This window comes from Caballeronia sp. KNU42 (assembly GCF_053760385.1).
Window position 1 is genome coordinate 2,182,598 of the sequence record NZ_CM132388.1, and the last position, 113,680, is coordinate 2,296,277.

Genomic DNA, 113,680 nt, shown 5'->3' on the forward strand with positions numbered 1-113,680 from the left:
CGAGCTCATTTTCCCGAACGGCGCTCGGAGAATATACATGGTAGTGCTTAGCACCCTCGATCTGGAAAAAGTGATTGATTTCCGGATCGAAATGGAACGGGGTGGTCGAGGCGGCGGCGCTGACGAAGATGGCCGATTCCCGCCGTACGATCTTTTCACCATTGAGACCGCCGCGCAGTTCGATCACTTTTTCGAACATCTGGTCCAACAGTTCCTTAAAAGCTGGGTCGTAATTCTCGGGCCGCTTCAAAAGCAAGCGCATCGGCCCTGAGGAAAACTGAGCAAACGCCTGATCCGGCGTCAGCGGCTTCGCTTTGACATCAAAGAACCTGGTTCCCGGCGTGGGCGCCGAATTGGAGACGTAGTAATCCTCAGGTTTCTCACCATACTTCTTCGCCAACTCCGCTAGTGCCTCCGGCTGGAACATCGGCAACTGGTGCAGATAGTGCCTGAAACTGAACGGCGTAGTGTTGAACGCGGTCTTGTAGACAGCTTGATCAATGGTCAGCAGAGCATCAGCAGAAGGTGTCATGGTTGGAAATCCAAACTGGGTGAGACAACGTGGCAAACGCAGCATGAACCGATGTTTATGGCCAGTCAGGTCAGCGCCTGACTAGCCGCCTAACCGCAATCAACGGTGCTTTCAATCTGTTCACTGGCGTGTGGACGACTTCCGAAAAGCTTGTTGGATTGCGGTGTTCCATCGTCGACATGAGCTTCCACTTCAAGCCGTCGCGCAATGGCGAAACCCCTGGCGGCAAGGGCTTTAGACCCATCCTGCGCAGAAAGTAGTTAGCCTGATAAACCCTTGCACGTTTCTCGAGAGACTTCATGCAGTAGTTAATGCTGATACTCACCGAGATGTTGTCGCCGTTCTTTACCCAGTGGGGCGCTAATGACGGGTGATGCACTACCTCGCCCGGGCCGAGCCGAAAGACAGTACCGCGATCCTGCATTTGCTGGCGATAGAGCACAGCATCGAAGTTGCCGCTGTAGTAATTTTCGACCTCCTCATCCGGCACCAACTCGCGATCGGTCGCAGGGAAAAGACATACGTCCTTCGAGCCCTGCACCTGGAAGAGGAAGTTGGTTTCGTGATCGAGATGAAAAGGCGTTGCGATATTCGGCGAGGAGAGCACGAGTGTCATCGTTACCCAGGTCATGTCCTCGCGCAGCGGAAAGTCAGACAAACTTTCAAGCTCGGATGTAATGACATCTAGAACTTGAGCATACTCGGCGTCATACACCTGCACCCGAACCAGCTTGATCCATGTGCCGTTTTCACCAAGATGGGAAACCGTCTCATCCAGCCGTTCCCTCTCCTGCACGGCGCTCAGTTTTGCAACTGTAGAGCCATAACCGAACTTCGTCCCTATAGAGCCATTCTTGAAGTTAAGCGCACAGTAATTACCATTGTCCTCAATCATCCGTTTGGCGAGTTCAACGATTCTAGGGATCTCGAATAATCCGCTCCGATGCAACGTATGATTGAATTTGAAAGGATGTAGATTAAAATTGTTTTTGAATTCTTCCCCGCAAGCCTGAAGAATTTTGTCCTCTGAAGGTAAATGGCGTGATGCACTATCCAACGCAGTATCATCGGTAGGCACAAACATGATGCACCTTCGTGTATTTGAGGACCTTGCTTCTAGGCTACTATTCTGCTTGTCGGCCACATGTGCGTTGACGAACATCCGCATCCATTTCGGCCCTCCTCTCCACTCGAATATTCGTTATAGTTTACAGTTTTGCTTCAATTAGATAACGTGCCGGCGGCGGGTTGCGCTTCTGGGCGCGAAGAAAAGGATGTGGGCAATGACGACGCTGATCGCGCGCTTGCATTAAAGCTCGGTTGCAGAAAGTCGATGACCTCGGCATCTGTAATCGGTTGGAAATGCAATCCAAATGCTGCATTCAGGGAAGCCACAAGGTGCTGCGCCCAGAGGGTATTCCAGACTACCCCGGCATGACCGTCAGAAAGAACAGCGTTGTGCGGATCGTCGCCCGATGTATTGGTAATTTCCCAGCCCGATGACAGATGAACCGTCTTGTAAAGCGGGCGGCCTTGGTCGTCACGCGTGCCCCACAGGCTGCTGAACCAGGCGCGATCATCAAGAAAGGCAACACGGCGATTCGATGCCGCCAGCTTGCGCAAGCCATTGTCGAATAGATCCATGCCGGCGTTGATATTCGCTATCTCTTTGGCGGATTGCCAACTGTCGAAGTTGACCGACCAATCCGCATTGCTGAGCACGCCCACAAGCGCGATATACGTATCCGGATGCTGCCTGCGGATCAGGGCGACTGCCTCGCCGATTTCACCCATACAGGCGTCGATCAACGCCCTGGGATGCGGCGCAGCCGGGTCCCGGGACAACTCGTCCAGGACGTCGTGCCCGCCGACATCGTTGACACCGATCCGGATCAGCACAATGCCGTCTCGCCAGGCTTGTGGCTCTGTGTTCATCAAGTCAACGAGACGGACCGCCTGACGCAGCGGATGTCCCATCAATTGGCTGCAGGAAGCGCCGCTGACGGCAAAATTGTAGCGGTAGTCGTCCTTGGGAGGCGTCCGGGCGAGCAAACCGAAAGCTTCGTCGAAATAGGCGCGATACCTGCCGGTTCCCCAGGCTCCCCATTCGCCGGAGTCGATCTGGTTGCCCCTCAGTCGAGCCAGGACCTCGGTCCACTGCCAGGTGGTCGCGCGATAGGGTCCTCCTCGCAAGCTTGGATCTGCCAACATCAGGCTGTCATGGAACGACTGACTGTCGGAATCCCCGAGCACAGCAAATCGTACGCTGCCAGCCGGCGCGGCCGACCCGGTTGCGACTGCGGCGGGCGCGCGGCGGAACGGGTAAGGCAAGGCCAGCTTGACAAAAATCAGGCCGGCTATGGTCAGTGCACCGCAAACCGCAACCACCAACATTTTACGAAAACGGGACATAGCCCTGCCACCCTATCCAATGAGATCCGACATGTACGGTGTGCCTATCTGGCGCCGCTACCTGGACCCCAGATTCTCAACAACGGCCTTAGCGACTCCGCCAGCGCCATATCCTGGCTTCTAATGGTGAATCGACAGGTGCCGGCCACACAGGCCGGTTTCACGCTCACATATGCTCTTTCATAAAGCAAGTGTAGGGCTTCGTTTTTGCTGGAATCAAGGCGACGGTTCGCGCGAGAGACTTTCTGCAAGATGTAAAGCGTTGTTATGGCAGGCATATGAAGCGCTTTACGTGCGCGCTCCCTCACAATTTTGCTGACTCTGGCCTTCATCCGGTAAATACAGGAAATGCGCTTTTAAGCGGATGTTTCCAGCTGGGCGCACCACGTAAAAAAACCCGCGTCGTTGCCGACGCGGGTTTTTTTCTTTGGGTGTTCGCCGGGCTCCCGAAGAAGCCCGCGTCGCCCTGTAATTCAGGCAAGGCCCGAAATTACATGTCCATGCCCATACCGCCCATGCCGCCGGGCATACCGCCGCCCATCGGAGCATCGTCCTTCGGCAGTTCGGACACAGCGCAGTCGGTCGTCAGCAGCAGACCTGCCACCGATGCCGCGTTTTGCAGTGCCGTACGCGTCACCTTGGTCGGGTCCACGACACCGGCTTCCACCAGGTCGACGTACTCGCCCGTTTGCGCGTTGTAGCCGAAGTTGCCCGTACCTGCTGCAACTGCTGCCACCACGACGCTGGCTTCTTCGCCGCCGTTCGTGACGATCTGGCGAAGCGGCTCTTCCATCGCGCGCAGCACGATCTTGATGCCGGCGTCCTGATCTGCGTTGTCGCCCTTCAGGTCCTTCAGTGCCAGACGAGCGCGGATCAGCGCAACGCCGCCGCCGGCCACGATGCCTTCTTCCACAGCTGCGCGCGTTGCGTGCAGTGCGTCTTCAACACGTGCCTTCTTTTCCTTCATTTCGACTTCGGTCGCAGCACCAACCTTGATCACTGCAACGCCGCCAGCCAGCTTGGCGACACGTTCCTGCAGCTTTTCACGGTCGTAGTCCGACGTCGCTTCTTCGATTTGCGTGCGCACTTGCTTGACACGCGCTTCGATGTTCGATGCTTCGCCAGCGCCGTCGATGATCGTGGTGTTTTCCTTCGCCACTTCGATGCGCTTAGCCGAACCCAGCTCAGCCAGCGTAGCCTTTTCCAGCGTCAGGCCGGTTTCTTCCGCGATAACTTGACCGCCGGTCAGGATCGCGATGTCTTCCAGCATGGCCTTACGACGATCGCCAAAGCCCGGAGCCTTCACAGCAACGGTCTTCAGGATGCCGCGGATGTTGTTCACAACCAGCGTAGCCAGAGCTTCGCCTTCGACATCTTCAGCGATGATCAGCAGCGGACGGCCAGCCTTCGCAACTTGTTCCAGGATCGGGAGCAGGTCACGAATGTTCGACACCTTCTTGTCGTGCAGCAGCACGAACGGGTTTTCGAGGATCGCGGTTTGCTTTTCCGGCGTGTTGATGAAATACGGCGACAGGTAGCCGCGGTCGAATTGCATACCTTCAACCACGTCCAGCTCGTCTTCCAGCGACTTGCCGTCTTCAACCGTGATCACGCCTTCCTTGCCGACCTTGTCCATTGCTTCAGCAATACGGTCACCAATCGACGAATCGCTGTTAGCCGAAATCGCGCCAACTTGAGCGATTTCCTTGTTCGTCGTGCAAGGCTTGCTGATCTTGCGCAGTTCTTCGATAGCAGCGGTCACTGCCTTGTCGATGCCGCGCTTCAGGTCCATCGGGTTCATGCCCGATGCAACGTACTTCATGCCTTCGCGGACGATCGACTGGGCCAGAACCGTAGCTGTCGTCGTGCCGTCGCCGGCGTTGTCGCTGGTGCGGGAAGCAACTTCCTTCACCATTTGCGCGCCCATGTTCTGGAGCTTGTCTTTCAGTTCGATTTCTTTAGCGACCGAAACACCGTCCTTCGTGACCGTCGGGCCGCCGAAGCTGCGTTCCAGAACCACGTTGCGACCCTTCGGGCCCAGCGTGACCTTGACCGCGTTGGCCAGGATGTTCACGCCTTCAACCATCTTTGCACGGGCGATATCGCCAAATACGACTTCTTTAGCTGCCATATTCAAACTCCTTGATTCGTTTCAGTTTTCTGGCTTTCATGAGGCCAGGCGAGAACCGCTTGAGCGGTTCGATCGTCCGGCCGGAAAAGCCAAATGGGCGTGAATTTACTTGACCAGAACGGCCATGATGTCTTCTTCGCGCATCACGAGCAGTTCATTGCCGTCGACCTTGACGGTCTGACCAGCGTACTTACCGAACAGCACGCGGTCGCCCACTTTGACGTCGAGGGCGTTTTGCGTACCCTTGTCATCGCGCTTGCCCGGGCCGACTGCCAGGATTTCGCCTTGATCCGGCTTTTCAGCTGCGGCGTCGGGGATGATGAGGCCCGAGGCAGTCTTGGTTTCCTGATCCAGACGTTTGACGATGACGCGATCGTGCAAAGGACGAAGGTTCATACACACTCCTCTCTAACTGAGACTATAAAAACGCGGGAAACCCGTCCGGCGGCTCACAGAACCACCGGCCGGAAAACTGTTAGCACTCTCGTGCGACGAGTGCCAAGTATATGGCACACCGCTCGGTAAATTCAAGAAGGGATATCGGCGAGGGACGAGAAATATGTGTCGAGCCGTGACAGGCCTCGGATCTGGGGCTGCGCGCTGGAGACGGGAAGGCGCCGATCCGGCAGCTCCATGTCCTGGAAAACAATGACTTGCCGGCAAGACTAACTAGGTAATTACCCTCATTTGGCCGATATGCGGATACTGAGGAAGATTGTCGAGCAATGACCTGGAGCGCAGTTGGATAGTGCATTTCGGACAATTGGCGTAAAAGACGCCTGAGCATCGCCGGTCGGGGATGAACGTCACGGAAGCCGCATTGGGAAATACGGCGGCATAACTCCATCGAACAACGAACGCTGCACTTTGCGACAGACGCCAAGAGGAACCGCGATCTCTCCTTGAATAGGAATGTCCTAACGAGAGCCTGATATTTTGATTTTACTTAGTTTTGCTACACATTCTCCCTGCTCAGTCGCCGCACTCGACCGTAATTGTGTTTAAACACTGAATCAAATTTATTGACGAAATGCGATACCCGTGACGATCCGAACAGCGTCTCTCGGGTGACTAATCTGATTCACCGTCAACTATCAGAAAACGCTCAGCCAAATCGCTCCTCGGCGGCGATTAGTACTGCCCGGTGATTGGTTAGACGATATTCGGATCTTGAGCGCCTTGCGGCTTAAAACAGCCCTTTTAGCCGCTAAAAAACACATCGATTTAGCCGAATTGTCATCATGCTGCCTCTTTTGTCTTCGTTGTGAGGGGAATGAATCGGCGCTCTCGCATTTCCGTGTGGCAACGCACGTTCTGGGTTTTCGGCGGAAGGTATAAACATAGCCATGGACTCACCAAAGAGAGATGCAAATGAAAGTGCTGATGGAGAAACGCGCCATGTCGAGACATCTTATGCCCGCCAGTATTCCGGCAGCCCACAGTCGTGAATTATCCGTGTCTCGCGGAGATAGCTTGCCCGACTCAACAACCTGCCTGGATGCAGGCTCACCGGACGCATCTCTCGATGTGTCAGCTAGCCAAGGGTTTCAATCTGACGAATCAATCGCTCGCGGCATGGCTTTGTCGCTTACGACAAGGAACGTCGTCAAGCGGACGATAGATATTGTCGGCGCTTCATCCTTGCTGATTGCCATGTCTCCTATCCTGCTCGTCATGGGCGCCATTGTGATGAGCGACGGAGGCCGCCCTGTCTTCGGTCACCTTCGGGTAGGCCGCAACGGCCGAAAATTCCGGTGTTTAAAGTTCCGCTCCATGGTCACCGGCGCGGACGTAGTCCTCAAGCACCTTTTGGCAACCGATCCGAAAGCGCGCGAGGAATGGGAGCGGGATTTCAAGCTCAAGAACGATATCCGGATAACACCGATCGGCCGGTTGCTACGCCGCACCAGTCTCGATGAACTTCCTCAACTCTGGAACGTGCTCCGCGGCGACATGAGCCTCGTTGGTCCGCGGCCGATAGTTGATGAGGAGTTGGCAAGATATGGCGCCGACGTGCACTATTATCTCGAGACCAAACCGGGCATGACAGGCTTGTGGCAGGTCAGCGGAAGAAATGATGTTGACTATGCGACAAGGGTTTCGCTTGATGTTTCTTACGCCAAGGAATGTTCGCTTTCGCTCGACATATTAATTTTGCTGAAAACGTTCAAAGTCATCTTCAAGAGAGACGGGGCGTATTGAATATTGACCAATCCTGCACGTAGCAGGTCGCGTGATTTGGCAAACAGGATGCCACCTCGAAAGCTCGCGGTGGCATCGGGTACGATGAAGAAACAGGTGGGACCGGGGCTCGCAGAACCTGGATCGCGATAGGCGCCTCGAGTTCGCTTGATAAATGAGGCGCGAGTCACCGGAGTCCATAGTGGCCCTGCAGGGGTCAAGCCGCAACCAGGCTGATGGTATGGACTCCCGCCTCCTCCAGGGCGCACACTTTCCGAACCACGTTCGGGAAATTCTTGATGCGCTCGCTAACCACCGGTCTTGATATTGCGAAAAACGTTTCGCACGTTCAAGGCGTTGATCGCAGCGACGCAACGATCTACAGCGCAAGCTCTGTCGAACTGACGCAATGACGTTCTTCTCCAATGTGGAGCCGGACCGGGTGGTATCGAGGCTTGTCATGGTTCTCGCTTCTGAACCGTGAATTTACCTCGTTATGCCACGCCGTCCGTTTGCTATCGATACATTGGCGACCTGCGCTGCGGTATCGCAGACAAGCATTCACACTGTATCGATCAGGAATGCCGAACAGCAGTCGCTGCAGTCAGCTCACGGTATGCGGGAGCGGTTCATTCAAGAGCAGACAGCGAAATCGAATCAGATTGAAACCACGGTTGCAGAAGATGATTTCATCTTTCCCGCGGACCTTATACAGCTACGGTTGGCAATCGTCGCTAGTCAACAGCTCCGATGTACGCATCACACGCTTACTCAGACGCTTCGGATCGATACCTCGAACAGCTAACGGTCCTACAGCAATGGCTCGACGAACTTAATATCGAGACTGCGCGCGAACATCCATGATGGCTATCCGAAGCAGTATCTGAAGCTGGCCAGCCGCATACAAGCCTTTGCTGCGAGTTATCAGGACGCGCTCGCCGATCCGGCGTCGAAAGATCCTGTCGTGCGCAACGCCGCCCAGTCACCACCACTAAAGCCGCGACACGCCATGCGTAGATCTGCTAGTCGTGCTCTGCGGCGCACTGCTTGTAGCGGTCGGCATACATAGCGAGTCGTCGTTGATCAGGCATTCGAATTCGGGTGAGTTCGCTTGCTTGAGAACGAATGGTTGATAAGACGCCGTCGACTTACAAAGCTGACAGATACAGGGTTTCAAGCCAAATGGCATTACTCGGACGGAGCGTTTTGCGAGGCATCGCAAACGTTGTATGAGACCTCGCGCACCTTCGCAGCACAACTAGCCCCAGTCGCGTGGCGCAGCGCACAGAACGCCGCCCCCATCCTGTCATTCTTAGCGCACATCGTGTCCTGCCAACGTGCGAGCGCGATACAGAAACGCGTTTCATACAGGAGATAATATGAGCACTACTTATAAATCAAGTTTGAGAACCGCTCTCAAGGTGAGCTGCATCGTTCTCGCCAGCGCTATACCAGGACTGGTAAACGCGCAGGCCGGAGCTCTGCCGCTTGCCGGAGCGCCCATTTCCCCCTGCTACACCATGCCGTCGAGCGATTGCGGACCTGTTGCACCCACGGCCGTCGCAAAAGTTGCTGCGTTGAGCACTAACGGCGCCAACGAAGAATATGGCTCCGATTCGAACGGGACCTCAAGCGTCGGTGCGGGTTTGGTCGTTTCCGCAAATGGAGGCGGATCCTCTGGCAGCACGTCGAGTGGTAGTGGCGCGGGCAAAGGCGGCAGTTCGGGAACCAGCTCCGGCTCTTCAGGTAGCAGCTCGGGTGCTGGAGGCACCGGCGCGGCTGGCAGCAACTCAAGTGGAGGAAGCGGGGGCACCGGCGGTGGAGTCGGCAACTCAAATGGTGGCAGTGTAGGGTCGGGCGGTAGTACGGGCGGTAGTACGGGCGGTAGTACGGGCGGTAGCACCGGTGGCAGCACAGGCGGTAACACAGGCGGCAGCACAGGCGGTAACACAGGCGGTAACACAGGCGGCAACACGGGCGGCAGCACGGGTGGTGATACGGGCGGTGATACAGGAAGCGGCTCGGGCCACGGGCATGGTCATGGTCATGGCCACGGCGATGGCCACGGCGATGGTCATGGCGACGGTCATGGCGATGGCCACGGTGATGGTCATGGCGACGGTCATGGCGATGGCCACGGCGATGGTCATGGCGATGGCCACGGCGACGGTCACGGCGATGGCCACGGCGACGGTCATGGCGATGGCCACGGCGATGGTCATGGCGATGGTCATGGCGATGGCCACGGTGATGGTCATGGCGATGGCCACGGTGATGGTCATGGCGACGGTCATGGCGACGGTCACGGCGATGGCCACGGTGATGGTCATGGCGATGGCCACGGCGACGGTCATGGCGATGGCCACGGCGACGGTCATGGCGACGGTCATGGCGATGGCCACGGTGATGGTCATGGCGACGGTCATGGCGTTGGCAAGGGCGACGGTCACGGCGACGGTCATGGCGACGGTCATGGCGATGGCCACGGTGATGGTCATGGCGACGGTCATGGCGTTGGCAAGGGCGACGGTCACGGCGATAGCCACGGTGATGGTCATGGTGATGGTCATGGTGATGGTCACGGTGATGGTCACGGTGATGGTCACGGCGTTGGCAAGGGCGATGGCCACGGTGATGGTCATGGCGACGGTCATGGCGACGGTCACGGCGATGGCCACGGCGATGGCCACGGCGACGGTCATGGCGAAGGCCACGGCGACGGTCACGGCGTTGGCAAGGGCGACGGTCATGGCGATGGCCACGGTGATGGTCATGGCGATGGCCACGGTGATGGTCATGGCGATGGCCACGGTGATGGTCATGGCGACGGTCATGGCGAAGGCCACGGCGACGGTCATGGCGAAGGCCACGGCGACGGTCATGGCGTTGGCCACGGCGACGGTCATGGCGACGGTCATGGCGATGGCCACGGTGATGGTCATGGCGATGGCCACGGCGACGGTCACGGCGTTGGCAAGGGCGATGGTCATGGTGATGGTCATGGCGATGGCCACGGCGATGGTCATGGCGATGGCCACGGCGTCGGACATGGCGATGGTCACGGCGGTGGCAACGGCAACGGCGGGGGCAGTGGTCACGGCGGCGGTCACGGCGGCGGCAACGGCGGCGGCAACGGCGGTGGCAACGGCGGCGGTAACGGCGGCGGTAACGGTGGCGGAAACGGTGGCGGAAACGGTGGCGGAAACGGTGGCGGAAACGGTGGCGGAAACGGTGGCGGAAACGGCGGCGGCAAAGGCGGTGGCAACGGCGGCGGAAACGGCGGCGGAAACGGCGGCGGAAACGGCGGCGGCAAAGGCGGCGGAAACGGCGGTGGAAACGGCGGCGGTTACGGCAGCGGTCACGGTGGCGGAAACGGCGGTGGCAACGGCGGTGGCGGTGGCGGTGGCGGCAACGGCGGTGGTGGCGGCGGTCACTGAAGCAGGTAGCGCTTTGCGCGAACGAGGGGACACGGCGACGACTACCGCCGTGTCCTCCCGGACCACGTTAAGTTGTTACCCTGCGGCCAGTCGACCCGCATCGCGATTGCGTTATTTCGCTGGTGCTCGTCGACGGGAGATAGTCACCCCGGTGCACGTTGCTGCGAGGCACGTGGCACGTGCACTGATTGACTGCCCCGCCGCTAAGTATTTTGCGACGCTGCAGCAGGGGTATCTCAGGCCACGGATTCTGACTTCGGGCGTTACCGCGCCAGAGGTTTGGGTCTCACCGTTACGCCCGTTCCAGGTATATGCGCATCGATCAGGACGACCGATGTGCTTTTTGGATCACGTAGTGCAGTGTGTCCGTCGTGCGTGCACCAATGCACCCGTTGCGCGAATGTCTTGGGCACAACTCCCGGCACGCAGCGCAACGCTGCGATGGCTTTAACTGGCGCCTGAACTCGACGCCGCGACAGTTGTCACCAGAACGTGCGCGGTGCAGCAATCCTTTGCCTCGGTTCCCAAAACACTCTTCCATCGTTACCCTAACTAAAAATATAGTTAGCCATGACGATGATGCCGGATGCCCATTCTCCTGCTGGCTGTGTATCGATTCGTCAAAGGCGACGAGCGGGCACATGTGGCTCCAACAAGAGCCATGCTCTGAAATTCCTCCGTATATTGACGGGCGCGGCGGCGTCCAGTTTGTTCATCGCAACCCACTCTGGAAGCTGACTGCATCCGATCTCGCGTGAATTTCGTTCCCGGAGACGGCGCACCATTTGGCAGACGAGACAAGGCGCGACGCAGGCCAAGCCAAACGTAGAATCTTGTCTAGCCCAGACCAGCCGCTCTCAGCGTTCGTTCTGAGGACGAAAAGGAAGAGGAATACGAACACGAATCCGCGCGAGAGCGCAGCGTTGTCATGACGTTGGGCGACTTCTCGCGACGCCTAAGCGGCGACTGCAAGGAAAAGACGGCAGCGGATTCAACTCGAAGCCTGTCCGGGAAGGCTTGTGAGGTAAGCTATGTCGCCGTGGCGCGCCGGAGTATCGGAGTAGGTCAGGGAACCAGGCAATAAGCTGTGTCTGATCGAATGCACTTGTGTTGGTCTGCGCTACCACCATTTTCCGATATTCAACCGATAAGGAGAGTACTAGATGTTCAGCTTTTTCACGCACGCCGCATGCTTTTTTGTCGGTGTGCTCATCGGCGTCTTTGTGTGCGCTTTATGCGTGGCCCGAGCCAGGACGCCGGGCGACGACAGGTAAGTCGGCGCCGCAAAATTCAGCACGCGAACCAAGACGAAGCTGTCGTTGCTGCAGGGAACAACGAGGGGGCATGCTCCAAGGATTAGAACGCAGCAACAAAGAGAGCGGCTCGCATCGAGGCACGCACCATCCACACAGCCATGCAGAAAAAAAATGCCGCTAGCAGCGTCAGGCGAACAATCGCACGCAGCAGCCGGCGCGATCCTGACCGATAGCCCAAGCGTTTAGAACCACGCGGGTACAACACCGTTTGCCGCACGTCACCGCGTTTGCTCCTCGAGCTTGCCGGGACTTTGCTTCACCTGACCGATGATCGGTTCAACAGCCCGGCGTCGCTTCTATCACCGCTGCGGAATTGGCTGGCGCTTTATGTTTCACGCGGGAAATCAACTGCAAATAGATCGACTGCAAACCCGGCGACAAAGCGAACGAGTCTAACGAACCTCCTTCCCGGAAAGGTTCGAAGTCAGAGAACTCAAAGAATCAAGGTTGCTCGCCCGATCCAAGCACGTGCTCGCACCAAGAGTGCTTGAACATCAAATACCTCAGACAATTAGAGCAAGGCGGGACCTATCGGCGTTCTGACGCGCTTCGGGACATTTGGACAAGCGCTCTCGTGAGCGTGATACCGGCATGCAATATCCCGGTAATTTCCTGCTTTTTACGTTCACTCGCCCGGCACACTACAATCTAGCTCGCCGATGTCCTTCGTTTCATCCTGCCGACTGTCATGCACACCCTGTTTGCCCGCCCGATTTCCCGTCTTTCGCTCGCCCTGCCCCTGCTGATCCTCGCCGCGTGTGGCGGCAAAGCAGCGCCCACGCCCAGCTACCAGGCGGAAATGTTCTCGACGGGGGCCAGTCCGTTCGCCCGCAACTACGACGCCACCAGCCAGGAAACCTGCGAAGCTTCACGCCGGGCGTTGCTGAGCCAGGGTTACATGACGACGATGACGCAGCCCGATACCATCGACGCCACGAAGAACTTCCAGCCGTCGGCCGATACGCACGTGGTGGTGTCGTTTCATGTGGTCTGCACGGCGGGCGAGAACGCCACCAACACGAGCATCGCGTACGTGAACGCCGTGCAGGACGGCTATACGCTGAAGAAAAGCGACACGTCGGCGAGCGTGGGATTGAGCGTGCTCGGCTCGCTCTCGCTGCCGATCCGCTCGAACAGCGATTCGATGGTGAAGATTTCCAGCGAAACCGTCCCGGCAGGCAAGTTCTACGAGCGCTTTTTTAGCCTGGTCGACCATTATCTGAAAACCGTGCCGCGCAGTTCGCCCATTCCCGGCGAGAGCGTCAGCAGCCAGGCGCTCGCGCCGTCGCTGATTCTGAACTCGCCGGACCTCACGCCAATACCTATCGTCGTGCAGACGCCGGCCGCGAGTTCGGCCGCTCGCGCAGAGTTGAGCACCGGTGCCGCTAATGCCGCACGAGCGGCGAGTGCTGTTTCAGCCGCCAGCGCCACGTCGGTGACAGCGGCTACGCCGGCTTCCGCGCCGGCGGCCGCGTCGGCGACCACGCCTTAAGCGCTTCCAGCCGGTGCATTCATGCTGTAGCGAATGGCGCACCGGCCGCTGCCAAACAATCAATCGAATATCGCACCGGGCGGCGCCCCAACGGCCGCCGATTCAGCGACCGTGCCTCGACCAATAGAACATCGCACCCGTCCGATACCCTCGCCGGCCAGCCTTTGACCGGCAAGATCAAGACTTCCCTCAATTCGGCACATTCACCCCGCCACCGCCGAACGTGATCGCGTTCGCCCCGGGCGACGCGGAAATCGCCGGCAAGTTGTTCACCGATAAAGCCGGCGCCGCCCCCGCCGTACCGCCCCGCGGCACCGTGTGCACGACCTGCGACGGCGGCAAAGGCGCCCCGCTCTTCAAATGCGCCCACATCAGGTTCAGTGCCTGAAGGTTGTAGTACTGCAGCGGCACGAAGCGGTTATCGAAGCCCGCGACGCTCAGGAACGCATCGAAATGCTGGCCGTTCGTCACCTCGTAAAACGACAGATTGCTTGCATTGCCCTCGGCCAGCTTGTTCATCGCGGCGTACGGGCGCGACGCGTGGTTGATCGGCACGAGCGTGTCCGAACGCCCCTGCACGATAATCGCCGGCTTCCCGTGCAGATTGGCATTCACCCGGATCGCATTGACGCTCGCGGTCATCCGCGCGTCGCCGTTGGTCCACAAACCACGCAGACAAAACGCGCCGAAGAAACTGGCGTCGGCGGTAGCGAAGCGATGGTCCGCCGCGCCCGAATTCCCCGCGTTATAGACAAGGTTGATGCCATTGGTCGGCGGCACGCCATTGCCATTGCCGAACACGGTCAGCATCGGAGAAACCGCCGGGCTGACTCCGGCTGCACCTGTCACGGCATTGGTCGTGCCAAAACTGAAGTTGCAGAGGTTATCGGCGACGCTCGACTGCGTGTACGCATTGGCATACGTCACGGCGACCGCGGGTACGGCCTGCGAATCCCACATCGGCGCCTGCAGGAAGTCGGAGTCCGTCTGATAACCGGCCTGATGCAGCAGGGCAAGGGCATTGGTGGCCTGGCTCGCGACGTCGCCCCCGGAAACTACGCCGTTCACCGCCAGCGACGCGCAGCGCGCCGCCCGGATCGACGCGGTCGTGGCCAAAGGCAACGTCGACAGATACGGCGCGCCCACCGCGGCCGGCGCCAGCGCTGCGCAAGGCTGCAGCAAGTTGGCGAGCGTCATGTAATCGGCGAGCGGCCGGCCGAACGACGCCACCGCCAGGCCGCCCTGCCTCACCGACACCTGCGAAGGCACGTTCAGGTTGATCTGCGGCTCGCCCACGACCACCGCCGTGATCCATCCCTGCGTGTCCTGCTCGGCGGCCGCGAGCGACGCGCCGCCGCCATTGCTCACCGAGGCCGCGATGGTCGTCACATCGCCACGCTTATAGCGGATCTGGCGCGTGCTGCCGTTGAGTGTTCCGTAGCTGTCGTTGAGCGCCCAATACGCGAACTGGATCGCCTGCAGCGTATTCGCACCCCAGTTTTTCTCCGGATTCTGCTGCGAGTGGGCGTGCTTGAACGCGTAGCGATTCGGGAATTGCGCGTTGAACGCGGCAAGATTCGAGCTCCCGAGGTTCGCCGTGAACACGCTGGTCTTGCCGGCAGCAACGGCGTTGAGGACCGTACCGTCGATAAGCGTAATCGTGTTCGTCGCCAGTTCGTGCGCGCCGTTGCCCGTGCCTTTATCGGTGTAAGCGACTGCGCAGCCGCGTTTCAAGCCCCATTCCCCCGCCGCCGATATCGCCCCGTACACGCCGCGCGACCCGGACGAAGTGGCCGTGACGATGCACGGCTGGTCGGGATTGAAACTCGCCGGGATCTGCACGAGCAGACTTACGTTAAGCGTGCCGCTGCCGTCGTCGGCGAATGCCAGATATTCCTTGCCGGCGATCATCCCCTCGCCGAGGGTGTCGTTGCCGTTCAGGTCGACATTCGGCCCCCAGAAGCGCCCGTAGCCGCCATTGGCGGACATATCGACGAGCGCGCGGTAGTTCGAGTAGATCGCGAGACGGCGTAAATCAGCGGCGCTTGGTGCGGCTGAGTTGGAAATGGCCGGTGGCGTTGCCGATGCGAGTCCGTCCTTGCCCAGCCCCGCGGTCAGCAGGTCGTCGGTCGTGCCGTCGTAGGTTTGCGTGCGAACGCCGCCCGAGATGAAGTTCGGGAGCGCATTGTTCTGAGAACCATTACCGTTGTTGTTGTTCCCGTCATCGTCGCCGTGACAGGCCGCCAGGCCGAACGCCGCCATTGCCAGGGCAAGCGCCGCGGCTCCCGGAAATCGTTTCATCGTCGCTCTCCAGTACGTTGTTTTTATCCGGCGTACTTCTTTCGATCCGATGCAAACAGGCAACCCGCTCCTGCTCTCAACCAGGAAGCTCGAGCCCATAAGGCATAACGGGTTCCGGTGCGAAGCACCGGAACCCGTTATTTAAACCACTGGACAAAACCACGTCGCACGCTGCAAAAACACTGCAACGACGCGCCGCAGTCCAGGGCTCAGGGAAATATCAGCCTCCACCACCGTTCGGCTGAGCCAGCGTCAGCTTGTTCGACACGGAGACCACGCCGCTCACGCCCTTCGCCACTTCCTCGGCCTTCGGAATCTGAGCGCCGTCCGGCACCGTGCCCGTCAGCACAACTGCACCGCCACGCGCGCGTACGAAGATGTTCGACACGTCGATGCCCTGTGCCTTGCTCAATGCACGACGCACATCGAGGCCGAGCTTGCGGTTGACCTTCTTGGTGGTCTTGGCCGACGTCGCTGCGTCCGTCGCGGCTGTGGCATCACTTGATTGAGCATAGGCGCTCGACGCCACTGCGACGCACACCACGACGCTCAGCGCCTTCAACATATCGACTACTTTCATGACTTCTCCTTTTGTTTCGCTTTAACTTCGCAAAGTGTTGCTCTAGTGCTTCTTTTGGACCGCATCAACCCAGCGGCTCGGCTACGACATCTTGCGGTCTGTGTACCACCGACGAGCAAACAATCGACGCACATGCGATACAAACAGACCGGCGATGCTGGCGACACGGTGTTGCGAGAGACTGGCGAAAAACAAATGTCCGGCTGTTCTTATGCGAGTGTCAACATTACCGCTGGCACGAGGACAAAAACAAGAACAACGCAAAGACAAAAGCTGCTGCACATCGTACGACGCGGCCGGTTCTGCTCGGAGCAACGCTCCGAATGCCGGTTTGGCGGCGCGGATGCTGGTTATACGGCGGCGAACGTCAATTTAATCCAGCCTTGCGAGAAGCGCAAAGCATTTAACACGATGAAGTGCACACTCGAGCGTACTTATCCATATTGTCATGCCGCCTTAGGGCCTGCCCGTGATCCAACGGCACGGGCGATCCTGTACCATCGGCGAAAATTGCAACAGGGCGCGCGCACTGAATGTAACAGCAGACGTTTGAATGTATTAGCACAGGCATATTTCACTGCTGCGACTGAATAAAAGGCTTAACCCATCGAATAGGAGATATTTAGCCATCGCTGCTTTGTATAGTGAATGAGTGGATACGAGGGTTTTCCCTTTCCCGCTTCTCGTTTATACACACTCATAGCCGTTTATAAATCCGCTGCTTTTACGGTTTTGCGTCAACGCAGGTGCCCGCTCCATCGAACCCGACAATGACCCAAACTCCCGGCCAAGAACCTCCCGCTCAGGAACCCCCGAAGAAACTCCGCACCCGGCGCATCGCTCCGACCATGGCGCGTTTCGTCGCGATCTCGTGGCGCGACCTCGCGATATCGTTCGGACCCATCCTGCTGATCAGCGCCGCCGCGATCTATCTCGCCGTGCGGCTGATCCAGCCCGCGCCGCCGAGTACGCTGACGATGTCGGCGGGAACCAAGGGCAGTTCGTTCTGGAACGACGCGCAGCAGTACAAGAAGATCCTTGGGCGCAACGGCGTCACGTTGAACGTGCTGGAGTCGCAGGGTTCGCTCGATAACCTGCAAAAGCTCGAAGATCCGAAGGTGAACGTCGATGTCGGTTTCGTGCAGGGCGGCATGTCGGCGCCGGGCGCGCAGGACAAGCACGAAAACCTGGTCTCGCTCGGCAGCGTTGCGTATGTGCCACTGGCGGTGTTTTATCGTGGTCCGCTGCTGACACGGCTTTCAGAACTGAAGGGTAAGCGGCTCGCCATCAGTACCGAAGGCAGCGGCACGCGCGCGCTCGCGCTGGCGGTGCTGAAGGCGAATGGCATCGAGCCGGGCGGTGACACGGAATTGCTGCCGCTGAGCGGCGACGCCGCGGCCAGCGCGCTGATGGACGGGAGTATCGACGCCGCGTTTCTCACCGGCGATTCCGCGCAGCCGCCGACCATGGGCAAGCTGTTTCGCACGCCCGGCATCCATTTCTTCGATTTCACCCAGGCCGACGCCTACGCGCGGCGCTTTCCGTACCTGAAGGTGATCCTCTTGCCGATGGGCGCCCTCGATCTGGCGAAGAACGTGCCGCCGCACCCCATCCACCTGATTGCGCCCACAGCCGAGCTGATCGCCCGCGACGGCCTGCATCCGGCGCTGTCCGACCTGTTGATCGAAGCCGCGAAGGAGGTGCACGGGCGCGCGAACCTCCTGCAGACGGCCAACGAATTCCCCGCGCCGCTGCAGCACGAGTTCCATATCAGCGACGACGCCGAGCGTTACTACAAGTCGGGTAAAAGCTTCCTGTACCGGACGCTGCCGTTCTGGATCGCGAGTCTTGCCGATCGCGTGATCGTGTTGCTGGTGCCGATCATCGTGGTGCTGATTCCGGGTTTGCGGCTCGTGCCGGGGCTGTACCGGTGGCGGGTGAAATCGCGGATCTACAAGATCTACGGCGCGCTGATCGGCATTGAACGCGAGGCCATGAGCGACCCCGAACCGGCCCAGCGCGAGGCGCTGATCGAGCGGGTGGATGGCATCGAAAATGCGGTGAACCAGATGAAGATGCCGCTCGCCTACGCCGACCAGTTCTACGTGCTGCGCGAGCATATTGGCTTTGTGCGGCAGCGGCTGACCATCGCCCAGGCCGCCGCACTCGATGCTCAGGCAGACAGCGTTCAGCACACCACGTAATATCGAAAGAAGCAGCAACGGTAGCCGGTTCGACGGCTGCCGCGACGAGCAACGCACCAGGGAGATTCATATGAGCGCCTCGCCTTCCATCGATCCGCGCCAGCCGTACTTTTTTTTCGATTTCAACTCTCCCTTTTCGTACCTGCTGCTCGAACAGCACGAAAAGTGGCCGAACATGCCGTTCGAGATCCTGCCTATCGACTATCTAAAGCTCCTCAAGCACTGGGGCCAGCCGATGCCGGGCAACATTCCGCCAAAGCGTGTGTTTATCTATCGATACGCGCTCTTTCGCGCCGAACAGCTCGGTATTCCGTTCAAGATGCCGCCGTCGCATCCGTTCAATTCCAGCAAGGCGCTGCGCCTCGCTGTGGCGGCGGGCGGGGAAATTGGCTGCATCCGCGAGATTTTCCGCTTCATCTGGAAGGAAGGCCGCGATCCGTCGACCGAGCAAGGATTCGATGACCTGTGTCGCCACGTGGGCCTGCCCGACGGCGCAAAGATGATCGAGCTGGAGGAGGTCGAGGCGAAGTTGAAGGCCAATGTCGAGCGCGCGGTGGAACTCGGCGTGTTCGGCGTGCCGACGTTCGTGGTGAACCAGCAATTGTTCTGGGGCGAAGACACCCTTCCGATGGTGCTCTACGTCGCCCGTTCGCCGAACTGGCTTGAGGGCGCAGAAGTGCAGCGGATCAGCAATTTGCCGCGGACCGCGCCGGCCGTGTGAAGCGGCGCATAGCGAGGTTCGGCAGGGTCGGGCCGCGCCGGCTAACAGGCGAGCCCCTGCCCTATGCCATGCATAGCATTCACGCTATGGCGTGCGGGTTCGGCCGGGCTTAACGTAGCGCAGTAGTGCATTTTCGATCGGACGTGCGCAACGCCCGATCGTCCCGTGACGAATTGATGTGCATCACGCTGCGCATCATCCAGCCCCAAGGGTCCGCCCGAAGACCGCGCTCCATGACCGATCCAATCGATCCCGCCGATTACGCCAGCTCCGCCGCCGATTCCCTCGACATCTGGCTGATCCGCGTGCTGCAAACGCTGCTGACCGAGCGCAGCGTCACCCAGGCCGCGCTGCAACTGGGGCAAACGCAACCCGCCATCAGCACGGCGCTGCGGCGGCTGCGCGAACTGCTGCACGATCCCATTCTCGTGCGCGGCAAGCAGGGCATGGTGCCGACGGAGTACGGCGCGTCGCTGCTGCCGGCCGTGCAGCGCACGCTGCGCGAGGTCGAGTTCGTCGCCACACCGCATGGCGCCTTCGATCCCGCCACGTCACGGCGCACGTTCCGGGTCGCCGCGCCTGATTACCTGAACGACTTCTTCATGCCGACGCTGATTCGCGCGTTCCGCGTAGCGGCGCCGAACGCACGGCTGGAGATTGAGTCGCTGACGCCGACGCTCGATCACGAACGCGCGCTCGATGAAGGTGATCTCGATCTGGTTATCGGCAACTGGGAGAATCCCGAGCCACGTTTTGTGCGCCGCGATCTCTTCACCGACAGCTTCGTGTGCCTCATGCGCCGAGGCCATCCGCTCGCACGCGAACCGCTGACAACGGCACGCTATGCGCACGCGGCGCATCTCGCGCCCACCACCTACAGCGGCGCGAAGCGTCATCCCATCGATATAGGCTTGGCGGGTGCGGGTATCCGGCGACGCATTGTCACGACCATTCCGTACTTCGGTCTCGTGCCGCAAGTGCTGCTGCAATCCGACCTGATCTTCACCGCCACGCGGCGCTTCGCGCTGCATTACGCCGCGCTGTTGCCGCTCGTGGTCATGGAATCGCCGATCGAGTTTCCGCCGATCGAAAGTTACCTGATGTCTTTGCCCGAGGTTAGCAGGCCCACCGACCTGGCCTGGTTGCAGGCGCTGATGGCCGATGTCTCCCTGGAGTTGACCGGGCAGCCCGCGGCCGAAGAAAACCGGTAAGAGTTTCCCGCTCGCCTGCTTTATGCCAGATGGCTGTTGTCGAGATGCATATTCTTCATGCACATCTCAAAATTGCGCAAACCTTCCGAAAGCCCTTTCCCAACAAGCCTTTGCGCTATTCAGCGGGTCCTGAAAACGCGTCCGGCGTGCTACATGTGCGCTCAACCTATGGGAGAATCACGCTTCTTCAGTGATATCAACCCCGCACTTACCCCAATGTCCACCGAAGCCCCGTTGTCCCGACGCGCCGATCTCGCCATTACCGGGCGGATCGTCTCGGTCGTCACGTTCACGTTCATTTGTTACCTGACCATCGGTGTCCCGCTCGCGGTGCTGCCGGGGTTCGTGCATACGGATCTCGCCTACGGATCGGTGATGGCAGGCGTGGCGATCAGCGTCCAGTACTTCGCAACGCTCGCCTCGCGGCCGCTCGCCGGGCGCACGGCGGACACTATCGGACCGAAACAGACGGTGTTGTACGGGCTGACCGCCTGTGCGATCAGCGGCGTGCTGCTGTTGAGCGCTGCGCTTGCGTCGCAGTGGCATTCGGTGAGCCTGGGGCTCTTGATCGTCGGCCGTCTTGTGCTTGGCTTCGGCGAAAGCTGGGTCGGCACCGGTGCGATCACGTGGGGTATTGGACGGGTTGGAACCGGCAGCAGCGGACGCGTGATTTCGTGGAACGGCATTGCCACGTATGGCGCGCTCGCTATCGGCGCTCCGCTTGGCGTGGCGATGGAACGCTCGCTCGGATTTGCGTCGCTGGGCGTGCTCGTGATTGCGCTCGGCGGCCTGGGGTATTGGCTTGCCACGCGCATGGCGGCTGTACCGATCGTGCATGGCGAGCGCATGTCGTATCGCAGCGTGTTCTTTCGCGTGCTGCCGCACGGCATGGGCCTCGCGTTAGGGTCGGCGGGATTTGGTTCGATCGCCACGTTCATCACGCTGTTTTATGCTGCGCACAACTGGCCCGATGCAGCGCTTTCGCTGACCGTGTTCGGCACGATGTTTGTCGGCTCGCGGCTCTTGTTTGCCAACACGATCAAGGTCTTTGGCGGCTTTCGCGTGGCTATCGTGTCGTTTGCGTTTGAGTGCGTCGGGTTGCTGATGCTCTGGCTTGCCGCTGATCCGGCCTTTGCGCTTGCCGGCGCTGCGCTGACCGGGTTTGGCTTCGCGTTGATCTTTCCGGCGCTTGGCGTGGAAGCGGTCGGGCTTGTGCCGCCAGCCAGTCGCGGCGCGGCATTGTCGGCGTATTCGGTGTTTTTGGATCTGTCGCTGGGCGTGACGGGGCCGCTGGCCGGGTATGTCGCGGGGGAGTTTGGGTTCAGCTCGGTGTATCTGTTTGCCGCGGTGGCGTCGGCGGCGGGGGTCGCGTTAACCGTCGCGATGTATATGCGCACAGGGCGCGGGGTGGGTGGGGCGGCGACGGCTTAGGCGGTTGTGGGTCGGGTTTCCAGGGTTCTGCGGTAGCGGTCGGAGTCAATGCCGGGGTGCCAGGTTCCTGCGGTAGCGGTCTGAGTCAGTGCCGGGTTGCTGCTTTCCGGGTTAGTGGTCTGCGTGAGTGAGCTATTCTCTTTATCACTATTAGCCACTGCGCGTGGCGGCGCGTCATTTCTTTGTCCAAAGCGACAAAGAAACGAAGCAAAGAAAACGCTTTCAAAACGCGGGCTCGTAAGTTGACCTAGCGTGCACTTTCTACGTTTTTGGCACCCCAAAAGCACGGTGCTCGCAAGAGCCACGGATGTGTGAAACCCTCCTTCTCCGAACACGGATACCCACACGCTTCGCCACCAGTGACTGAACCTGCCCAAGGGACACTCCGCGCTATCCGCGAAAAACCATCCTCCGAATTTGTACGCATGCCGAACCACGTCGCCAACCCACCTCGAAACGAGGTGCTCGGATAGATGAGGCCCCACCAGCAAAAATAACCGGGTCGATCATCCCGACCAAGCAGCTAACCCATGAAGACCTGAAGCGGTAAATACGCGCGATGCCGTGCGGGTTTCCTTGGCGCTCGTGCTTGCCCGAGAGCGTACGGGGCGAAGCGTGTGCGTGTAAGAATTCGCGAGAAGGAGGGGTTCAAACATCCGTCGCTCTGGCGAGCACCGTGCTTTTGGGGTGCCAAAAACGTGGAGGCTGCACGCTGGGTCAACTTACGAGCCCTCGTTTTGAAAGCGCTTTCTTTGCTTCGTTTCTTTGTCGCTTTGGACAAAGAAATGACGCGCCGCCACGCGCAGTGGCTAATAGTGATAAAGAAATGAGTTCACTCACGCAGACCACCAACCTTAAAAGCAGCAACCCGGCAATGAACCCGACCGCTACCGCAGGAACCTGGCACCCCGGCATAGACTCCAACCGCTAGTCCCAGAACCCCAAACCCGTCCACCGGCGCGAGCGAAAACACCATGTCCGACTTCCTCTCCCGTCACTTCCTCAGCATGGCCTATAACAACGCGTGGTCGAACCATCGGCTATTGAAGGCGTGCGCTTCGCTGACCCAGGCGGATTTCGTCGCGCATCGAACGAGCTTCTTCCCGTCGATCAAGGCAACGCTCAACCACAACCTGACCGTCGACTGGTTTTACATCGATGCGCTCGAACGCGAGCAGCGCCAAGAGCTGCCCCATCCACAAATCATGTCCTTCTTCGATCCGGAAGAACCCTTCGATACCTGCGCCGACCTGCAGCGCGAGCAACGGCTGGCAGACCGGCGGCTTATCGACTACTGCGCTCAACTCACCGACAACACCCTCGAGCGCCACGTGACCCTCCTCCGCCCGCGCGCAAAACAGCAGGAAACACGCACGCGGCTGCTGGCACACCTGTTCGAGCACCAGATTCATCATCGCGGGCAAGTGCATGCGATGCTCGCCGGCACATCGGTCGAACCGCCACAACTGGACGAATTTTTCTGCGATATCGACGCCGCCCTGCGCGCCGCCGACCTCGCCGAAATGGGCTTGAACGAAGCGATTGTCTGGGGATAAACGAAGGGCTTATCTCCCTCTGTCCACGGGTGCCGCTTCTCATTCAGTCCCCGTCACCCCGCTGCTTGTCTTAGAATCTGCCCTTGGTCCCCACTTCCAGCGCTCTATGAACACGACATCGGAGGACCGCTGGCGCGACTTGCGCCCGGACCCGGACAGTGACACCCCGCTTTATCTCCAGCTCGCCCGCAAGCTCGGCAACGCGATCCACGACAACCGCTGGAACGCGGGCGAAGCGCTGCCCTCGGAGCGCGTGTTGTCGGAGGCGCTCGGGGTATCGCGGATTACATCGCGTAAAGCGATCGCGTTGCTCGTCGAACAAGGGCTGATCCGGCGCACCCAAGGCGCCGGTTCGTTCATCACGCCGCGCTATGAAGACCCGCTGTCGCGGCTGTCGAGCTTCAGCGAAATGCTGCGTCGACGCGGTTTTACCCCCGGTTCGAAGTGGCTCTCACGCGTGATCGAGCCCGCGAATCGCGATGAAGTGATCCAGCTCGGGTTATCGCCAGCGGCGGCCGTGACACGCTTGCGCCGCTTGCGCACGGCCGACGGCATTGTGATGGCCGTTGAGAACTCCACCTTTCCGGCGGCGCTGATTCCCGACCCGCTCGCCGTTGGCGATTCGCTTTACAGCTTTCTGGAGCAGCGCAACCTGTCGATCGTGCGCGCCCTGCAGCATTTCCGCGCGGTGAATGCGACCGATGAAATCGCCGCGCAAATGGGCATCGCGCCGCACGACGCGCTGCTGCTGATCACGCGCGTGGGTTATACGGCCGACCAGCGCCCGATCGAACTCACCGATACCTACTGCCGCAACGATTACTACGACTTCGTCGCGGAACTGCGCAAGTAGTTACCACCAAGCCGGCTGATGGGTGCCAATAGGCACCGGCGGCGAACCCCAGTACGGTGGCGTCAGCGACATGCGCTCAGGCGGCTGCGTACACGTCAGCGTGCCAAACGGCGAGGCGATGGTTTGCAGCATGTCGCGGACATCGTCGAGTTGGGGATCGGGCACGTTCTGGCCATCGTCGACCAGACCCATCGATTGCAGCCAGCGTCCGGTGCGCGCCAGCGCCACGCGCACATGCCAGCTTCCGCCTTCGGTGGCGCGTCGTTGCAACGCGATCATCGCCCCGAATGCTGCGAGATAACCGGTGGCGTGATCCAGTGCCTGGCAGGGCAAGTGGCGAGGTTGCGTCTGACCAGCCGCTTGCGCTTCCGTCCAGGCGATCCCGCTCGCCGATTGCACGAGGCTGTCGAAACCGCGCCGTTGCGACCAGGGCCCTTTGTGCCCATACGCCGATATCGTCACGTACACGATGCCCGGTCGCAGTCGCGCGGCTTCTTCGGGTCCAAATCCGTGCGCGGCAAGCGCGCCCGGGCGATAGCCTTGCAGGAAGATATCGGCATCTTTCAATAATGCACGCAGCGATTCGCGGCCGCTTTCATCGCGAAGATCGAGCGTCGCCGAGCGTTTGCCGCGACCGTTGTCGATCACCAGCGGCGGAATGTTCGGCAGATGCGGACCGTTGATGAGCAGGACATCGGCGCCATGTTCGGCGAGCGTTCGCCCTGCAACCGGACCCGCGATGATGCGGCTCAGATCCAGCACGCGGACGTCGGACAAGGGCCGTTGCGGTTCACCCTGGCCTATTGTTTCCGGCGACGCATCGTCGAGCTTGACGATCTCCAGCAGCGGTATTTCGCCAATCGCCTGAGCCTGCGGCAGGCGCGCCCATTCTTCCGGCGTGCGGATCAGCGCGGCGCACAGGCCGGCATCGGCGAGCGCATCGTCGAGACTTGCGCCGTCCCAATTGCGGATGGCCTGCGTGACCCCGGCGTGATCGTTGGTGCATCCCAGCAGCTTGATCACTCCATCCCGATGATGCTTGAAGTTCGTATGAAGCTGGATCCAGCGGCCGTCACGCGTCTCGTAGAAACCCATCAGCGGATCGCGCAGCTCCGGCGGGTTGTCCGCGCCGATGCGCAAATAGCGCTCGCTGCGGAACGCGATCGCGGCGCGGCGGGTGTAGATGTGCACGTCCTGCGGCCGCCCCGTGCGATGCCTGTAGCACTCCGCCGCCGCTAACGCCGACGCGCCCACGCTCGCCGCCGCCAACGCACTGACCCGATACACCGACGGCAGTATCCTTTCGTCGCCGCTGACCGTGAGATGTTCAAGCGCTTCTGGATCGCCCTGCGCCAGACGCCAGAGTTCTTCGACAACTTTCATCGCCATGCTCCTTGTACACCGCCACGGGTTCACTCTCGATTGCTATGGACCGCCGGCGCTCCAATCAGTTTCAGGAACGTTTCAAGCGGCCCGCCGATTGCTGCACACATCCGCGCGCAATCATGACTCACATCCACGTAAAATCACGGCACTCCCTCCGCCGGCTCCTTTCATGCCCGACACAATCCGCTCGACCGTTGCCCCCACACCCTCGCCTCAATCGCTCACCATCATGTTGTGGCTGGTCGCCACGGGGTTCTTCATGCAGACCCTCGACTCGACCATCGTCAATACAGCCCTGCCGGCCATGGCGAAAAGCCTCGGTGAAGCGCCCCTTCGCATGCAAGGCGTGGTCATTGCGTATTCGTTGACCATGGCCACCGTCATTCCGTTTTCCGGGTGGCTGGCCGACAAACTCGGCACACGTCACGTCTTTTTCAGCGCGATCCTGATCTTCACCATCGGCTCATTGCTTTGCGCGAATGCCCATTCACTCATGCAGCTCGTTGTTTATCGCGTGGTGCAAGGGGTGGGAGGTGCAATGCTGCTGCCTGTCGGACGCCTCGCGTTGCTGCGCGTGGTGCCAGCCGAACGTTACCTCAGCGCCATGTCATTTGTTGCAATTCCGGGATTGATCGGGCCGCTTATCGGGCCGACGCTCGGCGGCTGGATCGTGCAGATTGCATCGTGGCACTGGATCTTCCTGATCAACGTGCCGGTGGGCGTGATCGGTTGTATTGCCACGCGGCTCTTCATGACCGATAGCCGCAACCCGTCCACCGCGCCCTTCGATCTTGCCGGTTATCTGCTGCTCGCGGTCGGCATGGTCGCGCTGACCATCTCACTCGATGGCCTCGCCGATCTCGGCCTTCAGCACGCCATCGTGCTCGTGTTGCTCGTGCTGAGCATGGCGTGTTTTGTCGCTTACGGGCTGCACGCCGTGCGCGTTGCGCAGCCGATCTTCTCGCTCGATCTCTTCAAGATTCATACGTTCAGCGTCGGCTTGCTCGGCAACCTGTTCGCGCGCATAGGCAGTGGCGCGATGCCGTATCTGCTGCCGCTGCTGTTGCAGATCAGCCTCGGTTATTCGCCTTTTGAAGCCGGTCTCATGATGCTGCCCGTGGCCGCCGCGGGAATGGCGTCGAAGCGGATTGTGACGAGCCTGATCATGAAGCGCGGGTATCGCCAGGTACTGATGGTCAACACGGTGCTGGTCGGGCTCACGATGGCCAGTTTCTCACTCACCAGCGCCGGTCAGCCGCTTTGGCTGCGGCTTGTGCAACTGGCGTTCTTCGGCGGCGTCAACTCCATCCAGTTCACCGCGATGAACACGCTCACGCTGAAAGACCTCGGAACCGGTGGCGCCAGCAGCGGCAATAGTTTGTTTTCGCTCGTGCAGATGTTGTCGATGAGTCTCGGCGTGACTATCGCCGGGGCGGTGCTTGCGACTTTTACCGGGATTCTGCCGAAGGTTACCGAGACGAATTCGTTGCCGGCCTTTCATGCCACGTTCCTTTGTGTGGGCGTTATTACGGCTGCGTCGGCGTGGATTTTTGCGCAGCTTGGGCCGGAGATTCGTGCTGTGAATACGAAGAAGACTGATCCGTCGGAAGCGCATTAGCGGTGGGATTTTGCTCGCGCCGGTGGACGGGGGTTTGGTGGGTTTGAAGTGGCTGGCCGGTTCCGGGGTTAGCGGTCGGGGTTAGCGGTCGGGGTTCGTGCCGGGGTTGCCAGGTTCCTGCGTTAGCGGTCGGGGTCTATGCCGGGTTGCTGCTGCTTGGCTTGGCGGTCTGCGTGAGTGAGCTATTTTCTTTATCACTATTAGCCACTGCGCGTGGCGGCGCGTCATTTCTTTGTCCAAAGCGACAAAGAAACGAAGCAAAGAAAACGCTTTCAAAACGCGGGCTCGTAAGTTGACCTAGCGTGCACTTTCTACGTTTTTGGCACCCCAAAAGCACGGTGCTCGCAAGAGCCACGGATGTGTGAAACCCTCCTTCTCCGAACACGGATACCCACACGCTTCGCCACCAGTGACTGAACCTGCCACAGGTGCACCCCGCGCTATCCGCGAAAAACTATCCTCCGAATTTGTACGCACGCCGAACCACGTCGCCAACCCGCCTCGAAACAAGGTCCTCGGATAGATGAGGCCCTAACGTCAAAAAATAATCGCATCGATCATGCCGATCCAGCAGCTAACCCACGAAGACCTGAAGCGGTAAATACGCGTGGGGCCGTGCGGGTTTCATGGCACACGTGCTTGCCCGAGAGCGTACGGGGCGAAGCGTGTGCGTGTAAGAATTCGCGAGAAGGAGGGGTTCAAACATCCGTCGCTCTGGCGAGCACCGTGCTTTTGGGGTGCCAAAAACGTGGAGGCTGCACGCTAGGTCAACTTATGAGCCCGCGTTTTGAAAGCGCTTTCTTTGCTTCGTTTCTTTGTCGCTTTGGACAAAGAAATGACGCGCCGCCACGCGCAGTGGCTAATAGTGATAAAGAAATGAGCCAACTCACGCAGACCACTAACCCAGAAAGCAGCAACCCGGCACTGACCCCGACCGCTACCGCAAGAACCTGGCAACCTGAGCACTAACCCCAACCGCTAACCCGGAAACCACCAAAACCCGTCCACCGGCGCGAGCGAAAACACCATCGCGAATCATCTCTGCGTGCGCACCGCACTACAAAAGTGCATAAGGCCTCGCCCTTCCTCTGCGATAAAAACCAAGGCCGCCGCCCCGCCCCGGCCAGCACCGGTTTCAGCGGGAATATCTCAATTGTCCGGCAAATGCGCATATTTCTTGCTCTTCAGGGGACGGGCCTATCCTGTAAACTAGCGCTTCCCCGATGTTTACTCCCACACGAGCCGCGTTCGAACGCCTGCCAAAACCACCATGAGCATGGTTGATCTCGACCCTCCCCGCTTTCAGCCACCTCGTCCCGTTGCCGGCGACGACGGTTCGCGGCGCACTGTCCTGTACGGCGAATACACGGTGTTCAGCGTTTTCCAACCCGTGTTCTCCGTGTCCCATCGGCGCGCGATCGGTTATCACGCGTCGCTGCGGGCCCGCGACGATTCCGAACAGCAAGTGCCATCGCATGAAGTCTTCACGCAGGCAGCCAGGCGCGGCGATCTGCTCGAACTCGGCCGGCTGGCCGAATCACTGCATCTGGGCAACTTTTTTTCCTTCGATAGCGACGACGAATGGCTGTTCCTCAGCCTCCATCCCGCCGCATTGATGGACACGAGCTACGGCGACGCACTGCTGGCATCGCTGAAAAACATCGGACTGCCGCCGCAGCGCGTCGTGCTGGAAGTGCCCGAGCAAGCGGGCGGCGAGACCACGCGCTTCGCCGAGATCATCGATTCATTGCGCAAGTCGGGCTTTCTCATCGCGCTGGACGGCTTCGGCGTGAAGCATTCGAATATCGACCGCGTGTGGCATCTGCGGCCCGATATCGTGACGCTCGACCGCTGCATACTTCAGCAGGCGAGCGAACATTCGCATATCGAGCGTGTCTTGCCGGGCCTCGTTTCCCTGCTGCACGAATCCGGTCAACTGGTGTTGATGGGCGGCCTGAGCACCGAACGCGACGCGCTGATCGCGCTCGAATGCAACGTAGATTTCGTGCAGGGCGCGTATTTCGCGGGTCCGAGCGTGGAAGCGGTGAGACCGCAAGCCGCGCAAGGCGTGCTGGACGCGTTATCCGCCGCGTCCCGCGAACGCGTGGCCGCACGTGAACGTACACAGTCGGCGCGGCTCGCGCCGTATGTGGGTGCGCTGGAAACGGCGGCGGCGCGTCTGATCGAAGGCGAAACGCTCGCCAATGCGACCCGCACGCTGTTGCAGCTTCACGAGACGGCGCGATGCTTCCTGCTCGATTCATCGGGGCGGCAGATCGGCGATAACGTCTTGCCCGTCACGCGGGCATCGCAACGCGCGAAGCGTTTCCGGCCGTTGTTGCATTCGGAAGGCGCGAGCTGGGAACGGCGGCCGTATTTCATCGAAGCGTTGCGCACGCCGGACCGCGTTCATCTGACGGCGCCCTATCTGTCGATCAACGAGGCGCACCTGTGCGTGACGGCGTCCATCGCAGCGCATACGCCGCGCGGCTTGCAGGTCCTCTGCGTCGATATCAACTGGGACGTGACATCGCAACGGCGTTAAGAGACACGCGCGGTCTCAAACGGCACACCTGCGGGCGCGTCAGCGCAGCCTTCACGGTGCGCGCCATGTCTCCTATCTGAAACGGCTTCCCGAGCGCCGCGTACCCCTCTTCGCGGTCCTTCGATACATCTCCGTGCGCATATCCCGTCGCCAGGATCACCGGCAGTTGCGGATACCGGGCGAGATATCGCGTGAGATAAGATAAGCCGTCGACGCTGCAGGCAAAACCGCCCTCCATGAGTTCGAGATCACCAGGTGTCAAACGCCGCGTGCTGCTGGCTGCGTTGCTGGCATGTCTTGGATCGCCGGCATTCGGCACGGACACCATCGAAACCGCGCAACCGTCCACGCTGGTCAGCGATGTCCATACCTTCGTCGTCGCGGAAGACGGCTCCCTGACAGAAGACGACGAAACCACCTTGCGCGCGAATACGCCGGCGGGCGTCGGCGAAATCGCGCAACGCTACATCTGGTTCGACAAATCGACCTCGACCATCGAGATCACTGACGCCTACTCGCTCGGCTCCGACGGCATCAAACACATCGTGGCGCCCGATCAGATCCGCGAAATCCAGGAGCCGCGTTCAGCAGGCGCCCCCACGTTCGAGGACTCTCGCCTGAAAGCGGTGGTCTTTCCAGGCGTGAGCACGGGATCCATCGTGCATCTGCGGTTTCATAAGACCCAGTCGAAGCCTGTCATCGCCGGGCAATTCGATTATTTCGTCGAGCCCAGTCGCGGCCCGGTGCAAGAGCAGCGCTTGATCTTCGACTTGCCCGCCGACAAACCGCTCTATGCCGACGCGCGCGGCTACGTAGCCGTGCCGCCGGTGACCCAGGGCGGCCGCACGCGCTACGAATTCGACTACAGCCGGGCTTATTACGACCGTGTGGAGGCGGGCTCGGTCGGATATGCGCAGTACGGCGACCGGCTGATGGTGTCGACATTTCCGGACTACCGAAGTTTTGCCGCGAGCTACCGGGACGGGACCGTCGATCCGAGCGCGAACGATCCGGCAGTACTTACCCTCGCGCAGTCGCTCACACGCGACGAGACCGATCCACGCGCCAAAGCGGCCACGCTCTACGACTGGGTGCGCCACAACATCCGCTACGTGTCGCTGTTCCTGGGGCAAAGTCCTGCGATCCCCCACCGGGCCGCCGATATCCTCGCCAACCGCTATGGCGACTGCAAGGACTATGTCGCGCTCTACGGTGCGTTGCTGGCTGCAGTGGGTATCGAGAACGAGCCGGCCTTGATCAGCCTCGGCTCGGTCTATACGCTGCCTTCCGTGCCGGGCTATGGCGGCAGTGCGATCAATCATGTCATCACGTGGATGCCGGGGCTGGGCATGTATGCCGACTCGACGGCCCTGAGCATCGAGTTCGGCTATCTGCCGCTCGCGGACATGGACCGGCCTACGCTGCTGGTCAACGATGGCACGCTGTCCCGCACGCCCGCTACCGAGCCGCTGTCGCGCACGGCGCGCTTGCAGATCGACGTGGCGCCCGACGGCTCGGCCACGTTCGGCGATCAGGTCGAAGACGCCGGATGGAGCACCGGGCCCGAGCGTTCGAATCTGCTCCACGCGACTGCCGAGCGCCGCAAGCAGATCGCCGATACCCGCCTTCGGGCGACCGGCCTGCGCGGTGTCGCGACGCTTGCCGCCACCGACCTGGACGCAAGCAACGGCCCGCTGACGACCACCATCAATGGAACACTCGACAATGTCGTGTGGACCACGGGCACGACCGCCCTGCCCGCGCTCACCAGCCTGTCGGGCGGGATTGCCACGCAGGTCGAGAACCTGCTCGCCGAGCGCGTGCGGACGCAGCCGTTCATGTGCACCGGCGGCGCATTCGATGAAGTCACGCAAGTCACCCTGCCGAAAACGGTTCGCGTCACCGACGTCCCAACCGACGCCAGTTTCACGAACGCGTTCTTCGATTATTCATCGCGTTATGTCTTCGATCCCGCGACGAACCTGTTTCAGGCAGAGCGCCATTTCAAGGCGAACTTTGGCAAGCAGGTTTGCACGCCAGCGGATTTCATCGCCATGCAACCGGTGTTGAAGCGGATCGAACGGGACGCGGACGCCCAGATCATCGTGAAGGCGGTGGGGCCGTAATGAAGTGGGAGCGCGTTCGAGCGGCGCGTAAATTTTCGTAATCGGGGCCTGCGTGCCTGTAACCGGAATGTCGGGCGAGGCGGCTATGCTGCGAAACCCGCATTGATGGAACATCCCGATGCGCACAGCCAGGCCATGATGACCCAAGAACCCGACGACACACCCGCGCGACCGTCTGCATCGACAGATCCATCGGTTCATCGCACGCTTGCTGATGCATGCAGAAACGCCGGCGATGAACTCGGCGCGCTCGCCCATCTGATCGCAGCGCATACCCTCAATGCGTATGCAACCGGTTCGCCGGACGCGCGCACGAACGGCCTGTGCGACGTCGCCACGGGCTATTTCATGAAGGGCGATCACGCAACCGCCGCGCAGTGGTACGCGCTCGTGCTGACGCTCGATCCGAATGTCGCGGTCGCGTGCCAGAACCTTGCCGCTATTTATGCCGACGAGGGAAGCACCGCCCTTGCGGAGGTTTATCGCGAGCGCGCTTATGGAATCCAGCGGGTTTTCGTCGAGGAGACTGCCGGCTGGACTCGCTCCGTCCTGATTCTTTGCGCGGGTAAGAGCACGGGAAATGTGCCCTTCGAGGCGTTGTTGCCGGGCGCCAGGAATCGTCGAATCAAGTACGCAATCGATTACGCGGCCGACGACGAAGACGCTCAGCTTCCCGCCTTCGATCTCGTCTTCAACGCAATCGGTGATCCGGATATTGCTACGCCGCTTGAAGGCAGGCTCGAGCGTTTCGAGGCGCGGTGTTCGCGTCCGTTGCTCAACCCGAAGTCGGCGATCTCGCCGACTTCGCGGCACAGGTTGCCCGCGCTGCTTGATGGTCTTGATGACGTGCAGACCGCGCCGTGCGTGCGATACGAAGTACAAAGCGTTGGCGCACTCGCTTCGCTGCTCGCCGATCACGCCGTCACGTTTCCGCTGCTGGCCCGGCCCGTTGCCGCTCATGGCGGCGACGGCCTGGTTCTGTGCGACACAATGGAAACACTTGAAAGCCGGTTATCGATGCAAGCAGGCGCCCAGTACCTGACGGCGTTTCGCGATTGCCAATCAGCCGATGGCTTCTACCGCAAGTACCGCGTGATCTACGTCGATCGCCGGCCGCTTCCTTATCATCTTGTGATCTCGCCGCACTGGATCGCGCATTATTTTTCCGCCGATATGGAACGCCACGCCTGGAAGCTCGACGAGGAACGGCGCTTCCTGCAAGACCCGCGTGCCGCACTCGGCGAGCGTGCGATGGACGCCATTGAGGCTATCGGCGAGCGGTTGGACCTGGACTATGGCGGCATCGATTTCACACTTCTGCCTGACGGTCAGGTCTTCGTGTTCGAAGCCAACGCGACCATGCTCGCTCACTACGAGCGCGATAACGGCGTGCTCGCTCACAAAAACCCCCATGTGCAAGATATCGTCGATGCGTTCGAGCAAATGCTCGCGCGCCGGACGGCGGGCTGAATGAACAAGACCATGAATTTTTCCGGCGGACCGGGCGCGTTGCCAGCGTCGGTGTTGCGCGAGACGAGCGTTGCCATCGACAGGTTGCCGGAGACAGGTCTGTCGGTGCTGGGAATGAGCCATCGATCCGAGTGGTTCCGCAGCGTACTCGATGAAGCCGAGCGCAACCTGCGTGTGCTGCTCGATATCCCCGACAACTACCATGTGCTGTTCATGCAGGGCGGCAGCAGCCTGCAATTCTCCATGCTGCCGATGAATTTCCTGCGCAGCAGCGGCAAGCATGCCGAGTACATTGTGTCGGGCTACTGGAGCGCCAAGGCGCCGGTCGAAGCGCTGCACGAAGGGCCGACGAGTGTGGTGTGGGACGGCAGCACGGAGGGGTATCGCCGCTTGCCGGCGCCGGACGAACTGCATCTTTCACCGGACGCGGCCTACCTGCATTACGTGTCGAACGAGACGGTCGAAGGGCTGGAATTTACGGACATTCCGGGACTGCACGACGTGCCGCTGGTTTGCGACATGTCATCGAATCTGCTGGCTGCGCCGCTCGATATCAGCCGTTACGCGATGATCTATGCACACGCGCAGAAGAACCTCGGGCCGGCCGGCGTCACCGTGGTGATCCTGCGCGATGAGTTCGTTCAACGGGCAACGCATACACTGCCGACGCTGCTCGATTATCGGACGCATATTCAGGCGCGTTCGCTGTACAACACGCCGCCGGTGTTCGCGATCTATGTGCTGATGCTGGTGACGCGCTGGCTGCGCGATGAAATAGGCGGTGTGGAAAACATGGCGGCGATCAACCGCGTGAAATCGGAGCGGCTGTATCGTGCGCTCGATGCCGAGCCGGATTTCTATCGCGTGCATGGCGAGCGTGCTTGCCGCTCGACCATGAACGTCGCCTTCCGTCTGCCCGATGCGGCCATGGAAGCACAGTTCATCGATGACGCCCGCCGCGCAGGCTTGCATGGCCTGGAAGGACATCGATCGATTGGGGGCCTGCGGGCTTCGCTGTATAACGCGGTGACGCCCGAAGCGGTGGCGGTGTTGTCGGAGTGGCTGGGGGAGTTTCGCAGGCTGCGGGGGTAAGCGGCGCGGGGTTGATCACATACCCCTGAACCGATCAGCGTAAAGCCGGCTCACGCTCAGCTTGTCCGGGTGGCCCCGCAACGTCAGCGTGAGTTTCCCGGTGTCATCGCGTAACGCGCTGGCGATGGCATCGCACCGTACGATCGTACCGCGATGAACTTGCCAGAAGCACTCTGGATCGAGTTGCAAATGCAGTTCACGCAGCGAGATCCTGATCAGGTGTTCGCGTTCGGCTGTGACAAGCCGTACGTATTTATCGGCGGCCTCGAAATACAGCACGTCCGCGATCGGCACCATGGTTATCGTATTGCCGGCGCTCGCCTGGATCAGCCGCAGTGGGCTGGCGGCCGTCGGGTTGCCATGGGGCATTGCGGCATCGGCATGCAAGAGTTCGCGCAACGAGTGGATGGCAGCTTCCAGCGACTGCTCCGCTGCCTGCGGTTGCGCCCTCTGCCTCAATGCCGCTTGCAGACGCGCACAGGTTTTTTCAAGCCGATCGGGCTGCACGGGTTTGAGCACGTAGTCAACCGCCGCGTGCTCGAATGCCTTCAGTGCGTATTGATCGTAGGCAGTCACGAACACCAGCAGCGGAAACGATTTGGCGTCGTCCGGCCAGTCCTCTGCAAGCGCTTGAGCGGCCTCGAGTCCCGTCATGCCTGGCATGCGAATATCGAGGAACAGCACGTCGGGTTGCAGCGCCAGCGCCTGTTCGACCGCGGTCTTCCCGTCAGCCACGCTCGCGACGCAATGCAGGTCCGGCCATAACCGGGTCAACTGGGCCAGCAGGTCTGCGGCCAGCAAAGCTTCGTCTTCGGCAATCAGTACGGTGGCTTTCATGATCGGCACAGAATGGTCGTTGGCGGTCGGAATTTACTCAGCGGACGAAATCAACTCAGCAGACGGAATCAACTCAGCGGGACGGAATCAAGAAACAGGAAGCCGCACGATAGCGAGCGTACCGCCCTCGTCATCGCTAGCGGCAACGAGCTCAAGCGACGCGGTCTTACCGTACAACGCGGCGAGCCGTTCACGAACCTGCTGGATGCCAAAGCGGCTGCCACCGGACGGCAAGCCGCCAATCCCCGCCCCTGTATCGCGGACACTGAGCACGAGCGTGCCGCCTTCACGCTGCGCGCTCACCCGAATCCAGCCGCCGGCAACCGTGGGTTCAAGTCCATGCTTGATGGCATTTTCGACGAGAGGTTGCAGCAGCAGTGGCGGCATCGACAGCGCGCGAAGCTCGTCCGGCAAATCGAGCCGCCTGCTCAGGCGATTTCCCATGCGGGTCTGCATCAACTCCAGATAATCGTCTATGCGCGCAAACTCCGCCGACAACGAATGTGATCCCGATCCCGAGCGCGAGGCATCGAGCGTCGCCCTCAGGAATCCAATCAGCCGGTCGAGCATCGCTTGGGCGCGCGGCGGGTCTTGCGCGATCAGCACCCGCAGATTGGCCAGCGTGTTGAACAGCATATGCGGTTCGAGCTGCGACTCCAGCAGCTTGAGCTGACTCTCCGCGGCGCTTCGCAGCGCGGCTTCGGTGCGCGTTTCCATCGCGGCCATGCGGCTTCGGGCATAGAAGAAATACGTGACGCCCAGCGAAAACACGAACACGCCGGTCATGCTCAGCAACATCGGCCGCGGGTTGTCAATGCGCGTGACCGGTGCGTGCTGCATGCCGGTCAGCAGATCGCCGAGCATGTGCCCGGCGGCGTAACCCACGATGCCCGACACCACGATCCAGGGAATCATCAAGCCCCAGCCGGGCCAGTTGCCCTGCGCGTCGAAGTTATCGGGGGAACGCTTGCGAATCCGGTAGGCGAGGCCATAGCGGCCCACCTCGATCAATCCCTGGATGAACAACCCGCTGCAAAGCGAATAGATCAGGTTGTCCACGAACGAATCGCGATACAGCACGTAAAAGAACAGGGTGGATGCACCCGTCACCGGGATAAAGATCCGCAGTTCGCGCCATAACAGGTTCAGGACGGTGTGAGGAACGTGGCGCATGCAGTGGGCAGTGGTGGTATGCGGTGATTCAGGCGCGGCTTGTGCCATCCGGTTGTTCAACTGCCCGCGTCCGCGCGCGCAGTTCGGCGGTCGTATTGCCTTCGCCGTGCGGAGCCCAGCGGGAGGCTTGAACAAGTATCCGAGGATCGCGGACACGCTGCGCGCACCAGCCACGTCACGCAGCAGATCGACCCATTGCGCGGATTCTACGCGTAGCGGGTTGTAGCTGGTGATCGGATGCACAAGGCCATAACGGCAAGGCAGATCGTCGCGCTCTTTGACTTGCAGATTCGTAGGTTATCCGAAGAAGCTGGTTTTCAGCATTGGGCTGGGCAAGGCCGCTCAATAAGCCATGCTGGACGGCTCGGCCTGCCGGGCGACGCGCCACATCGCGAGGCCGCGTGCGAGGAAGATGCCGCTGAAGGCGCCGTACGCCAAACTCACCGATACCGCGAACAGCCTGTCGACACTCAGATCGGGATGCATCGCCAGCATGACGTTGGCGCCGAATTTGATGATGAACAGGCCAAGGATCAGCACGAGCGGAACCCAGCTTCCGGGCACGAGCAAACGCTGCTCGGCGGCAAGCCATCGCGCCTTGCTGCCTATGCCGGCAGCGTGCGATATCGAAAGCGCCGCGAGCATCGCCGCTGCCCACGCGACCAGCGCGATGGACTGCGCGGCGAAGACTGACACCACGCCATAAAAGGACAGCGCAGCCATCGCGAGGGGAATCACCGTGGCTTTGCGAAGCGTCTTTTGCTGTGGCTTCGTTTGGGAGACGCCAAGGGAAAACAAGGCGGCGAGCAGCCACCAGACCCAGTGCGGTGTGTGCTGAAAAATTTCGATGAGCATGATGATCGTCCTTATCCGTAGGGAGGAGATTTCGATGATGCTCATGGTCGGCGTTCGCCTCGCGCGTCGCTATCGGTTTGCGACGGAATGACATATTGCGCCGCGAAACGCGCCGGATGCGGCGCGAGTGGCGGCAGCCGAAAAAAGACCTACAAATGACAACGGCACGTCCCGAAGCAACGGCCCTTCCCGCTGCCAGCGTTCGCGGTGAAGCCGGAATAAAGTTACAGAACGGTGACCGCCGCGGAAAGCGCGTAAGGGAGTTGTTAGATATTCTTGCGCATACCGGCCCGTAATTTAGAGAATTTTTCTGTCTGCGCGGTAAATAACTGAAAAAGTCACTGAGATTTAATTAACTGATACGTACGCCAGGGAACAGAACCTCCCCTCAAAGCACCCTATCTTTCCTCTGCCGCGAAGCTGTCCGCGCGCCTGCATTCCAGCACGTCCCAGAGCATTTCTTTTTCATGCTGTGTCGCATTAAACCGCCTCTCCTCATGACGCACCTTGCGTCGGGGATCGCGTGCGCCTGGGAGCCGGAACAGAGCGAGCAGACATGTCTGCCCAAGCGTCAATCAACTAATCGATCCGAGGAGCACATCGACATGCGTAACACCTTCCTTGACTGTACGCGCGGCCTGGGGATTTGCCTTGTCGTCTTCGGGCACGTCCAGCGCGGCTTGTCCGATGCGCATTTGTTGCCGGCGAACTATCCGTTCGCGCAGATCGATTTCACGCTCTACACGTTCCACATGCCGCTGTTTTTCCTGCTGGCCGGGCTCTACGTCTGGCCGGCGCTCGAGAAAGGCCGCGGCTCGTTCATCGGCTCGAAGTTCATGTCGATCGTCGTGCCGTATTTCGTATGGTCGATCATTCAAGGCGGCGTGCAGATCGCGATGGCCCATTCGACCAATCACTCGCTCGCGTTGTCCGACTGGCCGAAACTCTTCTATGCGCCGATCGGTCAGTTCTGGTTCCTCTATGCGCTGATGATCTGGCAATTGGTCGCGTTTGCGTGCGGCCGGCGCGGTCCGGCGCTCATGGTGATCGCGGTCCTGGCGCTCGCGTTCAGCACGGCGGTGCCCGACTCCATTTTCTCGACCACCATGAAAATGGGCGTTTTCTTCGCAGCGGGCGCGGCGATCGGACCGCGACTCGATCGACACATAGCGTCTTTCGCACACTGGAAATCGTTCGTTATCTGCTGCGGCGCATTCGGGCTGGCGATCCACGCGATCTGGAACGTGGCGCCCGTCTATTCGTGGCAAGCGCTGCCCGCCGCGATCTTCGGCATGGGAATCATCATGATCGTCTGCTACTGGGCGAACCGGACGCCGGCAAAAGCGCCGCTCGCGCTGTGCGGGCAACGTTCGATGGACATCTATGTCATGCACATCATGGCGGCGGCCGGGATTCGCATCGTGTTGACGAAAGCCGGTGTCGAGAATGCCTATGCGTTGCTGCTGATCGCAACGGCGGCCGGCGTGATGCTGCCGCTCGGCGTTTCGCAAGCGCTACAGAGAACCAGCGGTCTTATTCGCGGCGCATTTCGCGCTCCGCGAACGGGTGTGCAAAGTTGAACATGTGGCGCGGCGCACGGACGTGATTGGTCGCGTCGATCAGATACCGGGTCGACACGATGAGCTTGCGGGCTGCCGGGTTGGTTTCGTCTGACGCGGGATCACGTGTCGTGGTTGGCGGCACTGCGGCTACGTTGTTGGCACTGCGGTCGATACTGGCAGACACCACGCCCAGCAAGACATGTATCTGACCAGGCAATCGCAAGCGATTGCCAAGCTGTGCTCCTGGCTGACGGTGGCGCGGCCGCAAGTTACTTACTTCATCCGTTGCCACACAACTTTCGATGCCCCATATCCGAAGCTTCCGGGTGTGATGTAGGTCAGCCGGTCGCCATCAAGGGTGAATGGGCGCCGTTGAACATCGCCGTCCCAGTTCGGAAAGGTGCTGTTCTGAATGTGGAACACGATCACTCCTCCGGCCGGATCGACGTTATAAGTACCGAAATGCGCGAAGTTGCCCTGGACGATGCGTTGGTTCTCTTCGGCGGTGCCCGATAACCGGTTATCCGATGCGAACTTCGGCAAATCCGCGCGAACTCCGACCAGAACGTAACGGCCGTCGCCACCGAAGATGAGTTGACCGTGCGGATGTGGACCGAGCACCTCGGCTTCGCTGCCGCTTCTCGTGACGGTCAACGAGACCAAAGACCACGAACCCACCACGTCAGGCGCCGCCTGGGCAAATGTTTCGGGGGCGCCGAGACATAGTGCAAGGGCCAGCAGCGCTGCGACAGGCAGGGTTTGAAGCATGGACTTCATGGCGTTCTCCAACAACGTGAGGGCAGATGGTGCCAAGGCAAAACACCTCTGCGCACCTTCCCCGATTCACTCGAATTCGCCAGGGAGAAACTGGCTCCCTAACGGATCGCCTTCCTTGCTTTGTTTCCCCACTACTTTGTAAGGTGCGCCGCAGGCTAATACCCGTCGATGAAGCCAGGCAACCCCGTGCGGGCCATCGCGCTAGCGGAGTCAATCGTCGGCGTGCTATGCATGATTCGCCCTCGATCACCAGAAGACATGTTTATAGGATAGCTTTCTCGGGCACGACTTCCAATTTACATGGATACCGAAACGTAATATCTCTTCGGTATGTGCGAGAACCGGACGATCGACGAGGGTGTGGGCGAATGGCGCTTCAGAGTCGACCAGTGACGATTCTCATCCGTCTCTCGCTGACCGCTTTCAGCCATTGGACATTCGCGGGGCAGCGGTATCGGCGGAGCGTCGCCATGCGGTCTATGTTTCGACCCACTCACGGGTTCACTGCACGAAACTCATGACCAGGGCCGCCAGCTTGCTTGGAGACTGCCCTTTCTGGCTATAACCGTCGAACGAGTGATCAACGAGGTGTTTGCGCACTTCGCCGTCATCGTTCAACGCAGTAAAAGCCACAATGACCGTTCCGCTGGTACGGTGATCCTGTCGCAAAGCGAAGGTGGCCTCGTAGCCGTTGCACTCGGGCATGGAGATATCCATGAGGATGACGTGGGGTGCCCAAGCCGTTCCGATCGTGATGGCCTCCAGTCCACCAAAGGCGACCCGACATTCCATGTTCTCGAACGACAAATAACTCGCCATCGCTTCTGCGGCATTGCGGTTGTCGTCGACCACTAAAACGCGTAACGACATTCCAGCGAGCTCAAAGCTGCGTCTTATCCATGGGTAAGGCGTTAATGTGCTTACAAACGCGGTGCTTACAAACGTGCTTTCAAATGCGCTTACAAAATTTGGCATTTTGATCTCCCAGATCAATACCGGAACGCATCAGGCGTGCCGTGCCAAAGTTTTGTCTGTCAATCATGGTTTGGATGCTGCATCGAGCCCGCATCCAAGCGGCGAATACAAGGGTATTCAGGATGAACTGTGCTCATTCGCATGGTTTATTCGAGCTGCGGGTGGCTCAAACTGGACGTTGAAAGTGATTTTGCTCTATTCCATTAGACACTGATGTTTACCCGCCGATCGAGAAGCTGGCGAAACGAGATATGGGTTCGAAAAAGAAGTATCGGTGTATAGTCGGTATTTTCGTCTTGTCTTCAAAATGAACAGCGCAAATATCGTCCTATAGGCCATCTCTCGCGAGGAACGCGGTGAATCCGTCCAGCCAGTTCGAGCTACCGTCGCCCCTCGCCGAACGACATCGGCTATATGTTCTGCAGGCATCGTGTCTTTTGGACACGCCCCCAGATGCTGCACTCGACCGTGTCACCCAACTTGCCGCCCGTTTGTTCAAAGCGCCAATTGCACTAATCTCGTTGATCGACGAAAAACGTCAATGGTTCAAAGCGCGCGTCGGGGTGGAAGTCACCCAGGCAGACCGCCAGGACGCCTTTTGCGCGCATACGATCCTTCACGACGATGGTCTGGTTGTACCCGACGCAATGCTGGATCCGCGTTTTAGCCAAAGCCGGCTGATGCTCGGTGAGTCCAATATCCGTTTTTACGCCGGCACGCCACTGCGAACACGGTCGGGCGTGTCACTGGGTAGCTTGTGCATAATCGATACTGAACCGCGCCACAATTTCGACGAATCACAACAGCTATTATTGGGCCAATTGGCTGAAATGGCGATGGACAGGATAGAGACGCTTCGAACTATCGCGTTTGTCGACCCGCCCACGCAACTGTTGAACCGCGCTCGATTCAGCGAAGATAATCGTACATTTTTCGATAACCGGCGAAACGGGCAGCTCTCACCCAGTCATGCCGTTTTGATCAATGTCGCGCCCCTCGGATATCTTGACCAAACATCAATCGCCATTGGCATTGTCGCTACAGACAGGTTAATGGCGGCAATATCCAGACGTGTTGAACAGGCACTCTTCGATATCAAGCCGGTGTATCGGGTGGACTACGCGCGTTTCGCCGTGTTTGTCCACGAGGGTGAGAGCGCTGCAATGCGTGTCATTGAAACTGCGTTGAGGGCATTCGACGCGCCATTGGTGGTCAACCAGATCCCCGTCGATTTATCGCCGACCATTGGTTTGGTCGACCTGGCTGTCATAGCGGAACACACCGACGTATTGCGAGCCCTGATGTCGTCTTCTGAGGTGGCGAGACGGGCGCGTGTTCCATTTCGGAAATTTACGAAGCGTATGTTCGCGGCCCAGGAGCGTGCATTTTTCATTCTCCACACGTTGCCTGAGGCGCTGAGGGATGAACGTCAATTGAGTCTGGTGTACCAGCCTCGAATAGATCTGAACACGGCGCGTTGCGTAGGCGTCGAGGCACTATTGCGCTGGTCACATCCATTGTTGGGAGACGTCTCGCCGGCGGAATTCATCCCGTTAGCCGAAAAGACGTCATTGATGTCGGCACTCACCGATTGGGTCATGGACAACTCGCTCAAGCAGCTCGCGAAGTGGCGAAAGGCCGGCATGTTGCTGAGCATGTCGATTAACGTATCGGTGCTCAATCTGGAACAGCGCGGCTTCGTCACTCGCTACGCATCCCTGCTTCAGTCTCACGACATTGACCCCGCGCACGTTGAGCTGGAAGTGACGGAGGGAGTGTTGTCCAAGAATATAAATTCCGTGACGGATAATCTTCGCAGAGTTGCCGACATGGGCAGCGCGATTGCCATTGATGATTTCGGCACGGGCTATAGTAATTTGGCCAAGCTTCAGCTTTACTCGGCCTCGGTGCTCAAGATCGATCAAAGCCTCGTGCGCCGTGTTTTGGTGCAGCAAATGCGTACCCTCCTCGAGGGAATCATCGCGCTCGCCCACAAACTCGGCTATCGGGTTGTGGCCGAAGGGGTCGAAACGCAAGAAATCTATGAAGCGATGGCCGGTTGGCAATGCGATGAAGCTCAGGGCTATCACATCGCGAGACCACTGTCCGCGGCGATGTTTGAGGATTGGTATTCGAAAGCTTCGCAGGACGTTATTTACTAAGCCGTCAATTCGCTTTATCGGTTTCCTCGATGCCTGCGCCCATATTGCTTCGTTCGCAGATCTGTTCGGAGAAAATGAACGGCCGATCTCTGGAAGATCGCTGCCGCTTATGGCTCGATGAGAGACGCTCGCTACGCACGATTTCAATGTCTCTTCTGCCCCGAAGTTGTTAGCGATCCTGAATTCAGTGCGCCGTTACGCGCCGACCTGATGCACGTCGAAGCCGCGCCGCTGCCTGCCAGCGGGCCGCACAACGCCAGCCGCTTCCAGGGCTGGCGTTACTCATTGCCTCGCATCAGGGTTGGCGTTTGCCGCTGCCACCAGCGGGTTTGCCAGCCGGCTTACGTGGCCCCGCAACTGGCTTGCTGGCCGGTTTGCTGCGTGGCTTTTGTACGCTGAATGGGTTACCGCTGGACAAGCTTGCGCCTTTACCTTCGGCCCCGGCGCGCTGAACCGCAGGCTTGCGATCTTTTTCGCCACTTTGCGGGCGCGTTTTTTTGCTGAGCACCTGCATGGCGCCCGGCGCAGCTTGCGGCATTTTCGGCTTCTTAGGCTTTTTGGGCTTCTTGATAATCTCGCCCGTCGCGCTGGTTTGCGGCACGCGGTGTTCGGCCTCGAAACCCGGCTCTTCTTCACGGCGCAGCGTTTGCCGGATCAGCGCTTCAATCGCAGCCAGTTGCGGCGCTTCATCGGCACACACAAGGGACACTGCCACGCCGCTCGCGCCCGCGCGGCCGGTACGGCCAATACGGTGCACATAGTCTTGCGCCACGATCGGCAGGTCAACGTTGATCACCAGCGGCAAGTCGTCGATATCCAGCCCGCGCGCAGCGACATCGGTGGCGACCAGCATCCGTACTTCGCCCCTCTTGAAGCGCTCCAGCGCACGCAGGCGCGCGGGTTGCGGTTTGTCGCCATGGATGGTGTCGACCGCGTAGCCCGCTTCATCCAGCATGGCCGCGAGGTAATCCACGCCAACGCGGGTTTTGACGAACACTAGCGCGTGCTCCCAGTTGTTCTGAGCCACAAGGTGCATGAAGAGGTCAGGTTTGTTCTTTTTATCGACAGTCACCACCCACTGCTTGATCTTGCTGACCGTGGAATTGGGCGGGCTGACGCTGATGTTGACCGGGTCGCGCAGAATGCCCGCCGCCATGGCGCGGATATCATCGGTGAACGTGGCGGAGAACAGCAGGGTCTGGCGCTCGCCGGGCAAGGCATCGAAGACGGCATTGAGTTCGCGCGCAAAGCCCAGATCCAGCATGCGGTCGGCTTCATCCAGCACCAGCGTTTGTATTTGATCAAACTGCACTGCGTTCTGGCGATGAAGATCGAGCAAGCGGCCCGGCGTGGCAACGAGCACATCCACGCCTTTGCGCAACGTCATCATCTGCGGGTTGATGCTCACGCCGCCGTAGGCGACCAGAAATCGTAAGTCGAGGCCTTTGCCGTAAGCGATAAAGCTTTGCAGCACCTGTTCGGCCAGTTCACGCGTGGGCACCAGCACCAGAACACGCGCGCGGTTGCTGGATACCGCCGGGCCGTGTTGCACCAGGCGTTGCAACAGCGGCAGAGCGAAACCCGCTGTTTTGCCAGTTCCGGTCTGTGCCGCAGCCATGACGTCCCGGCCACTGAGCACAGCAGGAATCGCCTTGACCTGCACCGGCGTAGGTGTCTGGTAATCAAGGTTCTGCAGATTACGCAGCAAGGAATCGATCAGGCCAAGCGAGGCGAAAGACATTGGCGTATTCCGTTCCAAAGCCGCAATTCTAGCGGTTTGCGACTCCTGAGCGACTCTGGAGCTATCCGAGACTGCGTGTGATCGTCTCGACAAGCCGATGAGCAGGCAACGGTCAGCGACTCTCAGGCATCACCTGCAACAGCGGCTCGGGCGACAGCGCGATTTCTCCTGTAAAGGGCCGATCGTGGGAGAGGATGAGCAAAAAGGTGGTGGCAAGTGCCGCCGAAAACAGCCCGATTGCCACGGCAGATGTCAGCCGGTCGTCGCAATGAACGAATGCGATGGCGAACAGCAGGCACAGCGCCAGAAACGCCAGGCAAAACCATTTGACGCCATTCACTTCGCTGCGACTGATCAGGATACGATCGCGACGCACTTCGAGAGCATGCTCCAGGGACGCCGCGACCTCGCGCTGCGCCGTCTGCTGTCCGGGCGTCACGGCTGGCAGGGATAGCGTGTACTTCAGTGCGTTGTTCAGCGTGGGAGGACTCACGTTAAGTGTGACGACTCCCTTCGCCACGAGCGGCCATTCAGTCGTCGCGGTGTACTGGATGTAGTCTCGGACCATCCTTCGCAGTTCGGTCTGGGCTTCGTTTGGCAAAACCGCAGACATCACAACAACCGATCGCAGCGCACTCGCTTCAGTGGCGACCGCGACACTGGCGCGCGCTGTATCGTTCCAGACCTGCGAGGCCGTGAAGGCGATAAATAAGCCGAATATGATCCCGAGCGGAGAAAGCAGACCGGGCGAAATTGCCTTGAATGATCGCCCATGCCGACCGGCAGCAAGCCATCCGGTGACGAAATGGACAGCCGCGCCCACGAGAAATATCGCACCGAAAGTGACAAGCGCCATCAACCATAACGGCAGTTCATGTACCCATGTACTCATCATTGTGGTTGCGCAATGCGCAGTCCGAACGGAATATTCCTGGTGGGTCGGGGAGTCCAAACCCCTCAACCAGACCACGGGGCTCCATCGGTAGTCTGTGCGCTCGACCACGTTGCGTCCGGCGCGTGCGATGGATCGAAAAAAAGCCCTCGCATGGAGGGCTTTCATTTTGTCTTCGGCTTCCGAAGTTTTACGCAGGGGCGTCGCTAAATTTTCCGGACTTTACTGCGCTTTCCAGACTTTATCGTCACCGAACAACAAACCTCAAGCGCCGAAATTCTTCGACGCGAAGTCCCAGTTCGCAATGTTCCAGAACGCTTCGATGAACTTCGGACGCGCATTGCGATAGTCGATGTAATACGCGTGTTCCCATACGTCGATGGTCAGCAGCGCCTTCGCGTCGGTGGTCAGCGGCGTAGCGGCATTGCTCGTCGACACGATGTCGAGCGAACCGTCCGTCTTCTTCACGAGCCACGTCCAGCCCGAACCGAACGTGCCGGTTGCGACCTTCGCGAACTCTTCCTTGAACTTGTCGAACGAGCCGTACTTGGCGTTGATTGCGTCGCCGAGTGCGCCGGCCGGAGCACCGCCACCCTTGGGCGACAGGCTGTTCCAGAAGAACGTGTGGTTCCAGATCTGGGCTGCGTTGTTGAACACGCCGCCCGATGCCTTCTTGACGATTTCTTCAAGCGGCAGGTTTTCGAATTCGGTACCCGGAATCAGCTTGTTCAGGTTCGTCACATAGGTTTGGTGATGCTTGCCATAGTGATACTCAAGCGTTTCTTCCGACATGTTCGGAACAAGCGCGTTCTTGTCGAACGGCAAAGGCGGGAGGGTATGTTCCATGGTGCGAGCTTCCTTCTATGATGATTATGGGGGACGTGAGGAGTGAAGCAATGGAGCACTCGATTGTAGGCGAGTTGGGATAACCCCGCAAATTGCGGGTTTTTATGAGCAGTATCGATTCCGAAGCTTTAACAGCAGCGTAAAAAATGCTCGAACGTTCCTTCTAAGCCGTCAAAAATACGGGCTTTGAAGCACCCGTGCCGGTCTTGTGAAATTCGTCATGTGCACCGTGTAAAACCATTCGATGCACACCGCCTCAGGCATCAGAATTCATCGGAGAGGCGGGGCTGGATATCGGCCAGCACGATATCCGCCGATCCTTCCGCCAGATGCACGGTGAACGGCCGTTTTGGCTTCAGCGCGTTCGGCGCGCGCACGGCGCGTCCGGATTGCGTATCGATCAAAGCCGCGTAGCCGCGCTCGAGCGTGCGTTGCGGGCTCAACAGCTGCAACCTCGCCGATAACTCCGACACCCGGGCCTCTGCCCGTTCATGCCGGCGCCCTTGCGAAACGCTCAGGCGTTGTGCAAGACGCATCAGATGTTCCCGCTCGGCGGCGAGATCGGGACGCCAGCGTTGCCAGCGCATCTGCACGAGCGAGAAACGGGCGCGAGCGTCGCGAACCGGACGCGCGCCCGCCGACGCCAGCCGCACCGCCAGTTGCCGCAAGTGCGTGCGCTGGCGTTCCAGCCGCTCGGCCGGGCTGACCAGCCGGCGCGCCAGCCAGTCGAGTTGCTGCGCACGCCGTTCCATCATCCGGCCGAAACCACGCGCGAGCGCCGCATGCCGGTGATCGAGATCACGCAGCAACAACACGCGCTGCGGACTGACCAGTTCGGCGGCAGCAGTGGGCGTGGGCGCGCGGACATCGGCGGCGAAATCGGCGATGGTGAAATCCGTCTCGTGACCTACACCGCTCACAACGGGCATTGCACTTTCCGCTATCGCGCGGGCAAGCACTTCCTCGTTGAACGCCCACAAATCTTCAATCGAACCGCCCCCGCGACACACGATCAACACATCGACCTCGCGGCGGGCACTGGCCTGATCGACCATTGCAGCGAGCTTCGCGGCAACACCCGCGCCCTGCACCGGCGCCGGATACACGATCACCGGCACGTGCGGCGCGCGGCGCGAGAGCGTGGTGAGCACGTCGCGCAGTGCCGCCGCCTGCAGCGACGTCACAATGCCGATCGCGCGCGGATGCTGCGGCAGCGCGCGCTTTCGCTCAGCCGCGAACAGCCCCTCGGCCTCGAGTTTCGCCTTCAGCTTCAAGAAGGCTTCGTACAACCGCCCCTGGCCCACGCGGCGCACCGCTTCCACGCCGAGTTGCAACTCGCCGCGCGGTTCGTACATGGTGACCAGCCCGCGAACTTCGATCCGGTCGCCTTCGCGCGGCGTGAACTCGGCGTATTGCGCGCGGCCGCGGAACATCACGCAGCGCATCTGCGCCTGCGCGTCCTTGATGGAGAAATACCAATGACCGCTGGCCGCTTTCGTAAAATTCGATACTTCCCCCGATACCCAGACGAGCGGGAACGAGCGTTCGAGCATCGACCCGATCGCCCGGTTCAGCGCCGAAACGGGGATAACAGCATCAGCGCCGCCGGATAAGCCGGCTGAACCGGATGAAGCGAATGGATCGGAGCTCATCGAAGAAATGGGTGGTCGGTTGAGGTTGAAAACAAGGCCGAAGATACGCTCGCCCGAAGACAGGCAAAACGCCTTTCCGGCAATGCTGAACGGCCTTCGAACAAGGCACGGACGATAGCCCAATCAGCGTGCGAAGTGTAGCAAGTGTCCACAATGCAGAATTTACCGAAACCTGACAGGAAAGCTCGTGAAACAATGATGAACGCACTCTAAGTCATTGTTTTAACAATGTTTTCTATCTCAAAATCATGACGAAGCCGATGCTGGTCTTTCCCGGTGCCGATTTCAGGCCGCTCGGGACCAAGTTGTTCACAGAGTTATCCACAGGAGAATTGTGAGAAGTTGGTGAGCAAAATGGAGCATGGAATCTACCCGTTTTCAAGCTTCACCTGACGATGTTTCCACGCCGCGCGCGAGGCTTCGACTGGCGCCCCCGGCAACGCCGCGCTAGAGTGCCGGGTTCGGGGGCCAGCGCGACAATTGCCCTGCGTCGTCCAGCGACCGCTTACCATCTGCTTACCGTTCGCCCAATTCGCTCATTTCAGGAGATCCGCCCCGATGCAAAGGTGCCGGCCGTTATCACGAACATTGCCCTCCCCCTCGCCGCTACACCGTCCTGCGTCGCTGTCGTCCCAAGCGCGTGCATCGTTCGCTCCCGATCTTGAAAACCAGGCGCGCCATGTCTGACTTCAAGCCGCCGATCGAAAATTTCCTTGCTCGTGAATGGCGCAAGCGCGGCTGGGTCGCGTGGTCGCTGACGCCGTTTGCGTGCGTGTTCGGCCTGATCGCCGCCATTCGCCGCGGGTTCTTCGCGCTCGGCTGGATCAGGCAAGTGAACGTGGGCGTGCCGGTTGTGGTGGTCGGCAACGTGACCGTGGGCGGCACCGGCAAGACGCCGACGGTCATCGCGCTCGTCGAAGCATTGCGCGCCGCCGGCTTCCAGCCGGGTGTCGTCTCGCGCGGTTACGGCGCGAAGATCCACGAAGCCACGCGGGTGACGCCTGACAGCCAACCCGCCGAAGTAGGCGATGAACCCCTGCTGATCGCGCGCCGCACGCACGCGCCGGTGATGGTGTCGCCGGATCGCGTCGCAGCGGCGAAAGCGCTGCTTAAGGAGAATCCATCGGTGGATGTGATCGTGAGCGACGACGGCCTGCAGCATTACCGCTTGGCGCGCACGTTCGAACTCGTGGTCTTCGACGACCGTCTGGGCGGCAACGGCTTCCTGCTGCCGGCGGGGCCGCTGCGTGAATCGATGTCGCGGCACCGCGACGCCACGCTCATCAACAGCCCGTACGACCGCACGTTGCCGCCGTGGCCGAACACCTTCTCGCTGGACCTGGCCACCGGCGACGCCTGGCGCCTCGACGACCCCGCCGTGCGCCGTCCGCTCAGCGCGTTCAAGGGCGAACGCATTGCGGCAGCAGCGGGCATCGGCTCGCCGGAACGGTTCTTCGCGTCGCTGCGTGCAGCCGGGCTCGTGCCGGCCACGCGCGCGTTCCCGGATCACTACGATTATCGCGACAATCCGTTCGCCGGCATCGACGCCGATTCGATCCTGATCACCGAGAAGGATGCAGTAAAATTCGGGGCCTGGCGTGACGCGCGCATCTGGGTGGTTCCAGTGGAAGCCGTGCTCAGCCCCCGCCTCATCGCATTAGTTGTGGAGAAACTTCGTGGACGCACGCCTGCTTGAAATCCTTGTCTGCCCTATTTGCAAGACCCAGCTCACGCATGACCGCGCGGCGCAGGAACTCATCTGCAACGTCGACAAACTCGCTTACCCCATCCGCGACGGCATTCCCATCATGCTGCCCGACGAAGCCCGCCAGACCGTGGAAGGCACGCCTGTGGAGCCGTTGAAACCCGCCGGCGGCAATTAAGGAACTGAGGCTTTATGAACGCACACGTTCCGGTCGCGCCGCCTTTCATCGCAGTCGTGCCCGCGCGGCTCGCGTCCACGCGGCTGCCGGACAAGCCGCTGGCCGATATCGGCGGTAAGCCCATGGTCGTGCGCGTCGCCGAGCGCGCGCGTCTGGCGGGCGCGCTGCAAGTGCTGATCGCCACCGATTCGCAGCGTGTGGTCGAAGTCGCGAAGGAACATGGTTTCGAGGCGCTGCTCACCCGCGCCGATCATCCGAACGGTACGGACCGGCTCGCCGAAGTCGCGACGCATTTCGGCTGGAGCGACGACACCATCGTGGTCAATGTGCAAGGCGACGAGCCCTTGATCGATCCGGCGCTCGTGCGCAATGTGGCGGCGCATCTCGCGGCGAATCCGTCGTGCGCGATTGCAACTGCTGCGCATCCGATCCACGACCCCGCCGATGTCTTCAACCCGAACGTGGTGAAAGTCGTGCTGGATTCGAAGAGCGTCGCGCTGTATTTTTCGCGCGCGCCGATTCCGTGGTCGCGTGACGCATGGCAGAAGGACTGGCCGAATGTCGCCGCGCTCCGTGCACGTCCGTCCGTTCCCGCCAACGTGTTGCGGCACATCGGCTTGTATGCGTATCGCGCGAAGTTCCTGCGGGTTTATCCCACGCTGTCTGTCGCGCCGATCGAAGAAGCCGAGGCGCTCGAGCAACTGCGCGCGATCTGGCACGGCGAGCGCATCGCAGTGCTGACGACGAACGACGCGCCGCCGCCGGGTGTCGATACCCCCACCGATCTGGCCCGCGTCCGCGCGCTGTTTGGAGCGTAGCCGTAACGAGGCGCGGCGCCAGACTGCGACCGTCGGCGCCGCGCAAAATCGACTCGTTTTCACCCTCGGCTAACGCGCCATGCCCTTCTCGATCAACTCGCGTTAACCCCCGCTGCGCGCGACTTTCCGGGTTTTCCAGCGGCGGATTCGGGCCGCGATTGTGACGATGCATGGCATAATCGTTCGGTAGCGCGAGCCTTCCGGTCAGCGCCAACGCTCCTGAGCGCCCGTGTCGACTGGTGCCGCGCCGTCTCCCGAATTCGGCTCGTCGCGCCTCGTTTGCGGCTTCAACCGAGCGATGCGCCACAGCGGCCGGAAGTGAGAATAAGCCTCGCAGCGCAGCGGTTTCTATTCGATTCGGAGATATCACCATGCGTTTGATCCTGTTGGGCGCCCCCGGCGCCGGCAAGGGCACCCAGGCCACCTTCATCAAGGAAAAGTTCGGCATTCCGCAGATCTCGACGGGCGACATGCTGCGCGCCGCCGTGAAAGCGGGTTCGCCGCTCGGCGTGGAAGCCAAGCGCTTCATGGACGCCGGCGAACTCGTGTCGGACGCGCTCATCATCAACCTCGTGAAAGAGCGGCTGCAGGAGCCGGACTGCGTGAACGGCTATCTCTTCGACGGCTTCCCGCGCACGCTTCCGCAAGCCGACGCCATGAAGCAAGCCGGTGTTGCTATCGACTATGTGCTTGAGATCGACGTGCCGTTCGCGGACATCATCGAGCGCATGAGCGGAAGGCGCTCGCACGCAGCCTCCGGTCGTACGTATCACATCAAGTTCAATCCGCCGAAGCAGGAAGGCCTTGATGACATCACCGGCGAGCCGCTGATCCAGCGCGACGACGACAAGGAAGAGACCGTGAAGAAGCGGCTCGACGTGTATGTCGCGCAGACCAAGCCATTGATCGAGTACTACAACACGTGGGCCCAGCATGGCGACAACAACGGCCTGAAAGCGCCGGAGTATCGGCGGATCTCGGGACTTGGCGCCGTCGATGAAATCCGCACGCGCGTATTCGATGCATTGACCTGACCATCACCGAGCGCTCACACCCGGGCGCTCGGGGCACGCCTTCTGAAACCCGCTCGCGCTCCATCGGCCGAGCGGGTTTTTCGTTCTGGGCGATCCCCCGGACAGAAAACGGAAACGCGTTTTACGTATAACCCTCATCAAGGAGCACACAGCATGGACATCCAGGACAACGTTTTTCTCGTCACCGGCGGCGCATCGGGCCTCGGCGCGGCGACCGCTCAGCTGATCCGCGACCACGGCGGCAAGGTCGTGCTCGCCGACATGAACGAAGCAGCCGGCGAGAAGCTCGCGAAGGAACTCGGCGGCGTGTTCGTGAAATGCGACGTGAGCCGCGAGGAAGACGGCCAGCGCGCAGTGGGTGCCGCGACGCAGCTCGGCAGCTTGCGCGGGTTGGTCAACTGCGCGGGCATCGCGCCGGCCGCGAAGACGGTGGGCAAGGATGGTCCTCATGCGCTCGACGTGTTCGCCAAGACGATCAGCGTGAATCTGATCGGCACGTTCAATATGATCCGGCTCGCGGCGGCGGCCATGTCGAAGAACGAACCGAACGCGGCGGGGGAACGGGGCGTGATCGTGAGCACGGCATCGGTGGCGGCTTACGATGGCCAGATCGGTCAGGCGGCGTATGCGGCATCGAAAGGCGGCGTAGTGGGCATGACGCTGCCGATCGCCCGTGATTTGTCACGCAACGGCATTCGCGTGATGACGATCGCGCCGGGCATCTTCGAAACGCCGATGCTGCTCGGCATGCCGAAGGAAGTGCAGGACGCGCTCGGCGCCATGGTGCCGTTCCCTTCGCGTCTCGGCAAACCGAACGAGTACGCCATGCTGGTCAAGCAGATCTTCGACAACCCTATGCTCAACGGCGAAGTGATTCGTCTGGACGGCGCGATCCGGATGCAGCCGAAGTGAGTTTGCGGCTTGGCGAGCGGGCGGCGGCTAGTTGATTAAGTTAAGTTAAGTTGAGTTAAGCGCCCAAGAAAAACGGCGGCCATCGAAATGATGAGCCGCCGTTTTTAATGAACCTTGCCAAGCTGGAAAAACTACTCGCCGTTGTGCTGCGTGCGCTGTCGCAGCTCATGCAATTCCGTCTCCACGACGGTTGCGTCCTCGGCGTCGGGCCGGTCGTCGAGGTATCGACGCAGGTCGTCAATCGCCGGGCGCAAGTAATCCAGGCGCGCGTAAGCGAAGCCCCGATCGCGCACTTCTTCAATACTTCCCGGCATCAGGATCACCAGCCGTTGCTGCACGGCAAGCAGCCGTTGCCAGCGCTCCGTCTGAAGATAAATGCTCTTCAGGTTACGCAGCATTCGTCCGATGATTTCCCGCCGGGTGGCCGGTTGCAACAAGACCCGCAGCGCACTGCCGATGGATTCGCCCACTCGCTGCACATACGGCTCGAGCATCTCGACCATCGCCGATTCGGACAATGAATGCCCGGTGGTCGGATCGAGCATCACGTCGCCGTCGGGAGTCGTCACGCGCAGCAGGAAGTGCGCCGGAAATGACACGCCACGCACCGGAATTCCGAGTTGTTCGCTCATCTCCAGATACACGACGGCCAGCGAAATCGGAATCCCGCGACGGCGCTTCAGCACCATGTTCAGGTGGCTGTTATCGGGGTCGTAGTAATCGTTGTGATTGCTGGTGAAACCCAGCTCGCGGAAGAAGAAGCGATTCAGCACGCCGACTTTTTGCTTGATGTCGGCGTCATCGGGCATACGGCGGCGCACACGCAAGACCAGCTCGTCGATCTCGGCCAGTACGCCCTGCAAATCGAGGTCCGGATACGCGTCCTGGGCGAGCGACAACGCCGCCTCGGTGAGCGGCAGACTCTCGTCCTCCGCCACTAGCGAGGTGAAATAGTCGAGGATGCGCGTCGTTGTCATTGCAGCGTTCGCCTTCTGAAATACGCGTACTTAAAACCCATCGCGGACAGCATACCGAAATATAGCGCACCGAATACAACCAGGCTTGCACCGAGAAGCACAATTCGCTCCAGAGGCGCGGCGCGCAAACCGATCCAGTCGAAATTGCCGGCCACCCAATGCATCACGCCGGCGAGCACAAGGCACGCGCCGAGCAGTTGCACGAAAAAGCGCGTCCATCCCGGCGAGGGTTGATAAATCCCGCGTTTCCTCAAGCCGATGAACAGCAGCGTTGCGTTCACGCATGCACCCAGGCCGATCGACAGCGTCAATCCGGCGTGCGCGAAGATCGGCACGAAAATCAGGTTGCTGAGCTGAATGGCGATCAACACAATAATGCCGATGATCACCGGCGTCTTGATGTCCTGCTTCGCGTAAAAACCGGGCGTAAGGATCTTGATCAGGATCAGTCCGACCAGCCCGACGCCATACGCCGACAACGCCCGGCCGACCATGACGACGGAATGTGCATCGAATTTACCGTAGTGGAACAGCGTGGCGGTCAGTGGAACGGCAAAGAAAAACAGCGCGACACCGCTGGGCGCCGCCATCAGGAACGTGATGCGCAGGCCCCAGTCCAGCAGCGCCGAATATTCGACCGGGTCGGCGTCCACGTGCGCCTTCGAGAGACTCGGCAGCAGGATGGTGCCCAATGCCGCGCCGAGCAGCGCGGTGGGAAACTCCATCAGGCGATCGGAGTAATTGATCCACGACACAGCGCCCGCCCCGAGCCGCGACGCAATGTTCGTATTGATGATCAGGCTCAGTTGGGCCACCGACACGCCGAACGTCATGGGGACCATCTTGATCAGCACGCGCTTGACGCCCGGATGCCGCAACGCCCGAAAGAAATTCAGGCCGATGCGCGGGATCATGTCGATCTTCTTGAGACCGGGCAGTTGCACAAGAAACTGCAGCACCCCGCCGACGATCACCGCATAGGCGAGCGCATAGACCGGCACCTTCAGATGCGGCGCGAGGAAGATGGCCGCCGCGATGAACGACACGTTGAGCAGCACGGGCGCGAACGCCGGCAGGGAAAACTGCCGGTACGTGTTGAGCACCCCGGACGCCAGCGATGTCAGCGAGATGAAGATGATGTACGGGAACATGATCTGGGTCATGGTCACCGCGAGGCCGAACGCGCGGCCGTCGTGCTCGAGCCCCGATGCCACGGCGAACACGACCCACGATGCACCCGCCACCCCTACAAGCGATACAACTGCCAGCGCCCAGGCGAGCACGGTCGACATGGCGTCGACGAGGGCCTTGGTGGCGTCGTGGCCTTCGGTGTTCTTGAACTCGGCAAGGATAGGCACGAACGCCTGCGAGAACGCTCCTTCGGCGGACAGGCGCCGCAACAGGTTCGGTATGCGGAAGGCGACGTAGAATGCGTCGGTGAATTGACTGGCGCCGAAGGCTCGCGCGATCAGCGTTTCGCGGACCAGGCCGGTCACGCGGGACAGCAGCGTGAAGCCGCTGACCGTCAGTAGGGCTCGGAATAGATTCATGGGGCGTTGATTATACGGGCCGCATTATGAACGCGACGCGTTGCAACATTCGGGGAATCGTTAGAATTTGCAACTTAAGCTGCATGCCGGAAGTTCGCATATGACTGGCAGGCGCCTCGCATGCTCCTGTTAAGCTGCGTCCGGTTCGTGGCGGCTGCTTCCCTCCGACACCCGACAAAAACCAGCTGCGCTTGCCAGTCCCATGATTTCGTTGCTATAATCGCCGGTTTCGAAGCTCCTGAATCCGCTTTCGGCACTTTTACGTGGGTTGTAAGTCACCTACGGGGCACGGCGGTTTCGCGTCTTCTTTCGACGTTTTTTGCGCTTTCGGGCAATCGATCCCGAGGGTTTGATCATAAACAGCGCATCGGATTGACCTCGTTTTATCTTGTGTGGAGTCGGGCCGGCATTGAGCTGGATCCGATCCAGAAGCAAAACGGGAAGCGCTGAAACACATAGCTGGAACAGGATAAGGAACCGTCATGGCAAATACCGCACAAGCCCGCAAGCGCGCCCGTCAAGGCGCCAAGGCAAACTCGCACAACTCGGCGCTGCGCTCGAAATTCCGCACCGCCATCAAGGCCGTTCGCAAGGCGATCGACGCCGGCGACCAAGCCAAGGCTGCAGAAATCTACAAGACGTCGGTCAAGACCATCGACATCATTGCGGACAAGCGCATCGTCCACAAGAACAAGGCCGCTCGCCATAAGAGCCGTCTGTCGGCAGCTATCAAGGGTCTGCAAGCACCTGCTGCTTAAGGATTCTGCTAGTCGCCCATCGCGCGCCTTTGGTTTGATCGTTTGATGGGCGCGTGACAGGCAGCTGTTTCAGTTTTGTTCCGATTTGTCCTGACGCTTAAAACAGCAAACGGCAACAAACGGCAGCAACAAAAAAACCCGCTGATGGCGGGTTTTTTGTCGTGTGCATCGAAAAGAGGCCTTTTCGAAGGCCCCTGCTGCTTATTTGGCCGTTCAGTTAGTCCAGCGATCAGCCATGCTGCTGCTGGGTGGCATGATGCGGCGGCAACTCGCACGCCTCCGTCACAAGCAGGTCATTGTCTTTGGCGAAGTTCATCACGAAATCGAACGCCATAGGTTCGATGTCACGCAAGCGGGAATCGAGAATCACCGTCTTCACGTTGCCGAGCAAGGTCGGGCGCACATAGACGGAATACTGCAACCGGGCATTGGGACCGCGCTTGCCCGGGCCGAACCCCGACATCACGCCGCAAAGCCGTTCACACCAGTCGCTCGGCCGAAAAGTCTTGCCGTTCGACGTAACGCCCTGAATGAAGTATTCGGTTGGAATTGTTTCGGCCATGTAGGAATACCTGTTTGACGACCGGCGGAGAACGCCGGCGAACTCGCATGCATGGTTGGCAAGGTGAACCGGAAAGTCATCGGCTTCAACCTCCGGCGCTGAACTCCGCCTCGTCCGGCACCGTAGCGGCCGGTAAGACCCAGCCTCTTTCTTCGACCTGCATCTACCCGCCCATCGATCACTCGTTGACCCAACTGCGTGACCAGACTGCGACGTCACACGCGCCGCCTCGAGCACGCAATCAACGCATGATGACGCCGTTCACGGCTGGCCGCCACACAGACTGACGGGCAGGTAAGCCGGTGCTGGCGAGACGAACTCGCGTGACTGCGAACTGCTCTGGCTTCCGCAGGTTCAACGTTGAAAAGCCACGTTAAATCTGCGTGTTCAGTCCGCGGATTGACTCGGCTTATGCCGCGAATAGATCTGCTTCGTAAGCAGTCGAAAGGTGTCACGACTGCAACAGAAACCTGGCGGATTATACAGCAGAGGCCCTTTTTCCGCACTGCACACAAAGCCTCTGAACGACGCCAGAGGGCGTATGGCGGCGCGCATCGGCTAATTGGCGACCTCGTCAAACGCCGGAAATTCCTTTATGCTGAAATTCGATACCACTACGACGGCGGCGCCGTCCGGCGTAATTGCCGGCTGAAGCCGCCGTACGCATTTTTCATGACCGAAAAAAAAATTCGCCACTATCTGCAGTTCAAGGATTTCTCCCTCGACGACTATGACTACGTGCTCGAACGCGCGCGTATTCTCAAGCGCAAGTTCAAGAGCTACGAGACCTACCATCCGCTGCACGACCGCACGCTGGCGATGATCTTCGAGAAGAATTCAACGCGTACGCGGCTCTCGTTCGAAGCGGGTATCTTCCAGCTTGGTGGGCATGCCGTGTTCCTCAGCACGCGCGACACGCAGCTCGGCCGCGGCGAACCGATCGAGGACGCGGCTCAAGTGGTGTCGCGCATGGTCGACATCATCATGATCCGCACGTTCGGCCAGCACATCCTCCAGCGCTTCGCAGACAATTCACGCGTGCCGGTAATCAACGGTCTGACGAACGAATATCACCCGTGTCAGGTCCTGGCCGACGTCTTCACGTACTACGAACTGCGTGGACCGATCGCGGGGAAAACCGTGGCCTGGGTCGGCGACGCAAACAACATGCTGTACACGTGGATTGAAGCCGCGCAAATCCTCGGCTTCAAATTGCGCCTGTCCACGCCGCCCGGCTATGCGCTCGACCATTCGCTGGTGTCACCCGACAGCGCGCCGTTCTATGAAGAATTCGCGGATCCGAACGACGCCTGCACCGGCGCTGACCTCGTCACCACCGATGTCTGGACCAGCATGGGTTTCGAAGCCGAGAACGAAGTGCGCAAGCAAGCCTTCGCCGACTGGTGCGTCGACTCGGACATGATGGCCCGCGCTCATCCGGACGCCCTCTTCATGCACTGCCTTCCGGCGCACCGGGGCGAAGAAGTAAGCGCCGAGGTGATCGACGGCCCGCAGAGCGTAGTGTGGGACGAAGCCGAAAACCGGCTGCACGTCCAGAAGGCGCTGATGGAATATCTGCTGCTCGGCAAACTCAATCATTGAGTCGACTATTGCGCCAATTGCGCGCCAGACGAGCACCAAGCGGCGCGCGTGCGGCGTTCTCGTCGAAGCGCTGTGTCGCCCTGAAAATACGGAACAGCCGCTATTTGATGTCAAAATAGCGGCTTTTCGCGCGCCGAAAGCCCAGCGCGCGCACCGTTTTCCAGCTACACGAGTTCACCATGAGCGATATTAAAAAGGTCGTGCTCGCCTACTCAGGCGGTCTCGATACCTCAGTCATCCTGAAGTGGTTGCAAGACAACTACGACGCCGAAGTTGTGACGTTCACCGCTGACATCGGTCAGGGCGAAGAACTCGAACCGGCGCGCAAGAAAGCACTTCAGCTCGGCATCAAGCAGGACAACGTCTTTATCGAAGATCTGCGTGAGGAGTTTGTCCGCGACTTCGTGTTCCCGATGTTCCGCGCCAATACCATTTATGAAGGGGAGTACCTGCTCGGCACGTCGATCGCGCGTCCGCTGATCGCGAAACGCCAGATCGAGATCGCACGGGCGGTCGGTGCGCAAGCCGTGTCGCACGGCGCGACCGGCAAGGGCAACGACCAGGTGCGTTTCGAGTTGGGTTATTACTCGCTCGAACCGGGCATCAAGGTGATCGCGCCGTGGCGTGAATGGGATCTGCTGTCGCGTGAAAAGCTGCTGGCTTACGCGGAAAAGGCCGGCATTCCGATCGAAATGAAGCACAAGCAAGGCGGCGCGCCCTACTCCATGGACGCGAACCTGCTGCATATTTCGTTCGAAGGCCGTCATCTGGAAGATCCGAAGGCCGAAGCCGAAGCCGATATGTGGCGCTGGACGGTCGCGCCCGAAGACGCGCCGGATCGGCCGGAATATCTGGATATCGAATACGAGAAGGGTGATCCGGTTGCGCTGAACGGCAAGCGTTTGTCGCCGGCGGATATGCTGACGGAATTGAATGCCATCGGCGGCAAGCATGGCATCGGCCGGCTGGATCTGGTCGAGAATCGTTATGTCGGCATGAAGTCGCGTGGTTGTTACGAAACGCCGGGCGGCACGATCATGCTCAAGGCGCATCGCGGAATTGAGTCGATCACGCTGGATCGCGAAGTGGCGCACTTGAAGGACGACCTGATGCCGCGTTACGCCGCATTGATTTACAACGGTTACTGGTGGAGCCCGGAGCGGCGCGCGCTGCAAGTGCTGATCGACCACACGCAGGACAAGGTCAACGGCTGGACGCGCGTGAAGCTGTACAAGGGCAGCGTGACGGTGGTTGCGCGCGATTCGAAAGAAACGCTGTTCGACAAGAACATCGCAACGTTCGATGACGACGGCGGCGCGTACGATCAAGCCGATGCCGGCGGGTTCATCAAGCTGAACGCGCTGCGGATGCGGATTGCGGAGAATGCGCGTCGCAAGCGTGGTGGATGAGGTACGCCTGGCTTTGTTGATGCCGGAATGAAAACCCGCCTGCGTGGCGGGTTTTTTATGGATGGCTTGCGAGGCTTCGGACTAATTTGCCGCCTCGTGCTTCGGCTGGTTGCGGTGGCGTTCGACGACCACAATAGCTCGTCGTTTCGCAGCAGCTTTAAATCAAAGACACACCGGCTCCGCTTCGAGCTCAACCGCGAAACGCGCGTGTACGTCGCGTTTAATGGCGGCGGCGAGCTCCAGGATTTGCGCGCCCGACGCGCCGCCACGGTTCACCAGAACCAGCGCCTGCCGGTCGTGCACAGCGGCCGCGCCGATCGCGCGGCCTTTCCAGCCGCATTGGTCGATCAGCCAGCCTGCAGCCAGCTTGAACTGGCCATCGTGCTGCTTGTAAGACACGAGATCAGGTTCAAGCGCCTTCAATGCATCGAAGGTGGCCGCGCTCACCACCGGGTTCTTGAAGAAGCTGCCAGCATTGCCGAGCACCCGCCAGTCAGGTAACTTGGCCTGACGTACGGCGACGACGGCATCGAAGATAGCCTGGGGATTGTTCGCGCCGCTCGCCTCGAGCACGCGCGCGATATCCGCATAATCCGCGCGCGGCGTCCACGCTTTCGGCAGACGAAAGGTCACCGATACAATCACAAAACGCCCGCGCCCTTCCTGCTTGAAGAAACTGTCGCGGTAACCGAACGCGCATGCATCGCGATCAAATTCCCGCATTTCCCCGGTCGATAATTCGATCGCTCGCAAACGCTCGAAGCGCTCGCCCATTTCCAGCCCGTAGGCGCCTATGTTCTGGATCGGCGCCGCGCCCACCGTGCCGGGAATCAACGCGAGATTTTCGAGCCCGGGCAAGCCTTGCGACAACGTCCACGCAACGAATTCATGCCAGTTCTCTCCCGCGCCGGCTTCTACAAAAACAGCCTCATGGTCTTCCCGAATTACATGACGGCCACGCAATTCCACCAGCAACGCGACACCGTCGAAATTGCGCGTCAGCACGACGTTGCTGCCGCCGCCAAGCACCAGTTGCGGCACGCCGTTTAGGCGGGCATCACGAGCCAGCGCCGGGATCTGCGCTTCTTCCGTCAGCCGAACGGCATGCCTGGCGCGGACGTCGAAACCGAACGTGTTATGCGCGAGCAGCGGGTAATCGGAGAGAAGTTGAAACTCGGACATTGAGAAAGCGCTTGGGTCGGAATTGGGGCGGCCTTGGGCAAACCGGGACGGCATCGGTAGAATGACGGTGGTCCGTGATTATAGCGAGTGCGTGCGAGCCTACGGCGCGCCATACGCCACGCCTCGCATCAACGAAGGGGAATGCAGATGCCATCGTTTGACGTCGTCAGCGAAGCAAACATGATCGAGGTGAAAAACGCCATCGAACAATCGAACAAGGAAATTGCCACGCGTTTCGACTTCAAGGGTTCGGACGCGCGCGTCGAGCAAAAGGATCGTGACCTGACGCTTTTTGCCGACGACGATTTCAAGCTCGGACAGGTCAAGGACGTGGTGTTGTCGAAACTCGCGAAACGCAATGTGGACGTGCGTTTTCTCGATTACGGCAAGATCGAGAAGATTGGCGGCGACAAGCTGAAACAGGTTGTCGAGATCAAGAAGGGTGTAAGCGGTGATCTGGCGAAGAAAATCGTCAAGCTTATCAAGGACAGCAAGATCAAGGTCCAGGCCAGCATTCAGGGCGACTCGGTGCGCATCAACGGCACGAAGCGCGACGATTTGCAGAGCGCCATTGCGTTGCTGAAGAAGGACGTGACGGATACGCCGTTGGATTTCAACAATTTCCGGGATTGAGCGTGACCGGATTGCGTTGAACCAGGTATCACGATGAGCTAAAAAGTCGCCTTCAGGGCGGCTTTTTAGCTTTCGAAGCGAGGTTTTACGCCAGCTTATTCAACCGCTTGCGCCGCCCGCTTCTTCTCCCCGATCCGGCTCTCCTTCCCGTCCAGCAGCTTCTTGATATTCCCACGATGCCGCCAGATCAGCAGCGCGCTCATCGCGGTAACTGCCAGCGATATACGGCTGGGGCCGAAAAGAAAGACATCGAAGAACGGCGCGAATACCGCCGACACCAGCGCGGCCAGCGACGAATATCGGAAGAAAACCGCGATGATCACCCACGTCAGCAAGGTGGCCAATCCAAGCACCGGGTTGATGGCGAGCAGCACGCCTGCCGCGGTCGCAACGCCCTTCCCGCCTTGAAACTTGAAGAATATCGGGAACAAGTGCCCGAGAAACACGGCGATGGCCGCCAGCGCCACAGCCGTGGAATCAAGCCCAAAGCGGGCGCCGAAATGCACGACCAGCCATACGGGCAGCCAGCCTTTGAATGCATCGCCGAGCAGCGTCAGGATGGCCGCTGTTTTGTTACCCGTGCGCAGCACGTTCGTCGCGCCCGGGTTGCCGGAACCGTACGAACGCGGGTCGGCAAGACCCATGGCCGAACTGACAACCACCGCAAACGAGATCGAGCCGATCAGGTAAGCCACCACAGCGACAATCACATTGTTCATTGATTTCTTCTTATCTTCGGGAACGGGGGCAAGAGCGAGACTTCAGGACGCGCATTTTAATCGACGCTCGCGCAACTCACGGGCGTGGCCTTCAGCAACTCGGTCAAGACGAGCGGCGCGATGCTCACCAGATACCCGCGGCGTCCGCCGTTCAGATAGATTGTGTCGAGGTCGAGGATGGTCGATTCCACATACACCGGCATCGCCTTCTTCGTACCAAACGGCGATGTTCCGCCGATCAAGAACCCTGAATGCCGATTAGCCACTTCCGGCTTGCACGGCTCAACGCGCTTCGCACCAATCTGCCGCGCAAGGTTCTTGGTGGAGACCGTTTTGTCGCCGTGCATGAGCACGATCAGCGGCTTCGCATGTTCGTCCTCCATCACGAGCGTCTTGACCACGCAATGTTCATCCACCCCCAACTGCCGCGCCGATTCCTCCGTGCCACCATGCTCGACATACTCATACGGGTGCTCGCCGAACGCGACCTTGTGCCGACGCAAAAACTGCGTCGCCGGGGTTTCGGAAATGTGTTTTACCTTGGACATGACGGCATTGTAGCGGCGTGAAAGCACGGCCACCATCGGCCGAACGGCCAATTGTGCAAGGTGAATTCATGTGGCACGATCGTTCGGAATTGCTCATCCGGCATGCGCCATCTTGGAGATTCACGTGATTCGCGATTCAGAAACCCAGACGTTGCTGGAAGACGCCATCCGCCGTTTCGTGCGCGAAACGCTCGTGCCGCGTGAAGCGGAAGTCGACGAAACCGACCAGATTCCCGCCGATGTGCTCGCCGCCATGCGCGAAATCGGCCTGTTCGGGCTGACCATTCCGGAGGCTTACGGCGGACTCGGCCTGACCATGGAAGAGGAAGTGCGCGTGGCGTTCGAACTCGGCCAGACATCGCCGGCATTCAGGTCCGTGATCGGCACGAACAATGGCATCGGTTCGATCGGCATCCTGCTCGACGGCAGCGAGGAGCAGAAACAACACTATCTGCCGAAGCTCGCCGCCGGTGAGCTGATCGGCTCGTTCTGCCTGACCGAGCCGGATGCGGGTTCGGACGCGGCGTCACTGAAAACCACGGCGCGCAGGGGCGGTGACCACTACGTGTTGAACGGAACGAAGCGCTTCATCACGAACGCGCCGGAAGCCGGCATCTTCACCGTGATGGCACGTACGAGCGACGCCAAAGGCGCGAGCGGCATTTCGGCGTTCATTGTCGAACGGGAGGCGCCCGGGCTGTCGCTCGGCAAGCCCGATAAAAAAATGGGCCAGCGCGGCGCGCACACGTGCGACGTGATCTTCGAGAACTGCCGCATTCCGGCCGCGCAACTGATTGGCGGCGTGGAAGGCGTAGGCTTCAAGACCGCCATGAAAGTGCTCGATAAAGGGCGTTTGCACATTGCGGCCATCGCCATTGGCGCGGCCAAACGGATGCTGCGCGACGCCCTCGCCTACGCCATGGAGCGTAAGCAGTTCGGCCAGCCGATTGTTGAATTCCAGCTGGTTCAGGCCATGCTGGCCGACAGCAAAACCGAGATCTACGCGGCCGAATGTATGGTTCTCGATGCCGCGCGCCGCCGCGATGACGGCCGTGACGTCTCCATAGAAGCGTCGTGCGCCAAGTATTTCGCCACCGAGATGTGTGGCCGCGTGGCCGATCGCGCGGTGCAGGTGCACGGTGGCGCGGGGTATATCTCGGAGTACGGCATCGAACGTTTTTATCGCGACGTGCGGCTCTTCAGGCTTTACGAAGGCACGTCGCAGATTCAACAAGTGATCATCGCGCGCGGACTGATGCGCGGCACGGAGATTTGAAATGGACGTTGATGTCACCGCCTTGCTCGCCGCATTGCCCACGCGCATTTCCGATATCCCCGCGCGCCTCGCCGCCCGCGATCCGCAGCACGTTGTGTTGATCGAAGATGAGCGGCGCCTGAACGCGGCGGAGCTCGTGGAAGCGATCAACAACACCGTCCTCCAGCTGACGCAAGCCGGCGTGCGAGGTGGTGATCGCGTGATGATCGTGAGCGAGAATTGCGTGGCGCAAGTCGTGCTGATGTTCGCCGTGGCGAAACTCGACGCGTGGTGTGTGCTCACGAACGCCCGGCTTTCGGCAAGCGAAATCGACGCAATCCGCGCTCATGCGAAACCGCGGGTGGTGGCGTTCACGGTCGATGCATCGAGGGATGCTGCGAATCATGCAGACCGGTTGAATGCTGCTGAAGCGGCAGCGGCAGCGGCAGCGGCAACAAACGTGGGCGCATGGCGTTTTATCGTCGATGAAACCGCGTCACCCGAGCCGGTTGAGACCGATCCGGCCCGTCAATGCGCCGCGCTGATCTACACCACGGGCACGACCGGCGCGCCGAAGGGCGTGATGCTGTCGCATCGCAACGTGTTGTTTATCGCGGCCATGTCCAGCACATTGCGACGCGTGACGCCCGAAGACGTGGTGTATGCCGTGCTGCCGATTACGCATATCTATGGGCTTGCGTCGGTCTGTCTCGGCAGCCTGTACGCAGGGGCAACGCTCCGGCTTGCCCCACGCTTCGCCCCCGATACCGTGCGAAGGGCGTTGGCCGAAGAAAACGTGTCGATCTTCCAGGGCGTACCGGCCATGCACGCGAAGCTCGTCGAACATGTGCAGACAAGCGGTACGCCGTGGCGCGCCCCCGCATTGCGTTTCGCGTATTCCGGCGGGTCTGCGCTCGATGCCGCGCTGAAAGCGCGCGTCGAAGGCATGTACAAGGTGCCGCTGCACAACGGTTATGGCATGACGGAAAGCAGCCCGACCATATCGCAGACCATGCTCGACGCGCCGCGCGATGACTGCTCGGCAGGCGACCCTATACCGGGTATCGAACTGCGGTTCGTGGCGCTGGATGGCGTGGATGTGGCGCCGGGCGAAGTCGGTGAACTATGGGTGCGCGGTCCGAACGTGATGCTCGGGTACTACCGCAATGAAGCGCAGACACGGGCGACGGTCACGGAAGATGGCTGGCTCCGAACCGGCGACCTCGCGCGTCAGGACCCGGATGGCGCGCTGTACATCGTCGGGCGCAGCAAGGAGCTGATTATCCGTTCGGGCTTCAATGTGTATCCGGCTGAAGTTGAGAACGTGCTGAATTCACATCCCGATGTGCTGCAATCGGCGGTGATCGGGCGCGCAGTCGAGGGCAACGAGGAAGTGATTGCGTTCGTCGAATTGCTGCCGTCTGTACATGCGCTGCCCGACGATATCGTCCAGTGGTGTGCGGACCGTCTCGCGCCCTACAAGCGCCCCGCCGAGATCCGCGTGCTGGCGGCGCTGCCGGCGGCATCGACGGGGAAGCTGTTGAAACACAAGCTCAGGGAGCAGCTTTGAACCAGGTATCTTCACCCGCGCGGATGGTGGTCGTGATGCAGCGTCTTCAGCCGCTCACGTGCGACGTGGGTGTAGATCTGCGTCGTGGTGATATCGGTATGGCCGAGCAGCATTTGCACCACGCGCAAATCGGCGCCGTGATTCAGCAAGTGCGTGGCGAACGCATGCCGCAAGGTGTGCGGTGAGAGCGGCGCGCGCACGTCGGCGGTGAGCGCGTGGCGCTTGATGATGTTCCAGAACTGCTGGCGCGTCATGCCTTCGCCGCGCGTGGTGACGAACAGCGCATCGGCCGCGCGGGCGCCAAGCAAGACCGGCCGCGATTCGCGCAGATATCGCTCGATCCAGTCGTGCGCAACCGCGCCGAACGGGATAAGACGCTCCTTCGAGCCCTTGCCCATCACGCGCACCACGCCTTCGTTCAAGCCCACTTCCACGGTCTTCAACGTGACGAGTTCAGTCACGCGCAGGCCGCTCGCGTACATCAGCTCGAGCATGGTCCGGTCGCGAAGCCCGAGCGCGCTTTCCACATCGGGCGCGTTCAGCAACGCCTCGACCTGGGCTTCGTTCAAGGTCTTGGGAAAGCGCGCCGGCTGTTTGGCCGAACGCAGCTTAAGCGTAGGATCGGCGGGCGCTCGATGCTCTCGCAACGCCCACGCGTAGTAGCGCCTGAAGACCGATAGCCGGCGGTTCGCGGACGTCGCCTTGTCCGCACGGCGGGCGGCAAGATAGCCGTTCATGTCGGCTTCGGTGGCGGTATCGACAGTGCCGCCGCGCGTCTTCGATAACCACTCGGAGAACAAGCGCAAATCGCGCCGGTAAGCTTCGAGCGAGTTCTTGGCGAGACCATGTTCGAGCCAGAGCGCGTCGCAAAAAAGATCGATCGATGCGCTGCTCGACATGAGTTCCGGCGCGCGTTCTGCCTCGGTCACTTCCATTGATTTTTCCTGTAAGCGTGCGGTCATACGTCCGGTCATGCTTCCTGGCGCAGCGCCCATTCAACGTGCTCGCGGACCTGCTCTGAAGTATCGGCGGCCCGGGCGTTCAATGCATCGCGGATTGCCGAGCGCTCATCGGCGCCCAATGCCGTCGAGCGCAACGCGTTGCCCATCGCCACCGCAATATTACGCAACCATTGCTCATGTCCGATACGGCGAATCGCGCTGCCCTGCATGCGTTCATCGAAATCATGGGCGCTCCAGCCGAACAGCATCACGAGCGACGCGCGATCGAGCCCGTGGCGTACATCGAAATCCGTGACCGGCGCGGCCTGCGCGAACTTGTTCCACGGGCACACGAGCTGGCAATCGTCGCAACCATAAACCCGATTGCCGATCAGCGGCCGCATATCTTCGGGAATGCTGCCCTTCAACTCGATGGTCAGGTACGAAATGCAGCGGCGCGCATCCACACGATACGGCGCTACGATTGCCCCGGTCGGGCAAACATCGATACACCGTGTACAGCTTCCGCAATGCGCGCCGTCGTGTTCGGGCGCCTGATCGGGTTGAGTCAAAGCGTCGGGCGGCAACGCAATATCCACCAGAATTTCACCGATAAAAAATAGCGACCCGGCATCGCTTTCCAGCAACAGCGTGTGTTTTCCACGCCAGCCGTTACCCGCCTTTTGCGCCAGCTCGACCTCCAGAACGGGCGCGGAATCCGTAAATACGCGATACCCGTACGCGCCAATCTCGGCTTCTATGCGCTCGGCCAACTGCTGCAAACGGCTGCGCATGACCTTGTGATAATCGCGTCCGCGAGCGTAGACCGACACCACAGCCGCAGCAGGATCGCCTATCCGAGCCCATTCCGCCGCGCGCCAGTCGATTGCCTGACCGTCGGCTGTCTCGACACTTTCGCGCGCCTTGCCGTGGAGCGTCGATGCCGGCAAATAGGCCATTCGGACTGTAATAACACGTCGCGTGCCGGCCACAAGCTCGGCTGGCCTTGCGCGTTTCATCCCATGTTTGGCCATATAATCCATCTCGCCGTGATAGCCTGCTTCGAGCCATGAAGCCAGGCCTTCCTCGGCTTCCGTCAAGTCGGCGTCGCTGACGCCGACCGCAGCGAACCCCAGCTCGCGCCCCCACGCCTTGATGCGTAGCGCGAGTTCAGCCAGCGCGGCTTCGTCGTCAAGTCTGAAGTGGCGCGGGTCCGCGACGGCGTCGTCTGACGCGCTCTCGCGTTCCACAGGGTGTTCCGGCAAACGGTTCATCACGACATTTTACGAGAATGCCCGACAGCCTCACTCGATCGTTTTCAAACCCTCCCGCCGCGCTGCTCGAACGCCGCTTCGACCTGCCCGACGAAGACGCGACGCTTGCCTTCGGTGGCCGCTTCGCGCAAGCGATCCTGCAGGTTCGCCTCAACTATTCGGGCACCCCAAACGAACGTTTTCCCGGTTTGCAGGTCCAGTTGATCGGCGACCTGGGCGCGGGGAAGACCACGTTAGTGCGCGCGACGCTGCGCGCGCTCGGTCATGCGGGCCGGGTTCGCAGTCCCACTTACACGCTTGTCGAACCCTATTCGCTTGCTACGGAAACGGGTCCGCTCGAGCTTTATCACTTCGATCTTTACCGCTTCGCCGATCCAGCCGAATGGGCCGATGCCGGCTTTCGCGAATACTTCGATGCAGGCGCGATCTGCCTGGTCGAATGGCCGCAACGCGCGGGCGGTCTGCTGGGTGTGCCGGATCTCGAATTCACGCTGGAACAGGAAGGCGAAGGCCGCGTGCTGATAGCGCGCGCGTTTAGCGAAACAGGAAAGTCATGTCTCGAAAGCTGTTGATCAAGCCGTTTCATTCGATCGAATCGACCGCCACGGCCTCGCATAACTGGCGGCGGCGCCAGGTGCTGCGCGCGGGCGCTTCGACCATCGCGCTCGCGCTGCTCGGACCGAAGCTCGCGTACGCGAGTTCGGTGCTCGGCGTGCGCGTATGGCCCGCCCGCGACTACACGCGCGTCACGATCGAGTCCGATCAGCCGCTGCAAAACACCCAGCAACTGCTGCAGGGGCCGGACCGGCTCGTGGTCGACCTGAATGGACTCGACCTCGATCAGGAACTGAAGGATCTGGTCTCGAAAATCACGCCGAACGATCCGCAGATCCAGTCGGTGCGCATCGGGCAATATCAGCCGCACGTGGTGCGCATGGTGTTCGACCTGAAGGGGTCCGTGAAGCCGCAAGTGTTCACGCTGACGCCGATTGGCAGCTACAAGTATCGGCTGGTGTTCGATCTGTATCCGGCCGTTGCTCCCGACCCGCTGATGGATTTGCTCGCCCAGTCCGAGCACAAGCAACAAACCTTCGATCAGACCAACCCGAATTCGGCCCCGCCGCCCGCCACGCTGAGCGGCCCCGCCACGCCGCCGAAAGCGAATGTGCCGGACAACACGGACGAATTTTTCCAGAAGTACGCGCAGTCCGATCTGCCGCGCGCGCCGTCAACGCCTACGCCCGTTCCGCCTATTGCAGCCATCCCGAAGCCTCGTCCCACAGTCAAGCCGGCGCCGCCTACGGCGTTGGCGAACCAGGACGACTCGTCCGGCAGCACGACCGACGACTACGGCTTCGCCAACCCGAAGAGCAACAAGTCCGGGACGACGCGCCTGCTGACCGTCGCGATCGACCCGGGCCACGGCGGCGAAGATCCGGGCGCGATCGGCAGCGGCGGAACGTACGAGAAGCACATTGCCCTCGATGTCGCGAAGAAGCTGCGCGCGAAGATCGATGCGCAGCCGAACATGCGCGCAATGATGACACGCGACGCCGACTTCTTCGTGCCTCTCAACGTGCGTGTGCAGAAGGCGCGCCGCGTGGGCGCGGACCTGTTCGTTTCCATTCACGCCGATGCGTTCACCACGCCCTCGGCGCGGGGTTCGTCGGTGTTCGCACTCTCCGATCACGGTGCTTCGAGTGCGGCGGCGCGCTGGATGGCGAACAAGGAAAACTCCTCGGACTCCATTGGCGGGATCAACGTGACGACGCAGGACGCGAGCGTCAACCGGGCGTTGTTCGACATGTCCACCACCGCGCAGATTCGCGACTCCATGCGCTATGGCAATTTCGTGTTGAACGAGATTGGCGACATCAACAAGCTGCACAAGGGCTCGGTGGAACAAGCCGGTTTCGCGGTGCTGAAAGCACCGGATATTCCATCGATCCTGGTGGAAACCGCGTTTATCAGCAACCCCGAAGAGGAGCAGCGCCTGAACGACGACGCTTACCGCGACCAGATGGCTACCGCGATCATGAAGGGCATCAAACGGTATTTTGCGGCCAACCCGCCGCTCGCCAAGAGCCGCATGACGTAAACGGACAGGTTCGTTAGCGCTGGCCTGCTAGCGGACTAAGACTGGTGCAGGCGAACGCATTGAGACACTTTAGCGGACGATTTTGCAAATTGGTTGTACAAACTCACGCCATAGCCCATTCGGATAAGGCGATCTTGCGTCACATGCCATAGAAAAAAGCGCTCGCGCCGCTAAGGGAGTAAGCGCTTTTTCTTTGCTTCTTTGAAACAGTACCTCTCGAAACGCCCGCGGCGCCCGGACCTACTTGCTTTGACCATTCTCTGTCGCGGCACTGGCGCCCGTTTCTACGGCGGGCGTCTTGCTCGGGTTGGCCGACTGGCCCGTCGACGACGGCTTGCGCATCTTGTGATGCTTTTTCATCGGCGCGGAGGCGCCGTTGGACATATCGGCGCTTTGCATCGGCGATGCGGTGGGCATGGACGCCGCGTTCGACGAATTGCCGTTCGATGTTTGGGCATAGGCGCCGGCAGTGGCGAAAAGTCCGGCGGCAACGGCGATTAAAAGCGTGGTCTTAGTCATTGTGAAACTCCTGTCTAGGCTAGGCGGAAAAATCCATCGAAAAGGTCCATCGGGACGGCCATCGAAAGTTGCGCGGATCACACGGTCGCCAAGCTCGTCAGCGTCGCCATGATCCGGTTTGAACGATCGGCCGAATGGCCTATCGCTCGGATACCGCTTGCGTGCTTACACACGGCGCCCAGTAGAATTGCATTTCCGAGTACGCAATCCGGACGTCCCCATGTCTTCCACAATCCAAGCGTTTCTCAAGCCGCATCAGCACGACGTCGGCAACCTCATGGTGCGTCGGGTACTGCCCGCGCTGGCTACCCGCACTATCGGACCGTTCATTTTCTTCGACCATATCGGCCCTGCAACGCTTGTGCCCGGGGTGGGGCTGGACGTGCGCCCCCATCCGCACATAGGCCTCGCGACTGTCACGTATCTGTTCGAGGGAGCGATCATGCATCGCGACAGCGTCGGTTCAGTCCAGAAGATCTCGCCCGGCGACGTGAACTGGATGACGGCTGGCGGTGGCATCGTGCATTCGGAACGCACGCCCGACGAGGAACGCGCCGCCGGGCAAAACATGCACGGCGTCCAGACGTGGGTCGCGTTGCCTGTCGCTGAAGAGGATTGCGCACCGTCGTTCGAGCATCATCCGGCCGCAACGCTGCCGCAAGTCGAACGCAATGGCGTGACGTTGCGGGTGATCGCCGGCAGCGCTTTCGGTGAAACGGCGCCGACCACCACGTTCTCCCCCACGCTCTATGTCGCGGCACAATTTTCGGCGAACAGCGCGGTGACGCTCGATACCGAACATGAGGAACGCGGGGTCTACCTGCTGGAAGGTGACCTCTCCATTGACGGCGACGTGCTGCCCGCTGGCCAGATGGCGGTGCTGAAGCCCGGGTTTGCCGCCGATCTGCGCAGCACGCAGGGCGCTATCGCGATGCTGCTCGGCGGCGCGCCGCTGGACGGCCCGCGCTTCATCGAGTGGAATTTCGTCTCGAGTTCGAGGGAAAAAATCGAAGCCGCAAAACTTGCGTGGAGTGAACAGCGGATCGGGCAGGTCCCCGGCGAAACCGAGTTTATTCCGCTGCCGCCGCCTCGCCGCCCAGCCAATCCGTCGGAAGCCTGAGGTCTATAGGGCTTAAGAGGCTCATGAGCGTCATGAGCCTCAGGGCTTGGGGCCCAAGCCTGCCGCTGAATCAGGCATGCAGCCGGTTGAACTCGGCCGGCTTGCCCCAAGATATTGAGACATCGTTTACGCGTTTCTGGAGGAACACCATGGATACAACACTCGCCACGTTTGAACAGGACGTGATCGCCGCGTCCACGCTTGCGCCGGTGCTCGTCGATTTCTGGGCGCCGTGGTGCGGTCCATGCAAGACGCTCGGCCCGATGCTCGAGCGGCTGGAAGCGGAAGGCGCGGGCAAGTGGAAGCTGGTGAAGGTGAATGTCGATGAAAGTCCTGAGCTGGCGCAGCACTTTCAGGTGCGCAGCATTCCGCACGTGGTCGCGTTCGCCGACGGCCATGCCGTAGATCAGTTCATCGGCGTGCTGCCGGAAGGTCAGTTGCGTGAATTCATCGACAAGCTGGTGCCGGACGGCGCGGAAGCCGAGCGAGCGGCCGCGCACGCGGCGTACGCGGCAGGCGACACCGATCTCGCCATTGACCATATCAAGGCGACGCTGGCACTTGACCCCGGTTATGACGACGCGCGGCTGGACCTGATCGAGTGGCTGCTCGCAGCCGGCCGTACGGACGAAGCGCGCGATGAAGAGAAGCTGCTGTCACCGAAAACCACGCAGGGGATCGATGCGCGCTACAACGCGCTAAAAACCGAGCTGGACGCCGCCGATGCCGCGGCCAGCCTTCCACCCGCCGACGCGTTGATCGACGCCGTGAACGCCAATCCGGACGATCTGGAAGCCCGTTTTGCGCTGGCCAACCGCTTGATAGCCGGCCGCGATTACAACGGCGCGCTCGAGCATTTGTTCGCGATCGTGACGCGCGACCGCGCGTTCATGGACGACGTGGGGCGCAAAACCATGCTGTCGGTGTTCGGCCTGGCCGCGCATCAGCCGGAAGTGGTTTCGCAATGGCGCCGCAAATTAAGCGCGGCAATTAACTGACGCATTAATGCCCGAAGCCAAAACCTTTCAAATAGTTTAAATCGATATATTTGCGAGAAGGCGTTTTGAAAAATGGCCGCGTTGAAAGCGGCTATTTTTTTTGATTCACGCTCAATGTTCAACCGCGTTTTGCAATGTCTCTCAAAACATAAGCGGCGGCGGCGAATCCGAAGCTGGCTGTCACGCAGACGCTCGATCCGAATCCAGCGCAGTTCAGTCCAACCGGTCCCATGGCGGCGGGCACCGTTTCTTCCGTGCCGGCCGCCTCATCAGCGCTCGCTAAAGTCGCTTCGGGGTAGATCAACGGCTCGTCGGAATAGACCGCACTCACCTTGAACTTCGCTTTTGGCCCACGCGGAAAGCCGTGCAATTTGCGCAGCTGTCCGCGCACTTTCGAAAGCAGCGGGTCCTGGATCGTGAGCGCCAGATCGTCGATACGAATCCGCGTCGGATCGAGCTGTCCACCAGCGCCCCCAACCGTGATCAGCGGCTGTTCGTGCGCGACACACCACGCAATTAGCGCGGTTTTCGTACGCACGCTGTCGATTGCATCGATCACGAAATCGAAACCGCCGCCCAGCACAGAATCGAAGTTGGCGGGCTCGATGAAATCCTCGACCTGCTCCACCCGGCACGCCGGGTCGATCAGGTGAATACGCTCGGCCATTGCGCTCACCTTGGCCTTGCCGTAGTTGCCGTCCAGCGCGTGCACCTGGCGGTTCGTATTGCTTTCGGCCACGTTGTCGAGATCGATCAGCGTCAGGCGACCGATCGCATTGCGCGCCAGCGCTTCGACCGTCCACGAGCCCACGCCGCCAATCCCGATCACCGCCACATGCGCGCGCTCGAACGCCGCGAGCCCGGCCGGACCATACAAGCGAGCCACGCCGCCAAAGCGCCGGGCGCGGTCGGCGGCTTCAAACTCCGGCGTGGCGGAGGTAATATTTAAAGCGTCGGCGGAGCCAGGAAAAGCGGTCATGATCAGGTTGGCAGCGGGTCGGCAAAACAAGCAAAAACAAGGCAAGCAGGCATGACGGCAGTGCCTCGCGGAACCGGTGCGCACTGACGCCCTATCGCAACGATAGAACCAGAGATCAGCAGGAATTCGCTGAATTGCGTATTCTGCCTTATCGAAGATTGGACGTAAGAAATCATCGGCCAGTTTTTGAAAGCGAAATGAAAATAATTGCCGGATTGCATCAAATTCTGTCGCCCGGGAACATGATCTAAATCATTGAAGATCAAAGGGACATTGGCGGTAAAGCGCAGAATTTGAAGACCTTGGCTATACTAATGCGATTGAAGCGTTTGCATAAAAAATGACGACCCTCGCTGATCTCAGAAAGAATTATTCCGTCGGATCGTTGGAAACATCCGACGTGGATCCGAACCCGATTCGACAATTCGAAACGTGGTTTGCGCAGGCGCTCGACGCACAATTACCCGAACCCAATACCATGACGCTCGCGACCGTCGACGAGCATGGACGCCCTTCAGCCCGCATCGTGCTGATCAAGGGCGTCGACGACCGGGGTTTCGTCTTCTTCACGAATTACCTCAGCCGCAAGGGTCATGAACTCGCGAGCAATCCCGCCGCGAGCCTGCTGTTTTACTGGATCGAACTCGAACGCCAGGTGCGTATCGAGGGCTCCGTCGTCAAGACAAGTCCGCAAGAGAGCGATGCGTATTTCGCGTCGCGCCCGCTTGGATCGCGAATAGGCGCGTGGGCGTCGGAGCAGAGTGAAGTGATCGAAAGCCGCGCGGTGCTTGAAACCCGCGAGCGCGAATTGATTGCAAAATACGGTGACAACCCGCCGCGTCCGCCACATTGGGGCGGCTACCGGCTCGTTCCCGACACCATCGAATTCTGGCAGGGCCGACCGTCACGGTTGCATGACCGTGTCGTCTATAAACGTGCTGCACATACGCTTGGCGGTGATGGCCAGCAATGGCAAATCGTCCGCTTATCGCCTTAGCCTTAGCAAGAGTTCGACCTTCGCCGGGTTCCTCGTGAGCCCGCATTGACTGGACCCGCGTCAAAAACGCGTCTCGTTGCGGCGTGTCCGGGAGGTGAAGGGCAACAGACTGAGGGCAAAAGACAAGGCATCGCGAACAATGTTGAAAACGTGCAGTGCAATCGACCCGGTTTAGCTTCATTTTCATCTGAGCGCGGAGAACGAGCATGTTTTGGGAGAAAAAGCTGACGCAGTGGGTGCAGGACATTCGGGACCGGGCGAACCTGCCCGCCCGGCTGGTACTGTGGGATGGACAGCAACATGACTTCGGGAGTTTCGCGGCGCCGCAGGTTACGCTGCATGTGAAGAGCGCGACCGCCCTGCCCTATCTGCTCGAACCGAGTCTCGACAACCTCGGCGAAGCCTATGTGAAGGGCAAGATTGACATCGAGGGCAAGCTGTCGGACATCATCAATATCAGCTACGGGCTGGCCAAGAACACCGTCACGAGCGCGAGCAAGCTGGCGCGCGTGCGACGCTACTTCACTCATTCGAAGGCGTCGGACAAGAAAGCCATTCAGTACCACTACGATGTATCGAACGAGTTCTACGAGCTGTGGCTCGACAAGAACATGGTCTACTCCTGCGCGTATTTCGAGAACGGCGATGAAGACCTCCCGACCGCGCAGATCAAGAAGATCGACCACATCCTCACGAAGATCCAGTTGCAACCGGGCCAGCGCCTGCTCGACATCGGCTGCGGCTGGGGTGCGCTCGTCTTGCGCGCCGCGCAGAAATTCGGCGCGAAATGCGTGGGCGTCACGCTCTCGCAGAACCAGTTCGATCTCGCCACGAAACGCGTGAAAGACGCCGGACTCGAAGACCAGATCGAGATCCGCCTGCAGGATTATCGCGACATACAAGGCCAGTTCGACCGGATCACCAGCGTCGGCATGTTCGAGCACGTCGGCCGCAAGAACCTGCCCGTTTACTTCACCAAGGTGCGCGAACTGCTGGTCGACGACGGCATTGCCATGAACCACGGCATCACGTCGACGGACTTCAACAGCGGCGAGACGGCGTTGGGTGGCGGCGAGTTCATCGACCGGTATGTGTTCCCGGACGGCGAGCTGCCGCACATCGGGCTTGCGCTCCAGGCGCTGCAGGAAGGCGGCCTCGAAGCCGTCGACGTCGAAAGCTTGCGCCGTCATTACGCGCGCACGCTCGACCTCTGGGCGGAAAATTTCGAGGCGAAGGCGGATCAGGCGAAGGCGCTCGTCGACGATGAAAAATTCCGCATCTGGCGCGTGTATCTGGCGGGTTGTGCGTACGCTTTCGAGAACGACGACGTGTCCATTTATCAAATTATCTGCCGCAAGGCCGGTCGAAGCGCGAAAACGCTGCCGTGGTCGCGCCGGTATATCTACGATAAACCGCTCTGAGTTCAACGCCCGACTTACCCGCTTCCGATGAACCCGCATCCGGTGATGAACCGGATGCGGGCGTAGAGCCGCACGCACAATCCGCGCTGCAAGTCGACCTGTTCGGGGCGGTGGAAGAATCGGCAACAGAGAAGAGTCCTTCTCACACAAAAGCAAGATCACGCGGCGGCGTCTTGCCCGCGCTCGCCGCGCCCGACCATCACGCGTTAGCTCTTCGCCTTCCCGGCACCGTTCACATCGGCCCGTCTACATGGTCGTTTCCCGGCTGGCGCGACATCGTTTATGGCGACGACTATTCGTCCGCGAAGCTTTCCCGCGATGGCCTCAACGCGCTCGGCGCGCATCCGTTGCTGCGCTGTGTATCGATAGACCGTTCGTTCTACGGGCCGTTATCGGTGGCGGACTATGCGCGCTACGCGAACCAGGTGCCGGCCCATTTCCGCTTCATCGTGAAAGCGCCGGCGTCCGTCACCGATGCCACCGTCCGCGGCGATAAAGGCGCACCCGCCGGCGATAACCCCGCGTTCCTGAACGCGGAAATCGCCATCGATGAATTCGTCCAGCCGTGCATGGCCGGCCTGGGTGAAAAAGCCGGCGCGCTCGTGTTCCAGATTCCGCCGTTGCCGGACGCGCTGATCGTCGATCCAAGCGCGTTCCTCGAGCGCCTGTCCGAGTTTCTCAACGCATTGCCGCCGCTGCCGGGCGACAGTTGCTACGCGGTGGAATTGCGTGACGCCATCATGCTGACGCCGCGGTTTATCCGCGTGCTGCGTGACGCGAAGGTGCGATATTGCATCGGCATTCATGCACGCATGCCCGATCCCCGGCGGCAGGCCAAGGCGCTCGCGCTATTGGATGAAGGTGGACTCGGGCCGCTGATCGTGCGCTGGAGTCTGCACGGCGGCTTCAAATACGAGCAGGCGAAAGCGAAGTACGAGCCGTTCGATAAACTCGTCGATGAAGATCCGGATACGCACGAAGCACTCGCCGAACTCGCCCTGCGCTACGCGCTTGCGGGGCAGCCGGTGGTGATCGCGGTGAACAACAAGGCGGAGGGTTCGGCGCCGCTCACGTGTTTCAAGATCGCGCAGTACCTGGCGGCGGGGATGCCGCGGGAATAAAAAACGGGCTTCGATTTCTTGAAGCCCGTCTTGCCTTAAGTGCTATTCAAACGCTCAGCGTTTCAGCCGATGCGCAAACTTCTGCCTGAACTTCGCCACCTTTGGCGCGACCACGAACGCGCAATATCCCTGGTTCGGATGCTGCTCGAAGTAGTTCTGGTGATAGGCCTCGGCCGGAAAATAATTGCCGTTCAGCGGCGTAACTTCGGTGACGATCTTGCCGTCGAAGACACCTTCTTTCTGCAATTCATCGATCACTTCCAGCGCGATCTTCCGCTGTTCGTCGGAGTGCGTGAAGATCGACGACCGGTACTGCGTGCCAACGTCGTTGCCTTGCCGGTTGAGCTGCGTCGGATCGTGGGTCGCAAAGAAAATCTCCAGCACGTTGCGATACGCGATCACGGCTGGATCGAATTCCACCTTGATGACTTCAGCGTGCCCGGTCGTGCCGTCGCAGACCTGCTCGTACGTTGGGTCTTTCTTCTGGCCGCCGGCATAACCCGATTCCACCGACAACACGCCTTCAACGCCTAAAAAAACCGCTTCGGTACACCAAAAGCACCCACCGCCAATGGTGGCGGTTTCGCGCTTTGCCTGCTCGTCATGTTGCGTCATGCTGGCTCCTGGTTCGTGTTTCGCTTGACCAACCAAATGCGTGCGGAAGCTTGTGAATCAACCCTTCCAGCTTACTGGTTTTCGGTTGTCCGCGTTGCCAGTACGGCCTTTCGCACTGAGTCGAACGAGCCGATTCCGATAGAATCGTAACAATCGCCTATCTTCCGATGACTTCGAAAACTTCATCCGGCTTCTTGTATCGCTCATTTATGCCGCCTGGATTTCGCCGATACCGTCGAACCTGAACCCATCCCGATGAAACGCGCTAATCCACCGAATTTCAACGCCAGCTCATTCCGCGACGCCCTTAGCCAGTTTGCCACCGGCGTCACCGTCATCACCACGCGCGCCGAGTCCGGCCAGTTGATCGGCATTACCGCCAGTTCGTTCAACTCTGTTTCGCTCGATCCGCCGCTCGTGTTGTGGAGCCTCGCGACCAAATCCGCGTCGATGCCCGTATTCCAGGCCAATAGTCACTACGTGATCAACGTGCTTGCATCGACGCAAGTCGATCTTTGCAAACGCTTCGCGACGGTCAAGGGGGACCGTTTTGCCGGCGTGTCACATGCCGCGGGAGACACGGGCATGCCGGTGCTCGACGGCGCGCTCGCGTGGTTCGAGTGCCACAACCGCAGCCGTTATCAGGAAGGCGATCACGTGATCTTCGTGGGTCAGGTGGAGCGATGCGGCGTGCACGAGAATGCAGCGGAAATTGCCCCGCTGGTGTTTCAGGCGGGGCAGTTTCATGGACTTGGATCGCTGTGACCGGCTTGTCCGGCTTGTCACGAGCTTGGGATTAAGACACGCTACCGGTCCGGTCGATCAGGGCGACCGGTACGCCCGCTTCGTCCTTCATGGTCTGAAGCACGATGTTCGAGCGGATATCGATCACACCCGGCGCTTTGTAAAGCTTGCTCAGGATGAAGTCCGAGTAGTGCTTGAGATTGTATGCAAGCACGCGCAGCACGTAATGGGTGTCGCCGGTGACCACGAACGCGCCCACCACCTCCGGCCATTCCCGCACGGCGGCCGCGAATTTCTCGTGCCAGTTTTCCTGGTCGTTGCGCATGGAAACATGGACGAACGCCTCCAGCTCCACGCCTAGCCGTTCCCGGTCCAGGCACGCGCGATAGCTCGCTATCACCCCTTCTTCCTCGAGCAGCCGCATACGGCGCAGACACGCTGACGGCGATAGCGAAATCCGCTCTGCCAGATCAAGGTTGCTGATGCGACCATCTTCTTGCAGCACCGACAAAATACGGCAATCCGTTGCGTCCAGCGAGAACCCGGTCATTTTTTAGTCTCCCTGCGGCTGTTTCATCGAATTATGTTCTAAGAGCCGTGTTTTTGGGATGTTATTTCTAAATCACTTTTTGACCGATTTCGGCCCGATTTCACTATTAAGCGGCTTTATCCGGGCTCAATCAGCGTTCTTTCACGCCAGTCGCGCCGCCAGCGTCCGTAGCTTGGGCGCAACAATATTGCGGAAATACGCTTCATCCATTGATGATGCCGGGCCGCTGCTGCTCAGCACCAGCCATCGCCCGTTGCGGATATCGCGTAAAGGCGCCGCGATCGCGTTGACATCTGCATGCCAGTCACGAAACGAATAACAGCAGCCATCGCGCGCGTAATCGTCGATCGCGTCCTGCGCCGCCTTCACCAGTTGCGCGCTGTCTTCGCCATTTTTCACCGCCGCCGCGCCGAGTTCTTCGAGCAAAGCCGCCCGCTGGTCCGGTTCCTGCACCGCCAGATATGCGCGGCCCATCGAACTGGTCAGCATGGACAGCCGTGAGCCGGGAGCAAGGCCTAGCGTCAGCGCCGTCTCGCTGCGGATGGTCTCCAGATAGATCATGTCGAGCCCGTCGCGGCATCCCAACGACACCGCCGCCCCAATTTCCCGCGCGAGCACCCGCATGTGCGGACGCGCGAGTTCGAGCGCATCGGCGCCTGCGAGCAACGCGAATCCCAGCGACAACACGCCCGTGTCGAGCGCGTATTTCCCGGCCGGTTCGTCAAAACGGAGATAACCCAGCGTGGTCAGCGTGTAGGCAAGACGGTTGACGGTAGCTTTGGGCAGGCCGGTTCTATCGACGAAATCACGATTGCCCAGCAAGGTCTCGCCCGGACGAAACGCTCGCAGCATCTCCAGGCCACGCGCCAGCGCGACGACAAACTTGCGTTCATCTATCTCCTCTGATGAATCTGGAGTGTCGAACGGCTTCGACGGCTCGGAATTTCGGTTGGAAGTTATTGGCATCGGATGCTAGACTCGGTTCTGATTTGCAAAACATTGTTCCGCTTAGCGGAACATCAGTCAAGTCTTAAAATCAGGAACAGAGGAAACAGGAGATACAACATGGCCGATGACGCCCGTTTTAGCTGGGAAGATCCGTTGCTGCTCGACCAGCAACTCAGCGACGAAGAACGCATGATCCGCGACGCTGCGTACGCGTACGCGCAGGACAAGTTGCAGCCGCGCGTGCTCGACGCGTTCCGCAACGAACACACGGACGTCGCGATCTTCCGTGAGATGGGCGAACTCGGTCTGCTCGGGCCCACCATTCCCGAAGAGTACGGCGGTCCCGGCCTCAACTACGTCAGCTATGGCCTGATCGCTCGCGAAGTTGAACGCGTGGATTCGGGCTACCGGTCGATGATGTCGGTGCAATCGTCGCTCGTCATGGTGCCGATCAACGCGTTCGGCACCGAAGCGCAAAAGCAAAAGTACCTGCCGAAGCTGGCGACCGGCGAGTGGATCGGCTGTTTCGGACTCACCGAGCCGAACGCCGGTTCCGACCCGGCCAGCATGACAACGCGCGCCAAAAAGGTGGACGGCGGGTTTTCGATCTCCGGCCAGAAGATGTGGATCTCGAATTCGCCCATCGCCGATGTGTTTGTCGTGTGGGCAAAGCTGGAAGAGGAAGGCCGCGACCTGATTCGCGGTTTCATCCTGGAGAAAGGCTGGAAGGGCTTGAGCGCGCCGGCCATTCACGGCAAGGTTGGCTTGCGGGCATCGATTACCGGCGAGATCGTGATGGACGAAGTCTTCGTGCCGGAAGAAAACCTGATGCCGAACGTGAGCGGCCTCAAAGGCCCGTTCACCTGCCTGAATTCGGCGCGCTACGGGATCGCCTGGGGCGCGCTCGGTGCAGCCGAAGCGTGCTGGCACATGGCGCGGCAATACACGCTGGATCGCAAGCAGTTCGGCCGGCCGCTCGCAGCCAACCAGTTGATTCAAAAGAAACTCGCCGACATGCAGACGGAAATTACGCTTGGACTGCAAGGCGTTTTGCGCCTGGGCCGCATGAAGGACGAAGGCACGGCGGCCGTCGAGATCACGTCGATCATGAAGCGCAATTCGTGCGGCAAGGCGCTGGATATCGCGCGACTGGCGCGTGACATGCTCGGCGGCAACGGCATTTCAGACGAATTCGGCGTGGCGCGCCATTTGGTGAATCTGGAAGTGGTGAACACGTACGAAGGCACGCACGACATCCACGCGCTGATCCTCGGACGCGCTCAGACGGGGATTCAGGCGTTTTTCTGAGTTTCGCTCTCGTCGGGTTGCCGGGTTTTCCGGAAAGCAAAAAAAGCCAACGCGTTCATGCGTTGGCTTTTTGCATTTCTACCTGCCACTTGCGGCAGGTTCCGACGGCTGTTTACTTGTCCGGCTGCGGCGTGAAGCGCAGATACGGGCGCACGGCCTTGTAGCCCTTCGGAAATCTGCGCTTGATCTCCTCCGGATCTTGCAGCGACGGAACGATGATCACGTCGTCGCCCTGCTTCCAGTTACCCGGCGTTGCGACCGAATGGCTGTCGGTCAGTTGCAGGGAGTCGATCACGCGCAGGACTTCATCGAAGTTGCGACCCGTGCTCGCCGGGTACGTGATGGTCAGGCGAACCTTCTTCTTTGGATCGATGACAAAAAGCGAGCGCACGGTCAACGTGGCATTCGCGTTCGGATGAATCATGTCGTAGAGCTCGGACACCTTCCGGTCGCCATCGGCCAGGATCGGAAAACCGACGCTCGCCGCCTGCGTTTCGTTGATGTCCTTGATCCACTCCTTGTGCGACTCCACGTTATCGACCGACAACGCAATTGCCTTCACATTGCGTTTCTCGAACTCGCCCGCGAGCTTCGCGGTCAGGCCGAGTTCGGTGGTGCAGACCGGCGTGAAATCCGCCGGATGTGAAAACAGCACGCCCCAGCTGTCGCCTAGCCATTCGTGGAACTTGATACGGCCAACGCTGGAATCCTGTTCGAAATCGGGCGCTGTGTCGCCTAGACGCAAGCTCATGATGTGTCTCTCCTCGATGTAAAGCACCGTGTTGTTCGTCACACGGTGCAGGTCTGGTAACAGGTTGGTTGCAGGTATCTGGGCCTTGTCCGGCGGGTTTCGGCCCGGGAGTCGGCCCGCGCTTCGTACCGCGCTTCGTACCGCGCTTGATCCCGACTTCGTCCGGCTCAGCCAGACCGATCGGGGTCGTCCCGACACGTCAGGCCCGGCAAAAGTCAAAGCATAAGGGACCAGCCCCGCACAACGAACGAACTTTCCGTCACATCGTCATGCATTTTTGTAATTTTTCGGGCTTGCCGGAAATTTTCGCAGGCCGGAGTGCAGCCCTTCCATGCACTAATGTGTGCGATGTGCAATTGATGGCCGGCTCCTACGCGCTGGTGCGATTCCCTTTTCGACTGTCCCGTGACAAGCTTTGTGACAGCAGGAACAAAACCTGCATGGTTTGATCCAGGGGCCGGATGGACGCCAATTAGCGAGCGCTTCTTTGGTACGATTGGCGTTGCCTCACCTGTGTGGAGCCATCAATGTCAGAAATCAATAAGGAGCGATTCATGTCGGATATCAAAACCGTTCTCGCAGACGCTGAAGACCTGTTGAAGCAGGCCGCAAGCGCCACGGGCGAGCGTGCATCCGAGTTGCGCGAGACCGCTCTGACCCGCTTGAAACAAGCGAAGGAGAAGGCCGCCGACGTGCAAGTCGTGGTGATCGAAAAAGGCAAGAAAGCTGCTCGTGCTACCGATGACTTCGTTCACGAACGCCCGTGGGCATCAATCGGGATTGCTGCAGGTCTGGGCGTGGTCGTTGGATTGTTGATCAATCGTCGCTAATCCTCACCAATCCCGAAGGCCGGGTGGGCCCCGGGTTAGCCGCGGGTTAGTCCATTTGCTTGTGCCGCTGTTTGAGACGTATCCCGAGCTAACCTGAATGGTGAAAACCGTGACGGCCTTGGACCGCCGGAGTTTTCCCGACCGGCGTCCAGATTAATAGACCGGCCGGAGCGCGTAGCCGCCCCGGCCGGAAATCTTCGCGCCAAAAATAACGCGCTCCTCGCGCTCAAGCCATGACGACAGAAAGGCAATCTCAGCACGATACGCAAGGGGCGTTGCGCCGCATTGTCAGCTCCGTTTTCGCCATTTTCGAAACGCGCCTGGAACTGATCGGCATCGATCTCGCTGAGGAAAAGGAGCGGCTGATCGGCGTGCTCTTCCTCGGTCTTGCCGCCATGATGCTCACCATGATGGCGCTCATTACGCTCACCGTGCTGGTCGCCATCGCGTTCTGGGACACGTACCGGTGGCAATCCCTTGCGGGGATCACGGTCGCGTACGCGCTGGTTGCCGTGTTTTGCGCCCTTCGCGCGCGCACCGGCCTGATCAATGCCCCTAACGTGTTCGACAGCACGATCGCCGAGTTCAAGAAGGATCGCGACACGTTCAAGTGATGTGCGCCAAGGGCTCACCTCATGGCGACGCCCCGGTAGTACGACAAAACTGTATTCATCGACGACTTTCCAAGAGCCCGCCACGCCATGAGTCACAACGACGACACCTTCAAAGCTCAGAAGCGAGCGACCGCGCACAAGCTGAGCACACCCCACATGCGGGCATTGCGTAAGGAACTGCTGATCGCGCGAGCGGACGTCGAGCGCATGGAACTCGCGCAGGCCAGCGCCGAGCTGCGTTACAAGTTCTCGCATTTCAGTGTCCTTAATTTGCTGATGCCGGGGCGCCGCAAACGCGGCCGGGGAGCGAGCGGATTCATGAGCCGGCTTGGCGGACTGAGCGGCCTGTTCAGTGGCGCGGGTGGCCTGGGGCTGTTGCTCAAGCAATATCCCGTCGTGAGCTCTCTTGCTTCGCTGGTGCTCACGAAACCCGTACGCTCGCGGCTGCTGGCGAGCGCGAAGCCCATACTCAAGTGGGGCGGTCTGGGCCTGGTCGGATGGGAAGCGTATCGCGTGTGGCAACAGATCAAGTCGAGTCCGGACAAGTCCTCGTCCCCTGATGTTTCCGTCGATCCGGACGCCTGACACGCCAGGCCCGGGCAACCGGACCGTACGGTGCGTGGGCTCAATTCGCTCATTTGCCGCTCCAGCACGCCGCCACTTTGGGCGGCGTGAGTTTTTCAACCGACCGATTTGACCTGACGCCCGTCGCATCCAGCGAATAGATCCCGCACTCGTCGTTCGCGTCCACCGGCTGCGCTTCAATCGAATACCCGCCGTTCTGCTCCGACTCGCCGAGCATGCGTAACACGTATACCGCCGTGCCTATCGCGGGCGCTTGATCGTAGCCAAGGGGCAGCTTCGCAGCCGAGTCATTGCTCGACACCGTTCGTGCGCTCTCCACATATTGAGCGGCGCGATAAAGCGCGGTCACCGCTTCCAGCCGATGCCCTCTTGCCACCTGTTCCCGGTAAACCGGCATGGCGAATGTTGCGATGATCGCCGCCACGCCGAGCGTGATCATCAGTTCGAGCAGCGTGAAACCCTTGTCTGTCTGGTCTGGCTTGATCATGGTGAACCCTCTTGAAACGGCTTTGCGACAATGCGTCGCCAGTGCCGCACGACGCCGTTTTCCCCCATTTCAATCTCCTGCTGCAACCACGACTCGTTGTCCGCTATTCGTGCGAAACCGCGGGCGGTAATCAAAATAGCGCCGGCTTGATCGTTGGTGCGCGCCGGCCATGCTTCGATAAGGCATTGGGGCGGTCGTATCGCGTATGGCCACGATGCAAACGGCATCACAGCAGTTGCCGATGCACCTTCGAACGAAGCCTTCAGCCGCCATTTGTTCGGTTCAGCGGCAAGCGGACCGGTGAGGCTTTTCAGCTCAGGCAGAGAGCCGAGCGCGATGCTGGCGCAGCGGATCAACGCGCTGTCGGCACTGTGAAACGCCTGCACGCGCTCACCCAGATTAGTGGTTACTCGCGCGCTGACGAGCGCCGCCTCAAGCCATGCGGCGGCGGTGACCAGTAGCATCGACGACATCAGCAGGACGATCGGCAACGCAATGCCGCGTGAGCGTCTACGTAAGGGGATACCTGAGCGGATACGTTTGTTCATGACGATGCCGCTGCTGAAGTGTTCGGTGAGTTCGCTACATTGCGCAGTGCGATCCGACGCCGGAAAACTTGCCGGATGCGTCCGTCCGCGGACACGACCGACGCACCGTCGCAATCGGCGTAACGCGGACGAGCCGTCGCGCTCGGACTGTCTCCTCGCACGAGCAAACACACGTCCACGGCGGCCACCAGCGGCCAGCGGTCCTGCGAGATCGCCGCAGCCTCAACCGAGTGCGATGCATCTTTCAGCCAATAGCCGAACTTGATCCGTTCGATCCCCTCGACGAGCGGCTGCCCGGTGCCGGGCTTGCCGCTTCCTTCGCAATACAACTCCGGCTCGACCGTGGACGAACTCGCCTTCGCGTAATAGCGGTTAACGATCCACTCACCCGCCGATATCTGCCCGAGACAGTCTGTCGGCAAGCCGGACGACGACGGCCACGTCGAGATCGTATCGGCGGCATAGCGCACAACGATGCCGTCCGAACGGCTCGCGAGTGTCTCGCACGCGGGAGCGGCGTCGCTGCCGGTTGGGCGGCCCGAGGAGCATCCGAACAACGGCGGTGCCTTGCCTGCCTGGCCGGTGCCGGCCGGAACGAAACCCGCCATCTGCACTTGCTGGCCAATCAGGTCGAGGGCGGTGCTTGCTGCATCGCGCAGGCGCGTTGTTTCCGTTGCATGGTCAAAGGCAGACCGCTGCCCGCGATACAGCGAAAGAGTCGCGAGAACGATCAGCAAGCCGAGCGCCACCGAGATTGATAGCTCGAGCAACGTATGGCCGCGCTGCAAATATCTGGAAGCGCTCATCGTGCGAACGCCACGCTCACGCAGGCGAGCTTTGCGCCCACGCTCGGCTCCGCACACACCGCTTCGCCGTCGCTCGATGCCTGCGCACGCCATTTCACGACTGCAATGTGCAAACCGTCGCCACGGTCCAGCACGTCGACATCGCCATCGGGCAACAGTGCCGCCGCTCGCGTACGCCATTGCGTCACGACCGGATCACGATCGGTATCGTGACGTATTCCCTCTGCAACGGAATCCGCAATCGACGTAGCCAGCTCGCGCGCCATCAACGAACGTTCGTTGCGAGCCAGCCACATTTGCGAGCCAATAATCCCGAGCGCCGTAATAGCCGTCAGCGACATCGCGATCAGGACTTCGATCAACGAATCGCCGCGCCCAACTTTACGCAATGGACGTGTCATGCCGCCGCTCCGCACGCGCCTTGCGTCAATCTGGGTCGGCCGCCGGCCGCGAGCCGGATGCAGCGGCGCCCGCGCGCTCCAAGCGACGCCAACGCGTTGTCGCGCGCACTGAAGTCGAAGCTGCGAAAGCCGCCGATCACCTGGCCCGAGGGCGGCGTGAACGACAACTCGCTTCCTGTGCCGCCAATAGCAATGCCGCTCGCCGCCGGCTGCATTCTCAACAGCACGTGTGCGCCGCCTCGATCGGCGAAGAGCGCCCATCCGCATGACCAGTCCGTCAAGCCGCCGTCGCAGGCCTTGCTGGCCGCGAGACACGCGCGCGCGGCATCGATCCGGCACAAGGTCACGCGTGCGCCGCGCCGGATTGCTTCCGAGCGCGCCAGCGTGAGGGTGGACATCATCGTGCGCGCCCGTGCATCGATTTGATCGCGCTTGTGCCAGACGACAACGGACGGAGTAGCGAACGTGGCAACGACAGCGACAACGGCAAGCACAACCGCGAGCTCGACCAGCGTGAAGCCTGATAAACGTCTTGAATTCATCTGCATCCCTTATCGATTGAACTGAGCAACATTCAATTTAAAGAGATTTTTCGATGTCCGCCATTAGCCGATCGGTCGAGTATCGGACGGACGAAAGCTTCGACATACTATCGAAACGATCACCGGGTTCAAGCGAGGGAGGACAGGAAAATGCAGAAACGCTCAGCGTTTGCGAGGACTGGATTTGCGCGGCGCGGCGCGGCGGAATTCCTCGAGCACGTCTTCGAATTCGGACACGTCTTCAAAGCGTTTGTAGACCGATGCAAAACGCACGTACGCAATGGTGTCCAACTGGCGCAGCTCGTTCATCACGAGTTCGCCCAGACGGTCGCTGCGAACTTCCCGTTCGCCGCTGCCAAGCAACTGGTATTCGATCCGCGCAACGGCGGCGTCAATGGCGTCTGCCGCAACCGGGCGCTTGCGCAGCGCCAGTTGCATGCTCGCCACAATCTTCGCGCGATCGAACTCGGTGCGGCTGCCATCCTTTTTTACGACCGACGGCAACGCGAGTTCCACGCGTTCATAGGTGGTGAAACGCTTGTCGCAAGCGGGGCAACGCCGCCGCCGGCGAATTGCCGCCCCGTCTTCCGACACGCGCGAATCCGCCACTTGCGTGTCCTCGTGCCGGCAGAAGGGGCAGCGCATGGCTTAGCCGTAGACCGGGAACTGCTTGGTCAACGCGGCAACCTTCGCGCGTACGCGCTCGAGGTTGGCTTCATCTTCCGGCGCGTCCAGCACGTCTGCAAACAGGTTAGCCACCTGCTCGGCCTCAACCACGCCGAAACCGCGCGTGGTCATGGCCGGCGAACCGATACGCACACCACTGGTGACGAACGGCTTTTCCGGATCGTTTGGAATCGCGTTCTTGTTCACCGTAATGTGCGCCTTGCCAAGCGCAGCTTCCGCCGCCTTGCCGGTGATGTGCTTCGCGCGCAGGTCGACCAGCATCACGTGGCTTTCGGTACGTCCGGAGACGATCCGCAAACCGCGCTTCACCAGCGTTTCGGCCAGCACGCGTGCGTTGTCCGCGACTTGCTGCTGATAGACCTTGAATTCGGGCGACAACGCTTCCTTGAACGCAACAGCCTTGCCGGCAATCACGTGCATCAGCGGACCACCTTGAATGCCCGGGAAAATGGCCGAGTTGATTTGTTTCTCGTACTCGGCCTTCATCAGGATCACGCCGCCGCGCGGGCCACGCAGGCTCTTGTGGGTCGTGGTGGTGACGAAATCCGCGAAGGGCACCGGGTTCGGATAAACACCGGCCGCGATCAGGCCGGCGTAATGCGCCATGTCGACCATGAAATAAGCGCCGACGCTCTTCGCGATCTTCGACAACCGCTCGAAATCGATCTTCAGTGCGAACGCCGATGCGCCGCCCACGATCAACTTCGGCTTGTGCGTTTTGGCCAGCTCTTCGGTCTTGTCGTAGTCGATATCTTCGGCTTCGTTCAGGCCGTAGCTGACCACGTTGAACCACTTGCCCGACATGTTCACCGGCGAGCCGTGCGTGAGGTGGCCGCCTTCGGCCAGGCTCATGCCCATGATGGTGTCGCCAGGCTTGAGCATGGCGAAGAACACACCCTGATTGGCTTGCGAGCCCGAATTCGGCTGCACGTTGGCGGCTTCCGCGCCGAACAACTGCTTTACGCGGTCGATAGCCAGTTGCTCGACAATATCGACGTACTCGCAGCCGCCGTAATAGCGCTTGCCCGGGTAGCCTTCCGCGTATTTGTTCGTGAGTTGCGAGCCTTGAGCGGCCATGACGGCCGGGCTCGTGTAGTTTTCCGACGCGATCAGTTCGATATGATCTTCCTGCCGCTGGTTTTCCTGCTCGATCGCCGCAAACAATTCCGGATCGACTTGGGCGATAGTACTTTGGGCTTTATCAAACATACGTTTTCCGTTGAATGGATGCCAGTTGACCGGATCGCGCGTGCGCATTTGCACCGCGCCGCTGGAGCGCGAAGCACGATGGGTCCCAAGCGAGGCGGAAGAGAGAAGCTCCGTTACGCGAGACGGACAGCCACCGGCAACGCAACGAGCGCGTGCGGATCTCAGCTGCCCAGGCGAACGGCAAAACGACACCCTGCGCTTCACGGTGGGTTAATCCACCTTGGATCCGAAGATCCTTGTCGCCAGTTACGCAGGGCTGGAGCGCCCTAGTTTAATGGGCCGCCTGAGAATAGGCAACTGCCGGAAAACGCCTTAAACAGGTGCTTTAAAGGCCATAAAGTACTGTAGGCCGCCGCGTGCAAGCATCGCCTAGGGGCTAAAATTGCATCCCGGGAGCGGAATTTGCGCCAGGTAGCCGGTCTTGTCGGGTCAGATTGAATTGCGCTCGACATAAAAACTGGCAACTTGCCGCGTCGCAGCAATGGAAGTACGCTGTCCGGTTTCCCGCAAGCGCTCGGGCGCCGCCGCGCCGGGCGCCGCGCGCGAAAACTCCCTTTCCGTAACCTGACAAGCAACATTACAACCGGAACCCGCACATGATCGTATTTGTCACTGGCGCTTCCGCCGGCTTCGGCGCAGCCATTGCCCGCACGTTTGTAAAAGGCGGCCATCGCGTGATTGCAACCGCGCGCCGCAAAGACCGCCTGCTGGCGCTCTCGCAGGAACTCGGCGACGCGCTGCTGCCCGTCGAACTCGACGTTCGCGACGAATCGGCGATCAAAGCGGCTATCGCAGCGCTCCCGGACGCTTTTTCTCAGATCGACGTGCTCGTCAACAACGCCGGCCTGGCGCTTGGCCTGGAACCGGCCCAACGCGCGAGCCTGGACGACTGGAACAACATGATCGATACCAACTGCAAGGGCCTCGTCACGGTCACGCACGCGTTATTGCCCGGCATGGTCGAACGCAATCGCGGGCACGTGTTCAATCTAAGCTCGATCGCGGCGACCTACCCCTACCCGGGCGGGAACGTGTACGGCGCGACCAAAGCGTTCGTGCGTCAGTTCAGCCTGAACTTGCGGGCAGACCTGAGCGGCACGGCGTTGCGCGTAACGGACATCGAGCCCGGGTTGTGTGGCGGTACGGAATTCTCCAACGTCCGCTTCAAGGGTGACGACATGAAAGCCGCCAGCGTCTATAAGGACGTGCAACCGCTGACGGCCGAGGACATTGCGGACTCCATATACTGGATTGCCACGCGCCCGGCGCACGTGAATATCAACACCATCGAGTTGATGCCGGTCGCGCAGTCGTTCGGTTCACTGACCGTGCATCGCGGCTGATCCAGGCCACGTGAATACGCCACGCGTCGAGCCGATAGTTGCCGGAAAGCAGCGGCCGGCAGCACGTTTCGACGGTCGCTTTGCAGCTTCCGGTAAAATGCGCGGATGAACATGTCCACCAGCGAGCCTCAGCAGGCGAACGGCCTCTTGACATTCGATTGGCCGCTTCGGGTCTATTACGAAGACACCGACGCCGGCGGCATCGTTTTCTACGCGAACTACCTGAAGTTTTTCGAACGGGCACGCACTGAGTGGTTACGGGCGTGCGGCATCGATCAGCGTCTGCTGACCGAGTCGGACGGCGTATTGTTCGTCGTCAAGCGCACGGCGCTGGAATACTCGGCGCCCGCGCGCCTCGACGATGTGATCCATGTGATGAGCCGGATCGAGCGTATTGGCCGGGCATCGGTGGATTTTCATCAGGAAGCGTGGCGGGACGGCATCTTGTTGGCCTCAGGCGACATCAAGGTGGCGTCGGTCAGCATTGGCGCCATCCGCCCGGTCGGGATTCCCGCTTCGGTGCTCGACGGATTACGCCGCGGACCGCAAAACTCTGTGTCGGGCAACGGGTCAACCATGCCGCTGCCAGCATCGTTTAAATCATCTTGTTCAGAAAAACCCATGTAGACAAAGACCCTTTGACTCCATGAAGACCTGAACTGAATTGAATCGAGCCTGCGTGCCATCAGGCATGCAGGCACAGAAGTACCGAGCATGTGCTCCCAGGACCGGTCTACGCTTTCAGTCGTTTGTCGAAAGCCTGACAGTTCCCGGTTAGCGCACCTCCGACGCCCCATTGGGACGTAACAGCGGACTTTTATGAACACTACACAAGACCTGTCGATCATTTCTCTCGTCATCCATGCCAGCCTGTTGGCGCAGGCCGTCATGGCGCTGCTGCTGATACTGTCGTTGTTGTCGTGGACCTACATCATCCGCAAGTGGTTTGCCATTCGGCGCGCACGCAATCAGACCGAGCGCTTCGAACGCGATTTCTGGTCGGGCGGCGACCTGCAGGCGCTGTATCAAAGCGCTGCCAACAACCGCCACACCATTGGTGCGCTGGAACGGATCTTCGAATCGGGCATGCGTGAGTTCCTGAAAGGCAAGGAACGCCGCATGAACGATCCGGCCGCCATTCTCGACGGGTCCCGCCGCGCCATGCGCGCCGCGTTCCAGCGTGAAATGGATGTGCTCGAAGTGAACCTCGCGTTTCTCGCGTCGGTGGGTTCGGTCAGTCCGTATATCGGTTTGTTCGGCACGGTCTGGGGGATCATGAATTCGTTCCGCGGCCTCGCCAACGTACAGCAGGCAACGCTTGCGAACGTCGCGCCGGGTATTGCCGAAGCGCTTGTGGCGACGGCAATCGGCCTGTTCGCGGCGATTCCGGCGGTGGTGGCGTACAACCGCTACGCACACGATATCGACCGCCTCGCGATCCGCTTCGAAACGTTTATCGAAGAGTTCTCGAACATCTTGCAGCGTCAGGCTCACTAAGGAGTTCAGAATGGCCGGAGGTCCAATGCGTTCCAGCATGCGCGGCAGTTCACGGCGCGCCATGTCCGACATCAACGTCGTGCCGTATATCGACGTGATGCTCGTGCTGCTCGTCATTTTCATGGTGACCGCGCCGCTCGTCTCGCCTTCCATCATCAACCTGCCGACGGTCGGCAACGCAGCGCCGCAGGAGCAAACGCCCCCGGTCGTGGTAAATATCAAGGCCGACGGCAGCATGACGGTGCGCTACAAGGACGACGGCGGCGCGTCGCAACAGCAGAGCATGACGGAAGGCGACCTCAAGACCTTCGTGCTGAATCGGCAGGAGTCGCATCCCGACCAGCCCGTCGTGATTGCCGCCGACAAGACCGTGAAATATGAAGTCGTCATGAACGTCATGTCCGATATGAAGGCGCGGGGCGTCAAACGAGTCGGATTGTTAGTCAAATCGCAATGATGAATCGGCAGCCCAGCGGGCATCCTGGCGCGCGGACCAGCGCGCGCCCCACCCGTCCGCCGCGTGAACGCGGGACATGGAAGGCGTTCGCGCTCGCCGCGCTGATGCACGTGTTGCTTGGCATCCTCCTGTACCACGGCGTCAACTGGCAAAACAACACGCCGGCCGGCGCCGAGGCGGAGTTGTGGACCGAGATCCCGGATCTCGCGGCTCCTACGCCCCGCCCTGTTCCGCCGCCCGCCCCGCCGATCAAGGTGCAGCCCGCGCCGCCGCCGGCGAGAGATGAGGAAGCTGACATCGCCTTGCAGGAAAAGAAGCGTAAACAGCAGGAAGCAGCGGCGCGTGCCGCGCAACTCGCTGAACAGCAGCGCGCACAGCAACAGGCCGATCAGGAAGCCGAGGCCAAGCGTCAGCAGCAGCTCGCGGCACAACAAGCCACGCAGCAAGCTGCTTTAGCGGCGCAAAAAGCGGCACAGGACAAGCAGAAACAAGCCGACAAGCAAAAGCAGCTTGCTCAGCAGAAGCTCGATCAGCAGAAGGCGCAACAGGCTAAAGAGAAGGAAGCTGACGCAGCGAAAGCGGCGGAGCAGCAGAAGGAAGCCGAAGCGAAAGCGCAGGACCAGGCGGAGGCCAAGGCCAAGGCTCAGGCGGATGCCAAGGCGAAAGCCAAGGCCCAGGCTGACGCGCAGGCGAAGGCCAAGCTTGACAAGGAACGTAACGCCCGGCTCGCAGCGTTGCAAGGCCAGGCTGGCGGCGGCACGAGCGAAAGCGGCGACGGACTGGCCAAGAGCGGCACCGGTCACGGCGCGGGCGGAACTGCAACATCGGCGGGATACGCTGAGAAGGTGCAGCGGCGCGTGCGTCCGAACATCGTGTGGGCGGGGGAAACGGCGGGACTTGAGACCGTGGTCTCGGTACGTGTTTCGCCGTCGACCGGCACGCTGTTGTCGTCATCGATACAACGCTCGAGCGGCAACGAGCAGTGGGACCAGGCTGCGCTGCGCGCTGTTCAGCGCTCCGATCCGATGCCGCTGGACACCAACGGCCAGGCGCCCGGTACGTTTACGATCACATTGCGTCCGGCGGGCGGTTGAACGGACATGGTAAAACGACGGTGCACAATGAACCCTGATGGGAACGAATTGTGCAATCGGCGGTCTGTTCTGCTGCCGCCGATAGTTTAAAAATCGCTTTTTCTGGAACCAGATACATGAGTTTGATGACGAAGCTTGGCCTGAAAACGCTAGTTGCATCCTGCCTGATCGCGGCGGGTACCGCTGCCCACGCGCAGTTGAATGTGCTTGTCACGGGCGTGGGGTCTACCCAATTTCCCATTGCCACCGCCACGTTTGCCAACGAAGCGAATTCGCCGGCGCAGATCAGCGCGATCGTTCGCCAGGACCTGGCGCGCAGCGGCAAGTTTACAAATATTGATGCCGGCTCCTCGCCTGTGTCGGAAACGGATTCCGTCGACCTTGGCAGCTGGAAAGCGAAAGGTGCGGACGCATTTGTCTCCGGCAGCGTGAATCGCTTGCCGAATGGCCAGTACGAAGTGCGTTTCCGTCTCTACGACACGGTCAAGCAGCAAAGCCTGGGCGGCCTGTCGCTCGTCAGCCCGGAAAGCGGTCTGCGGATGAGCGCGCACAAGGTCGCGGACTATATCTACGCAAAATTGCTGGGCGATCGTGGGGTTTTCGCGACGCGCCTCTCGTACGTGATCAAGACCGGCGGCCGTTATCAGTTGCAGATTTCCGACTCCGATGGCCAGGACGCGCGCATTGCGCTGTCCAGCCCCGAGCCGATCATCTCGCCGGCGTGGTCACCCGACGGCACCAAGGTCGCGTACGTCTCGTTCGAAAAGAAAAAACCGGTTGTTTATATCCACGACCTGCCGACAGGCAAGCGTGTGATCGTATCGAACCAGAAGGGCAATAACAGTGCACCGGCGTGGTCACCGGACGGCCGCAAGCTTGCGGTCGCCCTGTCGAGCACCGGCAACACGCAGATTTTCCAGGTGAACGCGGACGGCAGCGGTTTGCGTCGCCTGACACTGGGCAGCTCGATTGACACCGAGCCGGCTTACTCTCCCGATGGCAACACGATTTATTTCACGAGCGACCGCGGCGGCCAGCCTCAGATCTACAAGATGTCGGCGAACGGCGAAAGCGCCGGTCAGGCGCAGCGCGTCACATTCACGGGCAATTACAATACAAGCCCGCGAGTGAGCCCGGACGGCAAGCAGATTGCGTACATTTCGCGTGTTGGCGGCGGCTTCAAGCTGTATTTGCTGGACCTCGGGTCCGGCACGGCGACTGGCCTGACCGACACCACGCATGACGAATCGCCCAGTTTTGCGGCGAATGGTCAGTACATCCTCTACGCCACCCAGGTGGACGGGCGTGGCGTGTTGGCTGCCGTATCGACCGATGGTCGTACGCGGCAAGTCTTGTCGCTTCAGGGGGGCAGCGTACGCGAGCCGTCCTGGGGTCCGTTCATGCAATAAATTTCACGCAATAACTTAAGCAGCAACACACAAGGAGAGTAACCATGATGTCTAAAATTCGTATCGGCTTTGCAGTGGCGATGGTCGGTGCATTGGCCGCATGTCATTCAGGCGTCAAGCTGGATGAAGGTGCAAACAAAGGCGCGATCGGCACGCAACCCGACGCGAACGCAGTTCAACAGGTCAATGTCGACCCGCTGAACGACCCGAACAGCCCGCTGGCGAAGCGCAGCATTTACTTCGACTTCGACAGCTACGCTGTTCGTGATGACTATCAGCCGCTGCTGCAACAGCACGCGCAGTATTTGAAGAGCCATCCGGACCGTCACGTCCTGATCCAGGGCAACACCGACGAACGCGGCACGAGCGAGTACAACCTGGCGCTGGGCCAGAAGCGTGCTGAAGCTGTGCGTCGCGCGATGTCGCTGCTGGGCGTGGCTGATTCGCAGATGGAAGCCGTGAGTCTGGGCAAGGAAAAGCCGCAGGCAACCGGGCATGACGAGTCGTCGTGGGCGCAGAACCGCCGCGCTGACCTCGCTTATCAACAGTAACGTAACCTGTCACGGGTGAGTCGCCGTATGTTGTATCGCTTCCCCTCGCTGCGCGCGGTCGCAGTTGCTTGTTTGTTAGGTTCTGCCGTGGTCGGCGGGTCGGCGCACGCGGCGTTGTTTGACGACAATGAAGCACGCAAAGCCGTGCTCGACTTGCGCACGAAAACGGACAGTCTGGCTAGCCAGTTGTCCGCCGCTCAGCGCACGATCCTCGATCAATCGAATCGTCTCGACCAGTTGAATCAGCAGGTCGCTACGCTTCGAGGCCAGAACGAAGACCTGGCCAACCAATTGACGACGGTGCAAAAGCAGCAAAAGGACTACTACACCGACCTCGATGGCCGGCTGAAGAAGTTCGAACCGCAGCAGCAGACGGTGGATGGCGTGCAAGGGACGGTGCAGCCCGGCGAGACTGAATCGTTCAACGCGGCATCGACGCAGTTCCGCAATGGCGACTTCAAGAATGCTGCTACGTCGTTCAAGACGTTTGTCGCCAAGTATCCGGACAGCCCGTACCAGCCGACCGCGCAGTATTGGCTGGGCAATGCGCAGTATGCTCTGCGTGATTACAAGGGATCGACGGCAACCTGGCAAAATCTGGTGACGAAATATCCGACGCATCCGCGGGCGGCCGATGCGCTGCTCGCAATCGCGAACAACCAGATTGAGCAGGGTCAGAAAGCCGCTGCTAAAAAGACGCTGGATCAAGTTATCTCGCAGTACGGTGGAACGCAAGCCGCGCAGTCGGCTGAAAGCAAGATGTCGCAAGTGAAGTAAGCGAAGCTGGAATTCGCGCCTCTCGTTGAAAAGGCCCGTAGCGTAGTTGCTACGGGCCTTTTCTTATGCGTTTTCACCGTTCCGTGATGCGATGCATTTTTACGCTCCGTTGACAACTTGTAGTCCATGTGACTATAATTTCGGCTCTTTGGGTCGTTAGCTCAGCTGGTAGAGCAGCGGACTTTTAATCCGTTGGTCACAGGTTCGAATCCCGTACGGCCTACCAAAGACATGAAGGGCTCAGCGCAAGCTGAGCCCTTTTCTCGTTGGAGAACCTCAACCACGGTTCGTGATCTGGGTTCGGGCTACAACACATTCACGGCGCGCTCGTTGCATCATGATTCGTCGCCAGCGAACCGATTGTTCTTCTATCGTGACGAGCAAGTCGGTCGGCGCCTCCAGCGCGCCATCAATCACGATCGCGGTCTTTTTTGCGGCTCTCAGTGCAATAAAAGGATTCAATCAACGTCGGCGCAATCGTGGTTTGTGCAGCGGTTCTCCCCCGGGAATCGCTCGCAAAAATTCAGTCGCGAGAGTAACGGCATGATCGAAGGTGGGCGTGTAGTTCAGCGTCTCGATGTCTGAGAACCCCTGACGGATGAACACATCACGCGAAGCCAACTGTTCGAGAAAAGTGTCTCGATGGCGGATCAGGAATTCGCCAGCCGCCAGCAATGCTGCCGGGTCACGCTCAATCACCAGACTGAGATCGAAGAGATCACGCGCGGTCGCTCGATCACCTCGATGCCACATTTTCTTCGCTACGATTTCAGCAGCCGTCTCCACTTTCACCGGGCGATCGAGCAGGGTCCATTGATCGTATCCGGGGTCGGTCAGATTCGGAGAAACAACGAAGTCGATCTCGCCTTCAGGCAGAAGCAGCTTCACGAGTTGCGCATGCTCCTCATACTCAGTCGTGATGTCTGAAGCAACGTCGCTGATGCGCGGATTCACAAAACCCAGATACTGCGGATCGGGGATAAAAATATCGATGTCCTTGCTGAGCCGATGGCCGTATCGCAGCATAAGCACGGTGCCGCCACCGAACGTCCAGAAGGGATCGGCCCGGCCGTGTTCAGCGACTTCATCGATAAGCGTGAACGCGTGGCCCAGCAGGCTTAGCCACGGCCCGGCCGGAAGCGAATGAGGCGAATAGGCTGTCGTCATTCCCACACCCTCCGGTAGAGATGCAGGTCTTTGGACCAGGTCGCGAGATTTTTCCAGATCTTCTTTGGCGCAATACCAGATGATCTGGCCGCCTCCTCAACCGCTTTAACGACGACGGGTACAGGCACTTCGTCAAGAATGACCGATACCTGCGACTCGTAGCCAGGGGGTATCTTTCCCGTCGCGAGGGCGCGAGCGAGCTGGGTTTCCGTCAGTTTTCCCTTGTAGCTCACATTGGCGCTCACCGATGCTTTGAACAGCCCCTTTTGATCGGGTCGCGGACTTGCCGTCAGCTCGATCCCAAGAACGCTGAGAAGCGGAATAAGTTTGTTGATCCCAAGGTCCTTCACCTTACCGGTTTCAAGCTGATTGACCGTGAACCGGGAGAGCCCGCTAAGCTTCGCGAGCTGCGCTTGCGTCAGGTCGAGTTCCGCCCGCCGTTTAGCGACTGACTGACCAATCTCGTAAAGTTGCATGTTTGCCTCTGCGGCGGAACGGGAGAAAACACGGCACCCTGCATGTAAAGTATATCCTACATATTTTCCATGAGACTTTTCGAAGATGCAGGCTAGCGGGGTCGAGCCCTGTCTCAGGACTTTCACACTGAAACAACGGTAGGGAACAGAACTGCTTTTATCGCACCGATGCCACTTGTTCCGCAGCGCTCACAATGGAGGGCGGAACCTTGGAATATCCGGAGTTTGTATCGAACGCCCGACGCGAAAACGCGTACGCAACAGCGCGCGATCCGGTCTGATACGATTTCTGCAGAACGCCGTCGGCTGTGTGGCGCAAGTCGCGCGCGATGACATGCCTAGCCCGCGTTCTTCCTGACGCAAGGAGATTGATTTGCAGTTCAAATCGGCCATCGACCCGGACACGCTCCGGGCTTATGTGGAAACGCATTATCGTGTGCTGGGTGATGCCCCGACGACCCTGCGCATTGGCCACGACAACCCCGACCTCGCCAAACTTCATCAAGCCTTTGGCGTCGACTGCAGCGCGTTTATCACCGCGGCGAATCCGTTCAGCGCATTGACCGCTGCAGCGGCGAACGCGGCGCAACAAGCCGCGCTTGCGGAGCAGCTTGGTTTTATGAAGCTACGGTTTATTGAAGGACTCGGCGAGCATCCATCAGGAACATGGCCAGGCGAGCCAAGCTTCCTGGTTCTTGGCCTGACACTTAGTGATGCCAAACAACTAGGTATGAACCACGGACAAAACGCAATCGTATGGTGCGGCTCGGACACCGTGCCTCAACTGATCCTACTACGATAATTCGTGCGAGCCGCTCAAGCAAACCACGTACAGGTCGTCCGCGCAGCCATCAAGAGCCCGCATAGATGTTGCAGAAGCTGTATGGCCCGACACAGGCTTCATGACTCGGGCGGCCGATGTTCGCAGAACGCGACGAGCTGACGCTCGAACCGGCTGCCACACCGCCATAGGCCGACGTCCCCTGCTTGCCTTGTGCGACCTGATTCGTATAGATGCGAGCGACATCGGGATAGGACGCGTTGCTCACAAGTCGCGAGCCGTCTTGCTGCGCTTCCACGAGTTGCTGGCGGACTTCCGCGCGTGTCAGGCCTTGAGCCTGGGCGAATGCGCTCGACGATGCGAGGACAGCGGCGGACATCACGAACAGGGCAATCTTTTTCATTTTCGACTCCAGAGTGTTTAACGGGTTGGTACTAGGGCGAACCCATTTTTTCCCCGTCTATTCCGGATAAGCCGAAAATAATTTGCGCGTAAGCGTGCGCGTGGCAGCGCCAGAGTTCACCGTCCGTCGCGTGCGATCGCTTCTTCCGTGCGATACGGTGTCGGCGCGTCGTACACGCCTCGACGCCTGCACTCCGCACACCAGCGTCGCGTGGCGACGTCCGCTTGCGCATCCCAGCTATGCCCAAACGCGCATTCCCATCGCAATGGCGTGATGGCATCGACGTAACTCGCCGATAACAACCGCCCACCCCGCTCCTCTGCCAGCGTCTTCAGCCGTGCCGTGTGCTGCTCGCGGCGCTGCGACGCGCAGTTCATGCAGCGCACGTTCTGCGCAGCGCTCAAGCCGTCGTCCCACGCATGTCCTCGGTCGCATTGCCAGCCTGCGTCGGCCGTTTGAAGCGTTTCAACCGTCAACGCCCGAGCCGCGCGATGACGCGCCGCAAGCGCCATCAACGCCTCATACTCAAGCGCGCGTTTTGATTTTTGATGATCCATCAGTATGGCTGCCGATATTGAAACGCCCCGCCGCTCAGCTCAATGCTTGCCACCGCCCAATGCTTCCGATCGCGACGTGGTTGTCACGATACCATCGGGGCCGAAATGCGCGTTGAACATAGCGTCGCGGGTCACGCCGCCCTCCTCCCAATGCCAGCTCCAAACACGCTCTTTCTTGAGCGGATATTCGGCGATGGTCGTCGGCTTACCCAGCAAGCGCCGCACTTCGTCCTGCGTCATGCCGGGCCGCACCTTGGCAATGTTCTCCGCCGTCAGGACCTGCATGACGGCGGTGAATTTGCCGTTTGCATCGATATCGACGAAATAGGTATTCGTGCCCGCCGGGCCACGCGGATATTCGAGCCGCTTCGAGCCGTCGGTGTAGGTTCGAGCCGTTTCCGGTTCACCCATCTGGTCGCGAATCTGCGCCTCGGTCGTGACACCCGGCGTCAGGTCCTTGAGCAGCAAGGTGTCGGGTTTGACGGCGTTGAAAAACGCTTTGAGCTTGTTCATGGCGTCCGCGTTTTGCTGGTCGTTGCAGCCGGCAAGCAACACAGAGGACACGCACGCGGCAGCGAGCAGGAGCCTTTTCATATGAGCCTGGCTCCCGTTGCATGCGCCGTGCGTGCCGTGCTCATCACCCGGCCTTCTTCAGGGACGGCACCGGATCCACAGCCTGCCCCGACTTGCGCAGTTCGAAGTGAAGCAACGGCTTGTTGCTCGGCCCCGTCCCCATTTCCGCGATGGTCGCGCCCTGGCGGACGGTATCGCCTTCCTTCACCAGCAGCTTGCCGTTGTGTGCGTACGCGGTCAGGAAGTCGTTGCTGTGCTTGACGATGATCATCTGCCCATAAGCGCGCAGACCGCTGCCCGCATAGACGACCCGGCCCGCCGCCGCGGCTTTCACCGGTTCGCCGAGCTTGCCGCCAATATCGATACCCTTGCTGCCGCCCTCGCCGAACTTCGTGATCACGTCGCCTTCTGCCGGCCACAAGAGCCACGCGCCCTTCGAATTGATCTGCGGCGTGCTGGTGTCAGGCGCGGGGCTGTTATTGCTCGCCGTCGCCGGTGCGCCGATGATCGGCGGACCCGCCTTCGACCCCGCTTGTTTGCTCCAGTCATCCCCGCTGGCGGCCGTGCCGGTGCTGCCCGGTGGCGTCACGCGCAACAACTGGTCGATGTTGACCTGCTTGCTTTCAGGCAGGTTGTTCCATTTGATGAGATCGGCCGGACGCTGCTTTTGCGCGCGGGCGATGCCATAAAGCGTGTCGCCAGGCTTCACGCGATAAAACCCCGGCCCGGCATCCGCCTGCACCGGCGGCGCGATGGCGACCGGTCCCGCCACCGACCCGCCGCCCGGAGGCGTAGTGGGAATCGACGCTGGCGAGCTCGTGCCGCCCGTCGACTGTTCGACGATGGGCGCAGGCGTCATCGCCGTCGAGCAACCGGCGATGGAGATAGCCGCGCCAATAGAAACGAGCGCGCTGAGCACTCCCCCGCGGCCATTGACGGCCCATGCTGAATGATCTGAACGCGATACCGCCATGCTTGCCGTTTTCCCTGACTTCCTGTTATCGATATTTCCGGGCTGCGTCCAGGCGCTCAGAACCGCATGCCGGCGCCACATCCGCCGAAAGCCCCGCCGTTCGTTGCACTGCCGCCGCAACCAAAAATTCCGCAGCCGGCGAGTAGCGCCGTCACACCCAGCACCACCACCGCCAGCCTGAGACGACGCAAGTGACACGCCGCTCCCGCTCCACTTCTTGTTCGTTCCAACATCAGCTATAAGACCTCGCCAACCTTCGCCAGCATAAAACATTAACGTTTGTTCACGAAACGCCGGAATCGTTCATCTCGATAATCGAACCACCGAGCCGACAATTCGGCATTCTAACCTTTTACGTTTTGGCGGCGAAGACGCCAGCGGGCCGAGTGCAGTGCCCGTGATATACGCGCTTTCAAAGCGCCGGCCCGGCAACTTCGAAAGCGCTTTAGAACCGATCAATCCAACTCAATTACCCGCTTTACGCCGCATGACTTTCCACAATGCGCCCAGCGCGATGGGCACGATCGCCGCGCACACGCCGACCAGCGCGATCACGTTCAGGTACTGGCGAATGAACGGGATATTGCCGAAGAAATATCCGAGCAACACGAGCAGCAAAACCCAGATCAGTGCGCCGAGTATGTTGAACAATTGAAAACGCGACGCTTTCATCGCCGATGCGCCTGCCACGAATGGCGCGAACGTCCGCACGATCGGCACGAAGCGCGCGAGCACGATGGTTTTGCCGCCATGCCGCTCGTAGAAACCTTGCGTCTTGCGGAGCGCTTCGCGATCGAGAAAACGTTCGAGCACGGGAATGTGGGTATCGAATACCTTGGGGCCGATCGCGCGGCCAATCCAGTAATTCACCGTGTTCCCGAGGACGGCCGCGATCAGCAACAGCACGATCAGCGCACCGAGATCCATTGATCCGCTTGCCGCGAACGCGCCGCCGATGAACAGCAGCGAATCGCCCGGCAGGAACGGAAACACCACGAGCCCCGTTTCACAGAAAACGATCAGGAACAGCACCGCATACACCCAGCCGCCGTAATGCTGGATGAAAAAACCGAGCGATTTGTCGATATGGAGAATAAGACTCAGGAATGACAGCAGCGTATCCAAAAGCGGGCCTCGATCAGAATGGAATTAGCGGAAAATTAGTAACGGCAGCCTGCATGCGCGGGAATATCGTTGCAAAAACGTTGCGATAAAAACAGTCGCGCCATGATACCGAACTCGACGTGGGAAAATTTGTGAACCGCCGGTTCGTTGCCCGGATTTAACGATAATCGGCGCTTTTTGCGCCGTTCCGGAACGCGTCCAACAGCCGCCTGGCCAACGCGTAGTACGAGACCGGACGGCGGTGAAATCGTTCAACGGCGCGAAGCTTTATAATTTCGGCATGCCCGATCTCATCGATTCATCCGACACGATATCCCATTCCCCCGCCCCCGCCGGGCGCTTGCCGCGCGCCATTCAGCAGCTGCCCGACCAGCTGATCAGCCAGATCGCAGCGGGCGAGGTGGTCGAACGGCCAGCGTCCGTGGTCAAGGAATTGCTCGAAAACGCGCTGGACGCCGGCGCGTCGAGCTTGCGAATCACGCTCGACGAAGGCGGCGTGAAGCGCATCATGATCGTCGACGATGGCTGCGGCATTCCTCCCGCCGAACTTCCTTTGGCGTTGCTGCGGCACGCCACCAGCAAGATCCGCTCGCTCGCCGAACTGGAAGCCGTGGCATCGCTTGGGTTTCGCGGGGAAGCGCTGGCGTCGATTGCATCGGTGGCCGAGCTTTTCATCACCAGCCGGACGGCGGCGTGCGCGCACGCGACCCGGATCGACGCGCAGACCGGCGCGATCTCGCCGGCGGCCGGGACGATCGGTACGACGATGGAAGTGCGCGAGCTGTACTTCAACACGCCCGCACGCCGCAAATTCCTGAAAAGCGAGCAAACCGAACTCGGGCATTGCCTCGAAGTGATCCGGCGCGTCGCGCTGGCAAGACCGGACATCGCGATATCGGTGATTCATAACGGTAAAGCTGTCGAGCACTGGAATGTATCGGACCCGTCCACGCGCGTGGCAAAAATTCTCGGCGAGGTCTTCGCCACCGCGCATCTGCCGCTCGATGAGCGCGCCGGACCGCTGGCGGTGTATGGCTGCGCCGGCCTGCCGACGGCGAGCCGCGGCCGCGCCGACCAGCAGTACTTCTTCGTCAATGGCCGCTTCGTACGCGACAAGCTGCTGACGCACGCCGTACGTGCCGCGTATGAGGACGTGCTGCACGGCAACCGCTATCCGTCGTATGTGCTGTTTCTCGATCTGCCGCCGGAATCCGTCGATGTGAACGTGCATCCGTCGAAGATCGAAGTGCGTTTCCGCGATTCACGCTCGATCCACCAGTACGTGTTCCATGCCGTGCAGCGTGCGTTGGCGCGTCACGCGGGGGCATCGCCGGAAACGACGGCTGGGGGGCACGCCGCGCAACTGGAGCCAACGGGAATCGCTTCGTTTAGTGCACGGCCTTATGCGGGCGCGGGTGTGCTTGGCGAATCGTCGCAGAAGGGCGACAACGGCACGAACTGGCTGCGGCAGTCGCGGATGACGCAGGGCAACTTGCCGGTTGCACAGCCGCTGGCGCTGTATGACGCGCTGTTCGGCCGCCGCGATATGAACGCCGGTACACCGCAGGGCACGACGCTTGCCGCTGACGTCGGCGCAACGACAGCCGCCTATTCACCGAACCGGGCCAGCGAGCCGCTCTACGCGTCGATGCCGGGCGCGCCGGATATCGTTGCCGATGAGCAGCCGTTGGGCTTCGCGCTGGGCCAGATCCATGGCATCTACGTGCTGGCGCAGAACGCGCAGGGTCTGATCATCGTCGACATGCATGCGGCCCACGAGCGAATCCTCTACGAGCAGTTCAAGAACTCGCTGGCTGACCGGGCAATCGCGGTGCAGCCGCTGTTGATTCCGGTGACGATGACCGTCGATGCCATCGAAATGGGCGTGGTCGAGGAAGAGCGCGAAGTGCTGGACGCGTTGGGATTCGATCTGGCGATTCTGTCGCCGGGCTCGATTACGATCCGCGCAGTCCCTGCCCTGCTGAAAGATGCCGATTTGCAGTCTCTCGCGCGTGCAGTGATTTCGGATTTGCAGGCTTACGGCGGCTCGCGTGTGCTGACCGAGCGCCAGCATGAATTGCTGGGCACGCTGGCGTGCCATCACGCAGTGCGGGCGAATCGGCGGCTGACGCTGGACGAAATGAACGGCCTGTTGCGCCAGATGGAAGCCACCGAGCGCGGCGACCAGTGCAACCACGGCCGCCCGACCTGGTTCCAATTGACGCTCGGCGATCTCGATCGACTTTTCATGCGCGGCCAATGAGCACGCGGCGGATTGCTTGTTTGCTGGGGCCGACGGCGTCGGGGAAAACGGCTGCGGCGTTGGCGTTCGCGCAGCGCCGGCCGGTCGAAATCATCAGCGTGGATTCGGCGCTGGTTTATCGCGGCATGGATATAGGAACCGCTAAGCCGACCGCGGAAGAACAAGCGCTCGCGCCGCATCATCTGATCGATATCATCGATCCGACCGAAGCGTATTCTGCGGCGCAGTTTCGCAATGATGCTTTGAAGCTGGTGGCGGAAATTCAAGGTCGCGGCCGAATCCCGTTATTGGTCGGCGGCACGATGCTGTATTACATGGCTTTGACGCGCGGATTAAACGATTTACCGGAGGCGAATCCGGAAATGCGCGCTGAACTCGATGCGGACGCGGCGCGGGATGGCTGGCCTGCATTGCATGCGCGGTTGGCTTTAATCGATCCGGAGACAGCGGCCCGGCTTCCGCCAAACGATTCGCAGCGAATCCAGCGCGCGCTGGAAGTGTTCATGCTGACCGGCAGACCCCTGTCTGCGATATTGAAAGACCCGAAAAAAAGCCAGGAAAGCGAACCTGAATTCGTTCCGATTGCATTGGAGCCATCGGATAGAAGCGTGTTGCATAAGCGGATCGAAAAGCGTTTTGACGACATGCTGAAGGCGGGTTTGATAGAAGAAGTCGAAGGCCTGCGGGCACGCGGCGATTTAACGGCGGTCATGCCATCGATGCGCTGCGTGGGGTATCGGCAAGTCTGGGAATACCTGGACCGGGAAATCGACTTCGCGACCATGCGCGACAAAGGCGTGTTCGCCACGCGGCAGTTGTGCAAGCGTCAACTGACTTGGTTGAGGGGGATCGAGGGCCGGCGGATTGTGGATTGCTCGGGCGGGGATGCTATGGAAGCAGCGCTTGAGGAGATTGAGTGCGCAGTTCAAATGTAGCGCTTCGAGTTCAGGAAACCAGCACTGCATTCAAGGCCTTGCAATCCTGGCGCGGAAACGAGGCAAATCACGCATCAGGGCCACGCAGATGCCCGTTTTTTCCCGTAACAGGTGCGTTCCTTGTCTTTGTTGTCATCCGATGATAACCTATATATTTAATGACAGATCGAGACCACAGTCCGGACACCCTGCTCGAGCTGGACGGCGTGATGTACACCGTCGACGACACCGGGTGTTGTTGGGTGAAATTTGAAGTAGCGCGAATCGACGCAACAACGGAGCGCCCGCATGGGTTGAAGTATTCGCTGACGCTGCATGACGAAAAGGGTACTCGCCTGTTGGGATTCGATAACGCGCATCCGATCCGGGAGGGTTCAGGCCCGGGTGCCAGAACGCGAATCGAGTACGACCACAAGCACGCCGGCGAGCGCGTCCGGTTTTACGATTACATGGATGCCGCGACGTTGCTTGCAGACTTCTGGACCGAAGTCGAAACTTTGATGAAGGAAAGGAGCGAGAGCGATGATTAACGAACACATCCTGAAAGTCGGGATTGCCCCGATGGAGCAATTCAAGGCGCGGACGATGGCAATCGCGCGGGGCGAATACAAGCCGTCTCCCGACGACCCGAAAATCTGGTTTTCGTCGCCTGAGTCGTTCGCACAGGTGCTGTCGGGAAAGAATCAGGCGTTGCTTGCGCTGATCGCCAAGACGAATCCGGCTTCATTGACGGAGCTGGCCGAGACATCTGGACGGGCTAAGTCCAACCTCTCGCGCACGCTTAAGACAATGGAGCGGTACGGCATCGTGTACTTCGAGAAGGGCGATGGCCGCGAGGTCGCACCGCGCGTCAACTATTCCGGCATCAGTCTTGAAATGTCGTTCGCGTAACGCAAAAAACGCACGCATCGTACCGAGCCCGCGACATGCCAATCCGCATCGCGGGCTTCTTCATTTTGACTACATGACAAAAGCAAAACCGATCGGCGCGGCTCGGTTCCTGGCCTGTCGAAGTGTGGGCAGCATAAGGTGTCGGTCGCGGTCAACGGCATGCGCTTATCAGGCTTCAGATTGACGCTGAGCCCCACGTAGAACCGGAGGCTAATCCAATGCAGTCAGGATGAGCGACCGCTTCCGGGAAAGCAAAGGACCAATGGGTCGCTGCCGGTCGTGCTGATCCGAAACCGGCAGGGTCAAGCGTGCCTCAACATCAAACCACCGCATTGATAGCGTCGCGAGTCCGGCGCGCCGCTTCGGCCGCAGCCTCAGCAAAATCATCGCCTTTGCCGGCATAGATAATCGCGCGCGAGGAATTAATCAGCATCCCGCCTTTGCCCGACGAATCACGCCCGGCGCGGACCGTTGCTTCAACGTCGCCGCCTTGAGCGCCAATGCCCGGAATCAAAAGCGGCATATCACCGACAATTGAACGCACGACTTCAATCTCACGCGGAAAAGTCGCCCCAACCACCAGTCCCAACTGTCCGCTCGCATTCCACTTCTCGGCGGCGAGCCGCGCCACGATCTGATAAAGCGGCGTCCCTTCGACGTTAAGAAACTGCAGATCCGAGCCACCAGCATTTGACGTGCGGCACAACACGATCACGCCTTTCCCGTCATGTTCCAGATATGGTTGAACGGAATCAAACCCCATATACGGATTAACGGTCACGGCATCGGCTTTATATCGATCGAACGCTTCGATTGCATATTGCTCGGCGGTGCTACCGATATCGCCGCGTTTGGCATCCAAAATCACCGGCAATCCGGGATGCTCGGCGTGAATATGCGCAATCAGTTGCTCGAGTTGATCCTCCGCCCGATGGGCCGAAAAATACGCAATCTGCGGTTTGAATGAGCAGGCAAACGGCGCTGTGGCATCAACAATGTCGCGGCAAAAATCGAAGATCGAATCAGCGCGCCCTTCCAATGCACCTGGAAACTTTGAAGGTTCCGGGTCAAGCCCGACACAGAGCAAGGACTGGGTCCGCGACCAGGCGGCATTGAGCGATTCGATGAAAGACATGGGCATCCGGGGGCGAGAGGGCAAATAAGCGATCCCGCATTTTAACGCGGCGCGGCGGCGTTTCTTGAAGCGCGGCGGCGAGCCAACGGCTAACCTGTCACCCCAATGCCGCCTTGTTGCGCGCTTTTTGACCGCTTCACCCCACCGTCACTGCAGTCTTGCGCGCTCTACAACAGCCTCACCGCACCGCCGCAGCCGTCTTCCGCGCTTTCTGCCCCGCGGGCTGCTTCGGCCGCCCACGCCGCTTGGCTTCCCCCGACCGTTCCACGGTAAAGCTGAACTCGCGCGTCAGGCCCTCGCCCGGCGCCAGCACCGTCATGCCGTTCGCGGCGCCCCCACCGGGCAGATTCACAGCATTGATCGGGTGATCGACAGGTTCGAAGCAGAAGAAATTCTGGCCTGCCGGCGCGTAGAGCACGTAGTAATCGGTATCGGCGCAAATGGTCAGCGACAATCGCCGCTTCGGCCACATCACGCTCGTCCGGCCACTCCACCCGGTGAACGCGTTATTCACCATCGCGGCGGGCATGGGGTAAGCGACGCCGAATTGCCACGCCGGCGGGGCCGGAACATGCCGTATCGGCAGGAAATCGTCGCCGCAAAGCCATAAGCCATCGGCTGCGGCCGACAACTCGGTATCGGCTTCGCGGGTCAGGAACGGATGCAATCCCAGCCCGAACGGCAACGCTTCGCGCCCGGTATTTTCGATAAAAAGCGTCACCACGAGCGTCGACGCTTCGAGCGTGAACGACTGGCTCGCGATGTACGAATACGGCGCGCCATCGCGGCGATCGAGCGTGAGGCGCACATGCGTCGAGCTCTCCGACGCCACGTCCCACGCGCCAAGCCAGCCGTCGCCATGCAGCGGCAACGGCTCGCCGGGGCGGTTACACGGCACATCGACACCGCGGCCGAGAAACTGAAACCGCCCGCCGCCGATGCGATTCGAATACGGCAGCAGCGGATAACACGCGAGTTCATTGGGATCCGTAGCCGCGCTCGGCGCGAGGCACGGCCGGAAGATCGGCACGAGCGCGCCGTCGCTACGCCAGTCGAAACGGGTGATGCCGCCACCCAGCGCCGGCGCGATATCGAGGCGGAGTTGTGCGTTGGCGAGGGTGATGCAACCGTTGACGCCTGGTCCGCCCATCGCGACGACCGACGTGGCAGGCCCCGGCCGAATTGGCGGCTCCGTTGCGGCGGCTAGCTTGGAGCGGCGGGTAGGCACTGCTGGCCGGGACGACGCCGGTGGCGGCGTGGAGCTTCCTGCTGAGCGGGCAACGGTCATATGACTGACTCCGAACGAGAGGCGATCGATCCCGTGGTCCTGGCCTGAGGCTCCAGCGTGCCCGGGAAGCTGCGGGCAGCGCGTCGTGCACGCCGCCTCGTATTTTGCTTGCAACTTGATACGCAAACCTGCGGCGCAACGCGTGGAGCGCCGTGCCCACCTGCTCAGCGCGCGCGGCTATATCCGCGAAACACCGGCTCGGCGATACCCCGTGCCGGCGGCGTCGCAATAAACACCGCGCCCGCGTGCGGATCGTCCTGCAACGCGTCCGCGTCCAAGCCAACACGAGCGCTCGTGATGTACACCGTGCCGAGTTGCGCTCCGCCGAACGCGACGCAGCTCGGCTGCGCCGTCGGCACGTCGATGCGCGCCGTTTCGCGGCCATCGGCGTCATAACGCACTACGCGGTTGCCGCCCCACTGCGCGTTCCACAAGCCGCCATCGCGATCGACCGCGGAACCATCCGGTTCACCGCTTGCATCCGAAAGCTCAATAAACACGCGCTGATTTACAAACGAATCGTAATCACACACGCGAATCACCCGCTCCGGGGAATCGCAGAAATACATGCGCGCGCCGTCCGGGCTGAACGCGATGCTGTTCGAAATCGCGCAATCGCCGAGCGGCAAACGCTCGAGCGACAAATCCAGGTTCAATCGATAAAACCCGCCAATCTTTTCCGCCTTCGCCACGTCGTGTTTCGTCCCGAACACAAAACGCCCTTGGCGGTCGCATTTGCCGTCGTTGATACGCGTCGGGAGTTCTGCCTCCACCGGCATGATCGTTTCGATCTCACCCGTCTCCAGGTCGAAAAACGCCAGCCGTGAAGCAAGACCGAGCAGCAGCACGTCAGCATCGGCGCATAACGCGAAGCATGCAAGCCGTTCCGGCATATCGAACGAAACGCGGCTGCCATCGCGCGGATCGTAGCGCCACAAACGCCCGCCCTCAATGTCCGTCCAGTAAAAACGCCCGGTGTCGGCGCACCACGTCGCGCCTTCACCCAGCGCGCATTTGCTGTCGATCAGCAGGTGCGCTTTCATGCCCAGCCTCCGTCGATGATCACTTCCTGCGCGGTCATCATGCTGCTGTCGTCCGATGCCAGGAACAACGCGGCGCGAGCAAGATGCTCGGGCAACAATTCCGCATCAATGCACTGCCCCTCCTTGATCGCGCGCTTGCCGGATTCGTCGAGCCACAAGCGGCGTTGTTTTTCCGTCATCACCCAGCCCGGCACGAGCGTGTTCACGCGGATATTAAACGGGCCGAGATCGCGCGCAAGGCCATTCGTCATGCCTTGCACGGCCGATTTCGCCGTGACGTACACCGGAAAATTGCCCTGTTTAAGCATCCAGCTAATCGAGCCGAGATTCACGATCGAGCCGCCGCCGAGTTGCTTCATATCCTCGATTACTGCCTGAGCCGCGAAAAACTGATGGCGAACATTCACCGCGATTCCCGCGTCGTAAGACTCCGGCGTCACGTCCTCGATCTTGTGGCGCCGGTCGTTCGCCGCGTTGTTCACCAGCACGCCGATGGGCCCCAGCGTGCTGCGGACATCGGCGATACCTTTACGCAACGCATCGATATTCGTCAGGTCCACGCGCAGGAACATCGGCCGGAATTGCCCGTCGGCCAGATCCGCGCCGAGCTGATCGGCGAGCGCTTCACCGGCATTGGTATCGATATCGAAGAACGCGACCTTCGCGCCCTGGTCGAAGAAATGCTCGACGAACGCGGCGCCAATACCCGTCGCGCCGCCGGTAATCAGCACCACCTTGCCTGCAAGGCTCGGATAGCGCGCGAGGGTTTTATCGACTGAACTGGCCATCTGTTTCAACCCCAAATTATTCGCGTGAATTTAGTCGCGCGCATTTAGTCCCGTGAGCCGCGATTCTTCAACTGGTCGAGCAGCACCGCGGCGAGCAGGATCGCGCCGCGCACGAGGTACTGATAGAACGCGTCGATGTTCATCAGGTTCATCACGTTCTCGACGGTACCCATGATCAGCACGCCGATCACCACGCCCGAGATCGTCGCGCGGCCACCGAGCAGCGACACGCCGCCGAGCACGCACGCCGAAATCACGTTGAGCTCGAACCCGTCGGCGGCGTTCGGTTGTCCCGAGGTAATCCGCGACGCCAGGATCACCCCGGCAAGCGCGGCCACGGCGCCCTGGATCAAAAAGATCCAGATGCGCGTGCGTTCCACATTGATACCAGCCAAGCGTGACGCTTCCGGGTTTCCGCCGATCGCGAGCGTATTACGCCCGTACACGGTCTGATTCAGCAGCACGCCGAACACGATGAAACACGCCAGCGTGACCCAGATCGGCAGCGAGACACCGAACATGGTCAAGCCGCCGAGCGCGATAAACGTATCCGACGATACGCCCACCGCCTGCCCATGCGACACGATGAAACCAAGCCCGCGCACCACTTCCATGGTAGCCAGCGTAGTAATCAACGCGTTGATCCGCAAGTACGCAATCACCGCGCCGTTCACGAAGCCGATGGCCGAACCCGCCGCCACCGCCGCGATGATCGCGATAAACGTATTGCCCGTGGCGTTCAAAACCATCGCGCAGAGCACGCCGGCGAACGCCACCGTGGACCCGACCGACAAGTCGAAGTCGCGCGAGGCGAGGCAGAACATCATCGTGCAAGCGACCATGCCGATCTGCGAAATCGACAACGCCAGGCCGAGCATGTTCTCGATGGAGAAGAAGTGATCGACCGTCAGCGACATCGTGATGAACATCACGATGAAGATCACGACCAGGCTGTATTCGGTGATCTGCTGCCACCATTTCTGCTTGTCGTTCTTGGCCGGCACCAGCGTGTTGGTAATGTTTTCCCTGACTTCCATGATGTCCTCCATCTCCACTTTTTTACTTCAGGCTGCCTGCGCAGTCGGTTCGGATTGCACAGGCAGCGCAAGATTCAGCACTGATTTTTCGGTCGCGTTCCCGCGCGGCAATTCGCCCGCGATCCGCCCTTGCCGCATCACCACGATCCTGTCCGATACCCCCAGCACTTCCGGCAACTCGGACGAAATCATCACGATCGCGCAGCCGCGTTCGGCCAGTTGATAGATCACGTTGTAGATCTCGTGCTTCGCGCCCACGTCGATGCCGCGCGTGGGTTCATCGAGGATCACGACTTTCAGTTCCGGCTCTGCCAGCCAGCGCGACAGAATGGTCTTTTGCTGATTGCCGCCAGAGAGGAAGCGAATTTTCTGCCTGCGGCTCGGCGTCTTGATCTTCAGCAACTGGATGAAACGATCGGCCGTTGCAGCTTCTTTCTTCCGGTCCAGGAACAGGCCACCGCGCAAATAATGGCGGCGGCAAGAGATGTTGATGTTCTCGGACACCGAAGCCATGGCCACGATGCCTTCTTCTTTCCGGTCCTCAGGACACATGACAATGCCGTGCCGGATCGCCTCGCCCGCGCTGCGGACCTTGATCGGCTTGCCATCGAGCATGATCGTGCCGGCTTTCTTATGGTCCGCGCCGTAGACGAGGTGCATCAGTTCGCTGCGCCCCGCGCCCACCAGCCCGAAGAAGCCGACAATCTCGCCCTGGCGTACTTCAAAGCTTGTCGGTTCACGCAGCGCGTGGCCTTCCACATTCTTCACGGCGAAGCGCACATCGCCGAGCTTGCGTGGCTTGTAATCGTAGATATCCGAAATTTCGCGCCCGACCATTTCCTGCACGAGCGTATCGCGCGGAACCTCGGCCAGATTCGCGTGCGACGCGATCTTGCGGCCATCGCGGAAAATGGTGCACGTATTGCACAGCTCGTAAATCTCGTCCATGCGGTGCGAGATGTAGATCAGCGCCCGGTTGTCCGCTTTCAACTCACGCACGAGCTTGAACAGCACTTCCGTCTCGCGATGAGATAGTGACGACGTGGGTTCATCGAGCGCAATCACGCGTGCGTTACGCAGCAGCGCCTTGCAGATTTCCACCATCTGCCGTTGCGCGATGGAAAGCTTCTTGAGCTTCGCGTTCGGATCGAGATCGACACCCATTTGCAGCAGCCGCTCGCGCACGTGCTTTTTCCCTTCGCGCTTATGCACCCAGCCGAACGTGTTCGGCAAGGAACCGAGCAGCAGGTTTTCGGCCACCGTGAGATCGGGCACGTACTGCAACTCCTGGTGAATCACCGCGATACCCGACGCAATCGATGCCGCCGCGCTAGCGAACTTCACCTCGTTGCCATCGATCAGGACACGTCCGGAATCCGGCTGATATTCACCGCCCAGCACTTTCAGCAAAGTCGATTTGCCCGCGCCGTTCTCGCCCATCAAGCCGTGCACTTCGCCGGCGTTGACGTCGAACGACACGCCGTCGAGCGCGCGCACGCCTGGAAAAACCTTACCGATATTGTCAAAACGCAGCGTCGCTGACACATCGCCTCCTTATGTTTCTTGCAGACCTGTTTCATGCGGACCGCAGCGCCTCATGCCGGCGCGCCGCGGTCCGTGGTGTTGCTTTACGGAACAGCTTTACTTCGATGCCAGGCCCATCTTTTCGCGCACTTCACCTACGTTCTCACGCGTAGCCAGCATGCCGGTGGTCAGCGTCACGAGCGGCGGTTCCTTGCCGTCCTTGATCCACGTGTACATGAGTTCCGACGTTTCCTCGCCATGACGCTTCGGGCTGATGATCACCGTGCCGTAGAAGCCGGTCGGGTTCGGTTTCTTGAACTCGTTCAAAGCCGAATCCGAGCCGCCGATGCCCACGCCGATCATGTTGTCCGCCTTGAAGCCACGGCCTTCCGCAGCGCGCACTGCGCCGAGCACGGCTTCGTCGTTCAGGCCGAACGCCACCCAATGCTTGAACTGGGTGTTTTTCGTCAACGCGATGTTGGCTGCGTTGAAAGCGTTTTCCGTATCGGTCTTGGCTTGCGGCGCCATCACGATGTTGGCCTTCGGAAAGCCCGATGCAACCAACGCTTCCACTGCGCCGGCCGTCCGGTCATGAGCGGTCGGAAGCTGTTCATACGTCACGTCGATAGCGCCCGTTTCTTCCGGCTTCCAGCCGCGCTTTTTGATCTCGGCGGCAATGCCATCGCCCACTTGCTTGCCGATGTTGAACGCCGAAATGCCCATGTACGGCACCGATTCAATCGGCTTGCCCGAACCGTCGACCAGGCGGTCATCGACCGTCATCATCTTCAGGCCGGCGGCTTTCGCCTTGGCAACAATGCCCGGTCCGAGCTTGACGTCAGGCGTGCAGATCACGAAACCCTGGGCCTTTTGCGCAGCGAGGTTGTCGATCGCGCTCATCACCTTTTCACCCGACGGTGCGCCGATCTTCACCAGCGTGAAGCCCTTCGCCTTGGCCGCCATTTCAGCGAACTTCCATTCGTCCTGGAACCAGGGTTCTTCCGGCTGCTTCACCAGGAAG

Annotated in this window: 106 protein-coding genes, 1 tRNA gene and 1 riboswitch (2 of these 108 cut by a window edge); of the genes, 53 read left to right on the forward strand and 54 right to left on the reverse strand. The window is 60.3% G+C overall.

The annotated features are described in order from the left end of the window. From ACSOSP_RS09675 to ACSOSP_RS09695, 5 genes are all read right to left on the reverse strand, one after another. Positions 1-532, reverse strand: the 5' portion of a protein-coding gene (locus ACSOSP_RS09675; protein WP_455306058.1) for a hypothetical protein. 359 nt of this gene lie to the left of the window's left edge; 532 of the gene's 891 nt are visible here — the first part of the coding sequence; the start codon lies at positions 530-532; the stop codon falls past the left edge of the window. Positions 533-602: 70 nt separating this feature from the next. Then, positions 603-1,616: a cupin-like domain-containing protein gene (locus ACSOSP_RS09680; protein ID WP_455306060.1), complete on the reverse strand. Its 1,014-nt coding sequence runs from the start codon at positions 1,614-1,616 to the stop codon at positions 603-605. Positions 1,617-1,753: 137 nt separating this feature from the next. After that, positions 1,754-2,944, reverse strand: coding sequence for an SGNH/GDSL hydrolase family protein (locus ACSOSP_RS09685; protein ID WP_455306062.1), 1,191 nt, complete (start codon positions 2,942-2,944; stop codon positions 1,754-1,756). Positions 2,945-3,434: 490 nt separating this feature from the next. Next, on the reverse strand, positions 3,435-5,075 hold the full coding sequence (groL, locus tag ACSOSP_RS09690) for a chaperonin GroEL (protein WP_455306064.1): 1,641 nt from the start codon (positions 5,073-5,075) through the stop codon (positions 3,435-3,437). A 105-nt stretch (positions 5,076-5,180) separates the two neighbouring features. Beyond that, the gene (locus ACSOSP_RS09695; RefSeq protein ID WP_031362728.1) at positions 5,181-5,471 is read right to left on the reverse strand and encodes a co-chaperone GroES; all 291 of its coding nucleotides are present in this window, start codon (positions 5,469-5,471) and stop codon (positions 5,181-5,183) included. Between the two features lie 975 nt (positions 5,472-6,446). Here ACSOSP_RS09695 and ACSOSP_RS09700 point away from each other — a divergent pair. After that, on the forward strand, positions 6,447-7,277 hold the full coding sequence (locus ACSOSP_RS09700) for a sugar transferase (RefSeq protein ID WP_455306066.1): 831 nt from the start codon (positions 6,447-6,449) through the stop codon (positions 7,275-7,277). Between the two features lie 1,811 nt (positions 7,278-9,088). On the opposite strand, the gene ACSOSP_RS09705 is transcribed toward ACSOSP_RS09700, so the two are convergent. After that, positions 9,089-10,690 carry a hypothetical protein gene (locus ACSOSP_RS09705; protein WP_455306068.1) on the reverse strand — a complete coding sequence of 534 codons (1,602 nt, stop codon included), beginning with the start codon at positions 10,688-10,690 and terminating at the stop codon, positions 9,089-9,091. Positions 10,691-12,697: 2,007 nt separating this feature from the next. Between ACSOSP_RS09705 and ACSOSP_RS09710 the strand changes: the two genes are divergently transcribed. Continuing rightward, positions 12,698-13,501: a DUF2242 domain-containing protein gene (locus ACSOSP_RS09710; protein ID WP_455306070.1), complete on the forward strand. Its 804-nt coding sequence runs from the start codon at positions 12,698-12,700 to the stop codon at positions 13,499-13,501. A gap of 189 nt (positions 13,502-13,690) precedes the next feature. Here ACSOSP_RS09710 and ACSOSP_RS09715 read toward each other — a convergent pair whose 3' ends face one another. Then, positions 13,691-15,802 carry a D-(-)-3-hydroxybutyrate oligomer hydrolase gene (locus ACSOSP_RS09715; RefSeq protein ID WP_455306072.1) on the reverse strand — a complete coding sequence of 704 codons (2,112 nt, stop codon included), beginning with the start codon at positions 15,800-15,802 and terminating at the stop codon, positions 13,691-13,693. 220 nt (positions 15,803-16,022) lie between these two features. After that, complete coding sequence (locus tag ACSOSP_RS09720) at positions 16,023-16,382, reverse strand: BON domain-containing protein (RefSeq protein WP_455306074.1); 360 nt, start codon at positions 16,380-16,382, stop codon at positions 16,023-16,025. Between the two features lie 132 nt (positions 16,383-16,514). Between ACSOSP_RS09720 and ACSOSP_RS09725 the strand changes: the two genes are divergently transcribed. The 7 genes from ACSOSP_RS09725 (at position 16,515) to ACSOSP_RS09755 (ending at position 24,358) form a co-directional block, all read left to right on the forward strand. Then, positions 16,515-16,976, forward strand: coding sequence for a hypothetical protein (locus ACSOSP_RS09725; protein ID WP_455306076.1), 462 nt, complete (start codon positions 16,515-16,517; stop codon positions 16,974-16,976). Positions 16,977-17,230: 254 nt separating this feature from the next. After that, positions 17,231-18,586: a TAXI family TRAP transporter solute-binding subunit gene (locus ACSOSP_RS09730; RefSeq protein ID WP_455310912.1), complete on the forward strand. Its 1,356-nt coding sequence runs from the start codon at positions 17,231-17,233 to the stop codon at positions 18,584-18,586. Between the two features lie 70 nt (positions 18,587-18,656). Continuing rightward, positions 18,657-19,307 carry a 2-hydroxychromene-2-carboxylate isomerase gene (locus tag ACSOSP_RS09735; protein WP_455306077.1) on the forward strand — a complete coding sequence of 217 codons (651 nt, stop codon included), beginning with the start codon at positions 18,657-18,659 and terminating at the stop codon, positions 19,305-19,307. Positions 19,308-19,540: 233 nt separating this feature from the next. Continuing rightward, positions 19,541-20,518 (forward strand): LysR family transcriptional regulator, encoded by a 978-nt coding sequence (locus ACSOSP_RS09740; RefSeq protein ID WP_455306079.1) that lies wholly within the window; start codon positions 19,541-19,543, stop codon positions 20,516-20,518. A gap of 216 nt (positions 20,519-20,734) precedes the next feature. After that, on the forward strand, positions 20,735-21,949 hold the full coding sequence (locus ACSOSP_RS09745) for an MFS transporter (RefSeq protein WP_455306081.1): 1,215 nt from the start codon (positions 20,735-20,737) through the stop codon (positions 21,947-21,949). A gap of 974 nt (positions 21,950-22,923) precedes the next feature. Then, a complete protein-coding gene (locus tag ACSOSP_RS09750) occupies positions 22,924-23,505 on the forward strand; it encodes a DinB family protein (protein WP_455306083.1) in 582 nt (193 codons plus the stop codon). A gap of 106 nt (positions 23,506-23,611) precedes the next feature. Beyond that, the gene (locus tag ACSOSP_RS09755) at positions 23,612-24,358 is read left to right on the forward strand and encodes a GntR family transcriptional regulator (RefSeq protein WP_031362741.1); all 747 of its coding nucleotides are present in this window, start codon (positions 23,612-23,614) and stop codon (positions 24,356-24,358) included. Here the strand turns inward: ACSOSP_RS09755 and ACSOSP_RS09760 are convergent, their stop codons facing one another. Beyond that, the gene (locus ACSOSP_RS09760) at positions 24,359-25,741 is read right to left on the reverse strand and encodes a CoA transferase (RefSeq protein ID WP_455306085.1); all 1,383 of its coding nucleotides are present in this window, start codon (positions 25,739-25,741) and stop codon (positions 24,359-24,361) included. Positions 25,742-25,913: 172 nt separating this feature from the next. On the opposite strand from ACSOSP_RS09760, the gene mdtD reads away from it, so the two are divergent. Together mdtD and ACSOSP_RS09770 are read left to right on the forward strand one after the other, a co-directional pair. Beyond that, positions 25,914-27,362 (forward strand): multidrug transporter subunit MdtD, encoded by a 1,449-nt coding sequence (gene mdtD / locus ACSOSP_RS09765; RefSeq protein WP_455306087.1) that lies wholly within the window; start codon positions 25,914-25,916, stop codon positions 27,360-27,362. Between the two features lie 1,270 nt (positions 27,363-28,632). Then, a complete protein-coding gene (locus ACSOSP_RS09770; RefSeq protein ID WP_031362744.1) occupies positions 28,633-29,907 on the forward strand; it encodes an EAL domain-containing protein in 1,275 nt (424 codons plus the stop codon). Here the strand turns inward: ACSOSP_RS09770 and ACSOSP_RS09775 are convergent. After that, positions 29,876-30,169, reverse strand: a complete 294-nt coding sequence (locus ACSOSP_RS09775) for a hypothetical protein (protein WP_455306089.1) — start codon at positions 30,167-30,169, stop codon at positions 29,876-29,878. The two genes, ACSOSP_RS09770 and ACSOSP_RS09775, sit on opposite strands and share 32 nt — an antisense overlap. Here ACSOSP_RS09775 and ACSOSP_RS09780 point away from each other — a divergent pair. From ACSOSP_RS09780 to serC, 3 genes are all read left to right on the forward strand, one after another. Next, positions 30,144-32,033: a DUF3857 domain-containing transglutaminase family protein gene (locus ACSOSP_RS09780; protein ID WP_455306091.1), complete on the forward strand. Its 1,890-nt coding sequence runs from the start codon at positions 30,144-30,146 to the stop codon at positions 32,031-32,033. The two genes, ACSOSP_RS09775 and ACSOSP_RS09780, sit on opposite strands and share 26 nt — an antisense overlap. Positions 32,034-32,138: 105 nt before the next feature. Beyond that, complete coding sequence (locus ACSOSP_RS09785; protein WP_455306093.1) at positions 32,139-33,503, forward strand: hypothetical protein; 1,365 nt, start codon at positions 32,139-32,141, stop codon at positions 33,501-33,503. Continuing rightward, the gene (serC, locus tag ACSOSP_RS09790) at positions 33,504-34,595 is read left to right on the forward strand and encodes a 3-phosphoserine/phosphohydroxythreonine transaminase (protein WP_455306095.1); all 1,092 of its coding nucleotides are present in this window, start codon (positions 33,504-33,506) and stop codon (positions 34,593-34,595) included. It begins immediately after the preceding gene. Between the two features lie 15 nt (positions 34,596-34,610). On the opposite strand, the gene ACSOSP_RS09795 is transcribed toward serC, so the two are convergent. The 3 genes from ACSOSP_RS09795 to ACSOSP_RS09805 form a co-directional block, all read right to left on the reverse strand. Next, positions 34,611-35,432, reverse strand: coding sequence for a LytR/AlgR family response regulator transcription factor (locus ACSOSP_RS09795; RefSeq protein ID WP_455306097.1), 822 nt, complete (start codon positions 35,430-35,432; stop codon positions 34,611-34,613). A gap of 87 nt (positions 35,433-35,519) precedes the next feature. Further along, positions 35,520-36,848, reverse strand: a complete 1,329-nt coding sequence (locus ACSOSP_RS09800) for a sensor histidine kinase (protein WP_455306099.1) — start codon at positions 36,846-36,848, stop codon at positions 35,520-35,522. Between the two features lie 99 nt (positions 36,849-36,947). Then, on the reverse strand, positions 36,948-37,460 hold the full coding sequence (locus ACSOSP_RS09805; protein WP_455306101.1) for a DUF6622 family protein: 513 nt from the start codon (positions 37,458-37,460) through the stop codon (positions 36,948-36,950). Positions 37,461-38,065: 605 nt separating this feature from the next. Between ACSOSP_RS09805 and ACSOSP_RS09810 the strand changes: the two genes are divergently transcribed. Further along, on the forward strand, positions 38,066-39,040 hold the full coding sequence (locus ACSOSP_RS09810; protein WP_455306103.1) for an acyltransferase family protein: 975 nt from the start codon (positions 38,066-38,068) through the stop codon (positions 39,038-39,040). Between the two features lie 255 nt (positions 39,041-39,295). Here the strand turns inward: ACSOSP_RS09810 and ACSOSP_RS09815 are convergent, their stop codons facing one another. Together ACSOSP_RS09815 and ACSOSP_RS09820 are read right to left on the reverse strand one after the other, a co-directional pair. Then, positions 39,296-39,799, reverse strand: coding sequence for a lipocalin-like domain-containing protein (locus tag ACSOSP_RS09815; protein WP_455306105.1), 504 nt, complete (start codon positions 39,797-39,799; stop codon positions 39,296-39,298). A 501-nt stretch (positions 39,800-40,300) separates the two neighbouring features. Beyond that, positions 40,301-40,774, reverse strand: coding sequence for a response regulator (locus ACSOSP_RS09820; RefSeq protein ID WP_455306107.1), 474 nt, complete (start codon positions 40,772-40,774; stop codon positions 40,301-40,303). A 356-nt stretch (positions 40,775-41,130) separates the two neighbouring features. Between ACSOSP_RS09820 and ACSOSP_RS09825 the strand changes: the two genes are divergently transcribed. Further along, positions 41,131-42,936 (forward strand): putative bifunctional diguanylate cyclase/phosphodiesterase, encoded by a 1,806-nt coding sequence (locus ACSOSP_RS09825; protein WP_455306109.1) that lies wholly within the window; start codon positions 41,131-41,133, stop codon positions 42,934-42,936. A gap of 295 nt (positions 42,937-43,231) precedes the next feature. Here ACSOSP_RS09825 and ACSOSP_RS09830 read toward each other — a convergent pair whose 3' ends face one another. The 4 genes from ACSOSP_RS09830 to xseA all read right to left on the reverse strand — a co-directional run bounded on the left by ACSOSP_RS09830 (position 43,232) and on the right by xseA (position 48,067). Further along, positions 43,232-44,677, reverse strand: coding sequence for a DEAD/DEAH box helicase (locus ACSOSP_RS09830; protein ID WP_455306111.1), 1,446 nt, complete (start codon positions 44,675-44,677; stop codon positions 43,232-43,234). Positions 44,678-44,789: 112 nt separating this feature from the next. Then, the gene (locus ACSOSP_RS09835) at positions 44,790-45,500 is read right to left on the reverse strand and encodes a bestrophin-like domain (RefSeq protein WP_455306112.1); all 711 of its coding nucleotides are present in this window, start codon (positions 45,498-45,500) and stop codon (positions 44,790-44,792) included. Positions 45,501-45,833: 333 nt separating this feature from the next. Further along, positions 45,834-46,415, reverse strand: coding sequence for a superoxide dismutase (locus ACSOSP_RS09840; protein ID WP_031361396.1), 582 nt, complete (start codon positions 46,413-46,415; stop codon positions 45,834-45,836). A gap of 263 nt (positions 46,416-46,678) precedes the next feature. Beyond that, positions 46,679-48,067, reverse strand: a complete 1,389-nt coding sequence (gene xseA, locus ACSOSP_RS09845) for an exodeoxyribonuclease VII large subunit (protein WP_455306115.1) — start codon at positions 48,065-48,067, stop codon at positions 46,679-46,681. A 679-nt stretch (positions 48,068-48,746) separates the two neighbouring features. On the opposite strand from xseA, the gene lpxK reads away from it, so the two are divergent. From lpxK to ACSOSP_RS09870, 5 genes are all read left to right on the forward strand, one after another. Continuing rightward, positions 48,747-49,763, forward strand: coding sequence for a tetraacyldisaccharide 4'-kinase (gene lpxK / locus ACSOSP_RS09850; RefSeq protein WP_455306117.1), 1,017 nt, complete (start codon positions 48,747-48,749; stop codon positions 49,761-49,763). Further along, positions 49,744-49,950 (forward strand): Trm112 family protein, encoded by a 207-nt coding sequence (locus ACSOSP_RS09855; RefSeq protein WP_031361393.1) that lies wholly within the window; start codon positions 49,744-49,746, stop codon positions 49,948-49,950. Before lpxK ends, ACSOSP_RS09855 begins: the two co-directional genes overlap by 20 nt. Before the next feature lie 14 nt (positions 49,951-49,964). Further along, on the forward strand, positions 49,965-50,768 hold the full coding sequence (kdsB, locus tag ACSOSP_RS09860; RefSeq protein WP_455306119.1) for a 3-deoxy-manno-octulosonate cytidylyltransferase: 804 nt from the start codon (positions 49,965-49,967) through the stop codon (positions 50,766-50,768). Positions 50,769-51,139: 371 nt separating this feature from the next. Next, complete coding sequence (gene adk / locus ACSOSP_RS09865; RefSeq protein WP_455306121.1) at positions 51,140-51,802, forward strand: adenylate kinase; 663 nt, start codon at positions 51,140-51,142, stop codon at positions 51,800-51,802. Between the two features lie 153 nt (positions 51,803-51,955). Continuing rightward, complete coding sequence (locus ACSOSP_RS09870) at positions 51,956-52,714, forward strand: 3-hydroxyacyl-CoA dehydrogenase (RefSeq protein ID WP_455306123.1); 759 nt, start codon at positions 51,956-51,958, stop codon at positions 52,712-52,714. A 131-nt stretch (positions 52,715-52,845) separates the two neighbouring features. Here ACSOSP_RS09870 and ACSOSP_RS09875 read toward each other — a convergent pair whose 3' ends face one another. After that, positions 52,846-53,691, reverse strand: coding sequence for a SirB1 family protein (locus ACSOSP_RS09875; RefSeq protein WP_031361389.1), 846 nt, complete (start codon positions 53,689-53,691; stop codon positions 52,846-52,848). Continuing rightward, positions 53,688-55,241: a murein biosynthesis integral membrane protein MurJ gene (gene murJ / locus ACSOSP_RS09880; RefSeq protein WP_455306126.1), complete on the reverse strand. Its 1,554-nt coding sequence runs from the start codon at positions 55,239-55,241 to the stop codon at positions 53,688-53,690. Before murJ ends, ACSOSP_RS09875 begins: the two co-directional genes overlap by 4 nt. Positions 55,242-55,723: 482 nt before the next feature. Here murJ and rpsT point away from each other — a divergent pair, with 482 nt between their 5' ends. After that, positions 55,724-55,999, forward strand: coding sequence for a 30S ribosomal protein S20 (gene rpsT, locus ACSOSP_RS09885; protein WP_031361387.1), 276 nt, complete (start codon positions 55,724-55,726; stop codon positions 55,997-55,999). Positions 56,000-56,228: 229 nt separating this feature from the next. On the opposite strand, the gene ACSOSP_RS09890 is transcribed toward rpsT, so the two are convergent. Continuing rightward, the gene (locus ACSOSP_RS09890) at positions 56,229-56,561 is read right to left on the reverse strand and encodes a DUF3579 domain-containing protein (protein ID WP_031361386.1); all 333 of its coding nucleotides are present in this window, start codon (positions 56,559-56,561) and stop codon (positions 56,229-56,231) included. A gap of 672 nt (positions 56,562-57,233) precedes the next feature. Here ACSOSP_RS09890 and argF point away from each other — a divergent pair. Next, positions 57,234-58,163, forward strand: coding sequence for an ornithine carbamoyltransferase (argF, locus tag ACSOSP_RS09895; protein ID WP_455306128.1), 930 nt, complete (start codon positions 57,234-57,236; stop codon positions 58,161-58,163). Positions 58,164-58,342: 179 nt separating this feature from the next. Then, positions 58,343-59,572 carry an argininosuccinate synthase gene (locus tag ACSOSP_RS09900; RefSeq protein WP_455306129.1) on the forward strand — a complete coding sequence of 410 codons (1,230 nt, stop codon included), beginning with the start codon at positions 58,343-58,345 and terminating at the stop codon, positions 59,570-59,572. Positions 59,573-59,734: 162 nt separating this feature from the next. On the opposite strand, the gene murB is transcribed toward ACSOSP_RS09900, so the two are convergent. Beyond that, positions 59,735-60,754 carry a UDP-N-acetylmuramate dehydrogenase gene (gene murB, locus ACSOSP_RS09905; RefSeq protein ID WP_455306130.1) on the reverse strand — a complete coding sequence of 340 codons (1,020 nt, stop codon included), beginning with the start codon at positions 60,752-60,754 and terminating at the stop codon, positions 59,735-59,737. 147 nt (positions 60,755-60,901) lie between these two features. Between murB and ACSOSP_RS09910 the strand changes: the two genes are divergently transcribed. Then, on the forward strand, positions 60,902-61,387 hold the full coding sequence (locus ACSOSP_RS09910) for a YajQ family cyclic di-GMP-binding protein (protein ID WP_031361381.1): 486 nt from the start codon (positions 60,902-60,904) through the stop codon (positions 61,385-61,387). A gap of 95 nt (positions 61,388-61,482) precedes the next feature. Here the strand turns inward: ACSOSP_RS09910 and plsY are convergent, their stop codons facing one another. Both plsY and ACSOSP_RS09920 read right to left on the reverse strand, forming a co-directional pair. After that, a complete protein-coding gene (gene plsY / locus ACSOSP_RS09915; protein WP_455306131.1) occupies positions 61,483-62,106 on the reverse strand; it encodes a glycerol-3-phosphate 1-O-acyltransferase PlsY in 624 nt (207 codons plus the stop codon). Between the two features lie 56 nt (positions 62,107-62,162). Continuing rightward, the gene (locus tag ACSOSP_RS09920; protein ID WP_455306132.1) at positions 62,163-62,654 is read right to left on the reverse strand and encodes an aminoacyl-tRNA deacylase; all 492 of its coding nucleotides are present in this window, start codon (positions 62,652-62,654) and stop codon (positions 62,163-62,165) included. Between the two features lie 124 nt (positions 62,655-62,778). Between ACSOSP_RS09920 and ACSOSP_RS09925 the strand changes: the two genes are divergently transcribed. Next, positions 62,779-63,930 carry an acyl-CoA dehydrogenase family protein gene (locus ACSOSP_RS09925; RefSeq protein WP_455306133.1) on the forward strand — a complete coding sequence of 384 codons (1,152 nt, stop codon included), beginning with the start codon at positions 62,779-62,781 and terminating at the stop codon, positions 63,928-63,930. A gap of 1 nt (position 63,931) precedes the next feature. Further along, entirely contained in the window at positions 63,932-65,479 is a 1,548-nt protein-coding gene (locus tag ACSOSP_RS09930) for a class I adenylate-forming enzyme family protein (RefSeq protein ID WP_455306134.1), read from the forward strand. Positions 65,480-65,490: 11 nt separating this feature from the next. Here ACSOSP_RS09930 and xerD read toward each other — a convergent pair whose 3' ends face one another. Both xerD and queG read right to left on the reverse strand, forming a co-directional pair. Next, positions 65,491-66,414 carry a site-specific tyrosine recombinase XerD gene (gene xerD / locus ACSOSP_RS09935; RefSeq protein WP_455306135.1) on the reverse strand — a complete coding sequence of 308 codons (924 nt, stop codon included), beginning with the start codon at positions 66,412-66,414 and terminating at the stop codon, positions 65,491-65,493. A gap of 35 nt (positions 66,415-66,449) precedes the next feature. Then, complete coding sequence (queG, locus tag ACSOSP_RS09940; protein ID WP_455306137.1) at positions 66,450-67,694, reverse strand: tRNA epoxyqueuosine(34) reductase QueG; 1,245 nt, start codon at positions 67,692-67,694, stop codon at positions 66,450-66,452. Between the two features lie 17 nt (positions 67,695-67,711). Here queG and tsaE point away from each other — a divergent pair, with 17 nt between their 5' ends. Further along, positions 67,712-68,266, forward strand: a complete 555-nt coding sequence (tsaE, locus tag ACSOSP_RS09945; protein WP_455306139.1) for a tRNA (adenosine(37)-N6)-threonylcarbamoyltransferase complex ATPase subunit type 1 TsaE — start codon at positions 67,712-67,714, stop codon at positions 68,264-68,266. Next, a complete protein-coding gene (locus ACSOSP_RS09950; protein WP_455306141.1) occupies positions 68,248-69,792 on the forward strand; it encodes an N-acetylmuramoyl-L-alanine amidase in 1,545 nt (514 codons plus the stop codon). The genes tsaE and ACSOSP_RS09950 overlap by 19 nt, the downstream gene beginning before the upstream one ends. Positions 69,793-70,032: 240 nt before the next feature. Here ACSOSP_RS09950 and ACSOSP_RS09955 read toward each other — a convergent pair whose 3' ends face one another. Beyond that, positions 70,033-70,311 carry a hypothetical protein gene (locus ACSOSP_RS09955; RefSeq protein WP_455306143.1) on the reverse strand — a complete coding sequence of 93 codons (279 nt, stop codon included), beginning with the start codon at positions 70,309-70,311 and terminating at the stop codon, positions 70,033-70,035. A gap of 220 nt (positions 70,312-70,531) precedes the next feature. Here ACSOSP_RS09955 and ACSOSP_RS09960 point away from each other — a divergent pair, with 220 nt between their 5' ends. Continuing rightward, positions 70,532-71,431 (forward strand): pirin family protein, encoded by a 900-nt coding sequence (locus ACSOSP_RS09960; RefSeq protein WP_455306145.1) that lies wholly within the window; start codon positions 70,532-70,534, stop codon positions 71,429-71,431. 149 nt (positions 71,432-71,580) lie between these two features. Further along, positions 71,581-72,429: a thioredoxin gene (gene trxA, locus ACSOSP_RS09965; protein WP_455306147.1), complete on the forward strand. Its 849-nt coding sequence runs from the start codon at positions 71,581-71,583 to the stop codon at positions 72,427-72,429. A gap of 118 nt (positions 72,430-72,547) precedes the next feature. On the opposite strand, the gene ACSOSP_RS09970 is transcribed toward trxA, so the two are convergent. After that, positions 72,548-73,408, reverse strand: a complete 861-nt coding sequence (locus ACSOSP_RS09970; RefSeq protein ID WP_455306149.1) for a tRNA threonylcarbamoyladenosine dehydratase — start codon at positions 73,406-73,408, stop codon at positions 72,548-72,550. A 340-nt stretch (positions 73,409-73,748) separates the two neighbouring features. On the opposite strand from ACSOSP_RS09970, the gene pdxH reads away from it, so the two are divergent. The 3 genes from pdxH to ACSOSP_RS09985 all read left to right on the forward strand — a co-directional run bounded on the left by pdxH (position 73,749) and on the right by ACSOSP_RS09985 (position 76,947). Then, complete coding sequence (pdxH, locus tag ACSOSP_RS09975) at positions 73,749-74,405, forward strand: pyridoxamine 5'-phosphate oxidase (protein ID WP_455306151.1); 657 nt, start codon at positions 73,749-73,751, stop codon at positions 74,403-74,405. A 206-nt stretch (positions 74,406-74,611) separates the two neighbouring features. Then, positions 74,612-75,826, forward strand: coding sequence for a class I SAM-dependent methyltransferase (locus ACSOSP_RS09980; RefSeq protein ID WP_455306153.1), 1,215 nt, complete (start codon positions 74,612-74,614; stop codon positions 75,824-75,826). Beyond that, complete coding sequence (locus ACSOSP_RS09985) at positions 75,823-76,947, forward strand: DUF72 domain-containing protein (protein ID WP_455310913.1); 1,125 nt, start codon at positions 75,823-75,825, stop codon at positions 76,945-76,947. The genes ACSOSP_RS09980 and ACSOSP_RS09985 overlap by 4 nt, the downstream gene beginning before the upstream one ends. A 54-nt stretch (positions 76,948-77,001) precedes the next feature. Here ACSOSP_RS09985 and msrA read toward each other — a convergent pair whose 3' ends face one another. Continuing rightward, positions 77,002-77,562, reverse strand: coding sequence for a peptide-methionine (S)-S-oxide reductase MsrA (gene msrA, locus ACSOSP_RS09990; RefSeq protein ID WP_455306155.1), 561 nt, complete (start codon positions 77,560-77,562; stop codon positions 77,002-77,004). A 255-nt stretch (positions 77,563-77,817) separates the two neighbouring features. Here msrA and ACSOSP_RS09995 point away from each other — a divergent pair, with 255 nt between their 5' ends. Continuing rightward, the gene (locus ACSOSP_RS09995) at positions 77,818-78,327 is read left to right on the forward strand and encodes a flavin reductase family protein (RefSeq protein WP_455306157.1); all 510 of its coding nucleotides are present in this window, start codon (positions 77,818-77,820) and stop codon (positions 78,325-78,327) included. Between the two features lie 31 nt (positions 78,328-78,358). Here the strand turns inward: ACSOSP_RS09995 and ACSOSP_RS10000 are convergent, their stop codons facing one another. Together ACSOSP_RS10000 and ACSOSP_RS10005 are read right to left on the reverse strand one after the other, a co-directional pair. Next, positions 78,359-78,856 (reverse strand): Lrp/AsnC family transcriptional regulator, encoded by a 498-nt coding sequence (locus ACSOSP_RS10000; protein ID WP_031361363.1) that lies wholly within the window; start codon positions 78,854-78,856, stop codon positions 78,359-78,361. 141 nt (positions 78,857-78,997) lie between these two features. Next, positions 78,998-79,822 carry an IclR family transcriptional regulator gene (locus ACSOSP_RS10005; RefSeq protein ID WP_455306160.1) on the reverse strand — a complete coding sequence of 275 codons (825 nt, stop codon included), beginning with the start codon at positions 79,820-79,822 and terminating at the stop codon, positions 78,998-79,000. A gap of 99 nt (positions 79,823-79,921) precedes the next feature. Here ACSOSP_RS10005 and ACSOSP_RS10010 point away from each other — a divergent pair, with 99 nt between their 5' ends. Next, positions 79,922-81,112 carry an acyl-CoA dehydrogenase gene (locus tag ACSOSP_RS10010; RefSeq protein WP_031361361.1) on the forward strand — a complete coding sequence of 397 codons (1,191 nt, stop codon included), beginning with the start codon at positions 79,922-79,924 and terminating at the stop codon, positions 81,110-81,112. 112 nt (positions 81,113-81,224) lie between these two features. Here the strand turns inward: ACSOSP_RS10010 and ACSOSP_RS10015 are convergent, their stop codons facing one another. Next, complete coding sequence (locus ACSOSP_RS10015; protein WP_455306162.1) at positions 81,225-81,863, reverse strand: peroxiredoxin; 639 nt, start codon at positions 81,861-81,863, stop codon at positions 81,225-81,227. A gap of 527 nt (positions 81,864-82,390) precedes the next feature. On the opposite strand from ACSOSP_RS10015, the gene ACSOSP_RS10020 reads away from it, so the two are divergent. The 3 genes from ACSOSP_RS10020 to ACSOSP_RS10030 all read left to right on the forward strand — a co-directional run bounded on the left by ACSOSP_RS10020 (position 82,391) and on the right by ACSOSP_RS10030 (position 83,892). After that, a complete protein-coding gene (locus ACSOSP_RS10020; protein WP_031361359.1) occupies positions 82,391-82,693 on the forward strand; it encodes a DUF883 family protein in 303 nt (100 codons plus the stop codon). A gap of 233 nt (positions 82,694-82,926) precedes the next feature. After that, a complete protein-coding gene (locus ACSOSP_RS10025; RefSeq protein WP_455306164.1) occupies positions 82,927-83,307 on the forward strand; it encodes a phage holin family protein in 381 nt (126 codons plus the stop codon). Between the two features lie 87 nt (positions 83,308-83,394). Beyond that, a complete protein-coding gene (locus ACSOSP_RS10030; RefSeq protein ID WP_455306166.1) occupies positions 83,395-83,892 on the forward strand; it encodes a DUF3318 domain-containing protein in 498 nt (165 codons plus the stop codon). Positions 83,893-83,941: 49 nt separating this feature from the next. Here ACSOSP_RS10030 and ACSOSP_RS10035 read toward each other — a convergent pair whose 3' ends face one another. The 7 genes from ACSOSP_RS10035 to glyA all read right to left on the reverse strand — a co-directional run bounded on the left by ACSOSP_RS10035 (position 83,942) and on the right by glyA (position 88,572). Next, a complete protein-coding gene (locus ACSOSP_RS10035) occupies positions 83,942-84,379 on the reverse strand; it encodes a type IV pilin protein (RefSeq protein ID WP_455306168.1) in 438 nt (145 codons plus the stop codon). Further along, entirely contained in the window at positions 84,376-84,927 is a 552-nt protein-coding gene (locus ACSOSP_RS10040; protein ID WP_455306170.1) for a pilus assembly PilX family protein, read from the reverse strand. Before ACSOSP_RS10040 ends, ACSOSP_RS10035 begins: the two co-directional genes overlap by 4 nt. Next, the gene (locus ACSOSP_RS10045; protein ID WP_455306172.1) at positions 84,924-85,733 is read right to left on the reverse strand and encodes a PilW family protein; all 810 of its coding nucleotides are present in this window, start codon (positions 85,731-85,733) and stop codon (positions 84,924-84,926) included. Before ACSOSP_RS10045 ends, ACSOSP_RS10040 begins: the two co-directional genes overlap by 4 nt. Beyond that, a complete protein-coding gene (locus ACSOSP_RS10050; RefSeq protein WP_455306174.1) occupies positions 85,730-86,134 on the reverse strand; it encodes a type IV pilus modification PilV family protein in 405 nt (134 codons plus the stop codon). The genes ACSOSP_RS10045 and ACSOSP_RS10050 overlap by 4 nt, the downstream gene beginning before the upstream one ends. Continuing rightward, positions 86,131-86,682, reverse strand: a complete 552-nt coding sequence (locus ACSOSP_RS10055) for a GspH/FimT family pseudopilin (RefSeq protein WP_455306176.1) — start codon at positions 86,680-86,682, stop codon at positions 86,131-86,133. The genes ACSOSP_RS10050 and ACSOSP_RS10055 overlap by 4 nt, the downstream gene beginning before the upstream one ends. 156 nt (positions 86,683-86,838) lie before the next feature. Next, positions 86,839-87,321 (reverse strand): transcriptional regulator NrdR, encoded by a 483-nt coding sequence (gene nrdR, locus ACSOSP_RS10060; RefSeq protein WP_047845188.1) that lies wholly within the window; start codon positions 87,319-87,321, stop codon positions 86,839-86,841. A gap of 3 nt (positions 87,322-87,324) precedes the next feature. Beyond that, a complete protein-coding gene (gene glyA / locus ACSOSP_RS10065; RefSeq protein ID WP_455306178.1) occupies positions 87,325-88,572 on the reverse strand; it encodes a serine hydroxymethyltransferase in 1,248 nt (415 codons plus the stop codon). Between the two features lie 160 nt (positions 88,573-88,732). Continuing rightward, positions 88,733-88,832, reverse strand: a riboswitch (ZMP/ZTP riboswitch). 336 nt (positions 88,833-89,168) lie between these two features. Here glyA and ydfG point away from each other — a divergent pair. From ydfG to ACSOSP_RS10110, 9 genes are all read left to right on the forward strand, one after another. Then, positions 89,169-89,915 (forward strand): bifunctional NADP-dependent 3-hydroxy acid dehydrogenase/3-hydroxypropionate dehydrogenase YdfG, encoded by a 747-nt coding sequence (gene ydfG / locus ACSOSP_RS10070; RefSeq protein ID WP_455306180.1) that lies wholly within the window; start codon positions 89,169-89,171, stop codon positions 89,913-89,915. 111 nt (positions 89,916-90,026) lie between these two features. Next, a complete protein-coding gene (gene ybgC, locus ACSOSP_RS10075) occupies positions 90,027-90,542 on the forward strand; it encodes a tol-pal system-associated acyl-CoA thioesterase (protein WP_455306182.1) in 516 nt (171 codons plus the stop codon). A 192-nt stretch (positions 90,543-90,734) separates the two neighbouring features. After that, positions 90,735-91,412 carry a protein TolQ gene (gene tolQ / locus ACSOSP_RS10080; RefSeq protein WP_299705389.1) on the forward strand — a complete coding sequence of 226 codons (678 nt, stop codon included), beginning with the start codon at positions 90,735-90,737 and terminating at the stop codon, positions 91,410-91,412. Positions 91,413-91,422: 10 nt separating this feature from the next. Next, positions 91,423-91,869, forward strand: a complete 447-nt coding sequence (gene tolR / locus ACSOSP_RS10085; RefSeq protein WP_031361346.1) for a protein TolR — start codon at positions 91,423-91,425, stop codon at positions 91,867-91,869. Beyond that, complete coding sequence (gene tolA / locus ACSOSP_RS10090; protein ID WP_455310914.1) at positions 91,869-92,963, forward strand: cell envelope integrity protein TolA; 1,095 nt, start codon at positions 91,869-91,871, stop codon at positions 92,961-92,963. Before tolR ends, tolA begins: the two co-directional genes overlap by 1 nt. A 116-nt stretch (positions 92,964-93,079) precedes the next feature. Continuing rightward, positions 93,080-94,372 (forward strand): Tol-Pal system beta propeller repeat protein TolB, encoded by a 1,293-nt coding sequence (gene tolB / locus ACSOSP_RS10095; protein WP_455306184.1) that lies wholly within the window; start codon positions 93,080-93,082, stop codon positions 94,370-94,372. Positions 94,373-94,416: 44 nt separating this feature from the next. Then, the gene (pal, locus tag ACSOSP_RS10100) at positions 94,417-94,923 is read left to right on the forward strand and encodes a peptidoglycan-associated lipoprotein Pal (protein WP_031361343.1); all 507 of its coding nucleotides are present in this window, start codon (positions 94,417-94,419) and stop codon (positions 94,921-94,923) included. Between the two features lie 27 nt (positions 94,924-94,950). After that, positions 94,951-95,700 carry a tol-pal system protein YbgF gene (gene ybgF / locus ACSOSP_RS10105; RefSeq protein WP_455306187.1) on the forward strand — a complete coding sequence of 250 codons (750 nt, stop codon included), beginning with the start codon at positions 94,951-94,953 and terminating at the stop codon, positions 95,698-95,700. A 150-nt stretch (positions 95,701-95,850) separates the two neighbouring features. Continuing rightward, a tRNA-Lys gene (locus tag ACSOSP_RS10110) sits at positions 95,851-95,926 on the forward strand. 236 nt (positions 95,927-96,162) lie between these two features. On the opposite strand, the gene ACSOSP_RS10115 is transcribed toward ACSOSP_RS10110, so the two are convergent. Further along, on the reverse strand, positions 96,163-96,867 hold the full coding sequence (locus ACSOSP_RS10115) for a nucleotidyl transferase AbiEii/AbiGii toxin family protein (protein ID WP_455306189.1): 705 nt from the start codon (positions 96,865-96,867) through the stop codon (positions 96,163-96,165). Next, complete coding sequence (locus ACSOSP_RS10120; protein WP_455306191.1) at positions 96,864-97,343, reverse strand: helix-turn-helix transcriptional regulator; 480 nt, start codon at positions 97,341-97,343, stop codon at positions 96,864-96,866. The genes ACSOSP_RS10115 and ACSOSP_RS10120 overlap by 4 nt, the downstream gene beginning before the upstream one ends. Positions 97,344-97,716: 373 nt before the next feature. Here ACSOSP_RS10120 and ACSOSP_RS10125 point away from each other — a divergent pair, with 373 nt between their 5' ends. Continuing rightward, positions 97,717-98,145, forward strand: a complete 429-nt coding sequence (locus ACSOSP_RS10125; protein WP_455306193.1) for a DUF3293 domain-containing protein — start codon at positions 97,717-97,719, stop codon at positions 98,143-98,145. Positions 98,146-98,194: 49 nt separating this feature from the next. On the opposite strand, the gene ACSOSP_RS10130 is transcribed toward ACSOSP_RS10125, so the two are convergent. The 5 genes from ACSOSP_RS10130 to ACSOSP_RS10150 all read right to left on the reverse strand — a co-directional run bounded on the left by ACSOSP_RS10130 (position 98,195) and on the right by ACSOSP_RS10150 (position 101,755). Beyond that, positions 98,195-98,527 carry a DUF4148 domain-containing protein gene (locus tag ACSOSP_RS10130; RefSeq protein ID WP_455306195.1) on the reverse strand — a complete coding sequence of 111 codons (333 nt, stop codon included), beginning with the start codon at positions 98,525-98,527 and terminating at the stop codon, positions 98,195-98,197. Positions 98,528-98,643: 116 nt separating this feature from the next. Then, positions 98,644-99,084: a hypothetical protein gene (locus tag ACSOSP_RS10135; protein WP_455306197.1), complete on the reverse strand. Its 441-nt coding sequence runs from the start codon at positions 99,082-99,084 to the stop codon at positions 98,644-98,646. Positions 99,085-99,123: 39 nt separating this feature from the next. Next, positions 99,124-99,678 (reverse strand): outer membrane protein assembly factor BamE domain-containing protein, encoded by a 555-nt coding sequence (bamE, locus tag ACSOSP_RS10140; RefSeq protein WP_455306199.1) that lies wholly within the window; start codon positions 99,676-99,678, stop codon positions 99,124-99,126. Positions 99,679-99,721: 43 nt separating this feature from the next. Then, entirely contained in the window at positions 99,722-100,630 is a 909-nt protein-coding gene (locus ACSOSP_RS10145; RefSeq protein ID WP_455306201.1) for a peptidoglycan DD-metalloendopeptidase family protein, read from the reverse strand. A gap of 465 nt (positions 100,631-101,095) precedes the next feature. Next, positions 101,096-101,755, reverse strand: a complete 660-nt coding sequence (locus ACSOSP_RS10150; RefSeq protein WP_455306203.1) for a VTT domain-containing protein — start codon at positions 101,753-101,755, stop codon at positions 101,096-101,098. A gap of 280 nt (positions 101,756-102,035) precedes the next feature. On the opposite strand from ACSOSP_RS10150, the gene mutL reads away from it, so the two are divergent. From mutL to ACSOSP_RS10170, 4 genes are all read left to right on the forward strand, one after another. Further along, the gene (gene mutL, locus ACSOSP_RS10155; RefSeq protein ID WP_455310916.1) at positions 102,036-104,018 is read left to right on the forward strand and encodes a DNA mismatch repair endonuclease MutL; all 1,983 of its coding nucleotides are present in this window, start codon (positions 102,036-102,038) and stop codon (positions 104,016-104,018) included. Continuing rightward, on the forward strand, positions 104,015-104,953 hold the full coding sequence (gene miaA, locus ACSOSP_RS10160) for a tRNA (adenosine(37)-N6)-dimethylallyltransferase MiaA (protein ID WP_455306205.1): 939 nt from the start codon (positions 104,015-104,017) through the stop codon (positions 104,951-104,953). Before mutL ends, miaA begins: the two co-directional genes overlap by 4 nt. Before the next feature lie 209 nt (positions 104,954-105,162). Then, positions 105,163-105,483: a toxin-antitoxin system TumE family protein gene (locus ACSOSP_RS10165; protein WP_455306207.1), complete on the forward strand. Its 321-nt coding sequence runs from the start codon at positions 105,163-105,165 to the stop codon at positions 105,481-105,483. Then, the gene (locus tag ACSOSP_RS10170; protein WP_455306209.1) at positions 105,476-105,844 is read left to right on the forward strand and encodes an HVO_A0114 family putative DNA-binding protein; all 369 of its coding nucleotides are present in this window, start codon (positions 105,476-105,478) and stop codon (positions 105,842-105,844) included. The genes ACSOSP_RS10165 and ACSOSP_RS10170 overlap by 8 nt, the downstream gene beginning before the upstream one ends. Positions 105,845-106,163: 319 nt before the next feature. Here ACSOSP_RS10170 and pyrF read toward each other — a convergent pair whose 3' ends face one another. The 7 genes from pyrF to ACSOSP_RS10205 form a co-directional block, all read right to left on the reverse strand. After that, positions 106,164-106,979, reverse strand: a complete 816-nt coding sequence (gene pyrF / locus ACSOSP_RS10175; protein ID WP_455306211.1) for an orotidine-5'-phosphate decarboxylase — start codon at positions 106,977-106,979, stop codon at positions 106,164-106,166. Between the two features lie 178 nt (positions 106,980-107,157). After that, complete coding sequence (locus ACSOSP_RS10180) at positions 107,158-108,267, reverse strand: aldose 1-epimerase (RefSeq protein ID WP_455306213.1); 1,110 nt, start codon at positions 108,265-108,267, stop codon at positions 107,158-107,160. Between the two features lie 164 nt (positions 108,268-108,431). Next, positions 108,432-109,310, reverse strand: coding sequence for an SMP-30/gluconolactonase/LRE family protein (locus ACSOSP_RS10185; protein ID WP_455306215.1), 879 nt, complete (start codon positions 109,308-109,310; stop codon positions 108,432-108,434). Continuing rightward, entirely contained in the window at positions 109,307-110,098 is a 792-nt protein-coding gene (locus ACSOSP_RS10190) for an SDR family NAD(P)-dependent oxidoreductase (protein WP_455306217.1), read from the reverse strand. The genes ACSOSP_RS10185 and ACSOSP_RS10190 overlap by 4 nt, the downstream gene beginning before the upstream one ends. Positions 110,099-110,142: 44 nt before the next feature. Beyond that, the gene (gene araH, locus ACSOSP_RS10195) at positions 110,143-111,135 is read right to left on the reverse strand and encodes an L-arabinose ABC transporter permease AraH (protein ID WP_455306219.1); all 993 of its coding nucleotides are present in this window, start codon (positions 111,133-111,135) and stop codon (positions 110,143-110,145) included. 27 nt (positions 111,136-111,162) lie between these two features. Next, complete coding sequence (gene araG / locus ACSOSP_RS10200; RefSeq protein ID WP_455306221.1) at positions 111,163-112,680, reverse strand: L-arabinose ABC transporter ATP-binding protein AraG; 1,518 nt, start codon at positions 112,678-112,680, stop codon at positions 111,163-111,165. A gap of 96 nt (positions 112,681-112,776) precedes the next feature. After that, a protein-coding gene (locus tag ACSOSP_RS10205; RefSeq protein ID WP_455306223.1) for an arabinose ABC transporter substrate-binding protein crosses the window boundary here: on the reverse strand, positions 112,777-113,680 show its 3' portion. 104 nt of this gene lie beyond the right edge of the window; only the last 904 of its 1,008 coding nucleotides appear in the window; the start codon falls outside the window, past its right edge; the stop codon is at positions 112,777-112,779.

Excerpts from the sequence above, each read along its gene's own strand:
- ACSOSP_RS09680 (WP_455306060.1), bottom strand. The coding sequence starts at position 1,616 with ATGTTTGTGCCTACCGATGATACTGCGTTGGATAGTGCATCACGCCAT.
- ACSOSP_RS09685 (WP_455306062.1), bottom strand. The coding sequence starts at position 2,944 with ATGTCCCGTTTTCGTAAAATGTTGGTGGTTGCGGTTTGCGGTGCACTG.
- groL (WP_455306064.1), bottom strand. The coding sequence starts at position 5,075 with ATGGCAGCTAAAGAAGTCGTATTTGGCGATATCGCCCGTGCAAAGATG.
- ACSOSP_RS09695 (WP_031362728.1), bottom strand. The coding sequence starts at position 5,471 with ATGAACCTTCGTCCTTTGCACGATCGCGTCATCGTCAAACGTCTGGAT.
- ACSOSP_RS09700 (WP_455306066.1), top strand. The coding sequence starts at position 6,447 with ATGAAAGTGCTGATGGAGAAACGCGCCATGTCGAGACATCTTATGCCC.
- ACSOSP_RS09710 (WP_455306070.1), top strand. The coding sequence starts at position 12,698 with ATGCACACCCTGTTTGCCCGCCCGATTTCCCGTCTTTCGCTCGCCCTG.
- ACSOSP_RS09715 (WP_455306072.1), bottom strand. The coding sequence starts at position 15,802 with ATGAAACGATTTCCGGGAGCCGCGGCGCTTGCCCTGGCAATGGCGGCG.
- ACSOSP_RS09720 (WP_455306074.1), bottom strand. The coding sequence starts at position 16,382 with ATGAAAGTAGTCGATATGTTGAAGGCGCTGAGCGTCGTGGTGTGCGTC.
- ACSOSP_RS09725 (WP_455306076.1), top strand. The coding sequence starts at position 16,515 with ATGCGATACAAACAGACCGGCGATGCTGGCGACACGGTGTTGCGAGAG.
- ACSOSP_RS09730 (WP_455310912.1), top strand. The coding sequence starts at position 17,231 with ATGGCGCGTTTCGTCGCGATCTCGTGGCGCGACCTCGCGATATCGTTC.
- ACSOSP_RS09735 (WP_455306077.1), top strand. The coding sequence starts at position 18,657 with ATGAGCGCCTCGCCTTCCATCGATCCGCGCCAGCCGTACTTTTTTTTC.
- ACSOSP_RS09740 (WP_455306079.1), top strand. The coding sequence starts at position 19,541 with ATGACCGATCCAATCGATCCCGCCGATTACGCCAGCTCCGCCGCCGAT.
- ACSOSP_RS09745 (WP_455306081.1), top strand. The coding sequence starts at position 20,735 with ATGTCCACCGAAGCCCCGTTGTCCCGACGCGCCGATCTCGCCATTACC.
- ACSOSP_RS09750 (WP_455306083.1), top strand. The coding sequence starts at position 22,924 with ATGTCCGACTTCCTCTCCCGTCACTTCCTCAGCATGGCCTATAACAAC.
- ACSOSP_RS09755 (WP_031362741.1), top strand. The coding sequence starts at position 23,612 with ATGAACACGACATCGGAGGACCGCTGGCGCGACTTGCGCCCGGACCCG.
- ACSOSP_RS09760 (WP_455306085.1), bottom strand. The coding sequence starts at position 25,741 with ATGAAAGTTGTCGAAGAACTCTGGCGTCTGGCGCAGGGCGATCCAGAA.
- mdtD (WP_455306087.1), top strand. The coding sequence starts at position 25,914 with ATGCCCGACACAATCCGCTCGACCGTTGCCCCCACACCCTCGCCTCAA.
- ACSOSP_RS09770 (WP_031362744.1), top strand. The coding sequence starts at position 28,633 with ATGAGCATGGTTGATCTCGACCCTCCCCGCTTTCAGCCACCTCGTCCC.
- ACSOSP_RS09780 (WP_455306091.1), top strand. The coding sequence starts at position 30,144 with ATGAGTTCGAGATCACCAGGTGTCAAACGCCGCGTGCTGCTGGCTGCG.
- ACSOSP_RS09785 (WP_455306093.1), top strand. The coding sequence starts at position 32,139 with ATGGAACATCCCGATGCGCACAGCCAGGCCATGATGACCCAAGAACCC.
- serC (WP_455306095.1), top strand. The coding sequence starts at position 33,504 with ATGAACAAGACCATGAATTTTTCCGGCGGACCGGGCGCGTTGCCAGCG.
- ACSOSP_RS09795 (WP_455306097.1), bottom strand. The coding sequence starts at position 35,432 with ATGAAAGCCACCGTACTGATTGCCGAAGACGAAGCTTTGCTGGCCGCA.
- ACSOSP_RS09805 (WP_455306101.1), bottom strand. The coding sequence starts at position 37,460 with ATGCTCATCGAAATTTTTCAGCACACACCGCACTGGGTCTGGTGGCTG.
- ACSOSP_RS09810 (WP_455306103.1), top strand. The coding sequence starts at position 38,066 with ATGCGTAACACCTTCCTTGACTGTACGCGCGGCCTGGGGATTTGCCTT.
- ACSOSP_RS09815 (WP_455306105.1), bottom strand. The coding sequence starts at position 39,799 with ATGAAGTCCATGCTTCAAACCCTGCCTGTCGCAGCGCTGCTGGCCCTT.
- ACSOSP_RS09820 (WP_455306107.1), bottom strand. The coding sequence starts at position 40,774 with ATGCCAAATTTTGTAAGCGCATTTGAAAGCACGTTTGTAAGCACCGCG.
- ACSOSP_RS09830 (WP_455306111.1), bottom strand. The coding sequence starts at position 44,677 with ATGTCTTTCGCCTCGCTTGGCCTGATCGATTCCTTGCTGCGTAATCTG.
- ACSOSP_RS09840 (WP_031361396.1), bottom strand. The coding sequence starts at position 46,415 with ATGGAACATACCCTCCCGCCTTTGCCGTTCGACAAGAACGCGCTTGTT.
- xseA (WP_455306115.1), bottom strand. The coding sequence starts at position 48,067 with ATGAGCTCCGATCCATTCGCTTCATCCGGTTCAGCCGGCTTATCCGGC.
- lpxK (WP_455306117.1), top strand. The coding sequence starts at position 48,747 with ATGTCTGACTTCAAGCCGCCGATCGAAAATTTCCTTGCTCGTGAATGG.
- kdsB (WP_455306119.1), top strand. The coding sequence starts at position 49,965 with ATGAACGCACACGTTCCGGTCGCGCCGCCTTTCATCGCAGTCGTGCCC.
- adk (WP_455306121.1), top strand. The coding sequence starts at position 51,140 with ATGCGTTTGATCCTGTTGGGCGCCCCCGGCGCCGGCAAGGGCACCCAG.
- ACSOSP_RS09870 (WP_455306123.1), top strand. The coding sequence starts at position 51,956 with ATGGACATCCAGGACAACGTTTTTCTCGTCACCGGCGGCGCATCGGGC.
- ACSOSP_RS09875 (WP_031361389.1), bottom strand. The coding sequence starts at position 53,691 with ATGACAACGACGCGCATCCTCGACTATTTCACCTCGCTAGTGGCGGAG.
- murJ (WP_455306126.1), bottom strand. The coding sequence starts at position 55,241 with ATGAATCTATTCCGAGCCCTACTGACGGTCAGCGGCTTCACGCTGCTG.
- rpsT (WP_031361387.1), top strand. The coding sequence starts at position 55,724 with ATGGCAAATACCGCACAAGCCCGCAAGCGCGCCCGTCAAGGCGCCAAG.
- ACSOSP_RS09890 (WP_031361386.1), bottom strand. The coding sequence starts at position 56,561 with ATGGCCGAAACAATTCCAACCGAATACTTCATTCAGGGCGTTACGTCG.
- argF (WP_455306128.1), top strand. The coding sequence starts at position 57,234 with ATGACCGAAAAAAAAATTCGCCACTATCTGCAGTTCAAGGATTTCTCC.
- ACSOSP_RS09900 (WP_455306129.1), top strand. The coding sequence starts at position 58,343 with ATGAGCGATATTAAAAAGGTCGTGCTCGCCTACTCAGGCGGTCTCGAT.
- murB (WP_455306130.1), bottom strand. The coding sequence starts at position 60,754 with ATGTCCGAGTTTCAACTTCTCTCCGATTACCCGCTGCTCGCGCATAAC.
- ACSOSP_RS09910 (WP_031361381.1), top strand. The coding sequence starts at position 60,902 with ATGCCATCGTTTGACGTCGTCAGCGAAGCAAACATGATCGAGGTGAAA.
- plsY (WP_455306131.1), bottom strand. The coding sequence starts at position 62,106 with ATGAACAATGTGATTGTCGCTGTGGTGGCTTACCTGATCGGCTCGATC.
- ACSOSP_RS09920 (WP_455306132.1), bottom strand. The coding sequence starts at position 62,654 with ATGTCCAAGGTAAAACACATTTCCGAAACCCCGGCGACGCAGTTTTTG.
- ACSOSP_RS09930 (WP_455306134.1), top strand. The coding sequence starts at position 63,932 with ATGGACGTTGATGTCACCGCCTTGCTCGCCGCATTGCCCACGCGCATT.
- xerD (WP_455306135.1), bottom strand. The coding sequence starts at position 66,414 with ATGGAAGTGACCGAGGCAGAACGCGCGCCGGAACTCATGTCGAGCAGC.
- queG (WP_455306137.1), bottom strand. The coding sequence starts at position 67,694 with ATGAACCGTTTGCCGGAACACCCTGTGGAACGCGAGAGCGCGTCAGAC.
- tsaE (WP_455306139.1), top strand. The coding sequence starts at position 67,712 with ATGCCCGACAGCCTCACTCGATCGTTTTCAAACCCTCCCGCCGCGCTG.
- ACSOSP_RS09950 (WP_455306141.1), top strand. The coding sequence starts at position 68,248 with ATGTCTCGAAAGCTGTTGATCAAGCCGTTTCATTCGATCGAATCGACC.
- ACSOSP_RS09955 (WP_455306143.1), bottom strand. The coding sequence starts at position 70,311 with ATGACTAAGACCACGCTTTTAATCGCCGTTGCCGCCGGACTTTTCGCC.
- ACSOSP_RS09960 (WP_455306145.1), top strand. The coding sequence starts at position 70,532 with ATGTCTTCCACAATCCAAGCGTTTCTCAAGCCGCATCAGCACGACGTC.
- trxA (WP_455306147.1), top strand. The coding sequence starts at position 71,581 with ATGGATACAACACTCGCCACGTTTGAACAGGACGTGATCGCCGCGTCC.
- ACSOSP_RS09970 (WP_455306149.1), bottom strand. The coding sequence starts at position 73,408 with ATGACCGCTTTTCCTGGCTCCGCCGACGCTTTAAATATTACCTCCGCC.
- pdxH (WP_455306151.1), top strand. The coding sequence starts at position 73,749 with ATGACGACCCTCGCTGATCTCAGAAAGAATTATTCCGTCGGATCGTTG.
- ACSOSP_RS09980 (WP_455306153.1), top strand. The coding sequence starts at position 74,612 with ATGTTTTGGGAGAAAAAGCTGACGCAGTGGGTGCAGGACATTCGGGAC.
- msrA (WP_455306155.1), bottom strand. The coding sequence starts at position 77,562 with ATGACGCAACATGACGAGCAGGCAAAGCGCGAAACCGCCACCATTGGC.
- ACSOSP_RS09995 (WP_455306157.1), top strand. The coding sequence starts at position 77,818 with ATGAAACGCGCTAATCCACCGAATTTCAACGCCAGCTCATTCCGCGAC.
- ACSOSP_RS10000 (WP_031361363.1), bottom strand. The coding sequence starts at position 78,856 with ATGACCGGGTTCTCGCTGGACGCAACGGATTGCCGTATTTTGTCGGTG.
- ACSOSP_RS10005 (WP_455306160.1), bottom strand. The coding sequence starts at position 79,822 with ATGCCAATAACTTCCAACCGAAATTCCGAGCCGTCGAAGCCGTTCGAC.
- ACSOSP_RS10010 (WP_031361361.1), top strand. The coding sequence starts at position 79,922 with ATGGCCGATGACGCCCGTTTTAGCTGGGAAGATCCGTTGCTGCTCGAC.
- ACSOSP_RS10015 (WP_455306162.1), bottom strand. The coding sequence starts at position 81,863 with ATGAGCTTGCGTCTAGGCGACACAGCGCCCGATTTCGAACAGGATTCC.
- ACSOSP_RS10020 (WP_031361359.1), top strand. The coding sequence starts at position 82,391 with ATGTCAGAAATCAATAAGGAGCGATTCATGTCGGATATCAAAACCGTT.
- ACSOSP_RS10025 (WP_455306164.1), top strand. The coding sequence starts at position 82,927 with ATGACGACAGAAAGGCAATCTCAGCACGATACGCAAGGGGCGTTGCGC.
- ACSOSP_RS10030 (WP_455306166.1), top strand. The coding sequence starts at position 83,395 with ATGAGTCACAACGACGACACCTTCAAAGCTCAGAAGCGAGCGACCGCG.
- ACSOSP_RS10035 (WP_455306168.1), bottom strand. The coding sequence starts at position 84,379 with ATGATCAAGCCAGACCAGACAGACAAGGGTTTCACGCTGCTCGAACTG.
- ACSOSP_RS10040 (WP_455306170.1), bottom strand. The coding sequence starts at position 84,927 with ATGAACAAACGTATCCGCTCAGGTATCCCCTTACGTAGACGCTCACGC.
- ACSOSP_RS10045 (WP_455306172.1), bottom strand. The coding sequence starts at position 85,733 with ATGAGCGCTTCCAGATATTTGCAGCGCGGCCATACGTTGCTCGAGCTA.
- ACSOSP_RS10050 (WP_455306174.1), bottom strand. The coding sequence starts at position 86,134 with ATGACACGTCCATTGCGTAAAGTTGGGCGCGGCGATTCGTTGATCGAA.
- ACSOSP_RS10055 (WP_455306176.1), bottom strand. The coding sequence starts at position 86,682 with ATGCAGATGAATTCAAGACGTTTATCAGGCTTCACGCTGGTCGAGCTC.
- nrdR (WP_047845188.1), bottom strand. The coding sequence starts at position 87,321 with ATGCGCTGCCCCTTCTGCCGGCACGAGGACACGCAAGTGGCGGATTCG.
- glyA (WP_455306178.1), bottom strand. The coding sequence starts at position 88,572 with ATGTTTGATAAAGCCCAAAGTACTATCGCCCAAGTCGATCCGGAATTG.
- ydfG (WP_455306180.1), top strand. The coding sequence starts at position 89,169 with ATGATCGTATTTGTCACTGGCGCTTCCGCCGGCTTCGGCGCAGCCATT.
- ybgC (WP_455306182.1), top strand. The coding sequence starts at position 90,027 with ATGTCCACCAGCGAGCCTCAGCAGGCGAACGGCCTCTTGACATTCGAT.
- tolQ (WP_299705389.1), top strand. The coding sequence starts at position 90,735 with ATGAACACTACACAAGACCTGTCGATCATTTCTCTCGTCATCCATGCC.
- tolR (WP_031361346.1), top strand. The coding sequence starts at position 91,423 with ATGGCCGGAGGTCCAATGCGTTCCAGCATGCGCGGCAGTTCACGGCGC.
- tolA (WP_455310914.1), top strand. The coding sequence starts at position 91,869 with ATGAATCGGCAGCCCAGCGGGCATCCTGGCGCGCGGACCAGCGCGCGC.
- tolB (WP_455306184.1), top strand. The coding sequence starts at position 93,080 with ATGAGTTTGATGACGAAGCTTGGCCTGAAAACGCTAGTTGCATCCTGC.
- pal (WP_031361343.1), top strand. The coding sequence starts at position 94,417 with ATGATGTCTAAAATTCGTATCGGCTTTGCAGTGGCGATGGTCGGTGCA.
- ybgF (WP_455306187.1), top strand. The coding sequence starts at position 94,951 with ATGTTGTATCGCTTCCCCTCGCTGCGCGCGGTCGCAGTTGCTTGTTTG.
- ACSOSP_RS10115 (WP_455306189.1), bottom strand. The coding sequence starts at position 96,867 with ATGACGACAGCCTATTCGCCTCATTCGCTTCCGGCCGGGCCGTGGCTA.
- ACSOSP_RS10120 (WP_455306191.1), bottom strand. The coding sequence starts at position 97,343 with ATGCAACTTTACGAGATTGGTCAGTCAGTCGCTAAACGGCGGGCGGAA.
- ACSOSP_RS10130 (WP_455306195.1), bottom strand. The coding sequence starts at position 98,527 with ATGAAAAAGATTGCCCTGTTCGTGATGTCCGCCGCTGTCCTCGCATCG.
- ACSOSP_RS10135 (WP_455306197.1), bottom strand. The coding sequence starts at position 99,084 with ATGGATCATCAAAAATCAAAACGCGCGCTTGAGTATGAGGCGTTGATG.
- bamE (WP_455306199.1), bottom strand. The coding sequence starts at position 99,678 with ATGAAAAGGCTCCTGCTCGCTGCCGCGTGCGTGTCCTCTGTGTTGCTT.
- ACSOSP_RS10145 (WP_455306201.1), bottom strand. The coding sequence starts at position 100,630 with ATGGCGGTATCGCGTTCAGATCATTCAGCATGGGCCGTCAATGGCCGC.
- mutL (WP_455310916.1), top strand. The coding sequence starts at position 102,036 with ATGCCCGATCTCATCGATTCATCCGACACGATATCCCATTCCCCCGCC.
- miaA (WP_455306205.1), top strand. The coding sequence starts at position 104,015 with ATGAGCACGCGGCGGATTGCTTGTTTGCTGGGGCCGACGGCGTCGGGG.
- ACSOSP_RS10165 (WP_455306207.1), top strand. The coding sequence starts at position 105,163 with ATGTACACCGTCGACGACACCGGGTGTTGTTGGGTGAAATTTGAAGTA.
- ACSOSP_RS10170 (WP_455306209.1), top strand. The coding sequence starts at position 105,476 with ATGATTAACGAACACATCCTGAAAGTCGGGATTGCCCCGATGGAGCAA.
- pyrF (WP_455306211.1), bottom strand. The coding sequence starts at position 106,979 with ATGTCTTTCATCGAATCGCTCAATGCCGCCTGGTCGCGGACCCAGTCC.
- ACSOSP_RS10180 (WP_455306213.1), bottom strand. The coding sequence starts at position 108,267 with ATGACCGTTGCCCGCTCAGCAGGAAGCTCCACGCCGCCACCGGCGTCG.
- ACSOSP_RS10185 (WP_455306215.1), bottom strand. The coding sequence starts at position 109,310 with ATGAAAGCGCACCTGCTGATCGACAGCAAATGCGCGCTGGGTGAAGGC.
- ACSOSP_RS10190 (WP_455306217.1), bottom strand. The coding sequence starts at position 110,098 with ATGGCCAGTTCAGTCGATAAAACCCTCGCGCGCTATCCGAGCCTTGCA.
- araH (WP_455306219.1), bottom strand. The coding sequence starts at position 111,135 with ATGGAAGTCAGGGAAAACATTACCAACACGCTGGTGCCGGCCAAGAAC.